At 38.4% G+C, this 115,343-nt stretch carries 105 protein-coding genes, 1 pseudogene, 2 riboswitches and 1 other annotated feature (1 of these 109 cut by a window edge); of the genes and pseudogenes, 20 read left to right on the top strand and 86 right to left on the bottom strand.

Going from position 1 to position 115,343, the window contains the following annotated elements:
* On the bottom strand, nucleotides 1-1,131 hold the 5' portion of the coding sequence (sdhA, locus tag AN161_RS00715; RefSeq protein ID WP_053592457.1) for a succinate dehydrogenase flavoprotein subunit. 624 nt of this gene lie to the left of the window's left edge; 1,131 of the gene's 1,755 nt are visible here — the first part of the coding sequence; it begins with the start codon at nucleotides 1,129-1,131; its stop codon lies off the left edge, out of view.
* Nucleotides 1,132-1,197: 66 nt separating this feature from the next.
* Nucleotides 1,198-1,806 carry a succinate dehydrogenase cytochrome b558 subunit gene (locus AN161_RS00710; RefSeq protein ID WP_053592456.1) on the bottom strand — a complete coding sequence of 203 codons (609 nt, stop codon included), beginning with the start codon at nucleotides 1,804-1,806 and terminating at the stop codon, nucleotides 1,198-1,200.
* A gap of 272 nt (nucleotides 1,807-2,078) precedes the next feature.
* Here AN161_RS00710 and AN161_RS00705 point away from each other — a divergent pair, with 272 nt between their 5' ends.
* Nucleotides 2,079-2,513 (top strand): YslB family protein, encoded by a 435-nt coding sequence (locus AN161_RS00705; protein WP_053592455.1) that lies wholly within the window; start codon nucleotides 2,079-2,081, stop codon nucleotides 2,511-2,513.
* Nucleotides 2,514-3,173: 660 nt separating this feature from the next.
* On the opposite strand, the gene AN161_RS00700 is transcribed toward AN161_RS00705, so the two are convergent.
* From AN161_RS00700 to AN161_RS00655, 10 genes are all read right to left on the bottom strand, one after another.
* Nucleotides 3,174-4,433 (bottom strand): methyl-accepting chemotaxis protein, encoded by a 1,260-nt coding sequence (locus tag AN161_RS00700; RefSeq protein WP_053592454.1) that lies wholly within the window; start codon nucleotides 4,431-4,433, stop codon nucleotides 3,174-3,176.
* A gap of 491 nt (nucleotides 4,434-4,924) precedes the next feature.
* Nucleotides 4,925-6,151 (bottom strand): aspartate kinase, encoded by a 1,227-nt coding sequence (locus AN161_RS00695; RefSeq protein WP_053592453.1) that lies wholly within the window; start codon nucleotides 6,149-6,151, stop codon nucleotides 4,925-4,927.
* Between the two features lie 203 nt (nucleotides 6,152-6,354).
* Nucleotides 6,355-6,533, bottom strand: a riboswitch (Lysine riboswitch).
* 135 nt (nucleotides 6,534-6,668) lie between these two features.
* Nucleotides 6,669-8,459 (bottom strand): excinuclease ABC subunit UvrC, encoded by a 1,791-nt coding sequence (uvrC, locus tag AN161_RS00690; RefSeq protein ID WP_053592452.1) that lies wholly within the window; start codon nucleotides 8,457-8,459, stop codon nucleotides 6,669-6,671.
* 110 nt (nucleotides 8,460-8,569) lie between these two features.
* Entirely contained in the window at nucleotides 8,570-8,881 is a 312-nt protein-coding gene (gene trxA, locus AN161_RS00685; protein WP_053592451.1) for a thioredoxin, read from the bottom strand.
* 142 nt (nucleotides 8,882-9,023) lie between these two features.
* The gene (locus AN161_RS00680; RefSeq protein WP_053592450.1) at nucleotides 9,024-10,373 is read right to left on the bottom strand and encodes an amino acid permease; all 1,350 of its coding nucleotides are present in this window, start codon (nucleotides 10,371-10,373) and stop codon (nucleotides 9,024-9,026) included.
* 58 nt (nucleotides 10,374-10,431) lie between these two features.
* Nucleotides 10,432-10,666 (bottom strand) — a binding site (T-box leader).
* 294 nt (nucleotides 10,667-10,960) lie between these two features.
* Nucleotides 10,961-11,938: an electron transfer flavoprotein subunit alpha/FixB family protein gene (locus AN161_RS00675; protein ID WP_053592449.1), complete on the bottom strand. Its 978-nt coding sequence runs from the start codon at nucleotides 11,936-11,938 to the stop codon at nucleotides 10,961-10,963.
* Nucleotides 11,939-11,989: 51 nt separating this feature from the next.
* The gene (locus tag AN161_RS00670) at nucleotides 11,990-12,763 is read right to left on the bottom strand and encodes an electron transfer flavoprotein subunit beta/FixA family protein (RefSeq protein ID WP_053592448.1); all 774 of its coding nucleotides are present in this window, start codon (nucleotides 12,761-12,763) and stop codon (nucleotides 11,990-11,992) included.
* A gap of 117 nt (nucleotides 12,764-12,880) precedes the next feature.
* Nucleotides 12,881-13,654, bottom strand: coding sequence for an enoyl-CoA hydratase (locus tag AN161_RS00665; RefSeq protein WP_053592447.1), 774 nt, complete (start codon nucleotides 13,652-13,654; stop codon nucleotides 12,881-12,883).
* Nucleotides 13,655-13,668: 14 nt separating this feature from the next.
* Nucleotides 13,669-14,250 (bottom strand): TetR/AcrR family transcriptional regulator, encoded by a 582-nt coding sequence (locus AN161_RS00660; protein ID WP_053592446.1) that lies wholly within the window; start codon nucleotides 14,248-14,250, stop codon nucleotides 13,669-13,671.
* A 221-nt stretch (nucleotides 14,251-14,471) separates the two neighbouring features.
* Nucleotides 14,472-16,163, bottom strand: a complete 1,692-nt coding sequence (locus AN161_RS00655; protein ID WP_053592445.1) for an AMP-binding protein — start codon at nucleotides 16,161-16,163, stop codon at nucleotides 14,472-14,474.
* A 375-nt stretch (nucleotides 16,164-16,538) separates the two neighbouring features.
* Here AN161_RS00655 and AN161_RS00650 point away from each other — a divergent pair, with 375 nt between their 5' ends.
* Nucleotides 16,539-17,894 carry an IS1182 family transposase gene (locus tag AN161_RS00650; protein ID WP_053592444.1) on the top strand — a complete coding sequence of 452 codons (1,356 nt, stop codon included), beginning with the start codon at nucleotides 16,539-16,541 and terminating at the stop codon, nucleotides 17,892-17,894.
* A gap of 723 nt (nucleotides 17,895-18,617) precedes the next feature.
* On the opposite strand, the gene AN161_RS00645 is transcribed toward AN161_RS00650, so the two are convergent.
* From AN161_RS00645 to zapA, 5 genes are read right to left on the bottom strand one after another with little or no spacing between them, the layout of a single operon-like run.
* Complete coding sequence (locus AN161_RS00645) at nucleotides 18,618-19,031, bottom strand: DUF350 domain-containing protein (RefSeq protein WP_053592443.1); 414 nt, start codon at nucleotides 19,029-19,031, stop codon at nucleotides 18,618-18,620.
* 21 nt (nucleotides 19,032-19,052) lie between these two features.
* Nucleotides 19,053-21,419: an endonuclease MutS2 gene (locus tag AN161_RS00640; protein ID WP_053592442.1), complete on the bottom strand. Its 2,367-nt coding sequence runs from the start codon at nucleotides 21,417-21,419 to the stop codon at nucleotides 19,053-19,055.
* Nucleotides 21,420-21,437: 18 nt separating this feature from the next.
* Complete coding sequence (polX, locus tag AN161_RS00635) at nucleotides 21,438-23,147, bottom strand: DNA polymerase/3'-5' exonuclease PolX (RefSeq protein WP_075807143.1); 1,710 nt, start codon at nucleotides 23,145-23,147, stop codon at nucleotides 21,438-21,440.
* 59 nt (nucleotides 23,148-23,206) lie between these two features.
* Nucleotides 23,207-23,746, bottom strand: a complete 540-nt coding sequence (locus AN161_RS00630; protein WP_053592441.1) for a CvpA family protein — start codon at nucleotides 23,744-23,746, stop codon at nucleotides 23,207-23,209.
* Between the two features lie 5 nt (nucleotides 23,747-23,751).
* Nucleotides 23,752-24,012, bottom strand: coding sequence for a cell division protein ZapA (gene zapA / locus AN161_RS00625; protein WP_053592440.1), 261 nt, complete (start codon nucleotides 24,010-24,012; stop codon nucleotides 23,752-23,754).
* A 133-nt stretch (nucleotides 24,013-24,145) separates the two neighbouring features.
* Between zapA and rnhC the strand changes: the two genes are divergently transcribed.
* Nucleotides 24,146-25,072 carry a ribonuclease HIII gene (gene rnhC / locus AN161_RS00620; RefSeq protein ID WP_053592439.1) on the top strand — a complete coding sequence of 309 codons (927 nt, stop codon included), beginning with the start codon at nucleotides 24,146-24,148 and terminating at the stop codon, nucleotides 25,070-25,072.
* A gap of 379 nt (nucleotides 25,073-25,451) precedes the next feature.
* Here rnhC and pheT read toward each other — a convergent pair whose 3' ends face one another.
* From pheT to AN161_RS00600, 5 genes are all read right to left on the bottom strand, one after another.
* Complete coding sequence (pheT, locus tag AN161_RS00615; RefSeq protein WP_053592438.1) at nucleotides 25,452-27,869, bottom strand: phenylalanine--tRNA ligase subunit beta; 2,418 nt, start codon at nucleotides 27,867-27,869, stop codon at nucleotides 25,452-25,454.
* A 12-nt stretch (nucleotides 27,870-27,881) separates the two neighbouring features.
* Nucleotides 27,882-28,919, bottom strand: coding sequence for a phenylalanine--tRNA ligase subunit alpha (gene pheS, locus AN161_RS00610; RefSeq protein ID WP_053592437.1), 1,038 nt, complete (start codon nucleotides 28,917-28,919; stop codon nucleotides 27,882-27,884).
* An 18-nt stretch (nucleotides 28,920-28,937) separates the two neighbouring features.
* A complete protein-coding gene (locus tag AN161_RS29320; protein ID WP_158002942.1) occupies nucleotides 28,938-29,093 on the bottom strand; it encodes a hypothetical protein in 156 nt (51 codons plus the stop codon).
* A 613-nt stretch (nucleotides 29,094-29,706) separates the two neighbouring features.
* Complete coding sequence (locus AN161_RS00605; protein WP_143114528.1) at nucleotides 29,707-29,886, bottom strand: hypothetical protein; 180 nt, start codon at nucleotides 29,884-29,886, stop codon at nucleotides 29,707-29,709.
* A gap of 141 nt (nucleotides 29,887-30,027) precedes the next feature.
* A complete protein-coding gene (locus AN161_RS00600; RefSeq protein ID WP_053592435.1) occupies nucleotides 30,028-30,792 on the bottom strand; it encodes an RNA methyltransferase in 765 nt (254 codons plus the stop codon).
* A 517-nt stretch (nucleotides 30,793-31,309) separates the two neighbouring features.
* Here AN161_RS00600 and AN161_RS00595 point away from each other — a divergent pair.
* Nucleotides 31,310-31,708, top strand: a complete 399-nt coding sequence (locus tag AN161_RS00595; RefSeq protein ID WP_053592434.1) for a (deoxy)nucleoside triphosphate pyrophosphohydrolase — start codon at nucleotides 31,310-31,312, stop codon at nucleotides 31,706-31,708.
* 83 nt (nucleotides 31,709-31,791) lie between these two features.
* On the opposite strand, the gene AN161_RS00590 is transcribed toward AN161_RS00595, so the two are convergent.
* Nucleotides 31,792-33,141, bottom strand: a complete 1,350-nt coding sequence (locus tag AN161_RS00590; protein ID WP_053592433.1) for an FAD-binding oxidoreductase — start codon at nucleotides 33,139-33,141, stop codon at nucleotides 31,792-31,794.
* A gap of 169 nt (nucleotides 33,142-33,310) precedes the next feature.
* Between AN161_RS00590 and AN161_RS00585 the strand changes: the two genes are divergently transcribed.
* The 3 genes from AN161_RS00585 to AN161_RS00580 all read left to right on the top strand — a co-directional run bounded on the left by AN161_RS00585 (nucleotide 33,311) and on the right by AN161_RS00580 (nucleotide 35,264).
* The gene (locus AN161_RS00585; protein ID WP_053592432.1) at nucleotides 33,311-34,726 is read left to right on the top strand and encodes a LysM peptidoglycan-binding domain-containing protein; all 1,416 of its coding nucleotides are present in this window, start codon (nucleotides 33,311-33,313) and stop codon (nucleotides 34,724-34,726) included.
* 160 nt (nucleotides 34,727-34,886) lie between these two features.
* A complete protein-coding gene (locus AN161_RS30070) occupies nucleotides 34,887-35,060 on the top strand; it encodes a hypothetical protein (RefSeq protein ID WP_198926823.1) in 174 nt (57 codons plus the stop codon).
* 12 nt (nucleotides 35,061-35,072) lie between these two features.
* Nucleotides 35,073-35,264, top strand: coding sequence for an H-type small acid-soluble spore protein (locus AN161_RS00580; RefSeq protein WP_053592431.1), 192 nt, complete (start codon nucleotides 35,073-35,075; stop codon nucleotides 35,262-35,264).
* A 348-nt stretch (nucleotides 35,265-35,612) separates the two neighbouring features.
* On the opposite strand, the gene AN161_RS00575 is transcribed toward AN161_RS00580, so the two are convergent.
* Both AN161_RS00575 and AN161_RS00570 read right to left on the bottom strand, forming a co-directional pair.
* Nucleotides 35,613-37,775 carry an EAL domain-containing protein gene (locus AN161_RS00575; protein WP_241774456.1) on the bottom strand — a complete coding sequence of 721 codons (2,163 nt, stop codon included), beginning with the start codon at nucleotides 37,773-37,775 and terminating at the stop codon, nucleotides 35,613-35,615.
* A gap of 202 nt (nucleotides 37,776-37,977) precedes the next feature.
* A complete protein-coding gene (locus tag AN161_RS00570; protein ID WP_053592430.1) occupies nucleotides 37,978-38,502 on the bottom strand; it encodes a sigma-70 family RNA polymerase sigma factor in 525 nt (174 codons plus the stop codon).
* 237 nt (nucleotides 38,503-38,739) lie between these two features.
* Between AN161_RS00570 and sspI the strand changes: the two genes are divergently transcribed.
* The 3 genes and pseudogenes from sspI to AN161_RS30410 all read left to right on the top strand — a co-directional run.
* A complete protein-coding gene (gene sspI / locus AN161_RS00565; RefSeq protein WP_053592429.1) occupies nucleotides 38,740-38,949 on the top strand; it encodes a small acid-soluble spore protein SspI in 210 nt (69 codons plus the stop codon).
* 78 nt (nucleotides 38,950-39,027) lie between these two features.
* Nucleotides 39,028-40,407, top strand: a complete 1,380-nt coding sequence (locus AN161_RS00560) for an FAD-linked oxidase C-terminal domain-containing protein (protein WP_053592428.1) — start codon at nucleotides 39,028-39,030, stop codon at nucleotides 40,405-40,407.
* 101 nt (nucleotides 40,408-40,508) lie between these two features.
* Nucleotides 40,509-40,694: pseudogene (locus tag AN161_RS30410) on the top strand (hypothetical protein); the annotation flags it as partial.
* Nucleotides 40,695-40,801: 107 nt separating this feature from the next.
* Here the strand turns inward: AN161_RS30410 and AN161_RS00555 are convergent.
* The 9 genes from AN161_RS00555 to argF form a co-directional block, all read right to left on the bottom strand.
* On the bottom strand, nucleotides 40,802-41,314 hold the full coding sequence (locus tag AN161_RS00555) for a GNAT family N-acetyltransferase (RefSeq protein WP_053592427.1): 513 nt from the start codon (nucleotides 41,312-41,314) through the stop codon (nucleotides 40,802-40,804).
* A 27-nt stretch (nucleotides 41,315-41,341) separates the two neighbouring features.
* Nucleotides 41,342-42,049 (bottom strand): amino acid ABC transporter permease, encoded by a 708-nt coding sequence (locus AN161_RS00550; protein ID WP_053592426.1) that lies wholly within the window; start codon nucleotides 42,047-42,049, stop codon nucleotides 41,342-41,344.
* A gap of 11 nt (nucleotides 42,050-42,060) precedes the next feature.
* A complete protein-coding gene (locus tag AN161_RS00545) occupies nucleotides 42,061-42,765 on the bottom strand; it encodes an amino acid ABC transporter permease (RefSeq protein WP_053592425.1) in 705 nt (234 codons plus the stop codon).
* A 26-nt stretch (nucleotides 42,766-42,791) separates the two neighbouring features.
* Nucleotides 42,792-43,616 carry a transporter substrate-binding domain-containing protein gene (locus tag AN161_RS00540; protein ID WP_053592424.1) on the bottom strand — a complete coding sequence of 275 codons (825 nt, stop codon included), beginning with the start codon at nucleotides 43,614-43,616 and terminating at the stop codon, nucleotides 42,792-42,794.
* A 15-nt stretch (nucleotides 43,617-43,631) separates the two neighbouring features.
* Nucleotides 43,632-43,904: a glutaredoxin family protein gene (locus tag AN161_RS00535; RefSeq protein WP_053592423.1), complete on the bottom strand. Its 273-nt coding sequence runs from the start codon at nucleotides 43,902-43,904 to the stop codon at nucleotides 43,632-43,634.
* 13 nt (nucleotides 43,905-43,917) lie between these two features.
* Entirely contained in the window at nucleotides 43,918-44,931 is a 1,014-nt protein-coding gene (locus tag AN161_RS00530; protein WP_053592422.1) for an LLM class flavin-dependent oxidoreductase, read from the bottom strand.
* 46 nt (nucleotides 44,932-44,977) lie between these two features.
* Nucleotides 44,978-46,306: an LLM class flavin-dependent oxidoreductase gene (locus AN161_RS00525; RefSeq protein ID WP_053592421.1), complete on the bottom strand. Its 1,329-nt coding sequence runs from the start codon at nucleotides 46,304-46,306 to the stop codon at nucleotides 44,978-44,980.
* 186 nt (nucleotides 46,307-46,492) lie between these two features.
* Nucleotides 46,493-47,392, bottom strand: coding sequence for a LysR family transcriptional regulator (locus AN161_RS00520; RefSeq protein WP_053592420.1), 900 nt, complete (start codon nucleotides 47,390-47,392; stop codon nucleotides 46,493-46,495).
* A 383-nt stretch (nucleotides 47,393-47,775) separates the two neighbouring features.
* On the bottom strand, nucleotides 47,776-48,741 hold the full coding sequence (gene argF / locus AN161_RS00515) for an ornithine carbamoyltransferase (RefSeq protein WP_053592478.1): 966 nt from the start codon (nucleotides 48,739-48,741) through the stop codon (nucleotides 47,776-47,778).
* A 573-nt stretch (nucleotides 48,742-49,314) separates the two neighbouring features.
* Between argF and AN161_RS00510 the strand changes: the two genes are divergently transcribed.
* On the top strand, nucleotides 49,315-50,310 hold the full coding sequence (locus AN161_RS00510; RefSeq protein WP_158002941.1) for a serine hydrolase domain-containing protein: 996 nt from the start codon (nucleotides 49,315-49,317) through the stop codon (nucleotides 50,308-50,310).
* A gap of 146 nt (nucleotides 50,311-50,456) precedes the next feature.
* Here the strand turns inward: AN161_RS00510 and AN161_RS00505 are convergent, their stop codons facing one another.
* The gene (locus AN161_RS00505; protein ID WP_053592418.1) at nucleotides 50,457-51,545 is read right to left on the bottom strand and encodes a M42 family metallopeptidase; all 1,089 of its coding nucleotides are present in this window, start codon (nucleotides 51,543-51,545) and stop codon (nucleotides 50,457-50,459) included.
* A 94-nt stretch (nucleotides 51,546-51,639) separates the two neighbouring features.
* Nucleotides 51,640-52,125, bottom strand: a complete 486-nt coding sequence (locus AN161_RS00500; RefSeq protein ID WP_053592417.1) for a dUTP diphosphatase — start codon at nucleotides 52,123-52,125, stop codon at nucleotides 51,640-51,642.
* Between the two features lie 103 nt (nucleotides 52,126-52,228).
* Between AN161_RS00500 and AN161_RS00495 the strand changes: the two genes are divergently transcribed.
* On the top strand, nucleotides 52,229-52,621 hold the full coding sequence (locus AN161_RS00495; protein ID WP_053592416.1) for a hypothetical protein: 393 nt from the start codon (nucleotides 52,229-52,231) through the stop codon (nucleotides 52,619-52,621).
* Nucleotides 52,622-52,724: 103 nt separating this feature from the next.
* On the opposite strand, the gene AN161_RS00490 is transcribed toward AN161_RS00495, so the two are convergent.
* The 23 genes from AN161_RS00490 to citZ form a co-directional block, all read right to left on the bottom strand.
* Nucleotides 52,725-52,985, bottom strand: coding sequence for a DUF1294 domain-containing protein (locus tag AN161_RS00490; protein ID WP_053592415.1), 261 nt, complete (start codon nucleotides 52,983-52,985; stop codon nucleotides 52,725-52,727).
* Between the two features lie 138 nt (nucleotides 52,986-53,123).
* Nucleotides 53,124-53,483 carry a 50S ribosomal protein L20 gene (rplT, locus tag AN161_RS00485; protein WP_053592414.1) on the bottom strand — a complete coding sequence of 120 codons (360 nt, stop codon included), beginning with the start codon at nucleotides 53,481-53,483 and terminating at the stop codon, nucleotides 53,124-53,126.
* Nucleotides 53,484-53,544: 61 nt separating this feature from the next.
* Nucleotides 53,545-53,745, bottom strand: coding sequence for a 50S ribosomal protein L35 (gene rpmI, locus AN161_RS00480; protein ID WP_004226312.1), 201 nt, complete (start codon nucleotides 53,743-53,745; stop codon nucleotides 53,545-53,547).
* Between the two features lie 31 nt (nucleotides 53,746-53,776).
* Nucleotides 53,777-54,280, bottom strand: coding sequence for a translation initiation factor IF-3 (infC, locus tag AN161_RS00475; protein ID WP_025114499.1), 504 nt, complete (start codon nucleotides 54,278-54,280; stop codon nucleotides 53,777-53,779).
* A gap of 599 nt (nucleotides 54,281-54,879) precedes the next feature.
* A complete protein-coding gene (thrS, locus tag AN161_RS00470; protein WP_053592413.1) occupies nucleotides 54,880-56,811 on the bottom strand; it encodes a threonine--tRNA ligase in 1,932 nt (643 codons plus the stop codon).
* A 553-nt stretch (nucleotides 56,812-57,364) separates the two neighbouring features.
* Nucleotides 57,365-58,294 (bottom strand): primosomal protein DnaI, encoded by a 930-nt coding sequence (gene dnaI, locus AN161_RS00465; protein ID WP_277815912.1) that lies wholly within the window; start codon nucleotides 58,292-58,294, stop codon nucleotides 57,365-57,367.
* A 24-nt stretch (nucleotides 58,295-58,318) separates the two neighbouring features.
* Nucleotides 58,319-59,686 (bottom strand): DnaD domain protein, encoded by a 1,368-nt coding sequence (locus AN161_RS00460; protein ID WP_241774455.1) that lies wholly within the window; start codon nucleotides 59,684-59,686, stop codon nucleotides 58,319-58,321.
* Nucleotides 59,687-59,704: 18 nt separating this feature from the next.
* Entirely contained in the window at nucleotides 59,705-60,175 is a 471-nt protein-coding gene (gene nrdR / locus AN161_RS00455) for a transcriptional regulator NrdR (RefSeq protein WP_053592410.1), read from the bottom strand.
* 258 nt (nucleotides 60,176-60,433) lie between these two features.
* Nucleotides 60,434-61,456, bottom strand: a complete 1,023-nt coding sequence (locus AN161_RS00450) for a glyceraldehyde-3-phosphate dehydrogenase (protein WP_053592409.1) — start codon at nucleotides 61,454-61,456, stop codon at nucleotides 60,434-60,436.
* Nucleotides 61,457-62,316: 860 nt separating this feature from the next.
* Nucleotides 62,317-62,910, bottom strand: a complete 594-nt coding sequence (gene coaE, locus AN161_RS00445) for a dephospho-CoA kinase (protein ID WP_053592408.1) — start codon at nucleotides 62,908-62,910, stop codon at nucleotides 62,317-62,319.
* Nucleotides 62,911-62,923: 13 nt separating this feature from the next.
* Complete coding sequence (gene mutM / locus AN161_RS00440; protein ID WP_053592407.1) at nucleotides 62,924-63,796, bottom strand: bifunctional DNA-formamidopyrimidine glycosylase/DNA-(apurinic or apyrimidinic site) lyase; 873 nt, start codon at nucleotides 63,794-63,796, stop codon at nucleotides 62,924-62,926.
* A 12-nt stretch (nucleotides 63,797-63,808) separates the two neighbouring features.
* A complete protein-coding gene (gene polA / locus AN161_RS00435) occupies nucleotides 63,809-66,436 on the bottom strand; it encodes a DNA polymerase I (protein ID WP_053592406.1) in 2,628 nt (875 codons plus the stop codon).
* Between the two features lie 207 nt (nucleotides 66,437-66,643).
* On the bottom strand, nucleotides 66,644-67,075 hold the full coding sequence (locus AN161_RS00430; protein WP_053592405.1) for a hypothetical protein: 432 nt from the start codon (nucleotides 67,073-67,075) through the stop codon (nucleotides 66,644-66,646).
* Nucleotides 67,076-67,838: 763 nt separating this feature from the next.
* Nucleotides 67,839-68,849: a protease modulator HflC gene (locus AN161_RS00425; protein WP_053592404.1), complete on the bottom strand. Its 1,011-nt coding sequence runs from the start codon at nucleotides 68,847-68,849 to the stop codon at nucleotides 67,839-67,841.
* Nucleotides 68,849-69,817 carry an FtsH protease activity modulator HflK gene (gene hflK / locus AN161_RS00420; RefSeq protein WP_053592403.1) on the bottom strand — a complete coding sequence of 323 codons (969 nt, stop codon included), beginning with the start codon at nucleotides 69,815-69,817 and terminating at the stop codon, nucleotides 68,849-68,851. Before hflK ends, AN161_RS00425 begins: the two co-directional genes overlap by 1 nt.
* A gap of 147 nt (nucleotides 69,818-69,964) precedes the next feature.
* Nucleotides 69,965-70,678: an LrgB family protein gene (locus AN161_RS00415; RefSeq protein ID WP_053592402.1), complete on the bottom strand. Its 714-nt coding sequence runs from the start codon at nucleotides 70,676-70,678 to the stop codon at nucleotides 69,965-69,967.
* Entirely contained in the window at nucleotides 70,675-71,043 is a 369-nt protein-coding gene (locus AN161_RS00410) for a CidA/LrgA family holin-like protein (RefSeq protein ID WP_053592401.1), read from the bottom strand. Before AN161_RS00410 ends, AN161_RS00415 begins: the two co-directional genes overlap by 4 nt.
* A 459-nt stretch (nucleotides 71,044-71,502) precedes the next feature.
* Nucleotides 71,503-73,038 carry an ATP-binding protein gene (locus AN161_RS00405; protein ID WP_053592400.1) on the bottom strand — a complete coding sequence of 512 codons (1,536 nt, stop codon included), beginning with the start codon at nucleotides 73,036-73,038 and terminating at the stop codon, nucleotides 71,503-71,505.
* Nucleotides 73,035-73,751 carry a response regulator transcription factor gene (locus tag AN161_RS00400; protein ID WP_053592399.1) on the bottom strand — a complete coding sequence of 239 codons (717 nt, stop codon included), beginning with the start codon at nucleotides 73,749-73,751 and terminating at the stop codon, nucleotides 73,035-73,037. Before AN161_RS00400 ends, AN161_RS00405 begins: the two co-directional genes overlap by 4 nt.
* A 43-nt stretch (nucleotides 73,752-73,794) precedes the next feature.
* Nucleotides 73,795-74,244, bottom strand: a complete 450-nt coding sequence (locus AN161_RS00395; protein WP_082339553.1) for a MaoC/PaaZ C-terminal domain-containing protein — start codon at nucleotides 74,242-74,244, stop codon at nucleotides 73,795-73,797.
* A gap of 323 nt (nucleotides 74,245-74,567) precedes the next feature.
* Entirely contained in the window at nucleotides 74,568-75,506 is a 939-nt protein-coding gene (gene mdh, locus AN161_RS00390; RefSeq protein WP_053592397.1) for a malate dehydrogenase, read from the bottom strand.
* Nucleotides 75,507-75,824: 318 nt separating this feature from the next.
* A complete protein-coding gene (icd, locus tag AN161_RS00385) occupies nucleotides 75,825-77,087 on the bottom strand; it encodes an NADP-dependent isocitrate dehydrogenase (protein ID WP_053592396.1) in 1,263 nt (420 codons plus the stop codon).
* An 80-nt stretch (nucleotides 77,088-77,167) separates the two neighbouring features.
* Nucleotides 77,168-78,283 (bottom strand): citrate synthase, encoded by a 1,116-nt coding sequence (citZ, locus tag AN161_RS00380; protein ID WP_053592395.1) that lies wholly within the window; start codon nucleotides 78,281-78,283, stop codon nucleotides 77,168-77,170.
* 252 nt (nucleotides 78,284-78,535) lie between these two features.
* Here citZ and AN161_RS00375 point away from each other — a divergent pair, with 252 nt between their 5' ends.
* Nucleotides 78,536-79,501 (top strand): AI-2E family transporter, encoded by a 966-nt coding sequence (locus tag AN161_RS00375; RefSeq protein ID WP_075807141.1) that lies wholly within the window; start codon nucleotides 78,536-78,538, stop codon nucleotides 79,499-79,501.
* Here AN161_RS00375 and AN161_RS00370 read toward each other — a convergent pair.
* The 9 genes from AN161_RS00370 to AN161_RS00335 form a co-directional block, all read right to left on the bottom strand.
* Nucleotides 79,485-79,874, bottom strand: coding sequence for an FxsA family protein (locus AN161_RS00370; RefSeq protein WP_053592393.1), 390 nt, complete (start codon nucleotides 79,872-79,874; stop codon nucleotides 79,485-79,487). The two genes, AN161_RS00375 and AN161_RS00370, sit on opposite strands and share 17 nt — an antisense overlap.
* Nucleotides 79,875-80,253: 379 nt before the next feature.
* Nucleotides 80,254-82,014 (bottom strand): pyruvate kinase, encoded by a 1,761-nt coding sequence (gene pyk, locus AN161_RS00365; protein ID WP_053592392.1) that lies wholly within the window; start codon nucleotides 82,012-82,014, stop codon nucleotides 80,254-80,256.
* A gap of 27 nt (nucleotides 82,015-82,041) precedes the next feature.
* A complete protein-coding gene (gene pfkA / locus AN161_RS00360) occupies nucleotides 82,042-83,001 on the bottom strand; it encodes a 6-phosphofructokinase (RefSeq protein ID WP_053592391.1) in 960 nt (319 codons plus the stop codon).
* A gap of 722 nt (nucleotides 83,002-83,723) precedes the next feature.
* On the bottom strand, nucleotides 83,724-84,680 hold the full coding sequence (locus AN161_RS00355) for an acetyl-CoA carboxylase carboxyltransferase subunit alpha (protein ID WP_053592390.1): 957 nt from the start codon (nucleotides 84,678-84,680) through the stop codon (nucleotides 83,724-83,726).
* On the bottom strand, nucleotides 84,673-85,521 hold the full coding sequence (gene accD / locus AN161_RS00350) for an acetyl-CoA carboxylase, carboxyltransferase subunit beta (RefSeq protein WP_053592389.1): 849 nt from the start codon (nucleotides 85,519-85,521) through the stop codon (nucleotides 84,673-84,675). Before accD ends, AN161_RS00355 begins: the two co-directional genes overlap by 8 nt.
* A gap of 21 nt (nucleotides 85,522-85,542) precedes the next feature.
* Nucleotides 85,543-86,184 (bottom strand): GntR family transcriptional regulator, encoded by a 642-nt coding sequence (locus tag AN161_RS00345; RefSeq protein ID WP_053592388.1) that lies wholly within the window; start codon nucleotides 86,182-86,184, stop codon nucleotides 85,543-85,545.
* A gap of 318 nt (nucleotides 86,185-86,502) precedes the next feature.
* The gene (gene dnaE, locus AN161_RS00340) at nucleotides 86,503-89,586 is read right to left on the bottom strand and encodes a DNA polymerase III subunit alpha (RefSeq protein ID WP_053592387.1); all 3,084 of its coding nucleotides are present in this window, start codon (nucleotides 89,584-89,586) and stop codon (nucleotides 86,503-86,505) included.
* A gap of 108 nt (nucleotides 89,587-89,694) precedes the next feature.
* A complete protein-coding gene (locus tag AN161_RS30900; protein ID WP_277815911.1) occupies nucleotides 89,695-89,817 on the bottom strand; it encodes a hypothetical protein in 123 nt (40 codons plus the stop codon).
* Nucleotides 89,818-89,986: 169 nt separating this feature from the next.
* Entirely contained in the window at nucleotides 89,987-90,931 is a 945-nt protein-coding gene (locus AN161_RS00335) for a bifunctional oligoribonuclease/PAP phosphatase NrnA (RefSeq protein WP_143114526.1), read from the bottom strand.
* Nucleotides 90,932-91,021: 90 nt separating this feature from the next.
* On the opposite strand from AN161_RS00335, the gene AN161_RS00330 reads away from it, so the two are divergent.
* On the top strand, nucleotides 91,022-91,327 hold the full coding sequence (locus AN161_RS00330; RefSeq protein ID WP_053592385.1) for a YtpI family protein: 306 nt from the start codon (nucleotides 91,022-91,024) through the stop codon (nucleotides 91,325-91,327).
* Between the two features lie 240 nt (nucleotides 91,328-91,567).
* Here AN161_RS00330 and AN161_RS00325 read toward each other — a convergent pair whose 3' ends face one another.
* Nucleotides 91,568-92,875: a DRTGG domain-containing protein gene (locus tag AN161_RS00325; protein ID WP_053592384.1), complete on the bottom strand. Its 1,308-nt coding sequence runs from the start codon at nucleotides 92,873-92,875 to the stop codon at nucleotides 91,568-91,570.
* 152 nt (nucleotides 92,876-93,027) lie between these two features.
* A complete protein-coding gene (locus tag AN161_RS00320) occupies nucleotides 93,028-93,711 on the bottom strand; it encodes a metal-dependent hydrolase (RefSeq protein WP_053592383.1) in 684 nt (227 codons plus the stop codon).
* Between the two features lie 236 nt (nucleotides 93,712-93,947).
* On the opposite strand from AN161_RS00320, the gene AN161_RS00315 reads away from it, so the two are divergent.
* Nucleotides 93,948-95,036 carry a Xaa-Pro peptidase family protein gene (locus tag AN161_RS00315; RefSeq protein WP_053592382.1) on the top strand — a complete coding sequence of 363 codons (1,089 nt, stop codon included), beginning with the start codon at nucleotides 93,948-93,950 and terminating at the stop codon, nucleotides 95,034-95,036.
* A 298-nt stretch (nucleotides 95,037-95,334) separates the two neighbouring features.
* Here the strand turns inward: AN161_RS00315 and ltrA are convergent, their stop codons facing one another.
* The 5 genes from ltrA to ald all read right to left on the bottom strand — a co-directional run bounded on the left by ltrA (nucleotide 95,335) and on the right by ald (nucleotide 101,483).
* Nucleotides 95,335-96,597 (bottom strand): group II intron reverse transcriptase/maturase, encoded by a 1,263-nt coding sequence (gene ltrA, locus AN161_RS00310; RefSeq protein WP_053592381.1) that lies wholly within the window; start codon nucleotides 96,595-96,597, stop codon nucleotides 95,335-95,337.
* Between the two features lie 599 nt (nucleotides 96,598-97,196).
* A complete protein-coding gene (locus AN161_RS00305) occupies nucleotides 97,197-98,381 on the bottom strand; it encodes an amidohydrolase (RefSeq protein ID WP_053592380.1) in 1,185 nt (394 codons plus the stop codon).
* 49 nt (nucleotides 98,382-98,430) lie between these two features.
* The gene (locus AN161_RS29315; RefSeq protein ID WP_158002940.1) at nucleotides 98,431-98,601 is read right to left on the bottom strand and encodes a hypothetical protein; all 171 of its coding nucleotides are present in this window, start codon (nucleotides 98,599-98,601) and stop codon (nucleotides 98,431-98,433) included.
* 31 nt (nucleotides 98,602-98,632) lie between these two features.
* On the bottom strand, nucleotides 98,633-100,156 hold the full coding sequence (locus tag AN161_RS00300; protein ID WP_053592379.1) for an AbgT family transporter: 1,524 nt from the start codon (nucleotides 100,154-100,156) through the stop codon (nucleotides 98,633-98,635).
* Nucleotides 100,157-100,367: 211 nt separating this feature from the next.
* A complete protein-coding gene (ald, locus tag AN161_RS00295) occupies nucleotides 100,368-101,483 on the bottom strand; it encodes an alanine dehydrogenase (RefSeq protein WP_053592378.1) in 1,116 nt (371 codons plus the stop codon).
* 464 nt (nucleotides 101,484-101,947) lie between these two features.
* Here ald and AN161_RS00290 point away from each other — a divergent pair, with 464 nt between their 5' ends.
* The gene (locus AN161_RS00290; RefSeq protein WP_053592377.1) at nucleotides 101,948-102,397 is read left to right on the top strand and encodes a universal stress protein; all 450 of its coding nucleotides are present in this window, start codon (nucleotides 101,948-101,950) and stop codon (nucleotides 102,395-102,397) included.
* Nucleotides 102,398-102,736: 339 nt separating this feature from the next.
* Here the strand turns inward: AN161_RS00290 and AN161_RS00285 are convergent, their stop codons facing one another.
* The 5 genes from AN161_RS00285 to sppA all read right to left on the bottom strand — a co-directional run bounded on the left by AN161_RS00285 (nucleotide 102,737) and on the right by sppA (nucleotide 106,301).
* Nucleotides 102,737-103,666: a class I SAM-dependent methyltransferase gene (locus AN161_RS00285; RefSeq protein ID WP_053592376.1), complete on the bottom strand. Its 930-nt coding sequence runs from the start codon at nucleotides 103,664-103,666 to the stop codon at nucleotides 102,737-102,739.
* A gap of 89 nt (nucleotides 103,667-103,755) precedes the next feature.
* Entirely contained in the window at nucleotides 103,756-104,259 is a 504-nt protein-coding gene (gene tpx, locus AN161_RS00280; protein ID WP_053592375.1) for a thiol peroxidase, read from the bottom strand.
* A gap of 74 nt (nucleotides 104,260-104,333) precedes the next feature.
* Entirely contained in the window at nucleotides 104,334-104,507 is a 174-nt protein-coding gene (locus AN161_RS29310; protein ID WP_158002939.1) for a hypothetical protein, read from the bottom strand.
* A gap of 150 nt (nucleotides 104,508-104,657) precedes the next feature.
* Nucleotides 104,658-105,275, bottom strand: a complete 618-nt coding sequence (locus AN161_RS00275; RefSeq protein WP_053592374.1) for an RDD family protein — start codon at nucleotides 105,273-105,275, stop codon at nucleotides 104,658-104,660.
* Between the two features lie 12 nt (nucleotides 105,276-105,287).
* Nucleotides 105,288-106,301, bottom strand: coding sequence for a signal peptide peptidase SppA (sppA, locus tag AN161_RS00270; protein WP_053592373.1), 1,014 nt, complete (start codon nucleotides 106,299-106,301; stop codon nucleotides 105,288-105,290).
* Between the two features lie 131 nt (nucleotides 106,302-106,432).
* Between sppA and AN161_RS29305 the strand changes: the two genes are divergently transcribed.
* A complete protein-coding gene (locus tag AN161_RS29305) occupies nucleotides 106,433-106,576 on the top strand; it encodes a hypothetical protein (protein ID WP_158002938.1) in 144 nt (47 codons plus the stop codon).
* A gap of 225 nt (nucleotides 106,577-106,801) precedes the next feature.
* Here AN161_RS29305 and AN161_RS00265 read toward each other — a convergent pair whose 3' ends face one another.
* On the bottom strand, nucleotides 106,802-108,391 hold the full coding sequence (locus AN161_RS00265) for an acyl--CoA ligase (RefSeq protein ID WP_053592372.1): 1,590 nt from the start codon (nucleotides 108,389-108,391) through the stop codon (nucleotides 106,802-106,804).
* 189 nt (nucleotides 108,392-108,580) lie between these two features.
* Nucleotides 108,581-108,679: riboswitch (TPP riboswitch) on the top strand.
* An 88-nt stretch (nucleotides 108,680-108,767) separates the two neighbouring features.
* Here AN161_RS00265 and thiM point away from each other — a divergent pair.
* The 3 genes from thiM to thiE are packed head-to-tail and all read left to right on the top strand — an operon-like array spanning nucleotide 108,768 to nucleotide 110,975.
* Nucleotides 108,768-109,523 (top strand): hydroxyethylthiazole kinase, encoded by a 756-nt coding sequence (gene thiM, locus AN161_RS00260; RefSeq protein WP_053592371.1) that lies wholly within the window; start codon nucleotides 108,768-108,770, stop codon nucleotides 109,521-109,523.
* A complete protein-coding gene (gene thiD / locus AN161_RS00255; RefSeq protein WP_053592477.1) occupies nucleotides 109,523-110,347 on the top strand; it encodes a bifunctional hydroxymethylpyrimidine kinase/phosphomethylpyrimidine kinase in 825 nt (274 codons plus the stop codon). Before thiM ends, thiD begins: the two co-directional genes overlap by 1 nt.
* A complete protein-coding gene (gene thiE / locus AN161_RS00250; RefSeq protein ID WP_053592370.1) occupies nucleotides 110,337-110,975 on the top strand; it encodes a thiamine phosphate synthase in 639 nt (212 codons plus the stop codon). Before thiD ends, thiE begins: the two co-directional genes overlap by 11 nt.
* Before the next feature lie 118 nt (nucleotides 110,976-111,093).
* On the opposite strand, the gene AN161_RS00245 is transcribed toward thiE, so the two are convergent.
* The 5 genes from AN161_RS00245 to AN161_RS00225 form a co-directional block, all read right to left on the bottom strand.
* Nucleotides 111,094-111,312: an alpha/beta-type small acid-soluble spore protein gene (locus tag AN161_RS00245; protein WP_053592369.1), complete on the bottom strand. Its 219-nt coding sequence runs from the start codon at nucleotides 111,310-111,312 to the stop codon at nucleotides 111,094-111,096.
* A 152-nt stretch (nucleotides 111,313-111,464) separates the two neighbouring features.
* Nucleotides 111,465-112,673: a tRNA uracil 4-sulfurtransferase ThiI gene (gene thiI, locus AN161_RS00240; RefSeq protein ID WP_053592368.1), complete on the bottom strand. Its 1,209-nt coding sequence runs from the start codon at nucleotides 112,671-112,673 to the stop codon at nucleotides 111,465-111,467.
* Nucleotides 112,674-112,675: 2 nt separating this feature from the next.
* Nucleotides 112,676-113,830, bottom strand: coding sequence for a cysteine desulfurase family protein (locus AN161_RS00235; RefSeq protein WP_053592367.1), 1,155 nt, complete (start codon nucleotides 113,828-113,830; stop codon nucleotides 112,676-112,678).
* A 342-nt stretch (nucleotides 113,831-114,172) separates the two neighbouring features.
* On the bottom strand, nucleotides 114,173-114,676 hold the full coding sequence (locus AN161_RS00230) for a hypothetical protein (RefSeq protein ID WP_053592366.1): 504 nt from the start codon (nucleotides 114,674-114,676) through the stop codon (nucleotides 114,173-114,175).
* A gap of 14 nt (nucleotides 114,677-114,690) precedes the next feature.
* Nucleotides 114,691-115,343, bottom strand: a 653-nt coding sequence (locus AN161_RS00225; protein ID WP_158002937.1) for a hypothetical protein, incomplete at its 5' end; no start/stop codon positions are given.

Here is a 115,343-nt window from a genome sequence, read left to right as displayed (position 1 = left end):
ACATTCACCTGCTGCAAATAGACCAGGAATTTCAGTCATTTGGTTGTAGTCAACCCATAATCCACCCATTGAGTAGTGAACTGCCGGGAAGATTTTCATTGGTAATTTACGTGGGTCATCCCCTACGAATTTTTCGTAGATCTCGATGATACCACCTAGTTTAACGTCTAATTCGTGTGGATCTTTATGAGAAAGATCTAGGTATACCATGTTTTCGCCGTTGATACCAAGTTTTTGGTTTACACAAACGTCGAAAATTTCACGTGTTGCAATATCACGTGGTACTAAGTTACCATATGCAGGGTATTTCTCTTCTAAGAAGTACCAAGGCTTACCGTCTTTATACGTCCAAATACGGCCACCTTCACCACGAGCTGATTCTGACATTAGACGGTTTTTGTCATCTCCAGGAATCGCTGTTGGGTGAATTTGGATGAACTCACCATTCGCGTATGAGGCACCTTGTTGGTAAACGATAGAAGCAGCAGAACCTGTATTAATAACAGAGTTTGTTGTTTTACCGAAGATAATACCAGGGCCACCAGTCGCCATAATAACAGCGTCTGCACGGAATGATTTGATTTCTTCTGTACGCATATCTTGCGCTACGATACCACGACAAACGCCGTCAGGATCGACTACTGCACCAAGGAATTCCCAGTGCTCATATTTGTTCACTAAACCAGCTACTTCGTGAGAACGAACTTGCTCGTCTAGTGCGTATAGTAATTGCTGACCAGTTGTTGCACCAGAGAAGGCTGTACGGTGCATTAAAGTACCACCGAAACGACGGAAGTCAAGAAGACCTTCTGGTGTACGGTTGAACATTACCCCCATACGGTCCATTAAGTGAATAATTCCAGGGGCTGCATCACACATACCCTTAACTGGTGGTTGGTTCGCTAAGAAGTCCCCACCGTATACTGTATCATCAAAGTGGATCCAAGGAGAATCCCCTTCACCTTTTGTATTTACCGCACCATTAATTCCGCCCTGCGCACATACAGAGTGTGAGCGTTTTACAGGAACTAATGAGAATAAATCAACTTCAGTGCCAACTTCAGCTGCTTTAATCGTTGCCATCAGACCAGCTAGACCGCCGCCGACAACAATTACTTTGCTTTTCGCCATGATTATTTCTCACTCCTCTTAAAAAATTGCAATGATTGCATGCGCTCTATAGTAGCTTCTATTAAATTATACGAAAGCTAAAATAGCAGCCACACCAACTACACTTAGAATTACGAAAATAATGTTTGTTACATAAGTAGCAATCTTTTGAGACTGAGGAGATTGTGTAATACCCCAGCTTACTAGGAATGCCCATAAACCGTTTGATAAGTGGAAAGTTGCTGATATAATACCAACAATGTAGAATCCAAGCATGAATGGATTAGAAACGATATCTGCCATCATGTCGTAATCAACTTCTGTACCAAGCGCTTTTTGAATACGAGTTTGGAAAATATGCCATGCAATGAAGATCACTAAGAATACACCAGTGAAACGTTGTAATGAGTACATCCAGTTACGGTATGTGCTGAAACGTCCTGTATTTGGTGTAGCAGTGAATGCAATGTAGACACCATAAAATGCGTGGAACATTAATGGAATATAGATGACAATCCATTCAACTAGGATAAGGAATGGAATCTTTTCCATTACTGCGGTAGCATCGTTGTAACTTTCTGCTCCGCCTGTTGCTGTAAAGTTAATGAACAGGTGCATCGTTAAAAACAGACCTACTGGAATGATACCAAGTAGAGAATGTAAGCGACGCCATAAAAACTCTCGATCTTTCGACAAGACTGTTACCCCCCTTAGTACTTAAAATAGCACAACAAAAGAAGTCATCATTTTGTAACTGATACTTCATTGACTGTGTATTTCATCATGGTACAATATTATGACATGTTTATTGTACTCTCAAGAGCTACGAGCGTCAAGGCAACTAGGAGTTTTTCGCAATCCTTATTAAAGAAAGAATCTAGTACATGACGCATCGTTTTTTCTCGAAAAACCTATCTTTACTTTATAAGCGTTAAATTTTAAGAAAATTCTAAGAAAGAAGGATTTCAATGTTAAACACTCCATCTCCTACAATCTCAGCATTTGGCTATGAGATAATTCGCGATTATATTTTATCTTCCATTCTTGGTAAACATGAAGGTGATGTCCTTTATTGGGCAGGAAAAGACCTAGCACGGAAGTTCCCATGTAAAAGTCAAGATGAACTTATCGCATTTTTCGCAGATGCCTGTTGGGGTAATTTAGAGCTTATCAAAGAATCGAAGGATGGACGTATATTCCAGTTGACAAATGATCCAGAACTGTTACAAATCGGTCTTCGTAGCTTTAGACTTGAAGCAGGATTTATAGCTGAGCAAATTCAACAAGCAAAAGGTTATTTAACAGAATGCTATGATGAAAAACGTGAAAAGCAACAGAACGTTATGTTTACAGTGAAATGGGACGTCAAAGAACGAATTATGAATACTGTTCCTTCTGAATAAAATGAAAAGGATTGTCGTTCCAAATTTATGGATGACAATCCTTTTCTAATGTTGAAAAACAAAATGGTCATGGAAATTTTTGAGTATGTTGTGGCGCTTTAGATGAGGTTGGTTTCCGTTCCAGGCTACTCGCTTTCATTGCGGGAAGCTTTGCTCTGCGACGAAAGCGAAGCGACAGGAGCACTCGAGTAGCCTTCCACTCCAATCAACGATAGCGTAGAACTAACACTATGGCTATTCACCATAATCGAACAGAAAAGACTTATAACAGTGACGCGATTGTACACTTGTTGCCACTGCCACTTCGTTTTCGTGTAGAAAACATTTGTTGTTGCTGCCACTACGTATGCACTACGCTTTCGCACAGAAAACATTTGTTGCTGTCGCTTTGCTTTCGCACAGAAAACATTTGTTGCTTTATCGCTATAAATTAGAGGGACATGCTAGAAGGTACATGCTATGTAAAATAGTTGATCTTCGTTACGACTGGGCGACTCCTTGGGGATTAGCAATAGAGGAACGAAGGCTAAAACCATCACATCCTGTGATAACGCCTTCGTGACCAACATCGTATTGGCCCGAGACCCTGCAGCGAGCGAAGCGGCTCATCGAACGCCCCCTGGAAAGCCAGTCGCAACGGAAATCAACCCCTTTTTATATTTATAGCTGAGCATGTCTTTCTTTTAAAAGCACATCTATTAACGAAATAAATGCTTCTAAAATATTAAGTGAGTGTTGAATCATGTCTTCTAAGTTACTAATTGATAGTTCATTCACTAATTTTTGCGCGGCCGTATGTACTAATTCATGAGGTTGTTCTATATAACGATACTCCGGTATATTCTGATATTGCTCAAAATGTCCATAATACCATTTCCCAAACGCACATTGATGATGCGTTTTTAAAGTTTCTTTATGTCCAGCCTTTTGAATAGCATTTCGCAAAAAACTAGCATGATCCATTAACCTTGCTGCCAATTGGCTAACTACCGTTTGCTCTAAGGGCTTTCGAATTGTTGGTACAATAGCTTTTAACATTTCAGATACTTGATTCTGTATAATATCCGAGAAGTCACTTGTATGTGATAATTCTGTCGTTGTTATCGCTAAACGATCTACAGCTACTACATTTTCTTCAGATGCGGCTGTTATTTGATGAATTCCATGTGCTGCCTCTTCAATATTTTTACTTGCTACTGTCAAATTAGCAATATTGGCTTTCATGATACTTAAAAAATCAGTGAAGTAATGTTCAACTTGGTCGATATTTGTTTTTGTATTATGTAATTTCTTATCGATGACTGATCGAATCTTCGTCATTTCTTGCAATGAATCTTTAGAACTGTTAGCTAACTTCCCTACCTCCATCGCTACAACATTAAAGCCCTTTCCATGTTCGCCAGCACGTGCAGCTTCAATAGAGGCATTTAAGGACAATAATTGTGTTTGATCAGCAATCTCTGTTACACTTTTACCAATATCGTTCATTTTACTCATTTCATTATTCAGCTGTTCTGTTGAATGAGCTCCTTTGGCTAACAGCTCCTGAACCATCTCTCCTTTTGTAATAGATGTCTCCATATCCTCTACTAGTTGTATCGAATGCAGTTTTATCTCTTGAATATTTGCATTAGCATTTTGCTCAACCGCTAGCATCTCTTCTGTATTTGACGACATTTCCTCACTCATTGCTGAAATATCCCCTACACTCGTTGAGACACTTTGAACCTTTAAAGCTGTTTGAAAATTAATTAACTCCATATGTGCTAGTACAAAGTCCAAAATCGCATTTTTCACATCGATACTTTCCTGCTCGAGTTCCAATTCCAGAATTCGCTTTTTTAATATTTGTATTTCAGAATCATTGTGGATCTCAACGCTTTCATCCATTGGCTTTTGAAATAAACCTAATAATGCCATACAAATTCCCACCTTCCCCTTGGTAAAACATGTAATTATATTATATAACAATAAAATTGGATAGAGTATTAAATTGATGTAAACAAAAATAAGATGTGTCCATTATTGACACATCCCATTCATAGTGTTGAAATACAAATGGCCAAGGAGATCTTGATAATGTTGTGCGTCTTTAAATGAGGCTAATTTTCATCTCAGGCTAATCTCTTCACTGTAGGCGGTCGAGTCGCTTCCTACTTATGTTGTTACTGACGCTGCGCTTTCGCACAAAAAACACTTGTTGGCCCAAGCGGCTCATCGGACGCCCCAGGAAGCTTTGCTCTGTGCGAAAGCGAAGCGACAGCAACAAAGCGCCCAGCCGGAACGGAAATCACCCCCTCGTTTTGCCATAGAACCATACTTTATTTAATATGCCCCTTTAATTTCATTGACATAATAGTTTTTCAACAACATGAAAAGATGTGCCTTTTACTGACACATCCTCTTCAATATTATATGTAAAGCGCCTGTTCTAAATTAAATTCATCATGTAATGCATTTGCTGCACGAATCATTTCGTCCTGAGGTACAACAACGGACACTTTTATTTCAGATGTACTTACCATTTTTACCAGGATACCTTCACGACGTAAACGATCAAACATACGTGCAGCAACTCCTGGATTAGATGCCATACCTGAGCCAATAATAGAGACTTTTGCTAAGCCGATTTCAAAATCAGCAAAACTAAACCCTAGTGATAATTTGCTATCTTCTAGGACACGTAATGCATCGGCGAACTCCTCTTTTAAAATGGTAAACGATACAGTCGGCTTTAAGCCATCAATGATTGCTTGTACGATAATATCGACGTTTATGCGATTTTCTGCAAGTATTGTAAACATATCTGCTAACGAAGCATTTGAATAAGCATCATAACCCACCGTTAGGCGAATAACGTCTGACTCATAGGCAACACCACGTACAATTAAATTTTTCTCCATTTCAACTTCCTCCTTCAATAAAGTACCTACTGTATCTATTTCGCTCGACCGAATGATAACTGGGATTTGAAACTTCTTTGCTAACTCTACAGCTCGCGGGTGTAAAATTTGTGATCCTAAGTTTGATAGTTCTAGCATCTCATCGTAAGAAATTTCTTTTAGCTTTTGTGCCCCAGCAACATGGTTTGGATCAGCTGTGTATACTCCATCCACATTCGTGTAAATATCTACGCGCTCCGCCTTCAACTTTGCTGCAATAGCTATAGCCGATGTTTCCGCCCCACCTTTACTAAACGTCGTAATATTCCGTGAATTATCGATACCCTGTTCCCCTGCAACGATTACGATTTCCCCCTGTGTAAAATGCTTTTCTATTCGACTAGCATCAATCTCATCAATGCGGGCATTGCTATACATATCATCAGTTTGAATACCTGCTTGCCAGCCTGTTAATGACACTGCATCATATCCTTCTTCCTGCAAAGCAATTGCCACTAACGTACTTGTTAGATGTGAGGTTGTTGAAAATAGTGCATCTAATTCACGCTTAGATGCATTGTCTGATAAATCACGAGCCATCTTTGCTAATTCTTTAGCCATACTCCCCATTGCTGCAGTGACAACGACAACATCAAAACCTCTTTCCTTTTCTGCAATCGCCTTTTTCGCAACATTTTGAATGTGCTCTGTTGATGCTAATGCAGCACCACCAAATTTCATCACAATTTTCTCCATCTTTATCATTCTCCTTCGTATTCAATCATTTCGCTGATTATAAAGTAACTAATAAGTTTTAAGCCTTGAAATAATACGATTGGCATCACCTCTTAGGTAGGGGCAACTGCCTTGAAAAAAGGTTGTCTCTAGAAAAACTAAAAAGGCAGCTATCACATAACGTGAAAGCTGCCTATAACATGTACAATAAAAGAAACTTGCGCATGTGTGATAGCTCTCCGAAACGTTTAGAATCGACAGTCTTACATCTCTTAAATGCAAAACCAGCACAGCATCGGAAACAACGATGCTCTACTTCGGCAAGCTCCCCTTTCATACATTTTCACTGGACTCGTTCGTCCTCTAATGTACTACTCTTGAACCTTGCACCTCTATCATCACTAAATAGTGAAGTATTTTATTGAACCTTAGTGAAGAAATTTCCAATTTAATAAGTAGAAACTACTGAAAAACTAAGGCACGGTATATAACATTGCTATATTGAAGGGGCAATGTTATATACAACCTTAGCATATGTCTAATCCTTTGACAATGTCTCTTGTTGAAAATAAGCATAGATATTGCTAGCTAGATTAGCAGGAATACCGGCTTCCTGTAATGCGTGTTCACTTGCCTCACGAATTTTTTTGACAGAGCCAAAATGCTTGAGTAATTGCTGTTTTCGCTTTGGACCAATGCCTTCTATTTGATCGAGGACAGATTGTATAGCATGCTTCTCGTGCTGCTGTCGTAAGAAGGTAATAGCAAAGCGGTGTACTTCGTCCTGAATTCGTTGCAGTAAGTAGAATCCATCGCTTGTGCGCTTTAACGCAATTACTTCAGCTGGATCACCAAATAAAAGCTGTGACGTATTATGCTTTTCATCTTTTGCTAATCCGGCAATTGGAATGACAAGGCCGAGCTCATCTTCTAATACTTCTCGCGCGACTTCCATTTGCCCCTTCCCACCATCAATTAGTACTAAATCTGGCAAAGGTAGACCATCTTTTAATACACGGGTGTATCGACGACGGATTACTTCCTGCATTGCTCCGTAATCATCATGTTTAGCAGCTGTACGTGTTTTGTACTTTCGATACTCCTTCTTTGCAGGTTTGCCATCGATAAATACAACCATTGCAGATACAGCATCTGTCCCATGCATATGGCTATTATCGAAAGCTTCAATCCGTAAAGGCGTAGAAATGCTCATAGCTTCACCGAGTGCCTCACATGCCCCTATTGTGCGTTCTTCCTGACGTTCAATAAGCTGGAACTTTGCTGCAACAGCAATTTCAGCATTTTTAGTCGCTAATTCAACAAGCTCTTTTTTTTGCCCACGTTTCGGTGTCAGCACCCTAACATCTAGTAATTCCATTAAAATATCCGCATCAATGGATTGTGGGATAAAAATTTCCTTAGGCTTAATGTGCTCTAGCTTGTCGTAAAATCGACCAACGAACGTTAAAAATTCCTCTTCTGCCTCTTGATAAATTGGGAAAATCGAGACATCTCGCTCGATAAGCTTTCCTTGGCGAACAAAGAAAACTTGAACACACATCCAGCCTTTCTCGACTGCATAGCCAAATACATCGCGGTTCGTTGTATCACTTGATACGATTTTTTGCTTTTGCATGACTGTATCAATATGTGCAATCTGATCGCGAAATTCCTTTGCACGCTCAAACTCTAAATTTTCTGCAGCCGCTAGCATTTTAACCTCTAGCTCCTTTTTGACAGCCTCAACTCCACCATTTAAAAATTTCGTCATATCCTCAATCATATCGTGGTAAATTTGAGCATCAATATCTTTCACACAAGGGGCTAGACATTGTCCCATATGATAATATAAACAAACCTTGGAAGGCAGTTGTACACATTTTCGCAGCGGATATAAACGATCAAGCAGTTTTTTCGTCTCACTTGCTGCATATGCATTTGGATATGGACCAAAATACTTCGCCTTATCTTTTTTCACTTTTCGTGTTGTAATAAGACGTGGGTGTTTTTCATTCGTAATTTTTAGATACGGATACGTTTTATCATCCGTCAGCATAACATTGTACTTCGGATCATGAAGTTTAATAAGATTAAGCTCTAAAATTAAAGCTTCAATATTGGAGGATGTCACAATGTACTCAAAATCTTCAATTTCACTTACAAGTCTCTGTGTTTTCCCTTCATGAGTACCAGTAAAATACGAGCGTACTCGATTTTTTAGCACTTTTGCCTTCCCAACATAAATAATTGTTCCTTGCCGATCCTTCATCAAATAGCAGCCAGGCTGATCTGGTAAAATTTCAAGCTTCCGTTTAATTAAATCATTCATCGCCTACCTGCCCCCCTTTTCTTAAAACTAGCGTTCGCTTTACTCTTTATTATATAACGAAAAAAAGCCGAGCACATCTATAGATGGCTCGACTCTTGTTTTCTTACAGATTAAGCATGTTTAGTGATAAATGCTTCTAACGCTTCTTTTGGTTGGAAGCCAACAGTTTTGTCTACTAATTCACCATCTTTAAATAATAGTAAAGATGGGATAGACATGATTTGATATTGTGCTGCCGTACCTTGGTTGTTATCTACATCTACTTTTACAATTTTAGCCGCACTACCTGCAGCGTCCATTTCTTCAAGAACTGGCCCAATCATTTTACATGGTCCGCACCAAGCAGCCCAAAAGTCTACTAGCACTAACCCTTCTTTAATATCATCTTGGAAAGTCGCATCTGTTGCATGTACAATTGCCATTTGAAATCCTCCTTAAACTTACTATGCTTGTAGTATAGCATGGATAAATTCGCTTGAGCGAACAATCTGCCTAGTTTGTATAATTTAAGAAAAACAAGGATAAAAGAGTCGAAAAAGGCATTAAGTTTATTTGTTATGAAGCCTAATTTTCTTGAAAACGACCTTTATAGACATAAGTTAACGTAATAAAGAGATAAATAGCTAATGTAATACCTGTTACGATAATAGATGTTGTAAAAATGATACCAATCAGGATTGCACTTAACGCAATAATAGCTATCCAAGTTGTATAAGGGAACCATTTTACCGCATAGGCACTTGTTTCTTCCGGCTGTTTTTTACGCGATTTCAGATGCGCAATCGCAATAATTAGCCAAATGAATAACACAGTGTATCCAAGTGAACCCATTAAGAAATCAAAGGTTTTGCTTCCCGCAAATAAAGAAAATATTACGGCCATATATAAAGCTAACGTACACATTAATATGGCATATACCGGAACTTTTCTTTTCGACAAATGTGCAAAGATTTTAGGAACACGCCCGTCCACAGCTTGTGTATATAGAACGCGAGATGAACCATAAAGTCCCGAGTTCATTGATGAAATAATGGCGAGTATAACAACAGCGTTCATAATATGATCAGCACCAGGAATTCCAATCATTTTAAAAACCATCACAAACGGACTTTCTGGCACCCCATTAACCTCATTCCAAGGAATCAAGCTTACGATAATAAAGAAAGGCAGTAAATAGAAAGTCACAATACGAACTAATGTACTGCGAACAGCTTTTGGCACTACTTTTTCAGGATTTTTCGTTTCAGCCAATGTAATACCAATAATTTCAGTACCACCATAAGAATAAATAACTACAAGCATTGCAGCAATTAAACCCGTTGATCCGTTCGGGAAGAAACCACCTTGCTCCGTTAAATTAGAAAAACCAACAGCCGTATGATTTCCAAAAGTAACAAGTAATAAAATTAATCCCGCTATGATGAACACCACAATAACGGTAATTTTAATTAACGCCAGCCAATATTCAGTTTCAGCAAAAACTTTCACTGATAACAAGTTAATAGCTGTAACTAACACCGAAACAGATAATGCAAGTATCCAAATTGGGTAATCTGGCAACCAATATTGAATAAAAATAGCCGCAACAATGGATTCCGCTGCAATATTTAACACCCACATTTTCCAATAGATCCAATCTAGAAAATAAGCTGGATACTTCCCTAAAATTGTTTGAACTAAATCTCTAAATGTTCTGGCTTCGCTATTTCGGACAGCCATTTCCGCAAGACCTTGCATAACAAATAACAGAATAATCCCACCTAGTAAGTACGCCAAAAGTACTGATGGCCCAGCCATATCAATGGCTGCACTGCTCCCTTTAAATAACCCTGCACCAATGGCACCACCTAAAGCCATCATCGTAATATGCCGCGAGGTCATTGTTCTCTGTAATTTCTGGTTATCTTTTTCCATTTCCTTACCTCCTAAAATCAAAAAAGGCATATCGTCTCTTTCTTCATTATCAAATGAAAGAAGAGACGATATGCCATAAGCAAACCGCGGTACCACTCTAATTGGTTCAATAAGAACCCTACTTAAAAAACCTTGTAACGAAGGTTAATCGTCAAACAAATAGAATAGTCTGTCAATTCTATTTATCTTACCACTCCTAGGCAAGTTCAAAGTCTTATTGGACTGCGTTGCACCATCCCGCAGCTCTCTTCACCAAATAATGAGCTTTTACTACTCCTAATCTTTGCGTTTCAAACTATTATTATTGAAAAAATCAATTATGCCTCGGCGGATGTTGGATATCCGCTGAAAAGTAACTTAAACCCCGCATTCTTCTCATCACCTTTAGAGATGGAAGACTTCTGTAACTGACGTTTCACTTACGTTACAAAAAACATTAGCTGAAAGAAGTTAAATTATTATTCATCACTATACGGTCTAAAATTAACTCTGTCAATATCTTATTTTGCAATAACTTTCAAAACAGTAAACATTAAAACACAAAAAAGCAGGGAAGAGACATCCTCCCTGCGACAACAAATTATGAATTATGCATTCACTTTTAACGCTTTAAATTCTTCGATTAGTAGAGGCACAACCTCAAATAAATCACCTACGATACCATAATCCGCAACTTTGAAAATATTTGCCTCTGGATCTTTATTTATCGCAACAATTACTTTTGAGTTGGACATACCTGCTAAGTGCTGAATTGCTCCAGAAATACCTGCTGCGATGTAAAGGTCAGGTGTTACTACCTTACCAGTTTGACCAATTTGAAGTGAGTAGTCACAATATTCAGCGTCACATGCACCACGTGAAGCACCAACTGCACCACCAAGTAAATCTGCTAACTCTTTTAATGGCTCAAAGCCTTCCTCTGATTTTACGCCACGACCACCTGCTACAACTACTTTTGCCTCTGAAAGATCGACACCCTCTGAAGATTTACGTACAACCTCTTTAATGATTGTACGAAGGTTTGTAATATCTACAGCAATAGAAGCTACATCACCTGATTTACCGGCCACTTTTTCTAATGGTGCAATATTATTTGGACGAATTGAAGCTAAAACCAAGCCGTCTTTTACTTTAACTTTTTCAAAAGCTTTGCCAGAATAAATTGGACGGATGAATACAACATCATCGCCAGCACCTTCAATAGATGTTACATCGGATACAAGACCTGCTTGTAATTTACTTGCAATTTTTGGCGATAAATCTTTACCGTTTGCAGTATGACCAAACACGATACCAGTTGGCTTTTCTTGTTCAATAACCGCTAATAAAGCTTGACCATAGCCATCAGATGTATATTGTTTCAAATGTGGATGCTCCACCGTTATAACACGATCAGCACCATATTCAAATAATGGACCTGTTAAATTTGCCACAGCATCTCCTAAAAGAACACCAACAACCTCACCGCCATCTGCGATTTGCTTTGCAGCTGCAATTGCTTCGAAAGAAACATTACGTAAGCTTCCTTCACGAACTTCACCTAATACTAATACTTTTTTTGACATAGTATATTCCCTCCGTTACCCTTTAAGATTCGATTTGCGTTATCAGATGACTTAAACTACTTTCGCCTCTGTATGAAGTAGGTTTACTAGTTCTTTTACTTGTGCAGAAAGTTCGCCCTCAAGAACACGACCTGCTGCCTTTTGAGCTGGTAAGAAAATATCAACTGTTTCTACCTTAACTTCTACATCATCTTCATCGATATCTAAATCATCTAACTCAAGTTCTGCAAGCGGTTTCTTCTTCGCTTTCATAATACCTGGTAAAGATGGGTAACGTGGCTCGTTTAAACCTTGCTGAGCTGTTACTAAAAGTGGTAAAGATGTCTCGATAACTTCTGAATCACCTTCGATATCGCGCACAATTTTCGCAGATGTTCCGTCGATTTCAAGCTTTGTAATTGTTGTTACATAATTAATGTCTAGTAAATCTGCAACACGTGGGCCTACTTGACCAGAACCTCCGTCAATTGCAACGTTTCCTGTTAAAATTAAATCAGGGTCTTTATCTTTTAAATACTCAGCTAAAATATATGCAGCTGCATTTTGATCCAGTTCATCTAGATCGTCTTCTGTATTAATAAGAACCGCTTCATCTGCTCCCATTGCAAGAGCTGTGCGTAATTGCTTTTCTGCATCTTCGCCACCAATTGAAACAACTGTTACTTTACCGCCAGCAGCGTCACGTACTTGAATTGCTTCTTCAATTGCATATTCATCGTAAGGATTGATGATGAATTCTGCGCCATCCTCTTGGATTTTACCACCTGACACAACGATTTTTTCTTCTGTATCAAACGTACGTTTAATTAATGCAAAAATGTTCATATATCCATACCTCCTGAAACGTTTTTTATTTCTAAGTAAATTTATAAATATTATATATTTTCAGTGTCGATAACGTCGATAACACTTTTTCAAGTCGCTATCGACACTGATGGAATATTATTTGCCAGTAAACACAGGCTCGCGTTTTTCAATAAATGCTTGAATTCCCTCTTTAGCATCTTCCGAAACGAATACTGTGCCAAAGGATTTTGCTTCTGCCTCAATCCCTTCATAGAATGAAGCATGCTTAGCATATTGCAATGTTTGAATAGCTGCTTTTAAAGCAACCGGGCTCTTCTTCGCAATCTTCTTCGCTACCTTTAGCGTTTCTTCAAGTAATGCTTCATCTGTAAACGCACGATTCGCTAAGCCCCATTGCACGGCTTCTGCACCAGAAATTGGCTCACTTGTAAACATCATTTCTGCAGCTTTCGCAACCCCTACATATCGTGGTAGACGCTGTGTACCCCCGAAACCTGGAATAAGACCTAATTGTAATTCAGGTAGCCCTAATTTCGCAGATTCTGTCACATAGCGCAGATGACAGCTCATTGCTAGTTCAAGACCCCCACCTAGTGCGGCACCATGAATTGCAGCAATAATAGGTTTAGAGAACGATTCAACTCGCTCAAAAACTTGCTGACCGTTGCTAGCTAGCTTCGTAAATTCATCGCCAGATCCAACCTCTGTAAATTCCTTAATGTCGGCACCTGCTGAGAAAAAACGACCTTCACCGTGAAGTACAAGGACACGTACAGCGTCATCGTTTTCTACGGCATCTAGCACAGCATTTACTTCGGTAATGATTCCGCGGGATAATGCGTTTGCTGGCGGACGTGCAATCGTAATAATTGCTACCCCATCTTCTACTTTCCAACTTAGAAATTCCATTTCTCCACATCCTTTTAAGCTTTAATGCCGTTCAGGATTAATGCCTGAACCTTTGGAACCTGTTCCATCAAATCATATCGATAGTCATTCATGACCCACGACGTAATGGTTTCGTCAATTGTTCCAAATACCATTTGACGTGCCAAGCGTACATCCATCGTTTGATTGAACTCACCAGAGAGCATACCTTCGATTAAAATTTGATCAAGTAATTGTAAATACTCTCTTAACACCGAATTGATTTTTAGTCGTAAATCCTTGTTCGATTGTCGTAGTTCTAATTGAGTGACGGTTGCTAGGTATCGATCTGTCGCTAGAACATTAAAATGATTTTCTATCATTCGTGAAAGTTTGTCTTTAGACGTACTTCCATTTTCTATTATATCTTGTAATGACTCTACAAAAACAGCCATTTTTTCATTAAAGACAGAAATTAATATATCTTCTTTATTTTTAAAATATAAATAGATTGTTCCGTCGGCCACCCCTGCCTGTTTGGCGATCTTCGATACTTGTGCTTGGTGATACCCATTCTCTGCAATAACGATGACAGCTGCATCAATAATTTGCTTATATTTTGGCTTATCACGTTTCACTTTTATATCACCACCTAAAAAAACTTGCGCACGTCTACATTCATGCTCGATTAAAGATTCTAATTTTTCTACATGATGTCATCCTTCAATGAACAGTAATCTATTAACCTAGCTAAGGATGTGACGTATTGACCTAAAAAAATATGAAAATATGAATGGTCATTCATTCATATTTTCATATTATAATTTACATCTTTGCTTGTCAATACTTTATCACGTATTTATTTTGCTTCTTTATTCGCCAATTTCGTTTTTTCTTCGTCCACTAACGTACGACGTAAAATTTTCCCGACTGCTGTTTTCGGTAACTCATCTCTAAACTCATAGTAGCGCGGAACTTTGAAAGCAGCCAAGTGTTGACGGCAATATTTATTTAATTCGTCTTCTGTTATCGAATATCCTTCTTTTAAAACAATATAAGCTTTTACTGTTTCTCCGCGATATGGATCCGGTATGCCCGCAACTACACATTCTTGGATTTCCTCTCGTTCATATAGTACTTCCTCTACCTCACGAGGGTAAATATTAAATCCACCTGCGATAATCAAATCTTTTTTACGATCAACCACATAGAAATAGCCTTCCTCGTCCATATAGCCCAGATCACCTGTTAAAAACCAGCCATCTACGAACGATGCTGCTGTATCTTCAGGTCGATTCCAATAGCCTTTCATAACCTGTGGCCCTTTTACAGCTATTTCACCAACTTCACCGACTGGAAGTGCCTCCGTATCCCCTGTACGTAAAATTATTGAATCCGTATTTGGCCAAGGTAAACCAATCGAGCCCATGACACGCTTACCCCAAATTGGTGTAGAATGTGTGACAGGAGAAGTTTCTGTTAGACCATATCCTTCTACAAGCTTTCCTCCTGTTACCGCTTCAAATTTCTCTTGCACCTCTACTGGCAGTGAAGCAGAGCCACTTAAGCATGCTTTAATGGACGATAAGTCGTACTTTGCAATATCCGGATGATTTAATAGACCAATATATAAAGTCGGTGCACCTGGGAATAGAGTTGGTTTTTGCTTATCAATCGTTTTCAATGCTGTTTCTGCGTCAAACTTTGGTAATAGCACCATTTTATTTTGCGTGAAAACTGATAATAACATAACAGTAGTCATACCATAAACATGGAAGAATGGTAGTACACCCATAATGGTTTCCTCACCATGTACACATTTATACATCCATGAATCACACATTGTTGTATTGGCAATTAAGTTTTTATGGGTCAGCATAACACCCTTAGGAAAGCCTGTTGTACCACCTGTATATTGAAGCAGAGCAATGTCCTCTTCAAAATCAAATGGGATATCAATCATCTTGATTGGCGTAGAGCGCATAATTTCTGAAAATAGATGATTTTGACCACTATGTTCAACCTTTACACTAAAACCATACTGCTTTTTTTGAATAAATGGATAAACTAAATTTTTGGGAAATGGTAAATAATCTTTAATGGCTGTGACAATTACATTTTCAAGTGTAGTTTCCTTTATGATTTTCATGACACGCGGATATAAAATATCCATCACTAAAATAACTTTCGCACCTGAATCAGCCATTTGATATTGAAGTTCACGCTCAGTATAAAGTGGATTTGTTTGTACGACAATCGCTCCAGCGTACATCGCCCCGTAGTAAGCGATTACACTTTGTGGTGAGTTTGGCAGCATAATAGCCACGCGATCTCCTTTTTCTACTCCAAGGGCTTGTAAATAGTTTGCGAACCTTAGCGCTGACTCATATAGCTCGGTGTACGTCAAATCCCTACCCATAAAATGAATCGCAACTTTGGATGGATTCTTTTTATAGGCACGCGTTAAAAACTCTTGCACAGGAATTTCCTCAAACGTTAAAGACGATGGTACTTCTTCAGGATAATTTGTTAGCCATGGTTTTGTTGTCATACGTCCTCTCCCCTTTGTCCCAAACTTTGTAAACTCTTATTTTAATTATAATGAAAAAGAAATACACTTTCAAACACAAAATAGAAAATAATTGCATTTTCGATTAATTATTATGCGTTTCACAACATTTATATAACTATATTTCTAAGGATTTTGGATCAGTACGCCTTATGAATCCTCATTCATTCTTTCTTTTTTTATGCAAAAGACTGAGCTAATATTTCTATATTCAAAAAATAATTATTTAATGGAGTTAATTTCATAATTCTAGTCCCTTTAGTATCAAGGGTTCTAAAACAATAAAAAACGGGCACCTCCCCAAATTCGGTATAATGGTAGCGACGAAACTAACATACTGAATGAGGTGAATGCCCTATGACTATTGTAAAACAAATGAGCCTATTTGACATCCAAGAATTATTGGAAATGGAAAGTTCCCGTCGTTTTGATGCGATTTTTGCCACTTTCGACGTGCAACCTATTTTTCAGTTGTTTTCAAAAAAGACATTACGTGGTGCCCCACGTGAATTAAATTACGGTGCCATGATACAGTCACTCATTGTTCGTATTGTTGAGCGGATTCCAACGATCAAGGATTTAATCAAACGTTTAGTCAACGATCCTTTATTTCGATTCGATTGCGGTTTTCTCGTTTCAGACGTGGTTCCATCTGAAGCGTCCTATTCGCGTATGATCGACGTCATTAGTCAATCAGATGTGCTCGATCACATGCAAGATACATTGATTCAAACAGCCTTTATAGAAGGTTTCATTTGTGATAAACACCTCGCGATAGATGCCACACATTTCGAATCACGCGATGCGGCAAAACCTTCGGAGAAAAAAGAACCTGCACCACCCAAAAAACGTGGACGAAAATCAAAAGAAGAACGAGACGCTTGGCTTATGGAACAAGCAAAAATCAAAGCCAATCAGTCAACTTATGAAAAAGAAATCAAGGACCAACTCGATACACCACTAGAAACACTGTGGCAAGATGCGCCCATCGAACCGTATTGGGGCATCAAAAAGAACAGTGACGGCAAAAATACGTTTTGGTTTGGCTTTAAAGGGCATCTCGCGGTAACAACAAAGGGGCAATATATCGTTGGACGCCTCATGACATCTGCTAATTTGTCAGATAGTAAAGCAGCGATTCCTCTTTTAAAGAAAGTAGAAGACCAATTTCCAGAGCATTTCACGACCGCTATATTGGATGCAGGGTATGATTATGAACCTATTTACAGTCAATTACACGAGTATCAAATGCGTGCGGTTATTCCTTACAATGTCCGCAATGAAGGCGAGTATCTTGGATTTGATGAGCATTTCAGACCGACATGTGTACGTGAACACAGCTACTGTTACGACAGCTTCGATGAAAAGTACCGAACACTAAAATTCACAAGACCAAAGGAATGTGCAACCTGTCCGTTACGTAATGATTCCCTCTGTCAGAAGGTTTTCAAAATCAAATGTGACACGGATTTACGAAAATTCACGTATCCAGCACGAGGCTCTGAACTTTGGAAACAACTATATAAAGAGCGCACAGCCGTTGAACGTGTAAATGCATACTTAAAGCAATATTTTCAGTTAAACAATGTCCGTCACAGAACAGGAAGAAAAGCAAAACTTCATTTCAACCTGGTGACGTTTATTTATAATGCCTGCAAATTAGCAGTAGATCGTCTGAATGCTTTATTACAAACACAAACTCAAGCAGCATAATTTTTAAAAACGTAATTTATCTTAATAGGAGCAGTCTAAGCTCTTGGAAAATATGGTTTATGAAATTGATTCAATGATGACTTTTTAGATAGATGAAGGAATATTAATAGGTTTTAGTATTTTTGTGTGATAGTTTTGATGTGAGGATGATGTAACTTATGATTTTTTTCGAGGGTATTGAAGTTTTTTATCTTTTGGAGCGATTACACACTCAACCTGATCGGTTTCTCTTCGGGCCTGAGCAGTTCTTTACTCTTTTCCGTCGTTTTGACTCTTCTTTCCGTCTCTTCGGCTCTTCTTTCCGTCGCTCTGGCTCTTCTTTCCGTCACTTTAGCCTTCCTATCCGTCTCCCTGACTTATTTCCGTCACTTCGACTCTTCTTTCCGTCGCTCTGGCTCTCCTTTCCGTCGCTTTAGCCTTCCTATCCGTCTCCCTGGCTTCTTTCCGTCTCTTCGACTCTTCTTTCCGTCGCTCTAGCTTTCCTATCCGTCTCCCTGACTTATTTCCGTCACTTCGACTCTTCTTTCCGTCTCTCTGACTCTCCTTTCCGTCGCTACCTACCCGAGCAGTTCTTCTCTTTACCCATTAAAACGAAAGAAACGCACCCTCACAAAAGGATGCGTTTCTAAGTTAAATGGTCATCATATAGTAGACACCGACTGCCAAAAATGCGATGCAGACAACGATTAGTACTTTCGCTAATTTTTCCATATCATTACACTCCTATGCAATACTTGCCCCAATTACAAACGATAGACCGACTGATATAGTAAAGGAAATGAAGCCGACTGAGCGATTATCATTTTCGATTTCTTGATCGACTTTAAAACGTGGTGTCATAAATTCAAATAAGAAATACGCAACAATAAGTAATGTAAAGCCAAAAAGACCCCAGCCAATCATTTCACTTAACGTGCTATGGCGTGCAATGGAAAAGCGAAAAATATTGCATATCCCCAGTATTTTCCCACCTGTTGCAAGTGCCACAGCGACATTACCATTCTTAATTTCTTCCCAATTTTTATATTTCGTAACGACTTCGAACAATGCCATCGAGACGACTAAACATAACACAACAACACTAAAATATCCTGCCGTTTCGATAATTGGATATCGCCAAAAGCTAGAATTCAGCATTTTCTCCGTCCCCTTTACAGCTTATTTCAATTCCACAACCGTGACGCCTAAGCCCCCCTCACCGGCTTCACCAAAACGGAAGGATTTAACACGCTTATGCTTTTTCAAATAGGTTTGAATTCCTTGACGCAATGCACCTGTACCGACACCGTGAATAATTGACACACGCCCATAATTAGCAAGTAAGGCATCATCAATATATTTTTCCGTACGTAAAATGGCATCTTCATAGCGCTCGCCGCGTAAATCTAATTCTAATTTTACTTGGCTGGTGCGATTTTTCACACCTGCAATACGTTGCACAGGCTCCTTTTCAGGTTTAATGTACTCCAGATCACTATCTGAGATTTTCATTTTTAAAATACCCATTTGGACAACCCATTCGGAATTCGATACTTTTTCGAGCAATGTACCCCGTTGACCATAGCTTAACACCTTTACCTCGTCTCCGACAACTAAGTTTTGTGCACGGGCCTTTACTTGTGCCGCTTTTTTCAGCACTTTATTGTCTTCAAGCGGTGTCGCTTCTTCCAATCGTTTACGAGCTTCGATAAGCTCATGCTCCTTGACAACTTGGTCTGCATTTTTGCGCATTTCCCGAAGCTCTGCAATAATTGATTCTGCTTCTCTTTTTGCTTCATCAACAATTTTACGAGCTTTTTCTTTCGCTTTTTTATCGAGTGCCTCTTTGCGGTCATCGTAAGCTTGTAGTTTTTCTTGTAGCTCTTTTCGTAGTGCTTCAGACTCTATCATTAATTCATGAGAGCGTTCTGCATCATCTTCGGATTGACGACGAGTCTCTTCTAGTGAAGCAATCATTGACTCCACTTCATGGCGATCTGTACCTGTAAAGCTTTTTGCGCGGTCAATAATCGACTCTGGTAAGCCAAGGCGACTTGAGATTTCAAATGCATTGGAGCGACCTGGTACACCGATAAGTAGACGATATGTTGGACTCAACGTCTCAATATCAAACTCCACACTTGCATTAGCAACCCCTGGACGATTATAGCCGTATGCTTTTAGCTCAGGATAGTGCGTCGTTGCCATAACGCGGGCACCTCGACCATGTACTTCATCTAAAATAGAGATGGCCAGAGCTGCCCCCTCCTGAGGATCTGTACCGGCACCTAATTCGTCAAATAGCACAAGTGATTCGTCATCAAATTTTTGTAAAATATCTACGATGTTGACCATATGAGAAGAGAATGTTGACAATGATTGCTCAATTGACTGTTCATCTCCAATATCCGCAAAAAGCTGCTTGAAAACGGCTAGCTCTGAACCATCAAGTGCAGGTACTGGTAACCCGGCCTGTGCCATTAATGTACTCAGTCCAACTGTTTTTAAAGTCACGGTTTTACCACCAGTGTTTGGTCCTGTAATAACAATTGCCGTAATGTCTTTCCCAAATTCAATATCGTTAGCAACTGCCGTTTCAATCGGTAAAAGTGGATGACGTGCACGCACAAGACGAATATAGCCATCGTTATTCATTTTAGGCATTGTACATTTGTTTGCTTGACCATACTTGCCTTTTGCTAAAATAACGTCTATTTCACCTAGAACTTTTACTAAGTTAAATAAATCCGGAGCTACTTCCTCTACCATTGCACTTAAAGCAAGTAAAATACGTTCAACTTCAGCTTGCTCCTTCATTTTTAATCGATGAATTTCATTATTCGCTTGTACAACCGAATCTGGCTCGATGAATAATGTTTGACCAGAAGATGATTGGTCATGCACAATTCCACCATAATGATGACGATACTCTTGCTTAACCGGGATAACAAAGCGATCATTACGAATCGTTACAAGTGCATCTGAGAGCATTTTTGCAGCATTGCTCCCACGAGTAAGACTTTCAAGCTTAGAACGTACTTTAGCCTCCTCAGCGCGTAAAGATTGGCGAATTGAACGCAAAGTTTGACTTGCAGAGTCTAGCACTGAGCCATTGTCATCAATACAGTTATTAATTTCATGTTGCAAGCCTGTTAAAACAGGCATTGACTCCTTTTTGACGATGAAATGAGGGATCTCAATCACTTCTTCTGATTCTAAATCTTCAATAAAATTGCGAAGAATTCTACTTGCTCGAATCGTACTTGAGACTTCCATTAATTCCATCGCTGAAAGCATGCCACCGATTTGTGCACGCCTTGCAGCTGGTCGTACATCAAAAATTCCACCCATCGGTACATTGCCTTTAACACGTAAAATGGAGAGTCCTTCATCCATCTCTTCTAATAATTGTACAACTTTTTCATAGTCTGTTTGTGGTACAAGTTCATCAATGGCTGATTTGCCGATTGATGAAGTACAGTATGTAGCCACTTGTTGACGTACTTTATCATATTCTAGTGTTTTCAATGCGCGTTCTGCGATCACTGAGAACACCTCCTCAACCTATTTATTTCGTCGAATGAACGCTTCAAATTGCTCTTGCGTCCATGTATTCACAATCATATCCTTTTTCAACCATGCCCTGTTTGCGTAGCGCACCCCAATATCCATAAAGCGTAAATGAGCAATATCATGGGCATCCGTATTGATTGCTACGGGTACGCCAGCTGTTAAAGCCATTTCTAAATGTTCAACACATAAATCTAGACGATATGGATTCGCATTTAACTCTAAAATTTTACCATATTCCTTTGCCCAAGCAATTAATTGCTCCATATCTGGATTATAGCCATTTCGATCCTCAATAATGCGACCAGTTGGATGGGCGATCATATGGACATACGGATTTTGCATCGCAGTAAGTAAACGCGCCATTATTTTTTCCTGTGATTGTGTAAAACTAGAGTGAATGGAAGCAATGACAAAATCTAATTCTTTCAGCACATCATCTTCAAAATCGAGGGAACCATCTGGCAAAATATCCATTTCTGTTCCTGCGTATAATTGAAAATCTGGATGTGTTTCATTAAATGCCTCAATTTCAGCACGTTGCTTTATCAAACGCTCCGGCGTTAAACCATTTGCTACTTTTAAAAATTGTGAATGGTCAGTAATAACGCTATATTGATAATCACGCGCTATTAATGCCTCGCCCATTTCAGCTACAGAGTATGCACCATCAGACCACGTTGTATGCATATGTAAGTCTGCTTTAATATCTTCTAGTTTTACTAGACTTTTAATGTCTTCTGTTTTGTCAAATTCCGTTGTACCTGTGCGCAAACTAGGTGGAATAAATGGTAAATCGAAATGTGCAAAAAATTCTTCTTCATCCTTAAATGTCAATACTGTGCTATCTGCCTGCTCTACGCCATATTCACTAATCTTTTCACCACGGGCTTTAGCAATTTGACGCATGCGGACATTGTGATCTTTTGAGCCTGTGAAATGATGTAAGGCCGTTGCATATTCAGCATCCTTCACTAATCGAAAATCTACGCTCACTGGCTCTTCTAAATCTAAAATAACTGAAATCTTTGTATCACCAGCTGCCACTACTTCTTGTATAGAGAGCTCTTTCAGTAATTTTTCACGTACAGCTTCAACTGCTTCAGTTACAACAATAAAATCAATATCTTTACTTGTTTCTGCTGCGCGACGGAAGCTTCCAGCAACAGAAAAACGTTCCACTTTTTCCATACTACCTAGAAGTGCTTCAATTTGTAAAACAACAGGCTCTAGCTGCCAAATCGGTAAACGTTCGGAACGATTTGCTAAATTTGCAAGTTCCTTTAAAATTTTTTCTTCGGTTTTTGCTGCAAAGCCTGCTAGCTCACGAACTTTGCATGCCTCACAAGCAGCCTTTAAACTTTCCGCAGAATCAATTCCTAACTCTTGATGAAGCTTGGCTATTTTTTTACCACCTAAGCCTGGAAGTTTTAATAATGGGAGCAACCCTTTTGGTACAATTTCTTCTAATTCTTTTAATAAGCTTGATTCCCCAGTTGTCATTAAATCCTCAATAACAGCAGCTGTCCCTTTACCAATACCTTTAAGCTTTGTTACATCCTCCATCTCACTTAATGAGCGCTCGTCTCCCTCAAGTGCAGCAGCAGCTTTTCGAAAGGCAGATACCTTGAATGGATTTTCCCCTTGTAATTCCATATACAATGCAATTTTCTCAAGTGTGCGAATAATTGTTTTTTTGTTCACTGGAAATTCCTCCTATCGTAAAAACACTTCCCTCAAAACCGAGAGAAGTGCACAGTTTGCTATTGCATATAAATATACCACCAGTTTTGGAACATATTTGTAATGATCGGTGTATGTTCCAAAATTAAACCACTTAACAACGACTTCGACATTAAACTTTGAATAAGATCAATTGGCAATAAAGCAAGGATGTATAGCAAAATAAACATAATTAAATAGTTTTCAATCATGCCAAACAGTGCTCCAAGCCAACGATTCAATGTGCCTAACACAGGTAAATACGCTATAAAATCAAAAATCGATGCCACAATTTGCAATGTAATTTTCACCGCAAAGAAAATAACGGCAAAGGCCACGATCTGGTAAAAAGTGCGGTCTAAATCCAGGCTATCAATGACTACTCCAAGACTACCTGAATCCGTTACACCAGGATACGGAACCCAAAAAACAAATTTTTGTGCTAATGGTTTATAATAAATATACGCAACAATTAGGGCAACTATAAAGCTAACGATATGCATCATCTGTACGATGAAACCACGTTTTGCTCCAACAATGAGCCCAGCTAATAGCAACACTAATATGATTAAATCTAACATTCACTTCAACCCTTTAATTTTTTCAATTCTTCTTCTAGTTGCTCTATTTGTTCTTTTAATAGTAAATAATCATGAACGGTATTTACTGCTGTAAGAACGGCAAGCTTTGTGCTATCAAGTGAGGGATTATGTACATTCATCTCGCGCATACGGTCATCAACAATCGAAGCGACAAGTCGCATATGTCCAATGGATTCAGAGCCGACCATTTTATATGTATGACCATATATTTCCACGGAAATTTTATTCTTTTCTTTATTTTCCATAGTCGCACCCTCCTTTATAATCTTTGCGCTCACGATTTTTCGATTGTGAGCAGCATCACACAAAAAAGCTATTTATTATCATACCATGAAAGGTATAAAATTGTGAACAATCAGGACAGAAAGGAACGATTTAATGTCAAATATTGTACTTTCAATATCATCAAATAAACAAAAAGAGGTGATGTCTTTCTATGCAAATCATTTTGTAGAACGTAAAGCACCTGGCGTAATCTTTGCTGCAAAGCTGCCAGATACGGCCATTACGATGTACAAATCAGGTAAATTAATGTTCCAAGGGGGTGGAGCTGAGCGAGAAGCTGCACGCTGGGGAAACATAGAAGTAAAAAATAAACAAAAATCATCGGCGATAGGAGCAAAGGGCGACGTTCTTCCAGAAGGTTTTGCTACAATGTCAGTGCTAGGCTCAGACGAAACTGGTACTGGCGATTATTTCGGTCCAATTACAGTTGCCGCTGTATATGTGCCTTCATCAAAAATTGAGTTAGTAAACGCGCTTGGTGTCAAGGACTCAAAAATGCTAACGGATGATTATATGCGTAAAATAGCACCAGATTTACGTGCAGCTTGCGTTCACAGCGTGCTTGTACTACGCAACGAAAAATATAACGAATTACAATCACGGGGCTACTCTCAGGGCAAAATGAAGGCTATGATGCATAATAGAGCACTTAAAAATGCACTGTCAAAAATGGCACCCGAAAAACCAGAGCATATATTGATAGATCAGTTTGCAGAACGTGGTGTGTATTACAATTACTTGAAAAATGAACGTGAAATTGTTCGAGATGATGTACTATTTTCTACGAAAGCTGAGCAATTACATGTTTCAGTAGCATCTGCATCGATATTAGCTCGTGCGGCATTTTTAAAGGAGATGGATCGACTGAGTGAGATTGCCGGTATTGAGTTATTGAAGGGAGCTTCGGCAAAGGTGGATGCATCAGCAGCACGTATTTGGCGTGGGCAAGGTGAAGAATTTTTACGCTCCATTACGAAATGGCATTTTGCTAATACAGAAAAAGCTAGGAAAATGAAATAAAACTAATCAGGCTTTTCCTGAAAAATTTGGTCTTATAGACAAATAAAAAAATTTCGCTATACTCCAGCTGATTACAAGTTTACATGACTTGCCCTCGACTGTAGTTAGCGAAATTCTTTATATCAAAAATTTATCATTTTCATTTTAGAAGAATTTATTTCAAGCTAATAAATACTAATGATTTATTTTTTATTATTTCTAAAAAGTTTAGGTTGAAAATATCTCCTCTCCATCACTCCATTTGACTCATACTTCTGCTATTTGCAACAGTTTTATAACGGCATATAAGATCCGTTAATAGGGAGTAAATTTCATCGAAAATACTATTGAACCATAAAAAAGCTGCCTCATTACGAGACAGCTTACAATAGTTATTAAGTTAGCGTACTTCTGTGCCTTCAATTGTTGCGATAGCTTTTAATACTTTATTATGTGCTGCAACAACCTCATCGTCTGTTAATGTACGCTCTGGATCGAAGTATATTAGTGAGAATGCCACTGATTTTTTACCAGCCTCCATTTTTTCACCTTCATATACGTCGAATACACGAACGTCTTTCAATAATTTCACGCCTGCTGAGCGAATCGCAGCAATAACCTCTCCAGCTGTTGTTGTACGGTCCATGATAAGTGCAATATCACGAGACATTGCTGGGAAACGAGGCACTGGTGTATAACCTAGAGGTGCTTCTTTTGCAGTAGCATTTAATAATGTTACTAGATTCATTTCCATTACATATGTGTCTTTTACACCCCATGCTTTTTGTTCTGCTGGGTGTAATCCACCGATAATACCGACTTGTTCACCGTCTAAAAGAATGCTAGCAGTACGTCCTGGGTGTAATCCATCTACTTCAGCTTTCACAAATGAAATACGGTCCTCTAAACCAAGCTTGCCGATAACACCTTCTACAATGCCTTTTAAAACGAAGAAATCTACTGCTTTTTTCTCCCCCTGCCAAGCATGGTCAAGCCATTTTCCTGTTACTACTGCCGCCACATGCTCTTCTTCATATGGTAGCCCCTCTTCTGATTGACCAAGGAATACTGAACCAATTTCATACAATGCCACATTGTCAGCCTTACGCGCCACATTATATGCAGCAGCTTCAATTAAATGCGGGATAAGACTTTGACGTAGTGTTGAACGGTCCTCACTCATCGGCATTAGTAAACGTGTTACCGGCTCAGCTTTCAATGCAAAGCGTTGTGACAATGCATCTGAAGTCAATGAGTAAGTGACAGCTTGGTAAAGACCTGCCCCTTCCATGTAACTACGAACTACACGACGATTTGCTTGGTATGGTGTTAGACGGCCTACTTGGTTTGCTCCCTCTGGTAAAGTCATCGGAATTTCATCATAGCCGTATAGGCGAGCAATTTCCTCTACGATATCTTCTTCAATTTTAATATCTTGACGACGTGTTGGTGCATCAACGATTAGTAAACCATTTGCTGCTTCAACGCCAAATTTAAGACGCTCTAAAATAGACAACATCTCTTCTAACGAAATTTTCATACCTAAACGTTCATTAATAAAATCTGGAGAAACGACAACACGTGCTGGTGATTTATCTAGTTCATCCACGATGCATGTTCCCTCTAACACTTCACCGCCAGCTAATTTAGCTAGTAGTGCTGCAGCACGTTCTGCAGCAGGTAACACACGGTTAGGGTCGACACCCTTTTCAAAGCGAGCAGAAGCATCTGAACGAAGTCCAAGATGACGTGATGTTTGACGTACAGTTAAGCCGTCGAAGTAAGCAGATTCGATTACAACAGTTGTTGTAGAATCATTTACTTCAGAGTTTGCACCACCCATTACACCTGCGATAGCTACTGGCTCCTTACCATTTGTAATGACTAAATCTGTTGCCTTTAATGTACGCTCTTGGTCATCTAAAGTTGTCATTTTTTCGCCTTCTGTTGCTTTACGCACTACGATTTCACCTGTTGCTAGGCTATCGTAGTCAAAGGCATGAAGCGGTTGACCGTATTCCATTAAAATGTAGTTCGTAACATCGACAACATTATTATGTGGGCGTACGCCTGCTGCCATTAAGCGATTTTGTAGCCACATCGGTGATTCCGCGATTTTTACGTTTTTCACAACTTTTGCTACATACATTGGGTTTGCTTGTAAATCTTCTACTCGAAGCTTTAACATGTCTTCTGCTTTTTCAGAAGATGTGCTGTAGGCGATTTCTGGATATTTTACTTCTTCAGTTAGAATTGCGCCAACTTCGTACGCTACTCCTAGCATTGACAACGCGTCTGAGCGGTTTGGTGTTAAACCAAGCTCTAATACTGTGTCACGTAGACCTAAAATAGCAAGGGCATCCGAGCCGACTTCAGCATCAGTAGGAAGTACATAAATACCTTCAGAATATGCTTTAGGAACAAGTTTCCCTTCGATTCCTAACTCTTGTAATGAACAAATCATACCGTTTGATTCATGTCCACGAAGTTTTGCTTTTTTTATTTTAATGCCGCCTGGTAAATGTGCACCTGGACGAGCGACAATAACTTTTTGACCAGCATCAACGTTTGGCGCACCACAAATAATTTGTTGTGGTTCAGCTTCACCAACATCCACTTGGCAAATATTTAATTTATCTGCTTCAGGGTGTTTCTCTTTTGATACGACATAGCCAACAACAACTTTATCCATTGCGTTAGCACGGTCAATTACTGCATCTACTTCAATCCCAGAGCGCGTAATTTTTTCAGCTAACTCCTCAGGCGTTAAATCCTGTGTACTTACATAATCTTTTAACCATTCTAATGATACTAACATTTTTTATCCCCCTTACGCCTCTGTTCGCTCGAATTGTGATAAGAAACGTGTGTCACTTGTATAGAAATGACGAATATCGTCGACACCATATTTCAACATTGCGATACGTTCAGCACCGATACCGAATGCAAAGCCAGAAACCTTCTTCGGATCATAGCCAGCCATTTCAAGTACATTAGGATGCACCATACCTGCACCTAAAATTTCAATCCAGCCTGTGCCTTTACATACGTTACAGCCAGAACCACCACATTTAAAGCAAGAAATATCCATTTCAACAGATGGCTCTGTGAATGGGAAGAAGCTTGGTCGAAGTCGAATTTCGCGGTCTGCACCGAACATTTTTTTCGCAAGAGTATCTAAAGTACCTTTAAGGTCACTCATACGAATATTTTCGCCAATAACTAGCCCTTCAATTTGCATGAACTGGTGTGAGTGTGTAGCATCATCGTTGTCACGGCGGAATACTTTTCCTGGGCAAATAATGCGAATTGATTCACCTTTCTTATCTTCCATTGTGCGAGCTTGCACAGGAGATGTATGCGTACGTAATAATATTTCCTCGGAAATATAAAACGAATCTTGCATATCACGAGCAGGGTGTCCCTTCGGTAAGTTCAGTGCCTCGAAGTTATAATAATCCTTCTCCACTTCCGGACCTTCTGCAATTTCATAGCCCATACCGATAAATAAATCTTCAATTTCTTCAATAACGCGTGTTAATGGATGGCGATTCCCAACTTTAATTTCACGGCCAGGTAAAGTGACATCAATCGACTCACTTGCTAATTTTTCAGCAATTGCCGCTTCCTCTAACACAGTCGCTTTTTCCTCTAATACAGCTGTAACCTTTTCACGAACTGTATTGACTAAGGCACCCATTTTCGGGCGTTCCTCAGCTGATAATTTCCCCATCCCTTTTAATAAATCAGTGATAGGTCCTTTTTTTCCTAGATACGCTACTCGCACATCATTTAGTTCCTTTAAATTTGCTGCCGCTTCAATTTTAGCAAGTGCTTCTTGCTCTAATTGCTTTAATTGCTCTTCCATGTAATAAACCCTCCTTGATTAAATCAATTTCGCCTTGGCGTAATTGTTGCTGTCGCTTCGCTTTCGCACAGAAAACATTTGTAGCTGTCGCTTTGCTTTCGCTACAGATAAACAATGCGTCCGGATTTTGAATTGTACCCGGGCCTGCACGAGGGCCGACACGATGTCGGTCATTTCGGTAATGCCACAGGACGTGGCGTTTTTACCGATGCAGGTCAGTTAGCCGTTTTCGCAGGATGCGAAGATTTTAGGCTAACATCCCATATTCATTCCTTTGAAAATCCGTGACATCCGCCGGAGGCTTTATCTTCATTCAGTAGGTGTTTGGACACCCACTGAAAAGGAACCACATCCGCATTTATCTCACCACCTTCAAAGGTGGGAGTCTTTTACTGAATGAAGATAATGCCAAATGATGGCACAAAAAAACTCGCCCCTAAAAAAGGGACGAGGACATATTCGCGGTACCACCCTAGTTATTGCAAGGCAAACTCCTCGCAATCACTTCATTGACATAACGACTAGATTAAAGCCGGCAAACCTTTACAGCATTTCGCTGGTCCCGGTAGCTGCTCGCGAGATGAATTCAAAACTGCATTGGTACGGCGCTGGCTCTCAATCTCCGGCCTACGCTCCCTGTCGTCCATTCACAATCTTTACTACTTCCCGGTCAAAGCATTTTAGTTTACATTTTAAAAGTGATTATACAATACTATACCAATTCAAATCAAGAGCCATGTGCCTATTACCATCGATATTGATGGTTCTATCTGCAATTTTAGGCTCATCACCATAACGTGTGGTTGATTTCCGTTCCGACTGGGCGCTTTGTAGCTGCCGCTTTGCTTTCGCTACAAAAAACATTTGTTGCTGTCGCTTCGCTTTCGCACAGAGCAGAGCTTCCTGGGGGCGTCCGATGAGCCGCTTCGCTTCGCTGCAGGGTCTCATCTGTGACGCTAATCCCCAAGGAGTCGCCCAGTCGTAACGAAGATCAACTAATACACAGGGTATATATTTTTAAAAATGTCATCTGCAAATTTTGGTAATAAGACTACTTTTAACGATTTTATCAAATACTTATAACCGCAGTTGAAATTCCTTTTATTAATTACTTAACAAATCCATATAAAACTATTCCTGTTGCCACTGCTACATTTAGAGACTCTGCCTGTCCAAAAATTGGAATAATAATATTTTGATCTGTCATCGAAAGTAGTTGTGGATGAATGCCACTTCCTTCATTCCCCATCATTATAGCGAATGCACCCGTATGCTCAATATCACTATAGACAACTGCATCCTCATCTAAGGCAGTTCCAAATACTGGTACACCATTTTCCTGTAGCTGCTCAATCCATTCCTCTAAATCACCTCGGAGGACAGGAATATGGAAATGTGAGCCTTGTGCAGAACGAAGTGTTTTAGGATTATATAAATCTGCACAACCCTTACCGAGAATTACTGCATCTAAACCAGCCGCATCCGCTGTACGAATCATCGTCCCAATATTTCCTGGATCTTGGACAGCATCAATAAGTAGCACTTTGCGCCATGAAACCATTACTTCTGCTTCTAACAAAGGCTGCTTACAAACTGCAAATACACCTTGAGAAGTCTCCGTTTCAGCAAACTCCTTGGCAACAGCCGATGTTACTTCAACGACGGCTACATTATCAATCGGCCAAAGCATTGGTAAATCTACACCTTCACGAACAATTAGCTGCAGCACCTGCTCTTTATTTTTTAATGCTTCTTCTACTAAATGGAATCCTTCAACTATGAATTCCCCTGATCTTTCACGCTCTTTACGTGTCGCCGCTAGCTTTTTCCAATATTTCACTAACGCATTTTGCGTAGATTCAATTCTTTTCATCGTACTTCGTACCGCCTTTATCCTATTTACTGTTCATTATTATACAGTAGAAAACGACAAATTACATAGTCATGCAAAAAACAGTTTTATTGTTATTTTACTGTCGATCAATAATTGACTCATTAGATACCTCCAGGAAAGCACCAAAAGTAAAAGATATTATATTAGTTGATCTTCGTTACGACTGGGCGACTCCTTGGGGATTAGCAATAGAGGAACGAAGGCTAAGAGCATCACGTCCTGTGATAACGCCTTCGTGACCAACAGCGGCAATGTTTTATCTGTGCGAAAGCGAAGCGTCAGCGGCAATTGTTTTCTGTAGCGAAAGCAAAGCGGCAGCTACAAAGCGCCCAGTCGGAACGGAAATCAACCACACGTTATGAGACAAATTATTAACCACTAGATAATGGGTAAATTCAGAAATACATGTTATAATTTTCAATATTTTAGAAATACAATGCAATTCCCATTTTGGGTGATGGCTAAGATTCAAAAATAAACTTAAGGATGAACATGAATGAAAAAAAATGTACATGTAGTAGGTGCAATTATAGAAAATGACAAGCATGAATTTTTTTGTGCGTTGAGAAATCCTAATATGGTACTAGCAAACTATTTGGAATTTCCTGGCGGTAAAATTGAGGATGGTGAATCACCTGAACAAGCTTTAACCCGTGAAATATTAGAGGAATTTAATTGCTCGATACAAGTTGGGAAAAAAGTAGAAGATACCATTCATGAATACGAAAAATTCATTGTACGTTTAGAAACATATAAGGCTTCAATCATAAAGGGGGAGCCTGTCGTGCTAGAACACGCTGAAATTAGATGGGTTCCTCGAAATCAACTTCTAGATCTAAATTTCGCACCTGCCGATATTCCAGCAATTAACAAATTACTTGCAGAAGGAAAATAGAAAGAAAAGAGCAGCAATGACTATACTAATATGAAACTCTACATTCTGCTCTTTCTTATTTTTAAGTATCTCTTATCCATCATTTAAAGCCATTTTTTATTTGGCGGAATACTTTGAGGGAAATTAAATACATTGAACGGATCATATCTTCCCTTTACTTCTCTAAGCATTCTAAGATTACGACCATAATAGGCAGTTGGCCAATCTTTTATAAAACGATCTGGGAAATTTACATAATCACCAGTAGTGTAAGGTGACAAAGCCCGTCTTAAATTTTCCACCCACTGAATATTTTTTTCTTCTTCTTTAGGCTTTTTCCATGAAGTAATATACTCCTGAGCAATTAAAGCATTCCTATAATAATAGGCTGTTCGATTTGGCGCAATTTGACTTACCTCGCCTCTAAGAGATTGCTGCCAAATGGTCGTATTTCTATTTGGAGCATTCGTTAAAAATTCTTTCATTTGTACAATGGCCGCATGAGGGAATGGTCTTTCAATAAAGGATCCTGACCTTTTACGAAGATCTGGTTTATTGCCACTCGGTAAGTCAAAAAATTCTACGGCTTTAATATATGGTACTTCCTTTACCCATATATTCGTTGGTGAACCTGTTTTTCTTATTGGGCGGAGTAGTTTCTTTAGTTCAGATGCTGCACCTATAAACTCACCTTGAGCTACAATTTCGCCAACTTCCTTAGATTTAAGCTCAATTTGTGAGGTCAAGCGTTCATCTGTGTACGGTGCCCATTTTTGCCATGCGTCAAATGCTCGTTCAAAATCTTCCCATCCCCATGTAATGGAGAAAATCGATACGTTAGAAATAGGATGCAATTTAAATGTAAGAGCTGTAACGATGCCAAAATTTCCACCGCCCCCGCCACAACTTGCCCAAAATAAATCACTATTTCTTTGCTTGTCAGCTTGGATTACTTCAGCCCCTTCATGACCATTTGCAACAACCATTTCAAGTTCTAGTAGACTGTCACATGTTAGCCCAAATGGACGCGATAGCATGCCAATTCCTCCTCCAAGCGTCAAACCAACAACCCCTACACTACCTTCAGTTCCTGCGGGGATTGTAAAACCATTTTCCCATAATACCCGATACACTTTTCCTAAATTAGCACCCGCTTCAATTCTCGCTGTCATATCTTTCATGTTAATTGTTATTTCATTCATTTCACTAACATCTATAACAAGACCTTCATTTAATAATGAATAATTTTCATAATTATGTCTCCCACTTCTGATTCGAAATGGTTCATTATTTTCTCTCGCCGATCTTAATGCATGGATAACGTCTTTCGTATTTTGACAAAACACAATGATACTCGGAAATTTTGGATCATTTAAGTTATTATTTGTTCTTGCTAGGTCATAATCCGGATCATCAGGGATAACAATTCTTCCTGTGAGCTTTACTTTCTTCAAAATCCAGCTCCTTTCTCAAATGATGCAATGCATATGTTCTATCCTATGCATACCACTTGGAAAGAATATGAAGTTTAAATTTTTTTATCCAGTAATAATTAAAGATAAATGCTCATTTTCTTCATTCATACATATGATGATATATTGAAACCACCTAGGAGGTGTCCTAATGATTATTCATGTGGTGAGCGCTGGTGAAACACTTTGGCAAATTGCAAACCACTATTCCGTACCTATCAATTCCATTATCCAAATAAACGCATTATCTAATCCAGATCAATTAGTAATCGGACAATCACTCGTTATCCCCTCTCCTTACACAACCCATATTGTAAAAAGGGGCGATACTTTATGGTCAATAGCTAAACAATACGGTGTACCTATTCAATCGATTATCACAGAAAATCATTTAACGAATCCAGATGTTTTAACGCCTGGAACTAGACTTGTTATTCCACCCACTACACATATTGTGCAGTCAGGAGAGACTCTATCGCAAATTGCCAATCAATATGGTACGACCGTTCAAGCAATCGCTTTAGAAAATGGTATCTCTAACCCAAATATGATTTATGTTGGTACGAGTTTGATTATTCCGAGAGCAAAACCTTCCGTTGAAGTAAATGCCTATACGTATCAAAAGCCTGAAGAAGCTGTGCGTTCGATTAACGCTATCGGTCATCTGCTTACTTATTTTAGCCCCTTTGCTTATATGATGAAGGAGGATGGCTCATTACAGCCTATACAAGATAAAGAAATGATTGATGCAGCTATTGCCAAAAATATTACACCTATGCTAACCCTTACGAACTTCTCTTCCACACAAACAGGCTCCAACTTATCCCATGTTATTTTATCTAGTGCAGAACTACGGGAAAAGGTCATCAACAATGCTCTGGAGGTGATGCAGGAAAAGGGATATAAAGTTCTAAATGTTGATTTCGAAAACGTTCTTCCGGCAGATCGAGAGAATTATAACACTTTCCTCCAATTAGCTGTTGATCGTCTTCATCCAAAAGGATTCCTAGTATCAACAGCACTTGCCCCGAAAACGAGCGCAACTCAGGCAGGAACTTTATATGAGGCACATGATTATGAGGCACACGGAAGAATTGCAGATTTTGTAGTTTTGATGACATATGAGTGGGGTTACCGACTTGGTCCGCCGCAAGCAATTTCACCAATTAATGAAATGAGAAAAGTTGTAGAATATGCGTTATCAGTAATGCCTGCTAACAAAATATTTTTAGGCTTTCAAATTTATGCTCGCGATTGGCTTCTACCGCATGTTAAAGGGCAAGAGGCAGAAACATTCAGCTCTCAAGAAGCGATTAACAGAGCAGTAAAATATGGCGCAACTATACAATATGATAGGACCGCACAATCACCTTATTTTCATTATGTTGATGAACAAGGTAGAAATCATGAGGTATGGTTTGAAGATGCTAGAAGTGCACAAGCTAAGTTTGATATGACGAAGGAATATAATCTTCGAGGTATTAGCTATTGGGCATTAGGTTTCCCTTTCCCACAAAATTGGGCGCTATTAAATAATGATTTTTCCATCAAAAAGGTTTCATTATAAAATTTGACTAGACTTAGTATGCGCATATAAGAATTTACTATTAATCCAAAAATGTTCTAAACATTTCATTAAATCCTTACCTTTCCCTAGTTTTTCCCATGATAAAAAAATCGATTCAAAGCCATATTAAGAAATATCAAAACGAAAGGAGAAACTAAACATGGGAAGAGACAATAAGCAAGGTAAAAGCGCAAATAAAGGGTCATTACCTCAAACGCCAAAAAACCAAAAAATAGCGCCAAACAAAGCTAGTGAAAAAGCTAACGAAGAGTTTTCACAAGAGTTTACGGACCTTATTAACTCAGTCACTAAAGAAGGCAAGACAAAAAAATAAGGGGGCCTTCAAGTGGATTATACACGTGCACAAGAAATTGTCACCTCACCTTTAGAATATGAAGTAAGCTATAATGGCGTATCTATCTGGATTGACAAGCTTCATGATGATGGTAAAACAGCAACTGTTCATTTACGTCGTTCTTTAGAGGAACGCTCCGAAGTGGCCATAGGAGAATTAAAGGAAGAGTACCTCGTACATTAAACCTCATAATAAAAATCTGCTTACTTACAGTGGTGAAGTAAGCAGATTTTTTCTTTTTGAAAATACATATTGCCAATACTAAAATCCATGAAATGGCGGTAGAGCACAATAATGATTCATCACCAAAAGTTGCGGATGACATTTGTTAAAACGTATTCCCTGTATATAAGTTGATCTTCGTTCCGATTGGTCGACTCCTTGGGGATTAGCGTCACAGATGAGACCCTGGAGCGCGCAACGCGAGTGAAGCGGCTCATCGGACGCGCCGCCCAGTCGGAACGGAAATCAACCCCATGTTATGATGATGAGCCATAATAATAATTATTATATATTTTCTTAACGTCAACTTTAAATTATGTAATCCTCTTTATATTTAAGCTTTGTTAAAATATCACTTGCTCGATTGTGCAAATCTTTGAAGTTATTGGAAATTTGTTCAGCAGAAATCGGCTTACTAAATAAATAGCCCTGAATATAATCGCAATCACCGTCAATAAGGAAAGCAAGTTGCTCTACTTCTTCAATTCCCTCGGCAACGACCTTCAATCGCAAATGCTTTGCCATTGATAAAATCATAGAAACTAGTGCTTCATCATTCGGATTATGCTGAATATTTCGAACAAACGTCCGGTCAATTTTCAAACAATCAATAGGAAAATCTTTTAAATATGAAAGCGACGAATACCCTGTTCCAAAGTCATCGACAGCAATTTGGATACCAAGTGCCTTTAGTTCATGCAGTAGCTGTGTCATTTGATCGATATTCATTGTCATACTTTCCGTGATTTCTAATTGTAAATATTTTGGTTCTAAATTTGTTCGTTGTAAAATCTCTTGCACCATTTGCACTAAATCTTGCTGGAATAATTGCCCGAGAGATAAATTAACGGCAACCTTCATTGGTGGTAAACCTTGCTCTTCCCATGTCTTTGCTTGAGAGCATGCCGTCTCTAAAATCCATTTCCCTAATGGAATAATAAGGCCAGATTCTTCTGCAATTGGGATGAACAACTCCGGTGAAACAAATCCACGCGTTGGATGACGCCATCGCACTAGCGCTTCTACTGATTCAATTTTGCCAGTTTTTAAATTCACCTGAGGCTGGAAGTCCAAATAAAATTCTTCATTAGCTAGTGCCTTATGGAGCTCTTGCTCAATTAATATACGATCAGCAATGCCATTTGACATATATGGCTTATAAAAAAGAAATCTTTGAGGTATTTGACTCGCTTCCCGCATCGCTAACTGAGCATGCATTAAAAACTCTTCATCTGAGCAATCTTCTTCATGCAAAGCAATTCCAATATTAAGATTACCATTGAGTGAAAATAGTTGTACTTGCAATGGTTTTTGCATAGCACTTTTTAAGTTCAAGCAAAATTGTAATAGCTCTTCACATGTCTTCACATGATTAACATAAATAATGAACTGACCCTCACGAAGCTTTGTAGCAAAATAATGAGGAGGTAATATGGCTTGTATTCTCTCGGCCACTAGCTTCATCATTTTATTAGAATAGCTAATACCTATAGATGAGCGGATGGCTGCAAGACGATCAATCTCAATTGCAATGATTGCTTTTTGATGATTATTGGCATTTAAATCCTCTTTTAAGGTTTTTAATAATAGATGTTCATTTGGGAGCTGCGTAATATCATCATGATAAGCTTGAAAGAGAAGCTCCTGCTGCGATTGCTCAAGGTCTTGCTTTATTTTTAATAGTTGCTGATACGGTTTTTCGACCGTTGTATAATAGATTGCTTTTAGGAAAAAGTAGAATGCAAAAAATTGATAAATAAGTGCTGAAAAGCCCCAAATAGATTCCCAATCTTTAATGATAATAAAGAAAATATCACTAATGATTAAATAAATGGCAGCGCTAATAAGCCACATAACTCGTTTGGGCAACTGTTTTATATACTTACTTAAAATCACTATCGTTGCACCTTGTAAGACAGCAGACAATAGATGGACAATCGCGTCAGCTTTATACACCAATTGCTCTTCAAGCAAGGAATACTTTGAAGATAAATACACTATAAAAAGGGTCACTAATACAAATAATAAAGAACTGCCATATGTATAAATTCGATAATTCATCGTTAAGCGTTTTTTTTGCTTTAAAATAATAAATAGAAAACCGATTGATAAGCACAAACGCATTACTATATGTAAAAACATTTCCATATATTGTGTTTCAGCCATTGGATTTTGAGCGGTAACCATGCTCACCAATTCCAACAAAGCTATGATAAAAAATAAATTACCTATGTATAATGTTTGATTTGATAATAAATGTGAAAAAACGAGCCAAGATTGAATAGCGATTGCCATTGTAAAAACAATAATTAGTGTTTGTATAATCAAATTCAAACATATGTAGCTTTCTTCCTTAAAAATACCAAACATCTGATTACTTAAACCTAATAGTGGAATGACTAGCAATAATGGTAATACTATATACCAAATCTCTTTCTTTTCTATCTCTAATTGATCCAACCATTTCTCCAACAGAAACCCTCCATACCAATATATATCTTTTAAATTAGATAGGTAATTTTACCTATCTAACGGAAATATAGAATTAAAAATTGTATTTTTTTTTGACTTCTTACAGATGATAGCATTTTTATTGGAAGTTGTATGCAAATATTAAAAGTATGCTAATATTCATTTTATTTTGATATTAGCATACTTTTGCTGCTTTATCGCTCTATTCGTCTATAGAAGATAGCAGCTTACGGAGCTTAATCATTATTCTTGTACGTCTTTTTTTTACTGCAGCCTCAGATAAACATAGTTCTTTAGCTATTTCCGAGTAACTATAACCTTCTACATAGAAAAGTAGTAGTATTTTTCTTTCTTCAAATTTTAAATGAGACATAATACATTCTATAAGAACAGGATTTCTTTCACTCATTTCATGATCTCGAATATAATTTATCGTTTCATTATCCATAGGTGTGTTCATATTTTCAAAACTCTTTTCCTTTGAAAGTTCTTTTAAAATTTCTCCTTTAACGGTTGTATAAATATAAGCGGAAAATAGCCCTTTTGATGGGTCCGCTTTATGCCAAGCCTCCCACACGGCTATGGATGCTATATGACGATAATACTCAAAATCCTTATAAATTTGGCACTTTAACAAAATCGACGTTATCATCGGCTGGACTAATTCTAATACTTCATCAAAAGGTTGTTCAGGTGATAGCTTTTGATTATTACGCTGTATTGTCATCCTATTTTCCTGTCGACTTGTGCACAGTCCATTATTCCTAGGTGCCTTTATCTTAATTATTATACTACGAAGATGTCGAACACCCCTTTTGTCAATATGATCAGAAAGTTTTTATAAGTCCTTTTTAATATTTATACATAACAACAGTATGATATTTCAAAAATCATATCTTTTAACTGTAATTCTATACATATTTCTTAAAAGGTTGGACAAATTATTACTAAGGAGGCGAAATAGATGAATTTTCAAATAAGAGATGCGATTACGACAAACGTACATGGTCAATCAGCGGCCGAGTTTAAGGATATTGTCGAAGATGCAATTAGCCGCGGTGAGGAGCATTTACTTCCAGGGCTTGGCGTGTTTTTTGAAAAATGGTGGCAACAATCTAGTGCTGCTGAGCAGGATGAATTTACTCAAAAACTAGAAAAAGCCTTTGCTCACTAATTTTTTATAGGCAGTTCATTCCATTTCCCATAAATGCATGATAAAGTTTAATTTATCAGAAAATTTGGAGGGATTGGAATGACTGTTGCTGTAGAATTAATAGTAAATCAACTAAAAAAGGTTTTATCTGAAGAACAGGTGTCAACAAACGAAACGATGCGACAGCTACATGGAAGGGACGAATCTCATCATGCAATGAGCTTACCAGATATCGTTGTCTTTCCTCGATCTACAGCCGATGTCAGTGCCATCTTGAAAATTGCGCATGCAGAACGTGTACCAGTCGTACCTTTTGGTGTTGGCTCAAGCTTGGAAGGAAATGCAATTCCTATTGCAAATGGGATTTCTATCGACTTCTCTGAAATGAATGCTATTTTAGAAATTCGACCAGATGACCTGCTAGTAAAAGTACAGCCAGGTGTAACACGTGCGCAATTGAATAAAGAATTAAAAAAACATGGACTTCAATTCACGGTTGATCCTGGCGCTGATGCTACACTTGGTGGAATGGCAGCGACAAATGCCAGCGGAACAACCGCAGTGCGCTATGGTGTTATGCGCGATCAAGTACGAGATCTAGAGGTTGTACTCGCAGACGGTTCAGTCATTCATACCGGTAACTTAGCAGCAAAATCTTCTTCTGGTTATCACTTGAATGGCCTTTTTGTTGGCTCTGAGGGTACGCTAGGTTGCTTTACAGAGTTAACTTTACAAGTCTATGGTATACCCGAATTTGTAACGGCGGGGCGTGCAGTCTTTGCGACAGTTGGCGATGCTGTCAGTGCAGTAACCGCATTGTTACAGGCGGGTATTTCAATAGGCCGTGTTGAACTGGTCGATGAAGCCTCTATCAAACAAGCAAATATTTATAATGAAACATCCTATGATGAAAAACCAACACTATTTTTAGAATTCCACGGAAATGAAGCAGGTATGCATGCTGATATAGAATTTGCTAAAGATATTTTTGAGGACTTTGGCTGTCTTTCTGTTGAATTTGAACAAGACAATGCAGCTCGTAATAAGCTCTGGGAGACGCGCCATTCATTGGCCTATGCATATATCCATGCCTACCCAGGGAAAAAGCTTATGTCGACTGATGTTTGTGTGCCGATTTCTATGCTTGCAGAATCCGTTTTATATGCTCGTGAACAGCTTGAGGAAGTTGGTCTTGCAGGCGGAATTGTTGGTCACGTTGGAGACGGTAACTTCCATGCCTTGCTAATGTTAGATCCAAAAGATGCTGAGGAGCAAGCAAAGGCGGACCGCTTCAATGAACATATTGTCCAATACGCCTTACTACGTGGTGGTACTTGTACTGGCGAACATGGTGTTGGTATTGGAAAAATGAAATATCAGTCTACAGAGCACGGAACATCTCTATTAGTGATGAAAAGCATCAAGGCAGCACTTGATCCACATAATATTATGAATCCCGGGAAAATTTTCAATATGTAATGTAGATAAAACACGATCTCGCCACGAAAGGTGAGACCGTGTTTCTTATTTGAGATTATCGACTGTTACGCTCCGTCCCTAATGCGCTTGGTATCATCAATGCAGATATTTTAGTATCGACGGAAGATGGTGGTGCAGTTTTATATGTTGACACTGCCTCTACTGGCGGAACATGGATCATAACAACATTAGATCCTGATTTCCATTTCGGCTCTTACTTTATGCCAGCAACTGAACGATTCCTTGAAGGTTTTTTCCCATACTTAGCCTATGGGAAAATTTCGTAAGCGCTAATTTAAGTGCAAATGCCATAGAAAAAGGACTAACAAATCCTTTTTCTATGGCATTTTTTAACAAGAAATTATACTAAATAGACACCGTACTCATGGTTTATTTATAAATCATAGCGGAAACTTTTTACAAGCTTATCTCCCTTATTAAACTCTTTAGATTCATCTCTTACGAAGCCCAGGGATAAATAAAGATTAATAGCGGCCTGCATAATATCACCTGAGTGCAAATATAATGCTTGATCCTGACGATTGCGTGCAAAGGCGAAGCTTTCGTGCAATAATTTTTTAGCAACACCTAGCCCTCTTCCTTTAGGATGCACGCCAAGTAAGCGCACAATGGTAGACTGTATGTTAAGCTCTGGTAAACCGTATGCTTTTTCAGCATCTGTAAATAATTGCAGTCCCCCTAAAATTTCATCGCCACGCTTTGCCACTAAAATTGTTTCTGCATTAGGATTACCAACAGATGCCCGAATATCATTTAAGTAGGAAGCCCAGTTCTCTGGGTTTTCATATTCTTTTTCATACTGTGCATAACTTTCTACTAGGACTTCTAAATACCTTGTATAGTCTTCCTCTTTCAAATGTTCAATCACTATTTCAGCTACTGTCATCGTCGATCCCCTTTCTATTTACTAAATTTAAATGCCGCCCTTGCTATAGGCAGTTACTCTTTTTTCAATACGATGTGCAAGCCATTCAACGATAGCTGAAACACTCCAATAAATTAAACCGACAGCGATAAATGCCTCCAGAAACTTTAAATTAATAGAAGCAACGATATTCGCAACTCCTGTTAACTCTTTAACTGAAAGGAAAAAGGCTAGTGACGTAGCATGTAAGAATCCAATAAAAACATTTGTGAAGTTAGGAATGGATTTACTAAATGCTTGGGGTAATATATAACGTCGCATCGCCTGTGAAAATGTTAAACCGACTGCATAAGCTGCCTCTAGCTGTCCCTTAGGTACACTTAAAATACCAGACCGAATTATTTCGGAGGCATAAGCTCCTGCACTTAGCGTCAAAGCCAAAATAACAAAAAATAAAATAGGGATAGAGCTTGATTGATACTCTATCTTTAAAGCCTTTGCAATAACATCAACCACAATTGGTATGCCAAAATAAACAAGCATAATGTGCATAATGATTGGTGTGCCTCTAAAAAAAGATACGTAAAAATTCAACATTGGTGCGAGAATTTTTATTTGTTGTATCCGAACAAAAGCAACTATTATGCCGATTAAAATGCCCAATATGACAGGTGTAACTGTCATAAACAAAGTTAACGGCAATACTTTACTAATTTCTATTAAAGCTTCAAAAATAAAAGCAAAATCTATTGTCATAGCATTTCCCCCTAGCTAGATGCAGCTTCCTTTGGCATATATCGATTAAGATACCGTTCATTTAGCTTTAATACCTTTTCTAACAGCATAACAATGACAAAATAAACGATGGACAGCGCCAAATATATCTCCAGCGCCCTTGTCGTAGAAGCAATAAGTGTTTCTCCACGCCCCACCATATCCATGACACCAATTGAAAATGCTAAAGAAGTATCCTTTAATGAATTAATCATCGTATTTGCCATATTGGGAAAGGCAACACGAATCGCCTGAGGGAGCACAATACGTAAAAAGGCCTGTATTCCACTTAATCCAACTGAATAAGCTGCCTCCATTTGTCCACGATCAACTGTTAAAATAGCCGCTCTAAAAATCTCAGCAAACGATGCAGCATTACTCAACGTATAAGTAATAATCACAAAATACATAGCATCCATTCTTGTTACATCAATATGCACAAGCTTTAATAATGCTGGTATACCATAAAACACTAAAAACAATTGCACTAAAATCGGCGTACCTCGAATAAACGAAATATAAATCGTTATGATTTGCTTCAGAACTGGTATGTGTAACAGCTTTGGAATGGCGATCACTATACCAAGCAGCATGCCAAAAAAAGTGGCAAACACTAAAATTTCGAGTGTTACTGGTAAATACTGAAGCAATATTGGAAGTACTTTTGCAATTAGCGTAAAGTCAAAGTCATTGGCCATACTTCCTTCTTCCCCTCCAGTTTCGTTTAGAAGTCCACCGTATAATCGTCACCTAACCATTTTTTACTTAGCTCACTAATGACACCTTCTGCCTTTAATTCTCGAATGGCATCATCAAGTCGCTCCTGTAAAACAACCTCGTCTTTATTTAATAAAAAGTAAACTTTTGAATTTAATAAAGCATCTCCAACAACCTTTTGCTGCGCTTTATTGCTTTCGTTATAATACTTCACTGCAAAGGGTGTTGTAATGATTGCATCGATACGACCTGTCGCAAGTTGGTTGTTAACATCGACTGAGCCAGATGAATACACAATATTAGCACCTAAGTTATGCTCCTTATTGTATTTTTCGATAAAGACAGCAGAGTTACTTGTTGGTGAAACACTAATATTCTTCCCCTTTACATCATCAATGGATTGAATATCATTGTTTTTTGCATTGACTGTTACCTTTAATGGGAATACATTATAAGGCTCTTTATTAAATAAGAATTTCTCCTCTCGCTCATCATTGATTTCCATTTGATGGGCAATAAAGTCAATTTTTCTTGTCTCTAAACTTAGTAATAGATTTGAAAATTCCATTGTTTTAAATTCAAATTCATATTCTGGTAGCTTGTCATCAATGGCGCGAACAAGCTCCACATCATAGCCAGTTAAATTTCCCTTGTCATCAATGAAGCAAATATTTGGAAATTGTGTACCTGTACCAACAATAATTTTTTGAACACCTTTTCCACCCTGTGCAGCATTATTTTCACTAGTATTCCCTTCGGACTTTTCCGTACTTGTACAAGCTGTTAAAAGTAAAACTAGCAACAATAGTAAATAAAACGATAATTTTTTCATAAAATCCCTCTCTTCTTAAGCATGCGACGGTATATCAACAGCAAGTGCTGCTTTTAAATGCTCCAGTCCTATTTCTGTTACTGCTTTAAAGACACCATTTGAGCCTATTTCGACAACCGGAACATAACGGACACCATATTTTACTTCAAGGATGTCACGGAATGCGTCATTATGTGTTATATCCACTGTTTTGTAAGAAATACCTTGTTGTTGTAAATACGTTTTCACTTCATCACAATAACTACAACCTTGCTTTGACCAAACAATTACATCTATGTTTTTTGCCATGTGCATTTCCTCCTTAGCTTACCGCTTCTTTTTGCTGTAAATGTAAATAGACTGGACTTAATAGCTCAAATGATCGTTCTCGTTCAAATTCCTTCAGTATAGGCGTATGCAAGATAAACTCATCAATTTGATAGCGCACATGATAGTCATCTAATATCGTTTTAATATCTTCTGGAGTACCATATAAAATATCTGCATCATACTGCTTCACCGTAAAAGTCTCTCCAGATTCCTGACCAAATTTCTCTGCTAACTCTACCGATTGTAAGGTTAGGCTTCTACCACTCGCTAAATGCACCTTCGTAATTTTTTGATCACCAATTAACTCTTTTGCTTCCTCTTTTGTAGGAGCTGCAAGTGCCGCGATGGAGACGGCAAAATGACCGTTTGGATGATGCGTGCGATAAGCTGTAGCTGCTTGAGCTAACACATCATTGTCACTATTAATAAATCGAGCAAAGACGAACGCAATGCCTAGCTTACCTGCAAGAGCGGCACTTTGTGGACTTGCCCCCAGTAAAAATAATGCAGGCTTTACCTTTGGAATCGGTGTTGCCTGTATTCCATATAACTCGTGTTCCGACGGTACGGTTTGGTCAATTAATTGCTGTAAAAATATTAATCTTTCCTCAAAATCTTCACCAATATTGAGCATGCCATATTGCAATGCCTTCGTAGAGAGGGGTAAACCGCCCGGTGCCTTTCCTATGCCTAAATCAACGCGCCCTGGCTCTAACGATGCGAGAACATGAAAATTTTCTGCTACTTTGTATGGGCTGTAGTGCTGTAGCATCACTCCACCCGACCCAATATTGATAGACTTTGTTTTAGCAAGGAGATAAGAAACTAATACCTCTGGAGATGACCCTGCTAATGTATCCGTATTATGGTGCTCTGACACCCAAAAACGTGTGTAGCCCAATTGCTCTGCTTTTTGAGCTAGAGTCACTGTTTTTTGTAAGGTCTGTTCGTTTGTTGCATCCTCAATAATAGGGCTTTGATCTAATATGCCTAATGAATAGCTCATATATTGCCTCCTTAATTACATTTATTCATATATATTTACTAGGTTTTCAGACGGACTGTTTGATATAACGGCTTTCTTTAAATGGTAAACCTAAGTTGCCACGTAATGTGTCTGCCTCATATTCTTCACGGTATAGCCCTCTTGTTTGTAAAATCGGCACAACCTTATCTACAAAATCCTCCAGTGCTCCAGGTACAGTAACACCTATAATAAAGCCATCAGCTGCCTCTTGCTCAAACCATTTCTGCACGAGGTCAGCAACATGCTCTGCTGTACCAAAGAATGCTGTTTTTGGGGTTGCCTCTCGTAAAGCAACTTGTCGCAATGTTAGCCCCTCTTGTTTGGCATATTTTTTAATATAATCGGTCGTACTTCTAAAGCTGTTTGCTCCAATATCACCAAGCTCTGGGAACGGTGCATCTACATCATATTGTGTAAAATCATGATGATCGAAATATCGACCAAGATAAGCAAGTGCACGTTCTATTGAAACGAGCTCAACGATTTCCTGATACTTTGCTTCAGCTTCCTCAAGCGTATCGCCAATAATCGGAGAGATTCCTGGGAAAATTTTCACTTCATCTGGATTGCGTCCAAATGCTTCAACCTCAGTCTTTAGCCTTTTATAAAATTTCTGTGACTCTTCTAGCGACGAACCATGTGTGAAAATGGCGTCTGCATCTTTTGCCGCTAATCGAATACCCGCATCTGAAGAACCCGCTTGGAAAATAACAGGCTGCCCCTGCTTAGAGCGTGCAATATTTAGCGGACCTTGAACTGAAAAATAGTTGCCCTGATGATTTAATGTGTGTAGCTTAGTTGAATCGAAAAATACATCATTTTCTACATCTGCAATGAAAGCATCATCTTCCCATGAATCCCACAATCCCCTTGCTACTTCTAAATATTCCTCAGCAATTTGATAGCGCTCTGCGTGACTAGGATGCTGCTCAATTGTTTTATTGTAGTTCAAGGCAGTGCTTTCTAATGGTGTCGTTACGACGTTCCATCCTGCACGGCCCCCGCTAATATGATCCAAAGAGGCAAATTGACGTGCCACTGTAAATGGTTCGCTATAGGAAGTTGATACAGTACCTACTAATCCAATATTTTTAGTTGCTACTGCTAACGCCGAAAGAATTGTTATTGGCTCGAAACGATTTAAAAAATGAGGAATCGATTTTTCATTGATGAACAAACCATCCGCAATAAAAGCAACATCAAACTTCCCCTGCTCTGCCTTTTGTGCCTGCTGAATATAAAACGGCAAGCTTACACTTTGATTGCTAGCCACCTTAGGATGACGCCAACTTGAAATATTACCACCTACACCATGAATAATAGCCCCGAATCGAATTTTGTCCTGTCTCACCATATTTGTTCCTCCTCAAATTTTATTTTTACTAAACATAGTGGTTAAGTATGTTTTATGTTTAAAAAAATATTTTATTTATAGGTACTCATAAATAAAATAGGATTGAGGAAGATAATACAGTTCATTTATACAGTTTGCAATAGGCTACATAATAGAAAAAAATTTATTAACTTATAAAAAATTTTATCAATTCAGATTTTCTTGAATGCTTTCAAACTGCACAGCTGTTTCTACTATTGTTTTCCAAAATGCTGGTGCCAGCGTCTCTTTATTTTTATACGTTAAAAAAATGTGTTGATTCATATCAAGTAAATGCTTAACATCAATCTCAACAAATTCCCCACTTTCAAGCTCCTTTTTTACACAGAGATGTGGTAAGAAGCTCATATATTCTTTCGTGCGGATAAATTCTTTCGCTACTTCTAAATGATCCGTTCGCACTTCAATATTTGCTGTTACGCCCTCTACCTCAAACATTTTATGCACATAATTCCAATCAAAAGCCCCACATTCAAAAAACACCATTTTCTGTTGTGCTAGTTCCTTTGCTTTAATTTGTTTTTGTTGTTTAAAGGGATGCTCGTGATGCATCACAAGTTTGACTGCATTACTTAGCAATAGCTCATTGCAAATTCCTTCTCTATGCACGTATTGAATAAGGCCGAGATGGATTTGATGACTTTGCAGCTTTTCTAAAATCACTGCTGTTGAACCTGTGATTATCTGAAAGCGCAAATGTGGAAAGTCATTCTTCCATTTAGGTAATGCGTACGCTAAAAAATATTGAGCTGTGACCCCGTTTGTCCCGATGCACACCTCATCAGACTCCTGCGTTTCCTCTAACTGCTTCTTTCCTTGCTGGAAGGTTTGTACAATCTGTGTCGCAAATGGTACAAAGTCTTTGCCTTTATCCGATAATATTACACTTCGCCCATCACGATGAAATAATTCAACATTTAGCTCTCGTTCCAATGATTTAATACGAGCCGTCACAGTTGGTTGAGATAAAAACAATGCATTTGCGGCCTTATGAATACTTTTATAATGCACTACATATAAAAATGCCTCGATATGGTCAATGTTCACCTGAAGCCCTCCCCGAATTACTTATTTATCCTATTATATAGATAATCGTTTTTATTCTCTATAAAAGATTGGAAAACTAGGTTTAAATTTTAATAATGTATCTGAATGAAAGTAAATACCCGCGAATGGCAACGCAACAAGAAAAAAAGTAACCTAGCGTCTCCCAGGTTACTTTCACTATGTAGCGATGTGGTCATCCACCTTGACAACATACATCGCGCGTGGTTTGCATCCCTCTGTCTGCGTACCACTGTTATGCTATTCACATTGACACCCCCTGTTGCCAATGTGAACTCTGTCTATATAATACTTCTCAAACCGAAAGCATATGCCCTAAAGTAAATTTGTGCTTGCTCTACGCAGAACAAATAAAGTTCATACTATTAAGCTAGAATTGATGCAAGCACCGCTTTTTGTGCATGAAGTCTATTTTCTGCTTGCTCAAAGATATAGGAATTTGGGCCATCAATAACAGATGACGCTACTTCTTCTTCACGATGAGCTGGTAAACAGTGCAGGAACATATAATTCGGTTTTGCGTATGCGACAAGTTCATCATTAATTTGATAATCTGCAAAGTCTTCTAGTCGTTTTGCAGCCTCCTCTTCTTGCCCCATCGACGTCCATACATCAGCGTACACTACATCCGCGTTTATAACCGCATCTATAGGATCGTTTGTAATTATAATAGTACTACCATTTGCTGCTGCGATAGCCTGCGCTTTTGCGATAACCTCTGCATCACATTCATAGCCAACTGGTGTCGCCACTGCCACGTTCATTCCTACATGTGCAGAAGCGACTACTAATGAGTGCGCCACGTTGTTGCCATCTCCAACATATGCAATTTTAAGTCCTTTTAGTTCACCTTTATTTTCAGCGATTGTTTCTAAATCCGCTAAGGCTTGGCATGGGTGATAAATATCCGTTAGTCCATTTATTACTGGTATAAATGCATGATCTGCTAGCTCCTTCACCATAGCATGAGAGTTCGCGCGAATCATAATACCATCTAAATAGCCTGATAACACATGTGCTGTATCATAAATCGATTCACCACGTCCAATCTGCAAATCACGCGCATGCATAAACATACCTTTTCCACCCAATTGATTCATGCCTACTTCAAATGAAATACGAGTACGAGTTGAATGTTTTTCAAAGATCATGCCGAGTGTCTTACCTTCTAGTAGCTTCGGACATTTCCCTTCTTTTGTAATTATTTTCAGCTGTGTCGCTAATTCAACTAACTGTTGAACCTCTTCACTTGTATAGTCTAGTAAGGTTAATAGGTCCTTACCTTTTAAGCTAGACACTAACTTTAACTGCACTTCTTCGAGTAATTTCATAGCCTTCGCTCCTTGTTTCGTTGCTGTTGAGTTTAGTATAACATGCATAAATATAAAATCAACTGAATTTTTATGTTTATTTTCGAAAATTATAATTTTATCTTTAAATGTGTCTGAGATGCGGATAATCGAATATTTATGCATATTTCATCTTCAATCGCATATTTAAGAGAATTGCACTATTGGTAATAATTAATATATATTAGGTATTCAGGTGGTAAAATATACGGATAAGGAATTGGTGCATCTTTTAAGTCCTCTTCAGACGAATGGTCCGTTCAAACTTATTAACAAAGTTAATGGATACATCCGCAGGCGCTGTTAGCCAATTAGTAAATTGGCTGGAGCAAGAAAAAGAACAATGATATAAAAAGGATCATAGAGAGGTTATTATATAGCTAGATGAACGAGGACATATTTATTTTCAAAAGCAGGAGGAAATTAAGCTTGCTATTATTTATAAAAAATTATACAAAGCTAGATTTGTTACAATTAAAGCACATACTTTTGAAATTACATTCTATTATTTCAATGGAGCAGGAAAAAATAAGTGTTCTTAATGGAGGAACTATTGTGGATTTACATGATTTAAAGAAGGACATATTTAAAATTGCTTTTCCCTATATAAAAACTCGTCCAAATGTTGCCTTATCCATTGGTATCATTTATCAAGGCCAAGAAGCTACTTTTACTTTCAGTGGCTCGGATTTTATGTTGGAAGAAAAGCCTTATATATATGAAGTTGGATCGATTTCTAAAGTTTTGACTACATCCATTTTAGGGGAAATGATTCAGGAGGGAAAAGTCCATGTAGAAGATTCCCTTGGTAAATATTTTTCCGCAATTCCAGACAATCATCCCGTCACACTCAAACGTTTAGCAAATCATACTTCTGGACTACCAGGAATAGGTGTGCTGAAGAACATTTACAATGTTTTTGACGCGCAAACACCTCGTGATCCTTTTTGTCAATATTCACTGAACGAAACTATACATTATTTTAAAACACACACCGACGAGCCAAAAGTTAAATTTAGATATTCTAACGTAGGAATGGGGCTTTTAGGATATATTTTAGCCAATACACTGCATACTGATTATGAAACAGCTATTAAACAAAGATTAACAGATCCTTTAGATATGCCAAATACATTTATCTCTATCCCTTCTGATCAAGCAGAGGCGGTATTGCAAGGCTACACGATCCTAGGACATAAAAAGCCCCCGCTCCAAATGAATGACTTTATGGCAGCAGGGGCAGTCCGTTCAACTGTTAATGATCTTTTAAAATTTATGAAAGTACATTTAAGTGATGAAAATTTAGGTTATACATTCACACACCAAGCTACTAATACTATGTCAAAAGATTTGAGCATTGGCTTAGGGTGGTTTCTTGAAGACAATATTATTTGGCATAACGGTTCAACAAAAGGCTTCTCTAGTTATTTAGGGTTTGATAAAACACGACAAACAGGCGTCGTTGTTTTATCAAATTATCGCTCTTCTATATTGGCGACAAACCCTGGGCAAATTGGGAAAGATATATTACAGCTTTTACAAGTTAAATAGATGCTTTATATAAATACACATTGAAATTCTTCACTTTTTATTTTTATCGAGCGATAATGTGAATTTATCGATAAAGATTTTGAATTTATCGACATAAAACAGCCCTCAAACATTTAAGATTGAGGGCTGTTTTAATTATAATATGCTTAGTCAAAAATAATTTTATTGACTGCATCACGGTCTAATTTTTTAATAACTTCCACCATTAATTTTACAGCGTTATCATAATCATCACGATGTAAAATACCTGCATGTGAGTGGATATAGCGTGTAGCAATACCGATTGATAGTGCTGGTATACCATTTGCTGTTACGTGGATAGAGCCAGCGTCTGTACCGCCACCAGCCATTGCCTCGAATTGATATGGAATATTGTGCTCATCAGCCACATCTAATACGAATTCACGTAAGCCACGGTGTGACACCATTGATGCATCGTAGACAACAATTTGTGGACCAGCGCCCATTTTACTAGTTGATTCTTTTGCAGTTACCCCTGGTGTGTCTCCTGCTACACCTACATCGACAGCAAAGCCAATGTCAGGTTGGATTTTATATGTAGCCGTTTTCGCACCACGAAGCCCAACTTCCTCTTGTACGTTCCCTACAGAATAAAGGATGTTAGGATGCTTTTCATTTTGCAATGCTTTCATCACATCTATTGCAATTGCACAACCAATGCGGTTATCCCATGCTTTTGCTAATAAGTACTTTTCGTTTTTCATCACATTAAATTCAAAATACGGTGTCACCATATCGCCAGGACGTACGCCCCATTCAAGCACATCTTCTTTTGAAGCCGCACCAACATCGATAAACATATCTTTAATGTCTACCACTTTGTTACGCACATCTGCTGGTAAAATATGAGGTGGCTTTGAACCAATAACCCCAATAATTTCATCACCTTTACGTGTTGTAATTGTTACACGCTGTGCAAGCATAACCTGGCTCCACCAACCGCCTACAGTTTGGAATTTGATAAACCCTTTGTCATCGATTTGAGTAACCATGAAGCCTACTTCATCTAAATGGCCTGCAACCATAATTTTAGGGCCATTTTCATCGCCAACCTTTTTAGCAATGACGCTACCTAAATTATCTGTTTCAACTACGTCTGCATATGGTCCAATGTACTTTTTCATAACCTCGCGTGGTGCACGTTCATTACCTGCAATACCATTCGCATCTGTTAAATCTTTAAACATTTGTAATGTTGAATCTAGCTGTGTCATCCTTTTGCCTCCTGACTCTTGTATCTTCTCTATTATACTTCGTTTACCGAAATATTCCTAGCTTAATCGTCAGAAAATTGGTGTATTTCTCACATTAATATCCTGAACGCTGACGATTATAATTTTCTTCATTTTTCTCTATATATGCCGCAACAACATCCTCAAACGTAAAGCCTAGATTGTATGCAATTAATCCATAGCATTGCCAGATAGCTAAATATCTATCCTCTGTCGGTTGACTAATAAACTTTAAAATATCGTCTTGTGTCATTAAAAATGTCTCTGTTAAATCTCTCTTCTCTTCAATCACTGGCCATTTGTCTATCGCTGTATAACCTTTTAATAAGCCAAGTGATAAAATAAAATGAATCGAATCCACATATTCCTCTAAAATCACATCACGCTCTGAAGCCCCCTTTGTGCTCCAAAACTTAAAACAGCGTGTTTCATTTGCTAGTTCAGCTAGCTCTACCATTAAAGCTAAACCTTTTTCTTTAAATACATCACGTTCAATATTTTGTGTTTTCTCGATAAAATCATCAAGTTCTTTCTGCATTTTAAACAATTGTTGTAAATTCATTTTTTCCTCCTAAATTTCTTAAAAATATTTATAAAAAGTGAAACTAATTGCCCCCTCCAATCGTATAGGAAGGAATAACCTTTCTTCAAGGGGGAAATTAAAAATGTTGCCGTTACTGATTCGTCTTGCTGTTATTGCGCTTATTATCTATGTATTTTATAAAGCGATTCGTTATATAACCGATCCTAAGCGAAAACTTGATGAAGCCTATGAAAAAGGCCAATACTATTTTTATGATGACGTCAAAAATGTCCGAAAAAATTTCTTTATTTCTTATAAGGGTGCTCTTTTCGAAGGTGAAAAATACCTTGGTACTACTGAGGATGCCTTCGAGGTTGTTACGATTTTTGTTGGTGCCCGTGACGCCGCTGCACTGCAAGGTTTTACGAAAAGTGACTTTGAATATCTACAGCAAGAAATCCTATTGAACTATCCAAACGCAAAAATAAATTGGAAGCAACCCATTGAAAAGCTTATGCAAAACACATCCTCATAATGAGGATGTGTTTTATTTATCGGAATGTTTTCGAGTTTTATCAGAATGTTTTCGTGATTTATCGGAACATTTTTAAGTTTTATCGGAATGTTTTTACGATTTATCACCATATTTGTACTATGATAAAAATTTGAATAGCTGCTAGCAGCGGGAAGCCAAATGCAAAGCTGTTATGGCGTGTTTTATGACGGAATAAATACATTCCTAGCACACCACCTACTGCACCCCCAGCAATTGCTAATGTAAACAACGTACGTTCTGCAATACGCCATTCATGCTTTTTCGCTTTTGATTTATCCATGCCCATCATTATGAGCAGGACTATAGAAACAATTGCCATATAAGCTAATAATGCTTGTCCCATTGAGTACTCCTTTTAATTTTCTATTTCCTACTACTCTAACACAAAAAAAGACTGACGGAAAAATCCATCAGTCTTTTAATAACTTTTGCACCTGTCGCTTCGCTTTCGGTGCAGAAGTAATTTTGACTTTGTCAAAAATTACTTAGCTACTGCTTTTTTTGCAGTGTCAGCTAATTGAGTGAATGCTGCTGCATCAGTTACAGCTAGGTCAGCTAACATTTTACGGTTAACTTCGATACCAGCAACTTTTAAACCGTGCATTAAACGGCTGTATGAAAGACCGTTCATGCGAGCAGCTGCGTTGATACGAGTGATCCATAATTTACGGAAATCACGTTTTTTCTGACGACGGTCACGGTATGCATATTGACCTGACTTCATTACTGCTTGGTTAGCAACTTTGTATAATGTATGTTTTGAACCATAGTAACCTTTAGCTAATTTTAATACTTTTTTACGACGTTTGCGCGTCACTGTTCCGCCTTTTACGCGTGGCATATGAATTACCTCCTGCTTTTCATTTAAAAATGAATGTTAGTATTTTGTTTTTGTAGTCAAATTATTTCATGTAAACAAGTAATGATTTGATGCGTTTGAAGTCACCAGATGAAACGATATTTGCTTTACGTAGGTGACGTTTTTGTTTTGTAGATTTGTTTGCGAATAAGTGGCTTCCATAAGCACGGTCATATTTTAATTTACCTGAACCCGTTTTTTTGAAACGTTTCGCAGCTCCACGGTGAGTTTTCATTTTTGGCATGTCGAATTCCTCCTAAACTGTTCGTCTAATATTATTTCTCGTTCTTTGGTTGAAGAACTAAGAACATGCTTCGGCCTTCCATCTTCGGTTTTTGTTCAACCGTTGATACTTCAGCACAAGCTTCAGCAAAACGATCTAACACACGTTGACCAATGTCTTTATGTGTAATCGCACGACCTTTGAAACGTAAGCTACATTTAACCTTATCACCTTTTTCAAGGAATTTAATCGCGTTACGTAACTTCGTTTGGAAATCATGCTCATCGATTGATGGGCTCAGACGAACCTCTTTCATTACGATGACCTTTTGATTTTTACGAATTTCACGGTCTTTCTTTTGCTGTTCAAACTTAAATTTACCATAGTCCATGATACGAGCGACTGGCGGCTTGGCTTGAGGGGCCACAAGGACAAGATCCAAGTTTACACGAGTGGCGATTTCTAGCGCTTCATTACGTGTCTTTACACCAAGCTGGTCACCATTGTGATCGATTAATCGAAGTTCACGTGCGCGAATGCCTTCGTTTACATACATGTCTTTGCTAATAGTAATCCACCTCCAAGTAGTTGTCGCGAATACATGGTTTGGGCAAAGCCTTGCCCGGTTGAACGGTACATCCTCTTGTCATGTCCATAAAAAAAGGGCGGACATTTTGAAGATGTCCGCCCGCTATATGTGCATGCGCAAGTCTGCGCAAAACAATTCAACGTGTCATACCTGTTCACAGCCCAAGAGCGTTGTATCAGGTGAGAAGCGGGCAGCCTCTACTTCAACCACAAACTTTGTATTCATTAACCTTAATCATATTAGCATGTACTTCATAAGCTGTCAAATGTTTTTCAGCTTATTTATTAATAAAGTAACCTAAAAACTTTTAATCTAAACTATTATAATGGTTTTCATCATAACGTGAGGTTGACTAGGCGCTTTACCGATGTTGGTCCCGAAGGCGTTATCACAGGACGTGATGTTTTTAGCCTTCACTCCTCTATTGCTAATCCCCAAGGAGTCGCCTAGCCTCCACTCCAATCAACCTATATAAATACGTTCTAACAAATGTCATTCCAAACTTTTGATGATCTTGCCCGGCGAATTCTAATTCTTTTTCAATCTGATCGAATTCGCCGACAAAATTATTTTGTAATTTCTGCTTTAATGTTTGCTAGGAAGTCTTGGAAGCTAATTGTTTCTGAATCTTTTGAGCCATAGCGACGTACGTTTACGCCACCAGCCTCTACTTCTTTGTCTCCGATAACAAGCATATACGGAATTTTTTTCATTTGTGCTTCACGGATTTTGTAGCCTAGTTTTTCTTCACGGTCATCCATTTCAACGCGTAAGCCTGCAGCATTTAATTGCTCTTCAATTTGTTTTGCATAATCAAAGTGTGCTTCGTTTGAAACTGGGATGACTTCAACTTGTACTGGTGCTAACCATGTTGGGAATGCACCTTTATATTCTTCAATTAAGAAGGCTACGAAACGTTCCATTGTTGATACAACACCACGGTGAATAACAACTGGACGATGTGGTTTACCATCTTCTCCAACATAAGTTAAGTCAAAGCGCTCTGGTAATAAGAAATCAAGCTGCACTGTTGATAAAGTTTCTTCTTTACCAATTGCAGTTTTTACTTGTACGTCAAGTTTAGGACCGTAGAATGCAGCTTCACCTTCAGCTTCGAAGTAATCTAAGCCAAGCTCATCCATTGCCTCTTTTAACATACTTTGTGCTTTTTCCCACATTGCATCATCATCGAAGTATTTTTCAGTATCTGCTGGGTCGCGATAAGATAAACGGAACGAGTAATCGTTTAAATCAAAGTCCTTGTAAACCTCTAAAATTAACTGTACTACTTTTTGGAATTCCGCTTTAATTTGATCTGGACGAACGAAGATATGTGCATCGTTTAAAGTCATCCCACGTACACGTTGTAAGCCAGAAACTGCGCCTGACATTTCATAACGGTGCATTGTACCAAGCTCCGCAATACGTAATGGTAGGTTACGATAAGAATGCATGCTATTTTTGTACACCATCATATGGTGAGGACAGTTCATCGGACGCATAATTAATGTTTCATTGTCCATCTCCATTGGTGGGAAAATAGAATCTTGGTAGTGATCCCAGTGACCTGAAGTTTGATAAAGCTCTTTAGAACCAAGTACTGGTGTGTAAACATGCTTATAACCAAGAGATACTTCTTTATCCACGATATAGCGCTCAATGACACGACGGATTGTCGCACCGTTTGGTAGCCATAGTGGTAAGCCTTGGCCAACTTTTTGAGAAGTTGTAAATAATTCTAATTCCTTACCGATTTTACGGTGATCACGTTCTTTTGCTTCTTCAAGCATTTGTAGGTGATGTTTCAATTCTTCTTTTTTAAAGAATGCTGTACCATAAATACGTTGAAGCATTTTGTTATCTGAGTTACCTCTCCAGTAAGCACCCGCTAATGAAAGAAGTTTGAACTCACGAAGCTTACCAGTTGATGGTGCGTGGATACCGCGGCAAAGGTCGAAAAATTCACCTTGATGATAAATAGAAACTTGTTCATCAGCCGGAATCGCTTCAAGTAATTCTAATTTATATTCATCGCCGATTTCTTGATAGATTCCTTGTGCTTCTGCACGGCTAACATTTTTGCGCTCGATCTCTAGGTTTTCAGCGATAATCTTTTTCATTTCTTTTTCAATTGCTGGTAAGTCTTCAGCTGTGATTGGAGTTGGTGCATCAATATCGTAGTAGAAACCACCTTCAATAACTGGACCAATACCAAGTTTAACGTCTGGGAATAAACGCTTAATCGCTTGTGCTGTTAAGTGCGCAGTAGAGTGACGTAGGATTTCAAGTGCTTCCTCATCATCTTGTGTAATAATTGCGATTGTAGCGTCCTCTTCAATCGGTGTTTTTAAATCCACTAAGACACCATTTACTTTACCAGCATATGCTTTTTTTCGAAGTCCTGGGCTGATTGATAATGCCACGTCATCAGTAGATGTACCTTTTGCAAATTCCTTTACAGCGCCATCTGGGAAAGTTAATTTAATCATATCTGACATTTTGTTTGCACTCCTTATAGTCTTATAGTGATGCATGATCGAATCCCTGGAAAATAAAAAAGCTCCGTCCCTACGAAAGGGACGAAGCGTATGCTCGTGGTTCCACCCTTCTTTCTTCCGACTTTTTATAGTCAGACGAAGCTCAAGGCTAGCTAACGGGCTAGGGACCGGCGAAAGATTTTCCCTTTCGCTGCTCAGTAGGTAGTAAATGATGTGCTCGAACTAGGAAGCTTACAGCCAATGACTTCCCTCTCTAAAAGCTGATACACAAAATTCATGTCCTCATCAATGCATTTTTTGATCAATTATGCCTCGGCATAATTGCGTCTGGAATCGGCTTTGTGCTTAGGCCTGCACTATGCAGGTCAGTTAGCCGTTATCGCATGGATGCGATGATTTTAGGCTAACATCCTCTAAGTACTCCTTTCCGATTCCGTGACATCCGCCGGAGGCATTAACTTCTTTCAGCGGGTGTTTGCACAGCCTGCTGAAAGAAGTTAATTATTATATGAGACAGTATACGCTCGATTGTCGTAAAATGCAACTGTCAATCTTACATACGTCGATTTTTGCCGTGCATTTCAATTGGCTCTGTCAAGGCTTTGACACGTTCCATAATACGTCCAGCCTTCACAACTTCTATGTCACCTTTTTGCGACTGTGCTAAATGATGCTCTAGTTCATCATATTTAAAATTAGATGTAATGAATGTTGGCAATTGCTCCGCCATGCGGTAATGGAAAATAGTCCCCAAAATTTCATCTCGCGTCCAAGCGGTCATTGTCTCGGCTCCTAAATCATCAAGCATTAGCACTGGTGCCTTCTTCACATAGTCTAATTTTTCATTCAATGTATTATCGCCAATTGCATTTTTCATTTCTCGTAAAAATTCAGGCACGAACACGACTACTGAACGAATTTTGATGGAGGCTAATTCATTAGCAAGTGCTCCTAGTACAAAAGATTTCCCTACACCAAATTTCCCGTATAAATAATAACCCTTTGCTGGAAGCTTTCCTGTTTCCAATGTTGTCTTCACAAATTGTGCCGCTTTTTGAGCAATCATGACACGAGATTCATCGTCAATGAGTAAATCTTGAATTGTCGCTTGCAGCACATCCTTAGGCATATGCATACTCGCAATCATATTGGTTACATCACGTCGCTCATCCTCGCGTATCTTTTGCTCACAACGTACATAATCAATTTCAACGGTACTTCTCACTACACGTAAAGTAGGTAAAAAACCTTTTAAGTAGTTTGTACAACTTTCCGTATTGTTACAGCCACAGCAGACAGTAGATTGACTAATAAACTCATGGAGCTTCGGTAAATTACGTTCAATTGTTTCATAGCTTAACTCATCTGCATGCGCTGCTAAAAATTCTTGCACACGAGGGTTTTCTAAAATTTCTCGACGCATCGTTTCGTAACGTTCTTGAAATGATGGTACATTAATTGCTCTTTTTAATGGTCCATTAATCTGTTCGATTGTCGTTCACCCTCCTTACTTATCACTTTTCCCTAGCATTTCCAATATTTTTTGACGCTCTTGCTCAAAATCTATCGTGCTTGAAGTGTTATCTTCTTGTTGCTCGTTACGTTTGTAAAACCATTCAGGCACCTTCTCTTCACGTTGATTTCCTGAACGCCCTTTAGCACCTTGATTACTTTTCCTCGGTGTCTGCGGCTTATTTTTCCACGTAGTGTATTTATCATGCTCCTGGCGTGCTAGCTCCATTGCTTCCTTTGCAGTTTGAATATTTTTACGTACCCAATGATCCGCAATCGTTTCCACATATTTTTTAGGTAGCTTCATATCAGTTGTTAACATTACATATTCCAAAAGAGCATTAACAACACCTACTGGCATTCCATGCTGGACAATTAAGCTTTCAGCAAGCTGAACGGAAGTCTGTAGAGGTTCTTTGCCATTATTGATATCTCGCAGCACTTGGACTGGCGGAGTCGTCTCTAAATAATGCTGAAGCTCCTGATCCTTTGTTTTTTGTCCTGATTCTTCTAGAGATGATGGCTCAATCACTCTTGCAAGCTTTGGTGGTTCTTTTGATACCGTTAGCTTATAAAAATCGGCAGCTGCCTTACGTAATCGTTCCAGTGAAATACCTAGGTCATCATCTAATGCAAGAATCACAACTTTTTGCATATCCAGTGCCGTTAAGCGATATAAAAAAGCAAGTTTTGCTATTGTTTCACGTACCTCAAGTGTTAGTAAACTGGACGGCACTAGCTGCTCCGATAAACCCGCCTGCAGTAATTCGAAGTCAAACTGTTCAAAATAAAACGGATATACCTTTTGCTGTTGATCCTTACGACTAGTATCGACTTGTAAATCATCTGGAATCTTTGAACTAACAGGCTTAAAAACGTCTATGAAGACACGTGATACATCTTTAAATTCTGCATCTCTTGCAGATGGAATAAAACGCTGACGTAACTTTCGATAAGCTTGCTCCCCAATTTTACTAAACAAAAACATCGACAGCAGTGGGTCTTTCATAAAGCTATCTGCATCAAGCGGACGCATCAGCTCATATAAAAAGCTTCGCTGGTCAGCATCTTCTTTTTTCCATGTGCGTAACAAGCCAATTGCTTCGAGCGCAATACGTGCCTCAAATATTTTACCAATAGGAAGCCCTAGCACATTCATTAAATAATAATGTGTCATTTGCTGACTTGGCATTTGCTCAGCTTCTGCCCATAGTGTTAAATAAAGGCTGATTGGCTCCGCTCCAATTAAAGGCTGATAAAATAGCGTTACTAATTGACGTTCCTGCGTAGAAAGTGCATGAGGTAGGCGAATGTCAAAAGAATCAGCGGGCTGCAATTCCTTATACAAATGGATCAACGTCATTCACCCTCTCTGTTTTCCCTATGATTTTTGCTCTGTCTGACGTTGAATAATCTCTTTAATCTCTTCAATAAAGACATTGATGTCCTTAAATTGGCGGTAAACCGATGCAAAGCGCACATAAGCAACCTCATCAATTTTCGCTAAGCGATCCATCACCATTTCCCCTACATCCTCAGACTGGACTTCAGAATTCCCAATGCGACGAAGATCTTTTTCAATAGACATTACTAGTCCCTCAAGTACTTCAAGAGAAACAGGGCGTTTTTCGCAAGCACGAATTAGTCCACGAAGTACTTTTTCACGACTAAATTCTTCTCGTGAACCTTCCTTTTTCACTACAACTAACGGTGTCTCTTCAATTTTTTCAAACGTTGTGAAGCGGAAGCCACATGACTCACATTCACGACGTCTACGAATTTCTTTATTATCATCTACAGGCCTCGAATCCACAACACGCGTTCCGTTAAATTGGCAAGATGGACATCTCATATAATTACTCTCCTGATTTCACAACATTTAATATTTCTATTATAACAAATTTCCTATGTGTAAGAAAAGCGCATTCACGCTAGTGTGCTCATGATAAGCCCTGAAAGGAGAAAGTACAAGCATAGATTGCAATAATTTATCTAAGGAGATCGCAACATACTCTTGATATCAAATACAATACCAATAACGATAAACTATCTATTTAATAAAAAAAAGCACATCGAAACCACTAGGATTTCAATGTGCTCAGAATAATTTTTAAGCGTTAACTGTTTCTAAAGCTTTTGCCACTTTTTTCACAAGATCTACAACACGTGCAGAATAACCCCACTCATTGTCGTACCAAGCAAGTACTTTCACTTTGCGGTCACCCATTACCATTGTCGAAAGTCCATCCACTGTAGAAGAGTAAGTTGTTGTATTGTAATCAGAAGATACTAGAGGCTCAACTGAGAAGTTTAAGATACCTTTCATTGGACCTTCAGTAGCAGCTTTCACAAATGCAGCATTGATAGAATCTACTGTTACATCTGTATTTAAATCAACTACAAGGTCAACTAATGATACGTTTGGTGTTGGAACACGAAGTGCCATACCGTGAATTTTGCCTTCTAATTCTGGTAATACCAATTTCAAAGCTTTGGCAGCACCTGTAGATGTTGGAATGATTGATTGTGCGCATCCACGTGCACGACGTAAATCTTTATGTGGATTGTCTAGATTCTTTTGGTCATTTGTATAAGCGTGAACTGTTGTCATTAATCCGCTTTCGATACCAAATGTGTCATTTAATACTTTAGCAACTGGTGCTAAGCAGTTTGTTGTACAAGAAGCATTTGAAATAACATCATGTTTTGCGATATCAAGTTTCTCATCATTTACACCTAAAACAATTGTTACGTCCTCGTTTTTACCAGGTGCTGTTAAGATCACTTTCTTTGCGCCTGCTTCTAAGTGCATTGCTGCTTTTTCACGATCATTAAATTTACCAGTTGCTTCAATAACGATATCCACACCCATTGTTGCCCATGGTAATTTTAATGGGTCGCGTTCGCTAATAATTTGAACACGTTTACCATTTACAATTAAAGCATCGCCTGCTGGTTCAATCGTACCTTCGAATGTTCCGTGATTTGTGTCATACTTAATCAAATGTGCTAACGTTTCAGCTGGATAGCTCGCGTTAATCGCAACGATATTTAAACTTTCTTGTACGATCGCTTGGCGGAAAACCATACGTCCGATACGCCCGAAACCATTAATAGCAACTGATACTGTCATTTATAAAATCCTCCCGTGAGTACGTACTCATATTAATTATATACTTTATGCTGATTAGTATAACACAATTTTAAAAAAGATGAACATTATATATTCATAATATAAAAGTTCTTATTTTCTGAAAAATAAAATCGCCTAAATTAGTCCTTATTATGGTATAAATCCACAAAAAAATGCATAGCAAAGTGTTCTTGTCACGCATCCGTATTGTTGAATATAATGTCAATGAAATTAATGTGTCATATTAAATAAAGTATGGCTCTTCGGCAGCGAGGGGTTGATTTCCGTTCCGGCTGGGCGCTTTGTTGCTGCCGCTACGCTTTCGCACAGAGCAAAGCTTCCTGGGGGCGTCCGATGAGCCGCTTCGCTGCGCTCCAGGGTCTCGGGCCAACACGATGTTGGTCACGGAGGCGTTATCACAGGATGTGATGCTTTTAGCCTCCGTTCCTCTATTGCTGATCCCCGAGGAGTCGCCCAGCCTCCACTCCAATCAACTAATTCACATAGCATGTATCCTCTGACATGTCGCTATAATTTAAGTGATAAAACGTAACTTTTGCTAAATGATTTTATCTGTGCGACAGCAACAACGACTATACAATCACGTCACTGTTATAAGTCTATTCTGTTCAATTAAGGTGCGTTGTTATAGGTCCAATGCATAAAATTTATAAAAGTTCTACGCTATTGCTGATTTCCGTTCCAGGCTACTCGACTCCCGTGGGAAAGCGAGTAGCCTGGAACGGAAATCACCCAATGTGACACCATAATTTCATTGACATAATAGTTTTTCAAAGAAAGTAATGCGTAGCAATATGTCATTGCTACGCATCGATTAATTTTACGGATTATTAATTTGATTATAAAACGTCCCAATATGTCAGGATTTTTTTTAATTGGTGCTCTGTTTGTTCTAAATTTTCATTATTGTAAATAACCGCATGGGCACCTTTTTCTTTGACTGACATAGGTAGTTGAGAATGCATTCGAGCTAGTGCATCCTCCTTCGATAAGTTGTTACGCTCCATTAAGCGACGGAGCTGTACCTCTTCACTAACCGATACTACAATAATACGCTCGACAAAATGCTGTAGCTTGCTTTCGAATAAAAGTGGAATATCCATCACTACATGCTTTTCTCCAGACTCTAAATAAGCATCGCGCTGGCGCAGCATTTCCTTACGAATAGCAGGATGCATAATATCATTTAAAATTTTACGCTTTGCAGGCTCATGGAAAATAATATCGCCAAGCTTGGCACGATTTAAACTACCATCTTCTAGTAATATGTCTTGTCCAAAATTTTCAGCTATTAACTTTAAAGTCTCCGTTCCTGGTTCTACAACATCACGCGCTACAATATCTGCATCGACAATCGGTAAACCAAGTGCTGTCATCATTTTTACTACTGTACTTTTTCCGCTCGCTATACTTCCTGTTAATCCGATAATCATAGTTAAATCCCCTTTAATGTTGACAATTTGGGCAAAAGACTGATATGCGCCCACCTATCGTCATTTGGCTCGTTGCAGTTCCACACGTTGGACACATCTTCTTGCCATACATTTGCAATCGATTTTGCATACTTCCAGCCTCACCATTTATATTACGATAATCTGAAATTGTTGAACCTCCTGCTTCAATGCTCTGGCGTAAAATAGCGACAATCGCCTCGAATAATGCACGCTTACGCTTTTCACTAATGCGGTTCATAGTGCGGGTCGGATGAATTTTTTGAGCAAATAGTGCTTCTGTAGCATAAATATTGCCACAGCCCGAAATAACCTGCCCATCCATAATTACTTCCTTAACGGCCTTTTTCTCATATTTCGGTAACTTTGATTTCGCAATAAAATAATCACATGCTGCTTCATCGAATGGCTCTGGTGCCATTTTAGTTAATGGTGCATGATCCTCAATTTTTGTTAAAAAACGTAATTCACCAAAGCGACGTATGTCCGAGTATATTAAATAGCCACCATCTGCCATTTGAAATGTAGCATGAATATGCTTTTGAAATTTCGCCTCATTAATTTCCTCAGGCGAATTCACAACAAACCATGCACCTGTCATCCCTAAATGACTAACAAGTACATAAGGAACATCCTCTTTCAGCAAATGAAAAAAGATGTATTTTGCACGTCGTTCAATTTTTGTAATTGTCATTTGGGACAAGGTTATTTCAAATGCATCGGGCTCAGCTTGCTTCACGATACATTGTTTTCCTTCCCCAAAGGACAAACGAATAATTTCAGACAGTTGAACCTGTTGAATTGTGCGCCCTTCAATCTTAGGTTTTAATGCCTGGACGACACCTTCAACCTCTGGTAATTCAGGCATTTTAACCCCTCCTTATTTTGCTTCGTACCAAGTCGCGCCGTAGTTGAAGTCCACTTTTAGCGGTACATCAAGCTCGATCGCATTCTCCATAACCTCTGGTACTATTTTTTCAAGCAGCGCAATCTCCTCCTTAGGTGCTTCAAAAATTAATTCATCATGCACTTGTAATAGGAGCTTTGCCTGCATATTTTCTTTTTTCAATCGAGCATCCATATCAATCATTGCTTTTTTAATAATATCAGCTGCACTTCCCTGAATCGGTGTATTCATCGCGGTACGCTCAGCAAAGCTTCGCAGATTGAAATTTGAGCTCGTAATATCAGGTAAATATCGACGTCGATTTAAAATCGTTGTCACATAACCATTAAATTTTGCATCCTGCACGATATCATCCATATATTGTTTTACACCTGGGAAGCTCGCAAAATATTTCTCGATAAATATAGCAGCTTCCTTTCGAGTAATATCTAAATTTTGCGATAAGCCATAATCACTAATACCATAAACGATACCAAAGTTTACCGCTTTAGCAGCGCGACGCATATTGCTATCGACCTCATCAGCTGAGACATGGAATACATCCATTGCTGTACGTGTATGAACATCCATACCTTCACGGAAAGCTTCTACTAAATTTTTATCCTTTGACATATGGGCCAATACTCGCAATTCGATTTGTGAATAGTCGGCAGAAAACAATATCCAATCTTCTTGCGATGGGACAAACGCTTGACGGATTTTTCGCCCTTCTTCTAAACGAATCGGGATGTTTTGCAAATTCGGATCAGTTGAGCTTAAACGCCCTGTAGCTGTTAATGCTTGTTGGAATCGAGTATGCACCTTTCCATCCTCTTCATGGATTTCCTTGAGCAAGCCTTCAATATATGTTGACTGTAATTTTCCAAGCTGACGATACAAAAGAATATGCTCAATAATGGCATGCTCTGGCTTTAATTTTTCCAATACATCTGCTGCAGTGGAATAACCTGTTTTTGTCTTTTTAATAACAGGAAGACCTAGTTTATCAAAGAGAATAACACCTAATTGCTTTGGTGAATTAATATTGAAGGCTTCTCCCGCCTCCGCATAAATTTCTTGTTCGATAACAATTAGCTTGTCATTTAGCTCTTGCCCCATTTTTTCCAATGTGGCACGATTGACCGTGATACCCTCACTTTCCATTTCCCCTAAAATGAAAGCAAGTGGAAGTTCTAAGTTTTTATAGAGTTCGAACTGTTCATTTTCCTTTAACAATGTCTCAAGCTTTGACTGTAATGACCACACAGCAAAGGCTTTACGGCCGGCATGCTCAGCCAGTACATCCATGGCTGGTATAGCTCGTTTAGCTCCTTTACCATAAACACTCTCATTTGCCTGCACATTACGATAGCCCAGTTCTTTCGCAAGTGTCGCCACATCATCTCCACTTAGCCCAGGATTATTAATATAAGAGGCAAGCAATAAGTCAAATTCAACACCCGCTAAACGAATCCCCGCACGTTTTAACGCCGCCTGAGATGCCTTTGAATCAGACACATACTTTATTTTAGTAGCATCTTCTAACCAGAGACGAAGAACATCTGATTTAGCCGCAGTATCAAACGGCACGTACATTGTTTTCGCTCCATCTGTTAGTGCAATGCCTAGTTGCTGACACGTATGATAATGCTCGTCCTCTAGTTCCAAGTGCACTGCCATTACATCCTTTAAATGCTCTTGCTTTACTTCTTGCACAATTTCATAGTCAAACGGCGCTTGTTCTTCTTCTTGGACAGTAAAATCACTTTTATCTAGTAGTGACTTAAAGCCAAGCTCCCGCCACACGTTCATTAATTCTTCCTCATTCGGACCATTATAACCAAGATCAGTAAGCGTTATATCAATTGGTGCATCTGTAAAAATGGTAGCAAGCTTTTTACTCATTAGTGCCTGCTCTTCATTGGCAACTAATTTTTCTTTCATTTTTGAAGTCTTTACCGTATCCATTGCCGCATAAAGCGACTCCACTGAACCATGCTCTTTCAGCAATTTAACAGCCGTTTTTTCACCAACACCTGGTACACCAGGAATATTATCTGAAGCATCTCCCATTAAACCTTTCATATCAATAATTTGCCCGGGAGCTAAGCCGTATTTTTCTGCAATAAAGGCTGGTGTATTTTTTTCAATTTCGGTAATACCCTTTTTAGTAATGTATACGGTTACCTGCTCAGTCGCGAGTTGTGTTAAGTCACGATCTCCTGATACGACGATGACGTCCATATCCTGTGATGAAGCTTCTTTGGCAAGTGTCCCTATAATATCGTCCGCTTCGTATAATTCAAGCTCATATCGCTTAATACCATAAGCATCAATAAGCTTACGTATATAAGGAAATTGCTCAGATAATTCTGGTGGAGTCTTTTGTCGACCACCTTTATATTCCGTAAATGTCTCATGACGGAAGGTTGTCTTACCTGCATCAAAGGCAACCAAAATTTTCGTTGGTTGCTCTTCCTCTAATATTCTTTGTAGCATTGTTGTAAAGCCGTATACTGCATTTGTATGAATCCCACTATCGTTCGTTAATAAAGGTAACGCAAAGAACGCGCGATACGCTAAACTATTGCCGTCCAATAATAGCAATTTTTCCTTTGTCATGATTTTATCCTCCTGCGTTTTCGTCTTCTTAATTGTAAAACGAAAACGTATGTTTGAAAATGCCTCTTCCTTTTTACTTTATCGAGAAAACGATTATTTTACCAATCATAACGATGAAAATCGCTAAAATTTCTATATTTATATATTAGCTTAGGATTGTCTATACACAAAAAAGCCAATCACTTATAGTAATTGACTTCTCTCATGTTATTCACTGACTTCATTTGTTTTTTCTTTACGATAGAAAATCTCTTCATATATTACTGTCAATATAAAGGCATTCATAAAGGCAAACACTAAAAATAATGGCATACCACCAAGCTGTGGTTGTGTAAGCTCTGTACTGAATACCATTACGGTACCAATTTGTGCTAAGAAGAAAATGAAGCCAATCCCAACTTGCCATATAGGACGCTTGACTTTGCGTTTTTCGTACCAAAATATTTTTTTAAATATCTTTCGTACATCCTCAGCAATGACTAACCCTAATAAAAACAAAATCATAAAAAACACTGGTATATGATAAACACTTTTTGTGATCCATGCAAAATCTGATAGACGGAAGAAAAGTGTAAATAACGATGCAATACTACAGGCTATCCCTAAATTTTGGAGCCACTTGCTAATTGGCAACTTCACAACTATTACCCCCATTTTTTAATTCTGAACATTATCATTCTATCAGATAATAGTCATCTACGAAACACAAAATTATAAATTTCTATTATTTTCATAACGTATTATCGATAATTGAAAGATATTTATAAGATATGTGATTAAATTCCTAAAACCAAAATTGATAATTAAATAGTACAGAAGATTAAAATTATAACTAGATCACTCTTAAAAAGTTTGGAATGATATTTATTGAAATGTATGCCAAGTATAAGTTGACCTTCGTTCCGACCGGGCGACTCCTTGGGGATTAGCGTCAAGGGCACTGAAAAACTAAAGAAATTCATTTTTTTATATTATAAATCTGTCTTTTGTTGGATTTAGAAACTCAAAAAAGTCGATTTGCATCACATTTTTTGTGGCAAATCGACTTTTTCAGTGCCCTCGATTAGCGTCACAGATGAGACCCTGGAACGAGCCGGCAGAGGAACGAAGGCTAAAAACATCACGTCCTGTGATAACGCCTTCGTGACCAACATCGTGTTGGCCCAAGCGGCTCATTGGACGCCCTCAGGAAGCTTTGCTCTGCGCGAAAGCGAAGCGTCAGCGGCAAAGCGCCCAGTCGGAACGGAAATCAACCACACGTAATAGTGACGAGCCTTAAAACCTATAACCAATATGAAAAATATCATACAAAACACCTTGCTAGTTTCATGGATAGTGTAAAAAAGCCGTCTCAGAAAATTTGAGACGACTTTATATACTAATCCCTACAAGAATAATAGTATTATTTTATATAGCCAGATAATAGTTTTGCATATGGTGAAGTGGATGGCAAAATAATGACCGTATCCTCACCTACAGTTTTCTTATATGATTCTAATGTACGGTACAATGAATAGAATTCAGGGTCTTGAGAAAATGATTTATTATAAATCTTCGCTGCTTCTGCTTCACCTTCCGCTTGAATCAATGCTCCATCCTTTTTAGCCGTTGCTAGCATTTCTTGAACCTGCTTATCTGTTTGAGCTTCGATACGGCGTTTCTGAGCGTCACCTTCAGATAGATATTTTTGTGCGATTGATTCACGCTTTGAAATCATATTCGTAAACACGGATTGCTCATTCTCAGTTGGCAAGTCGATACGACGCATACGGACATCCACTACTTCAATTCCATACTTATCGTTTGAGAGCAATTCATTAACACGTTTAGTGACCTCGTCATTGATACTACCACGTGAAGAGTTTTCATCGTTAATAATCTCTGTATATTCTATTCGACCAAGCTCAGAACGAATAACTGAATAGATAAACTCTTCCATACGTGTTTCAACTTTTTCTATTGTTCCTGCATTGGAAATTAATTGCTTTGGATCTGTAATACGCCAAACTGCATAATTATCAATGATAATTCGCTTTTTATCCTTTGTATTAATCTCCTCTTCTGAAATTTCATAGGTCATTTGATTTTTTGGTAGTTTCGTTACGGTTTGAAGAAATGGTACTTTTATTTTCAAGCCAGGCTCACTCTGAAATTTCACTACTTCCCCAAACTGTCGAACAACAGCATACTCAGATTCTTTTACAATATAAGTATTGGCAAATAAAATAATTGCTATTGCGAAGACAACTGTTAACGTCACAGCAAGAGAAAGGAATTTTTTAGGATTCAACGGGCTCTTTTTAGACATTTTAATAACATTATCCCCTGTATCACCCTCACTAGGAGCAGTATTTTTCGATTTTCCTGATAAAAAATTTAAGAATTTGTCTAGATCCTTATTTTTTTGGTCCATTAGTTACCGCTCCCCTCTTTTTTCTCTGTTGGTGTCTCCTGTGCTGCAGGTTGCAATGCTTGAAGAGGCAAGTATTTCATCGTACTACCATCATCATTCATAATGTAAATTTGCGCTTTAGGTAAAACATTTTCAAGCGTTTCTAAAATTAAACGCTCGCGTGTAATCTGTTGATTGCCCTTATATTGCTCATACATTTTATTAAAGACAGCTACATCACCTTGAGCCTGCTCGATACGCGCTGTTTTTTCACCTTGAGCCTTCGAGATAATAGCATCCTTTTCACCTTGAGCCTCATTAGTACGCTGATTCGCATATTTTTCTGCTTCATTTATTTTTGTATTTTTCATTTCACGTGCATCAGTAACCGCTGTAAATGCCGCTCGCACATCTGTATTTGGTAATTCAACATCCTGTAGTTTTACCCCTAAAACACTTATCCCAATATCGTATTTTTCAATAAGAGAAACGAGTAAGTCTCTTGATTTTGCTTCTATGTCCGCTTTTCCCTCAGTTAACGCAGCATCGACTTTGGAACTTCCGATAATGGATCGAATCGCACTCGACGTAGCGCTATGTAATATTTTTTCTGGATCTTGTGAGTTGAATAAATATTTGTTCGGTTCTGTAATTTTCCATTGAACTACAAGGTCTGTTAAAACAATATTTTCATCCCCTGTAATCATTTTCGTTTCAGCATCGTAATCTTCCAATTCACCTTTTTTATTTTGCTTATAGCCAAACTGCAAACTAAATGTTTCCTTCGATAAAACCTCAACTGATTGTACAGGCCAAGGTAATTTAAAATGTAAACCTGGTTCTGTTACTGTATCATCGGCACGGCCGAATGTAATGACAACTGCTTGTTCTGATTCATCTACCGTGTACCACGATGTAAAAACTGCAATAAGTGCAACTATGCCGAAAATGCCAAGTCCCACCATCATTAGTGACCTTTTCACACTCATGTCGAATCCTCCCTTATACTTAGTACTATAGTTTACGAGATACTTTATAAAAAGTTTCAAAATATTTTAATAAACTAATACTTTAATTTTAGGCAGTTTGACATATGGTACATTTTTTATTTGGAAAATAAAAAACCCTGTTACCATTTAAGGCAACAGGATATTGACAACTAGATGTTCCAATGCTGGGAAAAATGTTGTTGTTAAAACAATACTAATTAATGCAGCTACGATCATAGCAAGACTTGCAAAAGTACCTTCAAGCTCACCAAACTCAAACGCTTTAGAAGTACCTGTACCGTGGGCTCCCATTCCCAGCATTAAACCTCTAGAAGAAGGTCTGTGAAAACGACATACTTTAATAACTAACGGTGCAATCAGACTTCCTAAAATACCCGTTGCCATAACAAAAACGGCTGTCAGCGTAGGAGAGCCACCAATCATATTGGAAATATCCATCGCGATTGGTGTAGTGACTGAACGCGGTACTAAGCTATGCACAAGCTCATCATTTAATCCAACTACTACGGCAATTATAAATGATGATGTAATGGCAACCGCAGATCCAACTGCAATACTTAGAAAAATTTCAAAGGCATGTTTCTTTAATAGGTTAAAATTTTTATAAATTGGTACAGCAAATGCAACTGTTGCTGGACCTAGTAAATTTGTTAAAATATTGGCTCCTGCATTAAAGGATTTATAGGATGTACCTGTTAGTAGCAAAATGATAATTATAACTAACGGTGTAATCAGTATAGGTGTTAGCCATTCCTTCTTATACTTTTTATAAAACATTTTACTAATATAAAAAATTGCAATAGTACCAAGTAAACTTAAGATAGCTATTAAAAAGCTCATGCAGTATCACCTTTCTTTCGTTGCTCTAGCCATTGTGCTGTGAAACCTGTTGCAAACATAACAACAATAGCACTCACTACAATAACAAGCACAACCTTCACACCTTGCACACCGAATAGTGCATCATAGTCGATTACTCCGATAGCAGATGGAATGAAAAATAGTAATAACTCACTAAGTAATAAACCTGCACCTAGCTCAATCCATTCAAGCTTAATAATATGAAACTGTAAAAGTAAAAACAATAAGACTAGTCCAATTATGCTCCCTGGAATCGGCAAGTGAAGTAGACGTGCAATACTATTTCCAACAAATAATAGTATATAAAGATAGCCGATTTGCACGATACTTTTGACGATTTTCATGGTCATCCTTCTTTCAATTTTTTATCCCGCTTTTACGGTCAGTAATATAGATCACTTCTTGATTAATTTCACCTTGGCATAATTGCGTCAGGAGGCATTATCTTCATTCAGTAGGTGTTTGGACACCTACTGAATGAAGATAATGTGGGCTAATTAACTGAACGATAAGCGCGATTGGTTCTACTAACAAGTACACTGATTATTAGTTGAATATTATGCTACTATACTTTACACCTATTTGCGTTACGTGTAAAACAGAAAAAGAATCTACCACCAAAAACTTTGGCAATAGATTCTTCCTTCTATGACGATAGCTAAGCAGCACAATCAAAAAATCTTCATGCATATAAGTAAAGATTTCTTAGCCAATTTATAGTCTTATCAATTATATAGGGGGTTTCTATTAATAAGTATAAGCCCCCATTGTGAATCTAAAATTGTGCTATTGTAAAGAAATCGTTAATTTTTCGGGATCATGACAATCATTTTTGTGCCTACGCTAACTTCACTTTCTACTTGAATGCGACCATGATGCGCCTCTACTAAGTGTTTAACAATAGCAAGCCCTAAACCTGTTCCCCCAGAATTCCGGCTTCGCGCACGATCCACACGATAAAATCGTTCAAAGACACGGGCTATTTCATGCTTTTCAATCCCTATACCCTGATCCTCTATTTCAATAATGCCGTACGTTTCATTTTCCTTTAATCGAATTGTAACGGTTGTATTTTCTGGCGAGTACGTAATGGCATTGGTAATTAAATTAGTGACAATTTGAATGATACGATTCGCATCACCCATAACCTGGACATCACGTTCTATATCAACATGAAAGCTCATATTTTTCTCATCTAGACGAGGTCCTGTCAGCTCTGCTCCACGTATAAGTACATCTTGCAAGCCCATCGGCATTATATTAACGGTAAAACCATGCTGTTCAATTTTCGATAACTCTAGTAAGTCCTGGATTAGCATCTGTAGACGGTTACTTTCTTTATAAATGATCTCTAAAAAAGATAGCAACATTTTTTCGTCCTTATAGGCCCCATCAAGTAAAGTTTCCGAAAAACCTTTAATAGATGTAATAGGTGTACGCAATTCATGAGATACATTGGCCACAAAGTCCTTACGAATCTGCTCTAAACGAACAAGCTCCGTAATATCGTGCATAACAATAACGACACCAAGCCATCGACCATGATCTCCTATAACAGGTGCTCCATACACTTCCTTATTATAAAGCTCCTGTTGGACCTCCATTTTAATTTGTTGTCGATAAGGCATTTCTGTTAGAAACACATGGTCGATAAACTGCTCCATTGATTTAGGTAAACCTATAGTACGAAAGACTTTTCCTTGCACATCGTCAATTTGCATACCGAAACGCTCTAAAAATACACGGTTCACGATAGATATATTCCCCTCACGTCCAATCATCATGAGGGAACTTCCCATGTTTTCAATTAACGTTTTAAGCCTTTCCTCTTCTACCTCACGAATCGTCGTAATATCCTGTAAATTACGCGCTAAAATATTGATAGAGTGACTAAGTGGCATCATACGTTCATGCTCATTTTCATGGGCACGTGCACGATAATTTCCCTTTGCCAGCTCAAGTGCTGTATCTGTTACGTTATCAATAGGAGCGGTGAAATTTCGAATCATATAGCGACAGACAACAGCTATTAATATAAGCGTGATTGTAAACAAAATCGCTAGCACTACATAAACTCGTGCACGAACATTCGATAATATTGTGTCCTTTGCTTCAATGTTTTGAGCAGTATACAGTGCCTCTTTATCTTCCTTAGATAGTTCAATCTTTCGTTCATCTAATACTTGACTGATGGATTCTTGCATCTGCGAACTCGCCTGCTCATTGTACTGTTCTATATAAACAGGAAAAAGCTGACCTATAACAATCATTAGGACAGCTAGTATCGTTCCAAGCAATAGCATGAATGTCAAGAATAAGCGGTTGCTCATTGATTTCATGTCGTCTTCGGCTCCTCAAATTTATAGCCAAGGCCGCGAATTGTTTTGATGAACATCGGCTTACGGCTATTTTCCTCGATTTTATCGCGAAGGTGGCTAATGTGTACATCCACAATTCGAGTATCGCCAGCAAAATCATACTTCCATACAGCACTTAATAGCTGATCACGCGTTAAAACACGGTTTTTATTTTCAAGTAAGTAAATGAGTAACTCAAATTCCTTTGGTGTAAATTCCAGCGCCTCATCTTGTAAAAACACTTCAAAACGCTCAGGAAAGACACGCAATTGTCCAAACTCATACATTTTCTCTTTAGGCACATTCTTATCTTCTGCCACAACATTTTGTGTAAAACGTCTTAATACAGCCTTTACCCGCGCTAACACTTCGCGTGGACTAAAAGGCTTCGTCATATAATCATCTGCCCCTAGCTCTAGACCAAGTACTTTGTCGAACTCGTCATCCTTTGCTGTTAACATAATAATAGGTGTATTCATACGTTGTTGACGAATTTGTTTACATACCTCCATACCATCAAGCCTTGGAAGCATCAAATCTAATAGAATTAAATCTGGCTGTAAGTCAATTGCCTTATCAAGCCCTTCTTGACCATCTGCAGCTGTTTCTACAACATAGCCAGCCTGCTCTAAATTATATTTCAATAATGTCGCAATAGAAAATTCATCTTCTACAACTAAAATCGTTTTTGTCATGTGTTATGCCTCCGATAGTGATTTGAAACCCCCATTTCAAATCTCAAGACGTCAATAATGCAATAGGTGGCGTCACTAGCAATGTACCTTCAATCACAAGTTGCTTTTTCTCATTATATGAGTGCACAGATACAGTAATTGTATTTTGTATTTTATTTACTTCTGTTACCTCTAAAAGCGTATCAAACAATTCATAATGATAGAGAGGTCCTAAATATTTTAAATGTTGCTCAATAATTCGTGCACCTGGTCCAGGTATATACTTTGACACAGCTGACGTAATAATACCATTTAACATGATCGTTGGTACGATTGGCTTTTGAAAAGGTGTCATCGCAGCATAATCATGTTGAATATAAAGCGGATTACTATCATTTGTAAGCCCTAAATAAAGCAATAAATCCTTATCTTCTATCTTTTCGGTAATATGAATTTTCTCGCCAACTGTAATTTCGTCAATAGTGAGACCAAGCTTACTGTTTTTTTGAAGCAAAAATACGCCAACCCCTTTTCTATCATATACCTTCATAGTATCAATTTTATTCCAAAAGTACAACGAAAAGCAGAATAACCATTTTATCTTCATTTAGCATTTTTTTATTTGTAACAAATAGAACGCGACAGCTACCATTACACCAAAGCGAAATTGATAAAAGTTTACTACCAAAACGTGGGGTTGATTTCCGTTCCACGCCACTCGCTTTGCAAAAGAGTCATACTTTAATTAATATGACACTTTAATTTCATTGACATAATAGTTTTTCAACAACATAAAATCGAGTAGGAATGAATCCCACTCGATTTCATAAACTTTTATTAAGCTAAAACTTTCATAACGTCGCGGACAGCCTCTGCCGATTTATCTAAAGCTGCCTTTTCATTGTCTGTTAATTCAAGTTCGAAGATTTTTTCGATACCATTTGCTCCAAGTAATGTCGGAACACCTAAATATAAATCATTGTAGCCATATTCGCCCTCTAAGTATGCGATAGATGGAAGTATACGTTTTTGGTCTTTAATGATAGCTTCCGCCATTTCAATAAGTGCCGCCGAAGGAGCATAATATGCAGAACCATTACCAAGGAGGTTAACGATTTCAGCACCACCGTTACGTGTACGATCAACAATCTCTTCAAGACGATCAGCCGGGATTAATGTTTCTAATGGAATACCACCCGCGAATGAGTAACGAGTAAGTGGCACCATTGTATCACCATGACCACCTAAAACAAAACCAGTGATGTCTTTTACTGAGATATTAAGCTCTTCAGCAACAAACGCACAGAAACGAGCCGTATCAAGAACTCCTGATTGACCGATTACACGATTTTTAGGGAAACCAGTTTCTTTGTAAACAGTGTAAGTCATTGCATCAACTGGGTTTGTAAGAACGAGGATTGTTGCATTTGGTGAGTAATTCGCAATTTCCTTGGAAACAGCTTTCATAACACCTTGGTTAATTTGAACAAGATCGTCACGGCTCATACCTGGTTTACGAGCAACACCAGCAGTGATGATTACTACATCTGAATCTGCAGTATCCGCATAATTGGAAGTACCTTTAACATAAGAATCATAGCCTTGCACTGGTGCAGCTTCCCACATATCTAGAGCTTTACCTTTTGTTGGGTTTTCAGCTTGTGGGATATCCACTAACACTACATCACCAAGTTCTTTTTGAGCTGCTAAAAATGCTGCAGTAGCGCCAGTAAAACCGCTACCGATTACTGAGATTTTTTTTCGTTTCAGAGACATTCGAATACGCTCCTTTAAAATTAGGTTTTATAATCAATTATGCCTCGGCATAATTGCGTCAGGAATCGGCTTTGTGCAAGCACAAAGCACTCCTTTCCGATTCCGTGACATCCGCCGGAGGCTTCTTTCAGCGGTTGTTTAAACACCCACTGAAAGAAATTAAAAAAGGGAGGAGAATAAATTCTCCTCCCTCGATTAAACAAGTTCATCGTAAATATTTTATTAAGCTAAGGTCAATAGAAATTTACATTTCACCCTAATTATATCGGCAGAATATACTTCCGCTTTAACTATAATTTCTATTTTTAGAATAGAAAATTATAGGTTTTTGATTAATTCAGTAGCGAATTCTGAACATTTTACTTCTTTAGCGCCGTCCATTAAACGAGCGAAGTCGTAAGTTACAACTTTAGAAGAAATTGTTTTCTCTACAGATTTAGTAACCATGTCAGCTGCTTCTTGCCATCCTAAGTGTTCAAGCATTAATACACCTGAAAGTAATACTGAAGATGGGTTTACTTTATCTTGACCAGCATATTTTGGAGCTGTACCGTGAGTAGCTTCGAAGATCGCGTGTCCAGTTACATAGTTAATGTTTGCGCCTGGAGCGATACCGATACCACCAACTTGTGCAGCTAATGCGTCAGAAATATAGTCACCGTTTAAGTTCATTGTAGCTACTACATCGAACTCAGTTGGACGAGTTAAGATTTGTTGTAAGAAGATATCAGCGATAGAATCTTTAACTAAGATTTTACCAGCTGCTAAAGCGTCAGCTTGCGCTTTGTTTGCTGCTTCTTCACCTTGTTCAGCTTTAATTGCATCATATTGATTCCAAGTGAAAGTTTGATCAGCAAATTCTTTTTCAGCTAATTCATAACCCCATTTTTTGAATCCACCTTCAGTGAATTTCATGATGTTACCTTTGTGTACTAAAGTAACAGATGGGCGTTTATGTTTAATTGCATATTCGATAGCAGAACGTACTAAACGCTCAGTACCTTCTTTAGATACAGGTTTTACACCGATACCAGAAGTTTCTGGGAAGCGGATTTGATTAACACCAAATTCAGTTTGTAGGAAGTTGATGATTTTTTGTGCTTGTTCTGAACCAGATTCGAATTCAATACCAGCGTAGATGTCTTCTGTGTTTTCGCGGAAGATAACCATTTCAACGTCTTCTGGGCGTTTAACTGGAGAAGGTACTCCATCAAAGTGACGTACTGGACGTAAGCATACATATAGGTCAAGCTGTTGACGTAATGCTACGTTTAGAGAGCGGATACCACCACCGATTGGAGTAGTAAGAGGACCTTTGATTGCGATTAAGTATTCGTTAATTTTGTCTAAAGTTTCTTGTGGTAACCATTCACCAGTTTGGTTGAATGCTTTTTCACCAGCTAAAACTTCTAACCATTCGATTTTCTTTTCACCGTTGTAAGCTTTTTCTACTGCTGCGTCGATTACGCGTGATGCTGCAGCCCAAATATCTGGACCGATTCCGTCACCTTCGATGAAAGGAATCACCGGATTGTTTGGTACATTAAGTACGCCATTTTCAACTACAATTTTGTTTGACATTGCTGTTGCCTCCTAAATTCATAATCATAGGACTGTGTTATAGGTAACACAGTCCCAAATATTCTAGCATATTTTCCAAATTAGCGCTCGCTGACTGGAATATATTTTTGCATACCTGGTCCAACATACTCTGCACGTGGACGGATTAGGCGGTTGTTAGCATATTGCTCTAGAATATGAGCTACCCAACCAGAAGTACGTGATACTGCGAAAATTGGTGTGAATAGGTCATGATCAATACCTAAAGAATCATACACTGACGCAGAGAAGAAGTCTACGTTTGCAGGTAATTTCTTTTGTTCTACGATCATGTCATGGATTTTAACTGACATTTCATAAAGCTCTGGTTTACCAGTTAACTCAGTTAATTTTTGTGACATTACACGTAAGTGTGGTGCACGTGGGTCGCCTTTGCGGTATACGCGGTGACCGAAGCCCATGATTTTTTCTTTGTTGTCTAATTTATTTTGAATATAAGATTCAACGTTTTCAAGTGAGCCAATTTCAGTTAACATTTTCATAACTTGCTCGTTTGCACCACCATGAAGTGGTCCTTTTAATGCACCGATAGCTGCAGTTACACCAGAATAAACATCTGATAATGTAGCTACACATACACGTGCTGTGAATGTAGATGCATTTAATTCGTGGTCAGCATGTAATACTAATGCTTTGTCGAATGCTTCAACTTCAATTGCTGCTGGTTCTTCACCTTTAAGCATGTATAAGAAGTTTGCTGCATATCCTAATTCTGGTTTTGGTGCAACTGGCTCTAAACCTTTACGAACACGCGCAAATGCAGTAACTACTGTAGCAATCTTAGCTTGTAAACGGATAGCTTTACGGTAGTTAGCTTCTGGATCCATAACATCCGCTTCGTCATCGAATACACCAAGTAAAGATACTGCAGTACGTAGTGCAGCCATTGGATGTACAGTTGAAAGTGGGTACGTTTTGAATTGGTCTACAATTGCTTGCGGAATAGACATGTTGTCCGCCAATTGTTGTTTTAATTCAGCTAACTCGTCCGCTTTTGGTAAACGAGTATGCCATAATAAATAAATTACCTCTTCAAATGACGCATTCTCTGCTAAATCATCAATGTTGTAACCAACATATGTAAGTGTGTCATCGATGATTGAGCTGATTTTAGATTCCGCTGCTACGATACCTTCTAAACCTTTAGTTGCTGACATAAATTATCGCTCCCTCATATTTATATTTTGTAGTTGTAAATGCATTTTGTAGGTCACATTTACGTTTTTTGCTCATATGAACCATTAAGTAAATCGCTTACATTGCTATTATAATCATTTTTGACAGCTTTGTGAATGAAAATCCTCCGAATAAAGAAAAAGGCGATCGAGCGATTATATATACGCTTTAAAGAGAGTCTTTTGCATTTTTTGACATTGATTCATTATTTGAAAAGGGGTGAATTTGTTAAAATGAGGAATATTAAATATTTTTCATACGAAAGAACTACAAGTATTTTATTTTTTATATTCTATTTGGTAATACTTTGGTTCGTATTGCCTGTATCACTTGCAATTTTCTTGTCTTTTTCTACGTATCCTATCATAAAATTTCTTCACTCTTATTGTAGGATCACCTATTGGCTTGCAGCAATTATTGTGGAAGCACTCATACTAACTTGCATTTTTCTTCTCGTTATCATATCTATAAACAGCATTATTCTTGTCTTCCCTGAAATTCGAGACACACTACAAAATTTCCCACTTTTCAATGAATATGAATCAATGTTCATGCAAGTCCTAAAGGAAAAATCACTTTCTATATTCGATTCAACCTTAGTATATATAGCAAATATTTTCCAATTATTAATGAAGCATGTAATTGAAGTATTTATATTCCTTGTCGCATACTATTTCGCCCTATTAGAAACTCGCAAATCTCGATATTGGTTCTTTCAATATGTGCCAAAAAAATTTCGCAATGAGTGGCAGTCACATTTTTCTAAAATTATGCAACTATTTCATTACTTTATATTCGTGGAGTTTCAGCTATTCACGATCACACTGCTCATTCTTTGTGCGGGATTTTTGATTCTTCAATTTGAACAAGCCATCATTAAAGCATTTATAGTAGCTTTTGCAGATGTACTTCCATTCTTCGGCATCGGAGTGTTTCTTGTGCCAATGAGCTTTTATTTTTACTTAAAAGGAAATACCTTTTTATGTGTGGCTATTTTACTTTTGTATCTATTCGTTCAATTAACAAGGCAGCTAGCTGATTCTATGCTTTGGTCAAATACGCTACAATTGCGAACATTCCATACCTTTTTCATCAGTGCTGCCTCTATTTTATTATTTGGTTTTTACGGTATTTTACTTAGCCCCGTATTTTTATTTTTGGCGGTTAAACTAAAGGAAAATACTATTTTTGAACGATGATAAATTGACCTTTTTTCATTTTTTTACGCATCCAATAATAAAAGACTGGTTGGAACATTTTACGAGAAAAAGGCATGAGTAGTAATAAACCAATAAGATCCGTTAAAAAACCTGGTAATGCTAAAAGTACACCACCGCTAAAATTTAACACTGTATCAATTAAAGCTGGCCCTGGAGCCTCTCCACGTGCTATCGTATTTTTTACCTTTTGTACAGAATTCATACCTTTATTTTTCACTATATAAATACCTATAATACTCGTAGCAACTATGAGCAATAGTGTACTTAATACACCAATATTTTTACCAATTACTATTAATAACGCCAACTCGGCTAATGCGTAGACAATGAAACCAAGAAAAATTTTTCGCATATTTTTCTCCTTCCTATCTAAAAAAGCTATACCTTTTATACGTTATTATAGCCCATTTAGTTTCATAAAAAAACAATGAGCCCTATTTAAAGAGTTGACGACGCTAAGATTTCGGTGAAAAACCGCAAAATGCTATTTACTTCTTTATTATAAGAAAAGCTCTAGTACAATTATTTGCACTAGAGCTTTTTTATAGAATCAATTATGCCTCGGCATAATTGCGTCCGGAATCGGCTTTGTGCTTAGGCCTGCACGATGCAGGTCAGTTAGCTGTTATCGCATGGATGCGATGATTTTAGGCTAACATCCTCTAAGAATTCCTTTACGATTCCGTGACATCCGTCGAAGGCCATAACTTCTTTCAGCGGCCACCCGGAAGTTAAAGAACACTTGCATGCCCTTTGTATATAACTCCAGTTTCAGCATCCATCGTAATTTCTTGATCGTGGCGGATCAATGTAGTGGCTTCTTTTACTCCGACGATAACAGGAATGCCAAGGCTCAGCCCTACAACCGCAGCATGACTTGTAAGCCCGCCTTCCTCTGTAATCAGACCGATGCAGTTTTCAATTGCTGGCATCATATCGCGATCTGAACCAACCGTTACTAAAATGCATCCGTCTGTATCATACGCTAGTGCCTCTGCTGCATTTTTTGCAACAACTGTTTTACCTACTACTGAAGCCTTACCGATACCTTGACCACGGGCTAGTAAATCTCCGATGATGTGTACCTTCATTAAGTTAGTAGTACCTGCTTCACCTACTGGTACACCCGCTGTAATAACAACTGCATCACCGTGTGTTACAAAGCCATGCTTTAAGCTTTCATCAACAGCTAGCTCTAAAATTTCATCTGTTGTCGTTACACGTTGACATACAACTGGGTATACACCCCAAACTAATGTTAATGTGTTAGCTGTATTGGCAGAGCCTGTTACAGCGACAATTGGTACACCTGGGCGATATTTTGCAATCATTCTAGCTGTGTTACCACTTTCTGTTGGTGCTAGTACTGCTTTCACGCCTAAGTTAATCGAAGTGTAAGCTACTGCCTGAGAAATTGCCTCAGTCATATTTGCCTCTTTTTCACGACTACGTGTAGAGACAACCGCCTTATAATCTAATGAATTTTCTGTACGCTGTGCGATTTTATTCATTGTTTGTACAGACTCTACTGGATAAAGTCCCGCTGCAGTTTCACCAGACAGCATAATCGCATCTGTACCATCGATAATTGCGTTTGCTACGTCACTTGCCTCTGCTCGCGTTGGACGTGGATTACGCTGCATCGAATCTAACATTTGTGTAGCTGTAATAACTGGTTTACCTACTTGATTACATTTTAAAATTAATTTCTTTTGTACAAGTGGTACTTCTTCTGCCGGAATTTCTACACCAAGGTCACCGCGTGCTACCATTAATCCATCTGAAACTAAGATGATTTCATCGATATTATCGACACCCTCTTGGTTCTCGATTTTCGGGATAATTTGAATATGGCTACCACCATTTTGTTCAAGCAATTCTCGAATCTCTAGTACATCCTTTGCTCGACGAACGAATGAGGCTGCAATAAAATCAACGCCTTGCTTAATACCGAATAGAATGTCTTGGGCATCTTTTTCTGTAATTCCTGGAAGCTGTACAGAAACACCTGGCACGTTAACACCCTTTTTATTTTTTAAGACACCTGCATTTTCAACTATCGTATGAATAAGACCTTTTTCCATATCAGTTGCTAATACACGTAATTGAATAAGACCATCATCTAATAAAATAATTGAGTTTTGCTCAACGTCCTCGATTAAGTGATCATATGTGACAGAAAAGCTTGTCTCTGTTCCTTCGACTTCGGTCATTGAGATATCAATCACTTGCCCTGCCGCTAAATGTAATTCCCCATTTTTCATATTATGTGTACGAATTTCAGGGCCTTTTGTGTCGAGTAAAATACCAACTGGCTTGCTTAATTTCTGTGCTACTTCGCGAATTAAATTAATACGTCCTTCATGCTCTTCATGAGAACCATGTGAAAAATTTAAGCGGGCAACATTCATACCTGCTTCAATTAGTTTCTCTAAAGTTTCTGGTGACTCACTTGCTGGACCAATTGTACATACGATTTTTGTTTTTCTCATTTTCTGCCCACTCCGTTTTATGCCAAATTATATTGATAGTTCTTTCATTAAAGTATATAAACTTACATCTGACTCATGATTTTTTTCGAAAGCCTCAGGCATATCATAGTCTATAACCTGATGATTGCGGATACCAACCGCCCTGCCAGACTTTCCTTCCATTAGTAATTCAACTGCATGAGCACCAAATTGACTTGCCAGAACACGATCACGTGCAGTAGGTGAGCCGCCACGCTGGATATGTCCAAGAACAGAAACACGCGTCTCTTTTCCTGTTTTTTCTTTTAATATTTTTGCCAAATCACTACCAGACATGACACCTTCAGCGACTATAATAATGCTATGCTTTTTCCCACGCGCTGCACCACGGTCTAAGCGTGCCACAATGTCATCCAAATTATAATCTTCTTCTGGAATTAAAACTGTTTCAGCACCAGCTGCAAGACCTGCCCATAATGCAATATCTCCTGCATCTCGCCCCATTACCTCAACGATAAAGGAATTTTCATGGGAAGTTGCTGTATCGCGGATTTTATCAATGGATTCCACAACCGTATTTAGTGCAGTATCGAATCCTATAGTATACTCGGTTCCTGGTACGTCATTATCGATTGTGCCTGGTACGCCAACAACAGGAAAGCCTTTCTTCACTAAATCCATCGCACCGCGGTAGGAACCATCGCCACCAATAACGACGAGTCCTTCAATGCCAGCTTCATGCATATTGTCAATGCCTCGCTGCTGAACAGCGTCTTCTTTAAATTCAGGACATCTTGCAGAATTTAAATGTGTACCACCACGTTGAATAATGCCACCTACTGAACCTAAATCAAGATTTTCCATACTTCCATTTATTAAGCCATCATAGCCGTGCTTAATTCCGACAACATCAATTCCATGATATGCTGCCTTACGAACGACTGCACGAATAGCTGCATTCATTCCTGGCGCATCTCCACCACTTGTTAATACCGCAATTTTTTTCATTGTCGAACCTCCTGCAGATACTATTATTATTCACATTAACATGAAAAAACAAACTATGTAAGGGCTCTGAGGCTACAAAAACATAACTTTTACATAAAAAATAAAAAGAATGCGCTTTCACACACTCTTTCCATACAAAAACATCCGAAATCTAACATTTTTTCAAGAAGTCTGGCGTTATTTTTGCGCTGTTTTCTTCTTCCGTTATTAGAGCTTTTTATCAATCTAAGACACAAATTAGCTTCCTCATCATAGTTTATTGTTAATTTCCGTTCCGCCTGTACGCTTTTCATGGGCATCCGATGAGCGTTTAGAGAAACAAATGGTTTCTGTGCGAAAGCGTAGTGCTAACGTAGCGACAGCAACAAATGGTTTCCGGGCGAAAGCGTAGTGCTAACGTAGCGACAGCAACAAATGGTTTCTGTGCGAAAGCGTAGTGCTAACGTAGCGACAGCAACAAATGGTTTCTGTGCGAAAGCGTAGTGTTAACGTAGCGACAGCAACAAATGGTTTTTGTGCGAAAACGAGCGCGGGAACACGACGTTGGTCACGAAGGCGTTATCACAGGACGTGATGTTTTTTAGCCTCCGTTTCTATACAACATTCGTTCCAATTTTTTCCCTAGGGAGTTGCCCAGTCTCCACTCCAATCAACTAACTAACAAAATCTTTACAATTCTTGTTACTGACCACTTTTAATGAAAAAACATAAAATATGTGAATTTAAGCTTCTGTATATTGTCCGATCTTTCTGAACTTCTCATAACGGTCTTCAATCAATTGTTCGCTATTTAAAGAATTTAATGCTTTTAAAGTGTCACTAATACATTCTTTTATATAAAGTGCTTGCTTCGCTACATTGCGATGTGCTCCACCTGTTATTTCAGGGACTATCCCATCAATAACGCCAAGCTCTTTTAAGTCAGGTGCTGTTATTCGCATTGCTTCTGCTGCTTGCTTCGCAAGACTACCATCACGCCATAAAATCGAAGCAGCCCCTTCTGGTGAGATAACCGAATACGTTGAGTTTTCTAACATAAAGACACGATTCGCTACACCTAATGCAATTGCACCACCACTTCCGCCTTCCCCAATAACGATAGTAATTACTGGTACTGTTAAACCCGCCATTTCGACTAGATTTCTGGCAATCGCTTCACTTTGACCACGTTCCTCAGCTGCCTTACCCGGATAAGCACCTTTTGTATCAATAAAACAAATAATTGGGCGCTTAAATTTCTCAGCCTGCTTCATTAAGCGTAATGCCTTACGATATCCTTCAGGGTGTGGCATACCAAAATTCCGACGAATGTTTTCTTTAGTTGATTTTCCGCGTTGGTGTCCAACAATTGTTACTGGCTGACCTTCAAAGACAGCGATTCCTCCAAGAATAGCCGCATCATCACCAAATGTACGATCTCCATGTAATTCAATAAAGTTTTCGCACATAGCTTCTATATATTGTAATGTCGTTGGTCGTTCTGGATGTCTAGCAACCTGTACACGATCCCATGGTTTCATATTGGCATAAATGGATTGTTCTAGCTGTGTTAGGCGTGTTTCTAGCTTTTCGATTTCGCCTGTCATGTCTACATCCGCATCGGCAGCAATTGTTTTTAATTCATCAATTTTTTCACGTAATTGTACTACTGGTTCTTCAAACGCTAAATTTTTAGACATGTTGCACGCCGCCTTTCGTATGCATTTTTACAAGCATTGCTACTTGGTTTCGTAAATCTTTTCGATGGAAGATTGCATCAAGCTGACCATGCTCTAGTAAAAATTCTGCCGTTTGGAAATCACTTGGTAGTTTTTCTCTAACTGTTTCTTCAATTACACGACGACCAGCAAAGCCAATTAAAGCTTGTGGTTCAGCAATATTAATATCTCCAACAGAGGCAAAGCTTGCCGAAACGCCACCTGTTGTCGGATGCGTCAATATAGAAATAAACAATAATCCTTCATCACTATGACGTTTTAATGCTACACTCGATTTCGCCATTTGCATTAATGATAGAATGCCTTCTTGCATGCGAGCTCCACCACTAGCAGTAAAAATAATAAACGGTACACGTAATTCAGTAGCTTTTTCAACGGCACGTGTGATTTTTTCTCCTACAACTGAGCCCATTGAGCCCATACGGAAATGAGAATCCATAATTGCTACAACAATTTCTTCTCCATCAAGAGTACCTACCCCAGTCAGTACAGCTTCGCTTAATCCCGTTTTTTGTTGATCCACTGAAATTTTTTCTACATAAGCAGGGAAATTAAGTGGATTACTTGTTTGTAAATGATCATCCATCGAAACAAATGACCCTTCATCTAAGAAATATGCTACGCGCTCTTGGGCAGTCATTTTGAAATGATGGTCACATTTTGTACATACTTTATGATTTTTTTCTAATTCCTTCGTTAATTGAATATGACGGCATTCGGGACATTTTGTCATAAGTCCTTCTGGAAATCCCTTTTCTTGTCCGTCATCTTTCTTTTTGCTAAATAAGCTGCGTATTGCCATGTTCGACTCCCCCTTTGTTGTCTAAATGCTTTGTACAGTCTTCATCCACTGCTCGTAAGCTTTAAATGCTTCTTTTTCATAGCCAAGCTGCATCGATTTCAACATAGTTTGAATGATTAATTTTTCATCTTCAGTTGAGTTTCGATTTAAACGGTCACCATCATAAGCTGCTAACTGAAACCAGATTTTCAATGAAAGACGATTTCCTGACGTGATTAATATTTCTCGTAAAACATCCCGACAATTAATCGTACCTTCTATCTCTAGCTTTACAAAAAAACTGTCCCACACAGGTAGTGTTCGCAGAGTCTCTGTACAACTTATTACGCGAATGGCTTCCATTTCATGAATTTGTCGCGTTAATTCGACATCCTTTTTCGATTTTTCATCTTCTAATATAAACATCGACAGTATTTCTACGAGCTGATGCTTATGTGTGGAAGCTAGAAACGTACCTCCACCATGTCTCGTTTCAATAAGACCTAACAATTCTAAGCTTCGCAATGCCTCTCTCACAGAGGATCGCCCGACACCTAGACGCTCTGAAAGGACTCGTTCGGAAGGTAGCTTTTCGCCAGCTTGTATTTTTTCCATTTTAATAAGTTGACGTAATTGTTGGACGATTTCTAAAAACACTTTCTTTTGTTCGGTTTTTGTATCCATACGATCAACTCCTCTTAATCAATTTCGCCTTGGCGTAATTGCGTCCGGATTTTGAATTGTGCCCGCACAATTCATTCCTTTCAAAATCCGTGACATCCGCCGGAGGCTTTATCTTCATTCAGTAGCTGTTTGGATACCTTTGAAAAGGAACTACATCCACATTCATACACCACCTTCAGAAGTGGGAGTCTTTTACTGAATGAAGATAAAAGTGGTCTGGCCACTTTTCAACATTGACTATAGCTTACAAAAAAACTGTTAAAAAGTAAAGAAAAAACTGCATAATAATCTATGCAGTTTCTAAAATCTTCTTTAATTTCATATTTTTTTTGTCGTTTGTGCATGTTTTACTTTTACCTGAGGCTTACCAAAACGTCTTTCTAGCGTCCCCTCAATATAAAGCAATTCATCTTCAAGTAATAGCTCTTGAACAAGATGAAAAACCTGCGGGAATAAGGTTACAGATACCGTTCCAAATTCATCCTGAAGCTGAACAAAAGCCATTTGCTCCCCTTTTTTTGTGCGTATTTTTTTCACTTCTTCTATCATGCCAATTATTTTCACATACGTTCCCTCACGTGCATGCTTTAACTCTCGACACGTACTATTTACTTCATTCCAAAAAGCTCTTTCCTCTGTGACTGGATGGGCCGAAATATAGAAACCGAGACTTTCCTTCTCATGTAATAATTTTTCCTTTTGCGACATCGCTTCCGCTTCCATATACTTTGGCTTACCAAAACTAAAGGCAGTAGCCGATTCGATATCAATATCGTCAGTTGGTCGTAGTAACTCAGCATGCTTCAAGGCTGCCTCTAATGTCGCTATCAGTATAGCACGATCTTTGTCCAAATAATCGAGAGCCCCAGCGAAAATTAAAGACTCCATAACTTTCGGTTTAAAATGCTGTGCGCTTACAGCAACTGCCAAGTCAAATAAATTATTAAATGCTTCTGCATTCGTTTGGCGTAAGGCATTAACTGTTTCTATAAATGTATAGGGTACACCCTTTATTCCAGATAAGCTATAGCGAACTCCGTCCTTTTCAACAGTGAAAAATTTCGTACTATGTTTTAATGAGGGTGGGTAAAACGGTATCCCCTTCTCTTTTGCCTCACTCAGAAGCTGTTGAATTTTTTCCACATTTCCAGTTGCATTTGATAATAACGCAGCATAAAAACTTAGTGGGAAATGTGCCTTTAAATAGGCCATTTGATAAGAAATAACACTATATGCCACAGCATGACTTTTAGGGAAACCATAGTCTGCAAAGCGCACAATTAATGCATACACGTCTTCCGCCACAGGAATATCAAAGCCTTGCTTCATTGCTCCATTGACAAATGTGGCACGCTGCTCCTCTAATACTTGACGATTTTTCTTACTTACTGCTCGACGCAATAAATCCGCTTGTCCCATCGTAAAACCAGCCATCACCGAGGCAATTTGCATGATCTGCTCTTGATAAACTATAACACCAAATGTTTCCCGTAAAATGGGCTCTAACGCTGGGTGTGGCATAATAACCGGTTCCTTCCCTGCTTTCCGTCTTGCATAGGCAGGAATAAAATCCATTGGGCCCGGACGATACAACGCATTGACTGCTACTATATCTAAAAAATGGGTTGGATGAATATCACGTAAAGCTTGTTTCATACCTTCAGATTCTAATTGAAAAATACCTAATGTATCTCCCATTTGAAGAAGCTGAAATGTCTTTTCATCTTGCATTGGTATAAGCTCAAACTCTATCCAAGGGCCACCTGCTTTATAAATTGACCAACGCACCTGCTCTAATATTGTCAGATTGCGCAAACCTAAAAAATCCATTTTAACAAGCCCACAAGCTTCTACATCTCCCATTGGCCATTGCGTACAATATATTTCATCATGTCCCTCTTCAATCGGTATCGTATTAACTAGTGGTGATGGTGCTAGCACAATCCCAGCCGCATGAGTAGAAGAATTTCTTGGCAATCCTTCTAGTTTTAACGCCACCTCTAACCAGCGACGATGCTGCTCATCCTCTGCTAGCCAGCCTTGTAAGCCTTGTGATTCGGCCACAGCTCTTTGCAGTGTTATCCCAGGTTTATTCGGAATCATTTTTGAAATTTTTTCCAATGTTTCAGCTTCAAAACCAAAGACACGGGCAACATCTCTAGCAACTGCCTTAGCAGATAATGTGCCAAATGTAATAATTTGCGCTACATTTGATTTTCCATATTTTTGAGCGACATAGTGGATCACTTTTTGTCTTTTACTGTCGACAAAATCAATATCTATATCTGGTAGTGTGACACGTTCAGGATTTAAAAATCGTTCAAATAATAAGCCGTAAACTAGTGGATCTACTTGTGTAATAGATAGACTATAGGCTACAAGAGAACTTGCTGATGAACCACGACCAGGGCCAGTTAAAATACGGTTCTCTTTAGCAAAATGCATAAAATCTGCAACAATTAAAAAATAATCTGCAAAGCCCATTGAACAAATAATTTCCAGCTCATACTGAAGTCGCTCCCGATAAACTTGAGGGATTTCAGTTTGCTTGAAACGCTCTGCTAATCCTGTAAATGCCTCTTTGACAAGCAAGCTTTCGGCTGTTTCATTTGTTGGCACAGGAAATTTAGGCATTTGCACGTGCATTTCAGGGATTTCCGCTGTACAGCTAGCTAACATCGCAGCACTAGCATCAAGCCATTCCGGGTGATCCGCAAACCAGCTTCGCCATTCTTCCGCTGTTGGAGCGAAATAACCTTGCACATGCGCTGATAACATTGTACCAGTGAGCTTTTCACCTGTATCAATTGCTCTTGCAACTTCAAAGGCAAAATGATCTTCTGGACGTAAAAAATAACAGCTCTGTGAGGCAACCATCGTTATGTTCTCAGTTTCACACCATGTTACATACGATTCTTCTTTTTCGGCTATCATTCCTGCTGGTCTTGCTATACCCATAAATAAATGCTTACCAAATACCTTGTTGAGAGCACTCGCTACTTCAGTCCAATCCTCCATTTCTACTAAATCATCAGAAGAAAGTAATGCCATACAGCCTGTTGCATACCCTTCCAGCCATTTCCACGGAAGTACGTCATCCTCCCTAATCGAAACGGCACTACTAATCTTTAAAAGGTGCTGATAGCCTTCTTGTGTCTGAGCATACAACACAAGTGGAACCTTTCTTTCCTGCCACTGTACGTTTATCGAAAGCCCTAATACAGCATGAATATTTGCTTGCTGTAATGCTTTACAAAAAGGCAAAAGCCCGTACAATTTCGAATTGACTATTGCACAGGCCTGAGTATTTTGCTCTTGTAAAAAAGGGACCAATTGTTCAAGCCGAATCGTGCTTTTTAATAAATCCGCGCTCGTATGCATTTTCGTGTATACATGTGTCAAATGAATCCCTTCCTTTCTTTCTAGGTAATATATTTCAATAACAATGCATTATTATCATAGCTAAAGCACGTTCTTATTATCTTGAGTTTAACAGGTTATTGCCAAATATTAGATTATCACCATAACGTATGGTTGATTTTCCGTTCCGTCTGGGCGCTTTGTAGCTGTCGCTTTGCTTTCGCTACAGAAAACATTTGTTGCTGCCGCTACGCTTTCGCACAGATAAAACATTACCGATGTTGGTCACGAAGGCGTTATCACAGGACGTGATGGTTTTAGCCTTTGTTCCTCTATTGCTAATCCCCTAGGAGTGCCCAGCCTCCACTCCAATCAACTTATATATGGCATACGTTTAACAAATGTCATCCACAACTTTTGGTGATGAGCCAAATATTCATGTTTATTGATACGCCTTACAAATTTCCTGTAATCTCGTTATAACACGATCTGCTTCTTCCCATGAGTAAGCTGTTGCACCAGAAGCGAGCGGATGTCCACCACCATTAAATTCCTTGGCCAAAGTGTTAATAATAGGGCCTTTTGAGCGTAAACGTACACGAATCTGATCGGCCTCTTCAATGAAGACTACCCAAGCACAAATACCTTTCACACTTCCAAGACAGCCGACTAACAGAGACGCTTCTGACGCTACAACATTGAATTCTGCCAGCAATTCCTTTGTCAGCTTAATATGTGCCGCCCCATACTCATCCATTTTGAAATTTTGATAAATATACCCCTGTAAATTTAAAACCTTTTGATCCATTTCATACATTCCATCGAAAATTTGATTTCGATCAAAATCATATGTAATAAGCTCCCCTGCAATTTTAAAAGTTTTGACTGTCGTACTTGGGAATTGGAATCGTCCTGTATCTCCTACAATACCAGCGAATAATAATCTTGCAGCTGCGTCAGATAACGTCCAGTTTGCTACTTCTTTCCCTTCCTCAAAAAGCTCATAAATCATTTCACTACAAGAGCTCGCAGTTGTATCCACCCATAGTAAATCACCATATGCATCATCATTTGGATGGTGGTCTATTTTAATGACCATTTTTCCTTTTGTATAGCGTTGATCGTCAACACGTTCAGTATTTGCCGTATCTGTCACAATAACTAAAGCATTATCGTATACATCATCCGTAATGTGATCTGGCTTCGCTAAAAATGATAAAGATTCATCATGTTCACCTACAGCAAAAACCTTCTTTTCAGGATAATTTGCTAAAATGAGCTCTTTTAAGCCTTGTTGAGATCCGTAAGCGTCCGGATCTGGACGTACATGGCGATGAATAACGATCGTTTCATATGAAGCAATTGTGTCGATGATTTGTCTTTTCAAATTAATTTCCCCCAAAATGATAGTAATAACCGTTAGCATTTTTCTTCAATAATCGTTACAATAATGACTAGTTATGCTAGGAGGTTTACTATGCTCAATTTAATATTTGTTTTTGCAATAATCATATCATTTGTTTTCTATTTTTATTTTAAAACAAAACAGTTTCGTTCACCATTACCCATTGCTAAAAATTGGTACAAAAGTAAAGCCAATGTAAGTTTTGGCGCATTTATTCTTGTATTTGGTTTCAATCAAGCGTATTTATTCCCTGGGTTATATACATTTATTATTGTAGCAATTCTTGTCGTTTTAGGCATCTTTGTTGTTATCGAAAATATTAAAAAGGTTCGTCACTACGGTCAATTTGTTGACGAAGAGTACCGAATTAACCAATGAATAATCAATTATGCCTCGGCATAATTGCCGCTGACGCTTCGCTTTCGCGCAGATAAACAATGCGTTGGAATCGGCTTTGTGCCTAGGCCTGCACGATGCAGATCAGTCGTTTTCGCATGGATGCGATGATTTTAGGCTAACATCCTTTTTTAGAACTCCCTTCCGATTCCGTGACATCCGTTGAAAGAAGTGAAAGGGATGACCTAGCATTTGTCCTAGGCCATCCCTTTTTGTGTCTTCTTAACGTTCTAGTAGTTGGAACATCATCATTGCCTTTCCGACAAGCATTTGTTGATTAAACACTTCGAAGTCCATTTTCACAAACTTACGACTCATGTCTAATATTCGAGGCCTTACCGTAAGAGTACTTTCCATTTGCACAGGCTTGATGAAATAAATCGTCATGTTTTCAGCAACTGCATCCCCACGTTTCCGGCGCTTTAACGCAAATGACCCTACTTCTGCTAACAAAGTTGTAAATGCTCCGTAAGAAATTGCCCCATATTGGTTTGTCATTTGAGGTGTTACTTTAAACTCTACGATTAATTCTTCATCGCCAAGCACCTTCATCTCATTTTTCACTAAATCATCAATTGTTTCACCATGCTGCGGCTGTCTTTGTGCAAGCTGAAGCGCCTTTAGTACATCTTGTCGACTAATTACACCTTGTAAAACATTGTCATCATCAACAATTGGTAACAGGTCAATCCCTTCCCAAATCATACGATGTCCTGCCGAAGCAACACTCATTTTCATCGATCCAGCAATCGGATTTTTTGTCATAACCTTTTCAATAAGCTCGTTTTCTTCTCGACCGATAACGTCTTTTACTGTAATCATCCCAATAAGCTTATTGTTTGCTGTAACAACAGGGAATGCACCATGAGTTGTTCGTTCATTTAGCTTGTGGAAATGTTGAATTGTTTCATCATTTCGAAGAACAGAAGTATCAGTCATCGGCACAAAAATATCTTCAATAAATAAAATATCCTTTTTGATTAATTGGTCATAAATTGCACGGTTAATCATTGTTGCCACAGTAAAGGTATCATAGCTTGTTGAAATGATCGGTAAGTCCAAGGAATCTGCAAGTAACTTGTTTTCCTCAGTTGTATCAAAGCCCCCTGTAATTAAAACAGCTGCACCCGCTCGCAGTGCATTTTCATGTGCTTTAATACGGTTACCAACGATGAGCAAGCTTCCTGCATCTGTATAACGCATCATATCTTCTAATTGCATGGCACCAATAACAAATTTCGTTAACGTTTTATGTAGACCTGTTTTTCCACCTAAAACTTGGCCGTCTATTATATTAACGATTTCAGCGAAGGTTAATCGCTCAATATTCTCTTTCTTTTTCTTCTCAATACGAATTGTTCCAACACGTTCAATAGAGCTTACTAAACGACGATTTTCCGCTTCCTTAATGGCACGGTAAGCCGTTCCCTCACTCACCTGCATTTCCTTTGCAATTTGACGTACTGAAATTTTATCGCCCACGGGTAGTGATTCGATGTATTGTAAAATCTTCTCATGTTTTGTAGACAAAATATCACCTATTTCTCAATCATCAATTCTGCTCTTAGTGTACCATATTTTTTATGAAAATATTTAATATAAAGTGATGAATTTGTTCAACTTTTCCCATCGTTTCAACTACGCACGTGGTGTCAATACATATAGTACAGCAGTGTCAATGATTAGGAACAGTTTACTTTTTCACCCGCTTTTAAAATTTGAACCTCTGAATTTTGCACTAAATCTGCAAAATTTTGTGGATTCTGCTCGATTGGAGGGAATGTATTGTAATGTACTGGTACGACAATTTTCGGCTTCAAAAATGAGACTGCACAAGCAGCGTCTTCTGGGCCCATTGTGAAATTGTCACCAATTGGTAAAAACGCAATATCAATAGGATGGCGTTCTCCAATTAATTTCATATCACTAAACAAAGCTGTATCTCCTGCATGATAGATTGTTAATCCTTCGATAAATAATAAAATTCCAGCCGGCATTCCCATATAAATGATTTCATTATTTTCAGTTACATATGACGAACCGTGGAAGGCTTGAGTAAATTTCACTTTACCAAAATCAAATTCCTTGGCCCCGCCTATATGCATTGGATGCGCTTTCACTCCTTGCCAAGAAATCCAATTAGCTAGCTCATTTGGTGCAATGACAAGCGCATCTTTTTTCTTTGCAAGCTCCACTGTATCCCCAACATGATCATTATGTCCATGTGTAAGTAAAATAATATCTGGTGCTTCATCAGCAACCTTCAAATCTGTTTGCCCATTCCCATTAATGAATGGATCAATCAATATTGTTTTTCCATTTGATTGAATTTTGACAACTGAATGACCATGATAACTAATTTCCATATAAGTTTCCTCCCAGCAGTACATATTGTGCTACATCATTTTTATTCGCTACCCATGCGATTTTTCCCTTTTTTTGATATGCTTGTACAGAGAATAATAGATTCTTTCCCAACAGAGCTATACCTAGTCCTTGTTAGGAAACAATTTTTCATTCGATTGAAGCCCATGCCGGGTAGGCTATAAATTTAGCTAAGCACGTGAAAATTTTTTCAATGCTATAAGAGGAGGAACTGTTTATGTCAAAGGTTGAAGAAATTCAAAACTATTTACAACAAAACCAAATTGATGCCGCTTTCGTAACAACACCAGACAATGTTTTTTATGTTTCAGGCTTTAAAAGTAATCCACATGAGAGATTACTAGGTGTGGTAATTTTTAAAGAGGCGGAACCTTTTTTAATTTGCCCACAAATGGAAATCCCAGATGCGAAGGATGCAGGTTGGCCTTATGAAGTCATTGGTCACCAAGATACTGAAAATTCAATGGAAGTTCTTGCACAAGCAATAAAGGCTCGTAATGTTAACCCACAAACTTTTGCCATTGAAAAAGCTCACCTCATTGTAGAGCGTTTAGAAGCTCTACAACAATCGTTCCCGCAGGCAAACTTTGTCCGTCTAGACGAAAAAATCAATGCTATGCGAGTAATTAAAGATGAAAATGAATTAGAAAAATTACGTAAAGCTGCTGAACTAGCTGATTATGCTATTGAAATTGGCTGTAAAGAAATCGCTGAAGGCAAAACAGAAATGGAAATCTTAACAGCGATAGAAAATGCTATTCAAGATAAAGGCTGCAAAATGTCCTTTGAGACAATGGTATTAAGTGGTCCAAAAACAGCCTCTCCACACGGTACACCAGGTGCTCGCAAAATCGAAAAAGGCGATATGGTATTATTCGATCTTGGCGTAATTTACGACGGTTATTGCTCTGACATTACGCGTACGGTTGCCTATGGTGAACCTAGTGAGGCACAAAAGGAAATCTACAACACGGTACTATCTGCTAACACAAATGCAATTGCAGCAGTAAAACCAGGTGTTCGTGCAATGGATTTAGATAAAATTGCTCGTGATACTATTTCTGAAGCAGGCTATGGTGAATATTTCACACATCGACTCGGTCATGGACTCGGCATTTCTGTACATGAATTCCCATCTGTTACAGGTGCAAATGAAATGACTATGGAGGAAGGCATGGTCTTCACAATTGAGCCAGGTATCTATAAATCTGATGTGACAGGCGTCCGTATTGAGGATGATGTAGTAGTAACTAAAGACGGAGTAGAAGTACTAACAAAATTCCCGAAAGATTTAATTGTACTGTAATTGAAAATATTTACTCAAGTAAAGTGAACTTTAATCAGTGGGGATTTTCTTCATCCTCCACTGATTATTAGTCTTCACCAGTCTAGCTTTTACGGGCAGTTAATCTCCACCTTAGTACAGATTAAATTACTGCCCGTTAATGCAGGATCGAGTAGGAGGGAGTGATTAACTCCCGACCTCTCCAACCACCGTACGTACGGATCCGTATACGGCGGTTCAATTANATCGAGTAGGAGGGAGTGATTAACTCCCGACCTCTCCAACCACCGTACGTACGGATCCGTATACGGCGGTTCAATTAAGATGAATAACGCAAGATTTCATAACGAGCTTGCAGACTTTTGAGCCCTTGGTTACTCCAATAAGAGTTACCAAGGGTTCTGTGTAATATTGGACTTTTCGAAATACGCCAGTAACTCTTGCGAGTATTGCCCCATTCGTAAGCCTTCCAGTCTGGAACTCCTAAGCGAATGAGGTTGCGCACTTTCGTACGAGGTTTCTTCCAATCCTTCCATAAGCACATGCGAAGTCTTCTTCTAATCCATCCATCCAGTGATTCAAATATTGATTTCGTATCCGCTAATGCAAAGTAGCCACACCACCCAATTAAGTATTGATTCAATTGTTGAATTCGGTACTCCATTGGAAATGGCTTCTTTCTAGCTGTTAATTCCCGAATTTTGTTCTTCATTCGCTTTATGCTCTCTTTCGCAATTCGAACTTGTGGTTCTTTGCGGGAGGTAAAGCTAAATCCTAGGAATTTACGTTGCCAAGGACGAGCCACTGCGGATTTCTTCTCATTTATTTTCAATCGTAGCGTCTTCTCAATAAAAGTTTTGATACTTGCCATCACTCGTTCTCCTGCTCGTTTTGTTTTCACATAAATATTGCAGTCATCGGCGTAACGGACAAATTTATGACCACGTTTCTCTAATTCTTTGTCTAATTCATCCAGTACAATGTTTGAGAGAAGTGGGCTCAGTGGTCCCCCTTGGGGTGTTCCTTCATCTGTATCATAAACGACACCATTTATCATGACACCCGATTGTAAGTATCTACGAATCAGCTTGAGTAGAGGTTTATCAGAAATTTTCTTTGCTAATGTACTCATTAGACGGTCATGGTTTACTTTGTCGAAGAATTTCTCTAAGTCCATATCTACTACCCAGCGGTATCCTTCTTTTATATAGCCTTTGGCTTCTCGGATTGCATCGTGAGCACTTCGTTTTGGTCGAAATCCGTAACTATGATTCGAGAAGTTTGGGTCGTATAGGTTGGATAGCACTTGGGCAATCGCCTGTTGAATGAGTCGGTCTGTCACGGTTGGGATTCCTAATAGTCGCACACCGCCGTCAGGTTTCGGGATTTCGATTCTGCGAACTGGTTGTGGTTGGTAGGTTCCCTCAAGAATTTGTTTCTTAATCGTTAGCCAGTTTTCGACTACATGCTGTCGTAGGAATTTTACGGGCATTTTGTCTACTCCATGACTCCCTTTGTTTCGTTCCACCCGTTTGAGTGCGAGAAGCAGATTCTCCCGTGATAATATTTGATTCATTAACATCTCGTTCGACTCCTCCGTGAATAGCTTGTCTTCTTATAACAGTTTCTACTGCACCCGCTCAATGTCCCTCATGGGATTCACCATTACCTCCATTAAGTCGGTCCTTCTGGATTTTCTGTGTTTATCATAGAAAACTGCATGCCAAGGGCTATTCTCTCCGAATTGTTCGGTCCTTCCCATTCATTCTAGAAGTGAATGGTACTATGACCTCTGCTGACTTCTGATGGTTCAGCTACCTATCGCTAAGTAGGTTACAAAGTGTACTTTGCGTTTCCATCAGACCTCCCCGGGTAAGCGCATGCACTTTCACACCATCTATCCGCCTCATTTACTCGATATGACCTTGAAAGGACTTTGTGTTGTTATGCACACTCATCCAATCATACCTAGCCTTATATGAGATTCGTGTTCCTCGGACCGGTGTTTTGCCTCCAGCTTCCTTCAGATTCCGCGTCGCCACGGACACCCTTGCTCTTGGCTAACCTCTACTTCTGTCTTCGAGGTTTGGGACTTGCACCCTATAGTTCATACGCATGCCGGGCGCACATAAAAAGGAAGCACCATTATAGCAGTGGTGCTTCCTTTCGTTATGTCATTTATTATTTTTCCAAATAATCAAGAGTTGCCTGTCCTAAAACATTTGCAGCAATGCGAAGCGAGCGTTCGTCAATATCAAATTTGGGATGGTGATGAGGATATACTTCCGTCCAAGAAGGGTTTTGTGCACCTACAAAGAAGAATGCACCTGGTTTTTCTTCTAAATAGTAAGCAAAATCTTCTCCACCCATCGTAGGATCGACAATTTCAACAGCTTCGACAATAGATACCTTTTTGGCTGCCTCGATAACATGCTCAGTTTCTGCTGGATGATTCACAACAGGTGGATAGCCTCTACGGTATTCATATTCATACTCAGCCTTTGTTAAATAGCAAGTAGCTATTAGTACTTCTTCAATTTCTTGTTCAAGGAGATCACGCTCTTCGTTATGGAATGTACGAACCGTTCCTTTCATATACACTTTATCTGCTATAACATTAAATGGGTTGAGTGCTTCAATATGTCCAATTGACACTACAGCTGGGCGTAGTGGATTTACTCGGCGTGCTACAAGCTGTTGTAAATTCGTAATAAATTGTGCAGCTAGTACAATCGAATCTTTCGTTTCATTTGGTGTAGAGCCATGCCCACCCTTCCCTTTGATTGTAATATCAATAGAATCTGCCGCAGCCATCAATGGTCCAGATGCAATTTGCACTTTACCAAGTTCTGCAGGAGCCCATAAATGCGTTCCGAAAATAACATCGACACCTTCTAGACAGCCATCCTCAATCATAGACTTTGCTCCACCCGGCGCTATTTCTTCTGCGTGTTGATGGATGAAAACAATCGTTCCTGCTAAATCTGCTTGCATTTTGTTTAATGCCTTCGCTAATACAAGTAGTGTTGCTGTATGACCATCATGCCCACAAGCGTGCATTCGACCCTTGATTTTAGATTGGAATGGTAGCCCTGTCTCTTCCGTAATTGCTAATGCATCGAAATCTGCTCGAAGTGCCACTGTTTTACCTGGTTTACCCCCAATAAGCTTTGCGACAACTCCATTACCCCCTACGCCTTCTCGCACCTCATGTCCTAATGCACGATGAAACGCAGCAATTGTTTTAGGGGTTTCTACCTCTTCAAAAGAAAGCTCTGGATTTTCATGAAAATGACGACGCAGTGTAATCATTTCCTCCTCAAATTGTTCAAGTAATGTTGAAAGTTGTACATGTTGTGTAGTCATTCAAACCCCTCCTATTATTATCAATTATGCCTCGGCATAATTGCGTCACTCAGTCGTGTGTTGTTGCTGTCGTTTCGCTTTCGCACAGATAAATTACCACAGAACATGGCGTTCTTAGATTGAGTTCCTCTATTTCAGCAAATGTCTTTTGTACCGAAAGCGTAGCGACAGGTACAGGTGTTTGAACACCCGCTGATGAGTAACTTAAATCCGCATTCATCTCACCACCTATAGTGGTGGGATTCTTCTGCTTAATGAAGATAAATGTAATCTCCTGGTCCAAGTGGTAATCCCAATAAGAACCAAATGGCGAATAATATAATCCAACCAATCGCGAAGAATATAGTATATGGGAATAACGCTGAAATTAGTGTTCCGATACCGATATTTTTATCGTAACGTCTTGCAAATGCTAATAAAATAGCAAAATATGCAAGCATCGGTGTAATAGGATTTGTAATCGAATCTCCTACCCGATACGCTACTTGTGTAACTGCTGGTGAATAATCAAGATACATAAACATCGGTACAAAAATCGGTGCTAATAATGCCCATTTTGCAGAGGCACTCGCAATCAGTAAATTAACGAATGCACAAATGATAACAAACCCGATAATCATTGGTAAACCTGTGAAATTTAATGCCTGTAAAAATTCTGCTCCTTTAATCGCAACAATTGAGCCAATATTACTCCAGTTGAAGTACGCAATCATTTGTGAAGCAACAAATGCAAGTACGATAAACGATGACATATCTGCAATTGATTTAAATATTTTTTCTGCTACGTCCTTGTCACTCTTCACCTCTTTTGCTGCAATACCATATGCCAACGCTGGTAATAGGAAAAAGAACAGCATAATTGGTACAATACCTGTCATAAATGGTGAATTTAAAAAGCCCCCTGTTTCAGGATCTCGTAGTAGACCGTTTGATGGTATAACTGTATATGCAATAATCGCAGAATATATAATAGCAACAATCGCTGCCCACCTTAAACCACGCATCTCTAGCGGTGTCAATGGTTCGAGTACGCTAATTTCTCCTTTATAATCGCCAAAGCGGGGTTCTGTAAACTTTTTTGTCACCCATGTACCGATAAATATTAAAAGAAATGTTGAAGCAATTAAGAAATAATAGTTCATTGTAGCGCGACCTGTATAATCTGGATCTACAATATGAGCAGCTGATTCTGTAATACCTAATAATAATACATCGAGTGAACTAATTAATAAGTTTGCACTAAAGCCACCAGCAACAGCCGCATACGTCACAATTAAACCTGCTAGAGGGTTACGTCCTACACTCATAAAAATAAGTGCTGCCACTGGAGGTAAAATAATGAAAGCCGCATCTGCAGCCAAATTGCCCACTAAACCTGTTAAAATAATCACTGGTACAATCAATTTTTGTGGTGCGCTCATAACAGTCTTTTTCATAATCGCAGAAATCAGACCTGTCTGTTCCGCCAAACCAATTCCAATCATTGATACAATAACTAAGCCAAGTGGCGGAAATCCTGTGAAATTACTTTGCATTTGTGTAACGATTAAAATTAAGCCCTCTCGACTCAATAAATTAACGACCTCTATCGTTTCATTCGTTCCTGGTTTTACAGCCGAAACACCCATTGCATCTAATACCCAAGAAAAGACGAGTACTAATAATGCCATAATAACAAATAATGTAATCGGATCTGGCAGTTTATTACCAGTACGTTCAATTATGTCGAGCATCTTATTGACAAACGATTTTTTTTGAGTTTTTTCATGTTGCATATATTTCATCCTCTTTACTTTCAATAATTCACCTAAAATAGCAACTAATTAAAATATTCTGTTTTTTATGTACCAAAAGATTCACTATAAGTCCTTTTAAAAAAGTTGTTTATATAAAGGGGATGAAATCTATTAGTATTGGAATATTATATTGAAATGCTAGAATAATAATGAGGGAGCGTATCAAATTGAACTGCTCCCTTATTTTCATTTATTGAATTAACTCATCAACATTTACATATGGCAGACCTTGAGAATCTGCAACAGCCTTGTAAACTAGATGACCATCTATAGTATTAACACCTTTTTTCAGTGCAGCGTTTTCACCACATGCTTGTCTATAACCCTTATTTGCAATTTGAAGTGCATAAGGAATTGTATTATTTGTTAAAGCAATTGTTGATGTACGTGGTACAGCCCCTGGCATATTCGCTACTGCATAATGCACAACTCCATGTTTTACATAAGTTGGGTCATCATGTGTCGTCACACGATCGGATGTCGCAAAAATACCGCCTTGGTCAATGGCAATATCAACAACTACTGAGCCTGGTTGCATTGACTGAATCATTTCCTCAGAAACAAGTTTTGGTGCTTTAGCGCCAGGAATTAAAACGGCTCCGACTACTAAATCTGAGTTTTTCACTGATTCTGCAATATTATAAGGATTGGACATTAATGTTTGAACATCACGACCAAACAGATCCTCTAATTGACGTAAACGCTCTGGACTTAAATCGATGACCGTTACATCTGCACCCATTCCGACAGCTATTTTCGCCGCATTTGTTCCAGCAATACCGCCACCGATAACAGTTACTTTACCACGTGGTACACCTGATACGCCGCCCAGTAAAATACCTTTACCTTCATGATTTTTCTCTAAGAATTGAGCACCAATCTGCGTTGCCATTTTACCTGCAACCTCACTCATTGGTGTTAAAAGCGGTAAAGAACCATTTGCTAATTGCACTGTCTCATAAGCAATGCCTACAACTCTTTTATTTAAAAGTGCCTGTGTTAATTCAAGCTCTGGCGCTAAATGTAAATAAGTAAATAAGATTTGACCTTCATAGAAGTAATCGTATTCTGATGCTACGGGTTCCTTTACTTTCATGATCATTTCTTGCGCCCATGCCTCTTTTGCTGTCTCAACAATATGAGCACCTGCTGCAAGGTAGTCTGCATTTGTAAAGCTTGAGCCCAAACCTGCTCCAGTTTCAATGTACACCTCATGGCCTGCATGTGTTAATGTGACAACCCCTGCTGGTGTCATAGCTACACGATTTTCGTTGTTTTTAATCTCTTTTGGAATACCAATCTTCATCTTCCCTATCCCCTTCCATTACCTAAAAAAATAAGCATCATTTTGTTACACACACTTCGATGTATTGATGCACCCCTTGCATTTCCATATTACCAAACATAAACAAAAAATGCTTTAATTAAAATAATAATAGATAAAATTCACAATATTCTAATAATGTAAAATAATAAAAGTGGATGAACATAGTAAATCAACACATCTAATTTTTAATATTTTGTTTAAGTCAACGTGTAACGATTCCTATGAAAACATTGATGCGCGCTACTGCAAAGCGCCACATATGTAATGAAATATGCTTCTGGTAGTAATACTTATTTTGCGAATTTAAGGAGGTGTAATCGTTAAGGAAAAATTGAAATCACTGTAAATGTCTTCACTTTTTCACATTTTTTCTTTCGGAAAGTATTTCCTTTAGAAAATCATTTGGTATAATCAACATATACAAATCAGGGAGGTAATTTCAAATGGCTAATCAATATAAAAGCATTGTAGTTGCAGTAGACGGTTCTAAGGAAGCAGAATACGCTTTCCGTAAATCGATTGACGTTGCAAAACGTAACGAAGGTGCTGTATTAAATCTAGTAAATGTTATTGACACTCGTTCATTCGCTGCAATCGAAGCATATGACCGTTCAATTGCTGAGCGTGCTCAAGCATTCTCTGAAGAACTATTAAATGGTTACAAAAAACAAGCTGAAGAAGAAGGCTTAGCAAACGTTAACCTTGTAATTGAATACGGCTCACCAAAAAATATCATTACAAAAGAGCTTTCTAAAATCGTAGACGCAGACTTAATCATCTGTGGTGCAACTGGTCTAAATGCAGTAGAACGCTTCCTAATCGGTTCAGTTTCTGAAGCAATTGTACGCTCAGCTAAATGTGACGTACTTGTTATCCGTACACCTGAAATTTAATTTTGCATTACATAAAAGGTATCCAATTTCGGATACCTTTTTCATATTGTTGAAAAAACTATTATGTCAATGAGATTAAAGGGTCGTAAAACGAAGTGTCAGCGGCAACGCAGCGGAGGAAGCGGCTCGTCGCTCGCCCGCAGGAAAACGAGTAGCCCGTAGCGGAAATCAGACTTCTAATTAATTAGGATGGATAAAAAATGGTTAATCAACATACCTGATTTTTTATAGCACAATTAAAAAAATTCACATCAGAAAAGCGCAAGAAATCAACGTTTCTAAAATTGATTTCTTGCGCTTTTTAAGGTTTTGACCAATTATGTCTCAGCCTCTTTTTACTTATTTCTCTTCTTGCCACATCTTCACTTTGTCAAAGAACATAGCAAGAGCTTGTTTATTTTGCATATTTGGCACTTTTGCTAACAACACCTCTTTAGGTGCCTTGAAATCCTTACTTTGCTTTTGTAAAATGACAATGCTCTTTTCAAGGGCTTTATTAGCGAACATTGTATCTGGCAATTGAATAATTGCTTGAATCCAAGCATGCTTTTGAATGTATTTATGCAGTTGTTTCGACTGCTCAGAATCAAAGAGATGGGTTGGTGCTAGGAAAAATAAGTAGCCTCCATCCTTCGTATAGTTAATGGACTGCTCAATAAATAAGTGGTGTGCATAACTCATTCCTTCTGAAGCGCATAGTTCATACTCTAACGCAACATCTTCATTCGGATAATATCCGACTGGCAGATCACAAACAATAGCATCAACAGGATTTACTAATAGATTTTGTAAAGCATCTTGGCGATATAATGAAACCGGTTGCTCCGTCAAATCAGCAGTAGCAGCCGCTAATCGAATAAGTAGCTCATCAACCTCCACACCTGTTGCTTCTATTTTCCCATCTAATAAATTCATAACTGTTAGTAGTAAATTCCCTGTACCTACTGCAGGATCCAAAATAGAAATTTTTTCTGTTTCTAGACGATCTGCAAATATTTGCTCCACAAAATAACCAACTAATAACCCAAGAGTATCCGGTGTCATTTGGTGATTCGGCTGAGAGCCTTTTCGCATCCCCTTTAAAACAGCAATTTGAATTGCTTTGCGCACATCTTCCTTCGTAGCACCGTCTTGTGAAAAATTAACTTCCCCATCCAACCATGCCTCTAAGCCATCTAAAATACCCTCTAGCAATGTAGTATTATGTTCTTTTTCTGTCTTTTCAGCATGTTCATTTAGCATACCAAATAACTTCTCGATATTTTCCATACATAACTTCCTTTCACGCAGAAAAGAGCCGTGACAAAAACTTGTCACAGCCCCTTTGTCTAGTAATATCTTAGCCTAAAATCAATAAATTATGCTAGTGATTTGACAGCTGCAATTGCCGCTTCATAGTTTGGATGGTCTGTTGCCTCAGGAACATATTCCACATATGTCACTTTGTCATTTGCATCTACAACAAATACTGCACGTGTTAGAAGACGTAATTCTTGGATGTAGACACCGTATGCTTCACCAAATGACAGGTCACGGTGATCTGAAACTGTTTGAACAGCATCAATCCCCGCTGCACCACACCAACGTTTTTGAGCAAATGGAAGGTCAACAGATACCGTATAGATAACTACATTATCACCTAAGCTTGCTGCCGCTTCATTAAAACGACGTGTTTGCGCATCGCATACGCCAGTATCCAATGATGGTACAACACTAAATAAACGAATTTTCCCCTTTGACTCTTTTAATGTAACAGGTGACAGGTCATTCGCTAATACAGTGAAATCTGGTGCTTGGTCTCCAACCTTTACTTCGTTACCTACAAGTGTTACTGGGCCATTTTTAAATGTTACTTGTGCCATATAAACGCCTCCTAATTATCATATGTACATAATATTACTAAATGTAGGGAATTAATTGCAACTGAGACAGCTTATCAAAAACGGTTTTGAAAAATTCTTTTCGCACCTGTGCAACCTTGTTTGCTTAGGGCTGCACCATTTTCCAGGATCATCACCATAACGTGTGGTTGATTTCCGACTGGACGTTTTGTTGCTGACGCTTCGCTTTCGCACAGAGCAGAGCTTCCTGGGGGCGTCCGATGAGCCAATTTGCTTGACGCTGATCCCCAAGAAGTCGCCCAGTCGGAACGAAGATCAAACTATATACATGGCATACATTTTCTAACTAGCTATCCATCAATTACTGTTTTATCACAAAAACAAAGAGCTGTCTCACTATAACGAGACAGCTCTAACCATTATTCTTCGTTTTTTTCCTCATGCTTTTTAGGTTCAGGTTTTTCCTCTAGAGGTGCAGCTTCAGAATTTTCCTCTTTAATTGGCAAAGATGGTTGCATAATATCTTTTTCAATATAAACTTTTTCATGAACAACTGTTGTATCCGCAAAAAAATCATGTAGACCTTGATTGTTCGGTAAAATACCTACAAGAATATAAAGTGGTATAAAAATGTTGTTTATGATACGCCCTATCCAATCACGGAATAACACATCTGACCAAGTCAGCTTCTCATGTTTTAATGAAATAACACGTAATCCAAATATCATTTTCCCTAATGTTTGACCAAAAAATTTCGTCATTAATACGAAATAGCTGTAATAGAGAATAGCAGATATAATCGACATTGGTGCATACCACACTGTTTCAGATAATGACCAATCCATTAGATAAAAAATTGGATTAACGAGAACCCCGCCTACTGCTGTAATAATTAATCCATCCAATAAAAATGCCCAAAAACGTATCCAAAAGCCTGCTGTTTTTAATGCATAATTTTTATTCGTAATTGGCTTATCAATTAGGAGAGCATTCTCCATAGAGGGTGAACTTTGCATAACAATTTCATTGTTTGTCATTGTACTCCCTCCTTAGTATTCGCCATATAGGTACATCATTTTTGGTGCTTTATAATCCGCCATAATTTTCATCAGCATTTTTTCTTCAGCAGATGGACCAAACATTGATCCAATCTTCATACCCACATACGATTGCCAGCCACCCACATCATATGAATACTCAAATAATTCTGCGTCCTCTAAACCAAAGTCTTCACGCAATGCAGTAACTGTTGCTTCTTCATCACCAATTGCATCAGTTAAGCCTGCTTCAAGAGCCTTTGTACCACTAAGGATTCGACCATCTGCAACTTTTTTTACATCAGCTTCAGACATATTACGTCCATTTTCAACAATATTAACGAACTCCTCATATGTTTCATTAATCATATCTTGCATCATAGCACGCTCTTCTGCTGTCACTTCACGCATTGGACTAAGCATATCCTTATGTTCACCAGATTTAAACGTTTCATATTTAAAACCAACTTTTTCAGCAAGCGCCTGATAATTAATGGATTGCATAATGACACCAATCGAACCTGTAATTGTATCACGTTGCGCAAATATTTTATCTGCAGGTGCTGAAATGTAATAACCACCTGAAGCTGCCATAGAATCCATAGAAACATAGATTGGAATTTGTCGCTCTTCTTTAATTTTTAAAAGCTTTTTATATATTTCTGCTGATTCCTTTACACCGCCACCTGGTGAATTAACACTTAAGACGATACCTTGCACAGACTTATCATTTAAAATATTGTCTAATTGATTTAAGAAAAATTGATGATCATACGTAACTGGTTGCCATAATGTACTTGATCCAATATCTTGAATCGTACCATCAACCTTTAAGTAAGCAATACGTTTATCCATATTGCCGTTTTCTTTAACCTTTTCCATTACCGCCAAATTGTTCCCATCCACTAAGCTATCAAAATTGCTAAAGAGATTCGATTTAAATATTGCAAAAATGGTGTTGATCCCCAAGGAAAATACTAATAATACACCTGCAATTATTAAAGCAGCCCACCTTTTAACATTCATGTCTTTCCGCCTCCTCATAACGTTATACGATTGACATTTTAATTTGTTTCATTTTATTGCAATAATATGGCCCATCACTATAACATGGGGTTAATCCCCGTTCCGACTGGGCGCTCTCTTTGGGGCGTCCGATGAGCCGCTTGGGGCAACATTTATGTGCGAAAGCAAAGCGACAGCGACAAATGTTTTCTGTGCGACAGCCACAGAATGTTGGTCACGAAGTCATTATCACAGGCCGTGATGCTTTTAGTCTCCGTTTACCCGGCTCGCTCTAGAGTCTCATCTGACGCTAATCCACAGGGAATCGCCCAGCCTCTACTCCAATCAACTTATAGACATGTCATACGTTTTAATAAATGCCATCTCTAAATTTTGGTAATGAGCCAATTTATGCAACAGTTTTAACCTATTCAACCTATAATACATTACCTAATTTTATAAAAAAAATCAAAGTTCATAAAAAATAGGAACTTTGATTTTCGACATTATTTCCTAGGAAATTAATAATGACTGATATATTGAATTTTCTCTTGCTGACGCAATTCGACACGACGAATTTTACCTGATGTAGTCTTTGGTAGCTCTGTTACAAACTCAATCGCACGAGGATATTTATAAGGTGCTGTTAAAGTTTTTACATGGTTTTGTAGTTTTTTAATAAGTGTTTCATTACCAATCACTCCATCATGAAGCACAACAAACGCCTTTACAATATTTCCACGAACCTCATCTGGACTTGCAACAACGGCAGTTTCTTTAACTGTTGGATGCTTCAATAATGCATCTTCTACTTCAAATGGACCTATCGTATAGCCAGACGATATAATGACATCATCTCCTCGTCCTTCAAACCAAAAATAGCCATCTTCATCTTTATATGCACGATCTCCGGTAATATACCAATCGCCTCTAAATTGTAAATTTGTACGTTCTGGATCATTCAAATATTTTTTAAATAACGCGGGTGTTTCACAATGTACAGCAATGTCTCCAACTTCTCCAATTGCAACAGGATTTCCAAAATCATTGATAATTTCAACTGTATTACCCGGAGTAGGTTTACCCATTGAACCCATTCTAGCCCCCATTCCTACCATTGTACCAACAAGTAATGTATTTTCTGTTTGTCCATAGCCATCTCGTACTTGTAAATTCAAGACCTCCGAAAATACTTTTATCACTTCGCTATTTAAAGGTTCACCCGCTGACACAGCCTGACGGATTGTACTTAAATTGAAATCTTGTAAATTTTCAAGCGCTGCCATAAATCGATATTCGGTTGGTGTACAGCACAGAATATTAATATTGAATTTTTCAAGCAGCCCAAGATATGTTGCCGCATCAAAGTTACCTTTGTAGACAAATGCTGTTGCACCGCTTCCTAATGTAGCGAGGAACGGACTCCAGATCCATTTTTGCCAGCCTGGAGCTGCTGTTGCCCATACAATGTCACCTTCTTGGACACCTAACCAATTCGGTGCAGTCGTTCTTAAGTGTGCATAACCCCAACTATGTGTATGTACGGCTGCCTTTGGATTGCCCGTAGTACCACTCGTATATGCTAAAAATGCAATGTCTGTACTCTTAGTTGGTGTAGAACTTATATAGGTTGTTGGTTGGCTTTGCATTTTTTCAAGCAACGGCTGCCAAGGTTCATGTGCATAACCAATGACAAATCGCTGTATGTTTTGTAAATTTTCCACATCATTAAATTGTTCAATATAAGGCTCAAATGCAACAACACCTTTTGCATTAGCATGATTGATTCGATATTCAATATCTTTAGTTCTCAGCATTTCTGAGCTTGGGATAATGGTTAAACCTGCCTTTAAGGCAGCAATATATACGATATACGCTTCAACTGACCTCGGCACCATGACTAAAATAACATCACCTTTTGTTAAACCTTGAGATGTAAGTACATGCGCTGCCTGATTCGCCTTTTCAAGTAAAGTAGCATATGTTATGTACTGAATTTCCTCGTCTTCGTTATAAACTATTAATGCATTTTTGGTAGAATCCTTTGCATATTTTTCAATTTCCTCTGAAATGTTATACCATTCTGGTGCAATTAAATCTTGTCTTTTCATGGCAAATGCCCCCTTTTGTTATGCTCATTATAAAACTCAATTTTCATCATTTTCAATGGAAGGTACTCTATTTTAATAAAGTCATGACAACTATCATGCTCTGCTATATGGCATCAGTCACGAATTGGTTCTAAAAAATCTCCCTATTGAACACGAATGAAAAATATGGTACATTTTGGTCAACTAAAAGAATGATTGCAGGGGGACTCACTTAGAGTTGAGAAGGTAAAACCTGACCCTTTGAACCTGTTAGTTAATACTGACGTAGGGAGCAAATCACATCTAATTACTGATGAAGGGCTCTTTTGCGTGTTTTTTTTGCACGAAAAAGAGCCTTTTTTGCACGCTTACGTCCATCCAACAAGGAGGACTTAGATTGATATTTCGTACTATTCGTAAAAAAAATCCACTTATTCACTGTATTACCAATTACGTCGTGGCTAATTTTCAAGCAAATGGCTTATTAGCAATAGGTGCTTCTCCAGTCATGGCTGATGACAGTCATGAGGTTGAAGAAATGGTCACGATTGCCTCAGGCTTATTGATAAATATAGGTACCCTTAATGAGCATATGAAAGAATCAATGTTACTTGCAGGAAAAAAAGCAAATGCTCTTGGCATTCCCATTATTTTAGATCCTGTTGCTGCAGGTGCAACAACTTACCGAAAACAGACGGTACGGCAATTACTGAAGGAAATTAAGTTTGCAGCAATTCGTTGTAATATTGGAGAGCTTGCGGCTATTGCCAATGTAGACTGGCAACAAAAAGGCGTAGATAGTGGTCATGGTTCAATTTCTTTAGAAATAGAGGCAAAGCAAATAGCTCAACTTAATAATTGTATTGTTATTGTGACCGGTGAAAAGGATTTTATTACTGATGGCGAACATCAGCAATGGATTACAGGTGGAAATCCTCAAATGACAGAAGTCACTGGAACAGGTTGCTTATTGAGTGCCATTTGTTGTGCCGCCTACGCCACAGGAAATAAACCCTTTACCCAATTGGTAGATACATTGTCGCTTTATAAAAAAGTGGCAGAACAAGCTGCTTCTTCCACTCAATACATTGGCGATTTTCAAATTGCAGTATTGAATGAACTACACCGGCTTTCCAAGGATGGTGTAGAATGATGCATATTGTAACGACAATTGCAGGTTCAGATAGTGGTGGTGGCGCAGGCATACAGGCTGATTTAAAAACGTTTCAGGAATTAAAGGTATTTGGAACGTCTGTTATTACAGCTTTGACTGCCCAGAACACACTTGGTGTATCGGATGTCCTACCAATTGAAGTTAGCTTCGTTGAGAAACAACTTAAAGCGCTAATCGAGGATTTTTCAATAAGTGCTGTTAAAACAGGAATGTTGTTTTCCTCCGAAATAATTCAATCAATTGCACATATTTTATCCGAAGTAAATATTCCGCTTATTGTTGATCCTGTCATGATTGCAAAAGGTGGCGAAAGCTTATTACAGCAAGAAGCAATTGATGCAATACGTAGTTATTTACTACCTTTAGCAACAATCGTAACACCGAACATACCTGAAGCCGAAACCCTTGCCGGAAAGAAAATCAATTCTTTAGCAGATATTAAAGAAGCAGCTCATGTCTTATTACAAATGGGGGTTCAATGTGTCATTATTAAAGGCGGTCATTTAGCAGATCAATATTATGCGATTGATTATGTATTTTTTCAAGACGGTCGGTCATTTTCCATGCAGTCCTCTCGTATCGCAACAAAAAATACACATGGTACAGGCTGTACGTTTTCCGCTGCATTAACCGCTTTTCTTGGCCGTGGGTTACCTATAGAAGAAGCGATTGAGGAAGCAAAAAAATTTATTCAATTAGCAATTACTCACGATTTATCTATTGGTAATGGTCATGGTCCAACAAATCATTTTGCCTATCAAAACTATAAGGACTCCTGTGAGGTGATCATTCATGAAACGTAACGATCTACAGTTATATTTTATTATGGGTACTGGTAATGTTTTAAATAAGAAGCCAATAACCGTTCTAGAGAAGGCTCTACAATCTGGTATTACTATGTTTCAATTCCGTGAAAAAGGACCAAATACACTAACTGGGCAAGCCTATGAAAATTTTGCACGAGAATGTCAAAAGCTCTGTCAACAGTATAATGTTCCGTTTATCGTCAACGATGATGTAGAGCTTGCTGTAAAACTTGGAGCGGAAGGTGTTCATATTGGACAAGAGGATTTACCTGTGTCGATGGTACGTGAAAAAATTGGCAACATGATTCTAGGTGTTTCTGTTCATTCACAAACTGAATTACAAACTGCTCTACAATATGGCGCTGACTATGTAGGAATTGGCCCTATTTTTTCAACCACTTCTAAAAACGACGCAAAACCACCTAGTGGAACTGAGTTCTTACAGCAAGTAAGGATACAATATCCCGAGCTCCCGATCGTTGCAATCGGAGGCATAAACTGCTTGAATGCACATACAGTATGTAAAGCAGGTGCGGATGGAATCGCTGTTATTTCTGCAATTTGCGAAAGTGAAGATATTTCAAATACAGTCTCTACATTTAAATCATTATTTACAGACAGTTAATCTCCTCGCTGAATTTCACTGCACATTAATACGGGATAAAAATTAAAAATCTAAACAAACTAAAACCAGTGCCTTTTACGGTCACTGGTTTTAAGTTTAATAAATGCTGATTAGGCAATTATTGGTTGTTGTTCGGCATACCTTTTAATTGAGATTCTGCCATTTGTACAAGACGTTTAGTGATTTCACCGCCAACGGAACCGTTAGCACGAGCTGAAGCGTCAGCTCCTAATTGAACACCAAATTCTTGTGCAATTTCGTATTTCATTTGATCAAGCGCTTGTTGTACTCCAGGTACTGCAAGCTGGTTTGAACTGCGGTTGTTGTTGTTTGCCATGTTTCTCACCTCCTTGTGAATATAGAATGTGCGTTATTAGATTTTTAATACAAAAATTTTATAGGTAAATTGTACCTACGAAGGAAGCAGACTAAAAAAAGCAGACTCAAAATGGACTTTTGAGTCTGCTCTTAAGAAATCGCAAGTTTCTTCTATAGAAGATCTGCAAATTTATCGGCTTCTTGTTCTTTTTTCGGGAAAATATAGACCTCTCGATTTTTCACAGCTCGTTCAATTAATTCATCAAAATCAGAGAAGCTTTCATAATGCTCAACCTTTTCAAGCTTTGGTTTTGTTTTTGGACTTGCTGGAGTGAAAATAGTACAGCAATCTTCAAATGGCTGGATAGACGTTTCATATGTGCCAATTTTCTCTGCAATATCGATAATTTCTAATTTATCTGAGGAGATTAATGGGCGTAAAATTGGTGTGTTGGTTACAGCATTAATAGCAGTTAAACTCTCCAGTGTTTGACTCGCTACTTGTCCAAGACTTTCACCTGTAACAATTGCTAGGGCATCAATTTCTTCACGTACTTTGTCAGCTACTTTTAGCATCATACGACGAGTTGTTGTCATAGAGACATTAGAAGGTACTTTTTCTTTAATAAGAACTTGGATTTCAGTGAAAGGAATGACGTGTAAACGTATACTAGCTCCAAATTTCGTTAATTCATTAGCAAGTACCTTTACTTTTTCCAATGAGTTTTGGCTTGTGTACGGTGGGCTAAAGAAATGAATCGCTTCTAAGCGCACTCCACGTTTCATCATTAAATAACCAGCGACAGGACTATCTATACCACCAGAAAGCATTAATAAAGATTTACCATTAGAGCCTACAGGCATTCCACCTGCACCCGCAATAACTTGTGCCATCATATATGTTGCATCATGACGCACCTCTACACGAAGTTCGATATCAGGCTTCTTCACCTTTACTGATAAATTTTGATATTGTGGTAATACATAACCACCAATTTCGCGCTGAATGGCATGTGATTCTAACGGAAATGTTTTATCTGTACGCTTTACTTCTACTTTAAAAGTAAGCTGCTCATTTTTAAATGTATCCATAATTGTTATGGCAAGTTTTTTCATGGCCTCGATGTCTTTTTCACATGCTGCCACTGGACTAAATGATTGGATACCAAAAATTTTAGGTAATCCTTTTAATAGCACGTCCATCTGTGTTTCATCTTGAATGGCGATAAACATACGATCGCGCTCTGTGCGAATGTGTAAGTGTCCTAAATCCGCAAACGCATGACGAATGTTTTCACGTAAGCGACGAATAAAATCCATTTTGTTGCGACCTTTTGTAGAAAGCTCACCATATCGAATTAAAATTTCTTTCCAAATCATTATTATAATTCTCCTTTAAGTTCCATCAATACTTCATCTAATACTTGTTTAAACTTTACTATATCTTCATCTGTTACATATGCGCCAAAGCTTAAGCGAATGACACCCTTTTTAAAATGCTCATCAAGATTAAGAGCTTCAACAACATGGCTTGTTTTTGTTTGTTTCGATGAACAAGCACTCGACGTTGATACAATAACATCGCGTTTTTGTAATGCATTGATAATGATTTCACCTTTTAAGTCGCGAATACTAAAAGATAAAATATGTGCCGCTCCTTGTGGCGTCGATAAAATATGCACTACATCACCATATCTACGTAATTGCGTGCATATTTCTTCATTCCATTGACGGTATTTTTTCGCACGATCATTCATCGTCTCCACTGCTATTCGTGCTGCTTTAGATAAGGCCACAGCTTGCGGGACAGCTACTGTTCCACTACGTAAACCAAACTCCTGCCCTCCACCAAGTGCATACGGTTGCCATTTCATTTTTTTTCGGAATGCTAGTACGCCTGTGCCTTTAAAGCCATGAATTTTGTGGCCAGAAATCGAAATACAGTCTGGACCCTCGTCATCGGTAAATGATATCGGTAACTTTCCAAAGCTTTGTACAGCATCAACGTGAAAAGCTGCACGACTCGATTCATGGATAATTTTCGCAGCTTCAAAAATTGGTTGGATAGCACCCATTTCATTATTTACATGCAGCATGCTTACTAAAATGGTATCCTTTCGCACTTTTGCACGAAGCTCTTCTAAAGAAATAACTCCATTCTTATCTACTTGTAAATATTCTACGTCAAAGCCCTCTAGTTCAAGCTGCTTAACGGACTCTAGAACAGATGGATGTTCAATTTCAGTTGTTAAAATATGATTTCCTTTATGTGTATTGCTACGTGCTAAACCAAATATAGCCGTGTTATTGGACTCAGTACCACCTGATGTAAATAGCACATTTTTTGCTTCTGTATGCAAAATATCTGCTACTTGCTCACGTGCACGCATTAATAATTCGTTTGATTCAACACCCATTGCATGAATGGAAGCAGGATTGCCATAATACTGCTCATTCACTACCATAAATGCTTGCATAACCTCTTTTAAAGGTTTTGTTGTTGCACTGTTGTCTAAATAGATTGTATTAACTCCCATTATATTCACACACTTTCAAAACGTTGATTTAACGGTATTTATCATAACGCAATCTGCAGCAATTGACCACTAACTTTAACAATTATTCTAAATTAATCACTTATTTGTTAGCTTTTAATGTGAAAACTACCCTTTATAGAGTGGCACCAAAGAATTTAACTATGAACGTAACGTGGGGTTGATTTCCGTTCCGACTGGGGGCGTTCGATGAGCCGCTTTTGTTGCTTCGCTTCGCTTTCGCACAGATAAAACATTGTTGCTGTCGCTTCGCTTTCGCACAGATAAAACATTGTTGCTGTCGCTTNACCTTGAAAGGCATTTAGCCAATCAAGGTTATAACAATTAATCATTAGTGATTATATAGCATACATTAAACAATATTTTTTTATTTTTTAAATCTTGAATAAAATTACTAAGTGATATAGTGCCTTGAATAATCTCATAATCACCACCCTGATATCTAGCTAAAAACATTAAGGTACTAGTTGGAGATTGTTTAACTAAAAATTCTAATATTACTTCAAACTCTTCTATATATTCCTTATGAATAATTAATGGAGTTAAGTTATAAATAACATCCTCATCGTCAATCCAAAAAGGTATAGGTAATTTTTCTGACTCTATTTCAAAATCAGAGGTACAAAGTAAAAATGCATTTTTTATCCCATCATCTTCTTTAACTAATGAATACCAAATCCCTTTTGTTTGACTCATAAATTTCCATGTACATTCTAATCTCAAAACCATTTTATCGTCCACTTCATTTATTACTTCTATAAAAGAGAGAAATGGAATTGGTAAGGGTTTATTTTGATTAACCACTAATATATTTACTTCAAATGACATAGTTATCACCTTTCTTACGGTAGAAAATCTTTTATATTCCAATTAGTATCAAACGAAGTCTTTCCATCTTTAGACATTACTCTGATTGTACCATCTGAACTTAGATGAATATCTGGATTATTACCCACCTTTTTCATAGAGTCTTTATACGGAGAGTTTTTATTGGTAAGGTCTTTAACTATATCCTGTTTCACTTGGTGGAACTCCCCTTTCTTCAAGTCAAACTTCCTCTCAATTTCTTTAGCTGAGTAGTTTTTAAAATCTTTACCGGTGCCCTTATTTCCCGTAATCTCCTTTTCTTTTTTTGCATGCTCTGCCTGACTTTCTATAATTTTTGCTCCATCTTTTGCTTTATCAGCCACTTTCGCAGGTTTATAGAATGTATAAAATGCAGCTTCAGCTCGTTCTTTCCATGTTGAGTCAGGACTTAACATTGTTTCAATATCTTCGAAAAAGAAATTAAATGTGGATTTTAATAGTTTCTTTTCATGATTTCTTTGTTCTTCTATAAATTTGTCTATTATTTCACGTTCTTTTTCTTTTTTAGTTTTACCTTTATTCTGAGGCACAGGACAGGAGCTTTCTAAATTTATATACTTTGATCCACCTTTTGGAATTACCACTTTTTGTCCAGTAATCATGTCTTTTCCAGTGGTCATTTCATATA

This window comes from Lysinibacillus sp. FJAT-14222, assembly GCF_001278875.1.
In the GTDB taxonomy this organism is placed as follows: Bacteria; Bacillota; Bacilli; order Bacillales_A; family Planococcaceae; genus Lysinibacillus; species Lysinibacillus agricola.
This window is presented reverse-complemented; position numbering and strand designations above follow the sequence as displayed.

Coding starts and splice junctions, on each gene's coding strand:
- AN161_RS00705 (WP_053592455.1), top strand. CDS start 2,079: ATGTTAAACACTCCATCTCCTACAATCTCAGCATTTGGCTATGAGATA.
- AN161_RS00545 (WP_053592425.1), bottom strand. CDS start 42,765: ATGGCCAATGACTTTGACTTTACGCTAATTGCAAAAGTACTTCCAATA.
- AN161_RS00570 (WP_053592430.1), bottom strand. CDS start 38,502: ATGACAATACAGCGTAATAATCAAAAGCTATCACCTGAACAACCTTTT.
- AN161_RS00415 (WP_053592402.1), bottom strand. CDS start 70,678: ATGAGCTTTTTAATAGCTATCTTAAGTTTACTTGGTACTATTGCAATT.
- AN161_RS29320 (WP_158002942.1), bottom strand. CDS start 29,093: ATGACCGACATCGTGTCGGCCCTCGTGCAGGCCCGGGTACAATTCAAA.
- AN161_RS00630 (WP_053592441.1), bottom strand. CDS start 23,746: ATGTTAGATTTAATCATATTAGTGTTGCTATTAGCTGGGCTCATTGTT.
- AN161_RS00700 (WP_053592454.1), bottom strand. CDS start 4,433: ATGGCATTATTAGGTTTATTTCAAAAGCCAATGGATGAAAGCGTTGAG.
- mdh (WP_053592397.1), bottom strand. CDS start 75,506: ATGTCTCTGAAACGAAAAAAAATCTCAGTAATCGGTAGCGGTTTTACT.
- thiE (WP_053592370.1), top strand. CDS start 110,337: ATGAAACGTAACGATCTACAGTTATATTTTATTATGGGTACTGGTAAT.
- AN161_RS00305 (WP_053592380.1), bottom strand. CDS start 98,381: ATGACTACACAACATGTACAACTTTCAACATTACTTGAACAATTTGAG.
- citZ (WP_053592395.1), bottom strand. CDS start 78,283: ATGTCAGCAACTAAAGGTTTAGAAGGTATCGTAGCAGCGGAATCTAAA.
- mutM (WP_053592407.1), bottom strand. CDS start 63,796: ATGCCTGAATTACCAGAGGTTGAAGGTGTCGTCCAGGCATTAAAACCT.
- AN161_RS00355 (WP_053592390.1), bottom strand. CDS start 84,680: ATGTCTAAAAATTTAGCGTTTGAAGAACCAGTAGTACAATTACGTGAA.
- pheT (WP_053592438.1), bottom strand. CDS start 27,869: ATGTTAGTATCATTAGAATGGTTAAAAGATTATGTAAGTACACAGGAT.
- trxA (WP_053592451.1), bottom strand. CDS start 8,881: ATGGCAATTGTACATGCAACAGATGCGACTTTCCAAGATGATATTAAA.
- pyk (WP_053592392.1), bottom strand. CDS start 82,014: ATGAGAAAAACAAAAATCGTATGTACAATTGGTCCAGCAAGTGAGTCA.
- AN161_RS00535 (WP_053592423.1), bottom strand. CDS start 43,904: ATGGCAAAAAACATAGATGTAATTGTTTGGTCAAAGCAAGGTTGTAGT.
- AN161_RS30070 (WP_198926823.1), top strand. CDS start 34,887: ATGGGAAGAGACAATAAGCAAGGTAAAAGCGCAAATAAAGGGTCATTA.
- AN161_RS00300 (WP_053592379.1), bottom strand. CDS start 100,156: ATGCAACATGAAAAAACTCAAAAAAAATCGTTTGTCAATAAGATGCTC.
- AN161_RS30900 (WP_277815911.1), bottom strand. CDS start 89,817: ATGTTTTATCTGTGCGAAAGCGTAGCGGCAGCAACAAATGTTTTCTGT.
- thrS (WP_053592413.1), bottom strand. CDS start 56,811: ATGTCAGATATGATTAAATTAACTTTCCCAGATGGCGCTGTAAAGGAA.
- AN161_RS00460 (WP_241774455.1), bottom strand. CDS start 59,686: ATGACGTTGATCCATTTGTATAAGGAATTGCAGCCCGCTGATTCTTTT.
- hflK (WP_053592403.1), bottom strand. CDS start 69,817: ATGAGTGTGAAAAGGTCACTAATGATGGTGGGACTTGGCATTTTCGGC.
- AN161_RS00645 (WP_053592443.1), bottom strand. CDS start 19,031: ATGCTGAATTCTAGCTTTTGGCGATATCCAATTATCGAAACGGCAGGA.
- rplT (WP_053592414.1), bottom strand. CDS start 53,483: ATGCCACGCGTAAAAGGCGGAACAGTGACGCGCAAACGTCGTAAAAAA.
- icd (WP_053592396.1), bottom strand. CDS start 77,087: ATGTCAAACAAAATTGTAGTTGAAAATGGCGTACTTAATGTACCAAAC.
- thiD (WP_053592477.1), top strand. CDS start 109,523: ATGCATATTGTAACGACAATTGCAGGTTCAGATAGTGGTGGTGGCGCA.
- AN161_RS00330 (WP_053592385.1), top strand. CDS start 91,022: ATGCTCAATTTAATATTTGTTTTTGCAATAATCATATCATTTGTTTTC.
- AN161_RS00265 (WP_053592372.1), bottom strand. CDS start 108,391: ATGAAAAGACAAGATTTAATTGCACCAGAATGGTATAACATTTCAGAG.
- tpx (WP_053592375.1), bottom strand. CDS start 104,259: ATGGCACAAGTAACATTTAAAAATGGCCCAGTAACACTTGTAGGTAAC.
- AN161_RS00370 (WP_053592393.1), bottom strand. CDS start 79,874: ATGCGAAAAATTTTTCTTGGTTTCATTGTCTACGCATTAGCCGAGTTG.
- rpmI (WP_004226312.1), bottom strand. CDS start 53,745: ATGCCAAAAATGAAAACTCACCGTGGAGCTGCGAAACGTTTCAAAAAA.
- AN161_RS00695 (WP_053592453.1), bottom strand. CDS start 6,151: ATGGAGAAAATTGTGATGAAATTTGGTGGTGCTGCATTAGCATCAACA.
- polA (WP_053592406.1), bottom strand. CDS start 66,436: ATGACAAAGGAAAAATTGCTATTATTGGACGGCAATAGTTTAGCGTAT.
- AN161_RS00550 (WP_053592426.1), bottom strand. CDS start 42,049: ATGACAATAGATTTTGCTTTTATTTTTGAAGCTTTAATAGAAATTAGT.
- AN161_RS00650 (WP_053592444.1), top strand. CDS start 16,539: ATGACTATTGTAAAACAAATGAGCCTATTTGACATCCAAGAATTATTG.
- uvrC (WP_053592452.1), bottom strand. CDS start 8,459: ATGAATGATTTAATTAAACGGAAGCTTGAAATTTTACCAGATCAGCCT.
- AN161_RS00245 (WP_053592369.1), bottom strand. CDS start 111,312: ATGGCAAACAACAACAACCGCAGTTCAAACCAGCTTGCAGTACCTGGA.
- AN161_RS00530 (WP_053592422.1), bottom strand. CDS start 44,931: ATGAGCTATTCATTAGGCATATTAGATCAAAGCCCTATTATTGAGGAT.
- AN161_RS00285 (WP_053592376.1), bottom strand. CDS start 103,666: ATGGAAAATATCGAGAAGTTATTTGGTATGCTAAATGAACATGCTGAA.
- ald (WP_053592378.1), bottom strand. CDS start 101,483: ATGAAGATTGGTATTCCAAAAGAGATTAAAAACAACGAAAATCGTGTA.
- pfkA (WP_053592391.1), bottom strand. CDS start 83,001: ATGAAAAAAATTGCGGTATTAACAAGTGGTGGAGATGCGCCAGGAATG.
- AN161_RS00670 (WP_053592448.1), bottom strand. CDS start 12,763: ATGAACATTTTTGCATTAATTAAACGTACGTTTGATACAGAAGAAAAA.
- AN161_RS00600 (WP_053592435.1), bottom strand. CDS start 30,792: ATGAAAAGAATTGAATCTACGCAAAATGCGTTAGTGAAATATTGGAAA.
- AN161_RS00540 (WP_053592424.1), bottom strand. CDS start 43,616: ATGAAAAAATTATCGTTTTATTTACTATTGTTGCTAGTTTTACTTTTA.
- rnhC (WP_053592439.1), top strand. CDS start 24,146: ATGTCAAATATTGTACTTTCAATATCATCAAATAAACAAAAAGAGGTG.
- AN161_RS00560 (WP_053592428.1), top strand. CDS start 39,028: ATGACTGTTGCTGTAGAATTAATAGTAAATCAACTAAAAAAGGTTTTA.
- argF (WP_053592478.1), bottom strand. CDS start 48,741: ATGAAATTACTCGAAGAAGTGCAGTTAAAGTTAGTGTCTAGCTTAAAA.
- zapA (WP_053592440.1), bottom strand. CDS start 24,012: ATGGAAAATAAAGAAAAGAATAAAATTTCCGTGGAAATATATGGTCAT.
- AN161_RS00555 (WP_053592427.1), bottom strand. CDS start 41,314: ATGACAGTAGCTGAAATAGTGATTGAACATTTGAAAGAGGAAGACTAT.
- accD (WP_053592389.1), bottom strand. CDS start 85,521: ATGGCAATACGCAGCTTATTTAGCAAAAAGAAAGATGACGGACAAGAA.
- AN161_RS00525 (WP_053592421.1), bottom strand. CDS start 46,306: ATGGTGAGACAGGACAAAATTCGATTCGGGGCTATTATTCATGGTGTA.
- AN161_RS00410 (WP_053592401.1), bottom strand. CDS start 71,043: ATGAAAATCGTCAAAAGTATCGTGCAAATCGGCTATCTTTATATACTA.
- AN161_RS00290 (WP_053592377.1), top strand. CDS start 101,948: ATGGCTAATCAATATAAAAGCATTGTAGTTGCAGTAGACGGTTCTAAG.
- AN161_RS29305 (WP_158002938.1), top strand. CDS start 106,433: ATGAGCCGCTTGGGGCAACATTTATGTGCGAAAGCAAAGCGACAGCGA.
- AN161_RS00675 (WP_053592449.1), bottom strand. CDS start 11,938: ATGTCAAAAAAAGTATTAGTATTAGGTGAAGTTCGTGAAGGAAGCTTA.
- sspI (WP_053592429.1), top strand. CDS start 38,740: ATGAATTTTCAAATAAGAGATGCGATTACGACAAACGTACATGGTCAA.
- AN161_RS00345 (WP_053592388.1), bottom strand. CDS start 86,184: ATGGATACAAAAACCGAACAAAAGAAAGTGTTTTTAGAAATCGTCCAA.
- AN161_RS00320 (WP_053592383.1), bottom strand. CDS start 93,711: ATGGAAATTAGTTATCATGGTCATTCAGTTGTCAAAATTCAATCAAAT.
- thiI (WP_053592368.1), bottom strand. CDS start 112,673: ATGATTTGGAAAGAAATTTTAATTCGATATGGTGAGCTTTCTACAAAA.
- infC (WP_025114499.1), bottom strand. CDS start 54,280: ATGTATGTAAACGAAGGCATTCGCGCACGTGAACTTCGATTAATCGAT.
- AN161_RS00495 (WP_053592416.1), top strand. CDS start 52,229: ATGTTGCCGTTACTGATTCGTCTTGCTGTTATTGCGCTTATTATCTAT.
- AN161_RS00315 (WP_053592382.1), top strand. CDS start 93,948: ATGTCAAAGGTTGAAGAAATTCAAAACTATTTACAACAAAACCAAATT.
- AN161_RS00595 (WP_053592434.1), top strand. CDS start 31,310: ATGAAAAAAAATGTACATGTAGTAGGTGCAATTATAGAAAATGACAAG.
- ltrA (WP_053592381.1), bottom strand. CDS start 96,597: ATGTTAATGAATCAAATATTATCACGGGAGAATCTGCTTCTCGCACTC.
- AN161_RS00400 (WP_053592399.1), bottom strand. CDS start 73,751: ATGACAAAAACGATTTTAGTTGTAGAAGATGAATTTTCTATTGCGACA.
- AN161_RS00230 (WP_053592366.1), bottom strand. CDS start 114,676: ATGTCATTTGAAGTAAATATATTAGTGGTTAATCAAAATAAACCCTTA.
- AN161_RS00665 (WP_053592447.1), bottom strand. CDS start 13,654: ATGGAATTTCTAAGTTGGAAAGTAGAAGATGGGGTAGCAATTATTACG.
- AN161_RS00275 (WP_053592374.1), bottom strand. CDS start 105,275: ATGACAAACAATGAAATTGTTATGCAAAGTTCACCCTCTATGGAGAAT.
- AN161_RS00500 (WP_053592417.1), bottom strand. CDS start 52,125: ATGAATTTACAACAATTGTTTAAAATGCAGAAAGAACTTGATGATTTT.
- AN161_RS00505 (WP_053592418.1), bottom strand. CDS start 51,545: ATGACACAGCTAGATTCAACATTACAAATGTTTAAAGATTTAACAGAT.
- AN161_RS00405 (WP_053592400.1), bottom strand. CDS start 73,038: ATGAAATCAATGAGCAACCGCTTATTCTTGACATTCATGCTATTGCTT.
- AN161_RS00585 (WP_053592432.1), top strand. CDS start 33,311: ATGATTATTCATGTGGTGAGCGCTGGTGAAACACTTTGGCAAATTGCA.
- AN161_RS00235 (WP_053592367.1), bottom strand. CDS start 113,830: ATGGGAGTTAATACAATCTATTTAGACAACAGTGCAACAACAAAACCT.
- coaE (WP_053592408.1), bottom strand. CDS start 62,910: ATGATTATCGGATTAACAGGAAGTATAGCGAGCGGAAAAAGTACAGTA.
- sppA (WP_053592373.1), bottom strand. CDS start 106,301: ATGAATGTTAAAAGGTGGGCTGCTTTAATAATTGCAGGTGTATTATTA.
- AN161_RS00655 (WP_053592445.1), bottom strand. CDS start 16,163: ATGACAACAAAACCATGGCTAACAAATTATCCTGAAGAAGTACCATCG.
- AN161_RS29315 (WP_158002940.1), bottom strand. CDS start 98,601: ATGAATGCGGATTTAAGTTACTCATCAGCGGGTGTTCAAACACCTGTA.
- AN161_RS00680 (WP_053592450.1), bottom strand. CDS start 10,373: ATGGAAAAAGATAACCAGAAATTACAGAGAACAATGACCTCGCGGCAT.
- AN161_RS00490 (WP_053592415.1), bottom strand. CDS start 52,985: ATGGGACAAGCATTATTAGCTTATATGGCAATTGTTTCTATAGTCCTG.
- pheS (WP_053592437.1), bottom strand. CDS start 28,919: ATGGAAGAGCAATTAAAGCAATTAGAGCAAGAAGCACTTGCTAAAATT.
- AN161_RS00425 (WP_053592404.1), bottom strand. CDS start 68,849: ATGGACCAAAAAAATAAGGATCTAGACAAATTCTTAAATTTTTTATCA.
- AN161_RS00450 (WP_053592409.1), bottom strand. CDS start 61,456: ATGACAGTATCAGTTGCTATTAATGGTTTCGGGCGTATCGGACGTATG.
- nrdR (WP_053592410.1), bottom strand. CDS start 60,175: ATGAGATGTCCATCTTGCCAATTTAACGGAACGCGTGTTGTGGATTCG.
- AN161_RS00375 (WP_075807141.1), top strand. CDS start 78,536: ATGAGGAATATTAAATATTTTTCATACGAAAGAACTACAAGTATTTTA.